The 115,343-nt window shown below is 69.5% G+C and carries 86 protein-coding genes, 1 tRNA gene and 1 pseudogene (2 of these 88 running past the window's edge); 38 read left to right on the top strand and 50 right to left on the bottom strand.

All coding sequences use genetic code 11. The annotated features are described in order from the left end of the window. On the top strand, positions 1-362 hold the 3' portion of the coding sequence (locus tag POL67_RS23410) for a mechanosensitive ion channel family protein (protein ID WP_271920665.1). Its footprint begins 823 nt before the window's first position; 362 of the gene's 1,185 nt are visible here — the last part of the coding sequence; its start codon lies beyond the left edge, outside the window; its stop codon occupies positions 360-362. On the opposite strand, the gene pbpC is transcribed toward POL67_RS23410, so the two are convergent. Both pbpC and POL67_RS23400 read right to left on the bottom strand, forming a co-directional pair. Then, positions 343-2,832: a penicillin-binding protein 1C gene (gene pbpC, locus POL67_RS23405; protein ID WP_271920663.1), complete on the bottom strand. Its 2,490-nt coding sequence runs from the start codon at positions 2,830-2,832 to the stop codon at positions 343-345. The two genes, POL67_RS23410 and pbpC, sit on opposite strands and share 20 nt — an antisense overlap. Then, the gene (locus POL67_RS23400) at positions 2,829-8,567 is read right to left on the bottom strand and encodes an Ig-like domain-containing alpha-2-macroglobulin family protein (RefSeq protein WP_271920661.1); all 5,739 of its coding nucleotides are present in this window, start codon (positions 8,565-8,567) and stop codon (positions 2,829-2,831) included. The genes pbpC and POL67_RS23400 overlap by 4 nt, the downstream gene beginning before the upstream one ends. Positions 8,568-8,804: 237 nt before the next feature. Between POL67_RS23400 and POL67_RS23395 the strand changes: the two genes are divergently transcribed. Genes POL67_RS23395 through POL67_RS23380 form a run of 4 tightly spaced genes read left to right on the top strand, consistent with a single transcriptional unit; the run spans position 8,805 to position 13,574 of the window. Continuing rightward, complete coding sequence (locus tag POL67_RS23395; RefSeq protein ID WP_276075920.1) at positions 8,805-9,899, top strand: ABC transporter ATP-binding protein; 1,095 nt, start codon at positions 8,805-8,807, stop codon at positions 9,897-9,899. After that, positions 9,896-10,618, top strand: coding sequence for an ABC transporter permease (locus POL67_RS23390; RefSeq protein WP_271920659.1), 723 nt, complete (start codon positions 9,896-9,898; stop codon positions 10,616-10,618). The genes POL67_RS23395 and POL67_RS23390 overlap by 4 nt, the downstream gene beginning before the upstream one ends. Next, on the top strand, positions 10,609-12,567 hold the full coding sequence (locus POL67_RS23385; RefSeq protein ID WP_271920656.1) for a Gldg family protein: 1,959 nt from the start codon (positions 10,609-10,611) through the stop codon (positions 12,565-12,567). Before POL67_RS23390 ends, POL67_RS23385 begins: the two co-directional genes overlap by 10 nt. Then, complete coding sequence (locus tag POL67_RS23380) at positions 12,564-13,574, top strand: DUF4340 domain-containing protein (protein WP_271920653.1); 1,011 nt, start codon at positions 12,564-12,566, stop codon at positions 13,572-13,574. The genes POL67_RS23385 and POL67_RS23380 overlap by 4 nt, the downstream gene beginning before the upstream one ends. 122 nt (positions 13,575-13,696) lie before the next feature. Here the strand turns inward: POL67_RS23380 and xerD are convergent, their stop codons facing one another. Beyond that, complete coding sequence (gene xerD / locus POL67_RS23375) at positions 13,697-14,587, bottom strand: site-specific tyrosine recombinase XerD (RefSeq protein WP_308789549.1); 891 nt, start codon at positions 14,585-14,587, stop codon at positions 13,697-13,699. An 81-nt stretch (positions 14,588-14,668) separates the two neighbouring features. Between xerD and POL67_RS23370 the strand changes: the two genes are divergently transcribed. Together POL67_RS23370 and POL67_RS23365 are read left to right on the top strand one after the other, a co-directional pair. After that, positions 14,669-15,685: an N-formylglutamate amidohydrolase gene (locus POL67_RS23370; RefSeq protein WP_271920650.1), complete on the top strand. Its 1,017-nt coding sequence runs from the start codon at positions 14,669-14,671 to the stop codon at positions 15,683-15,685. A gap of 133 nt (positions 15,686-15,818) precedes the next feature. Next, positions 15,819-16,964: a hypothetical protein gene (locus tag POL67_RS23365; protein ID WP_271920648.1), complete on the top strand. Its 1,146-nt coding sequence runs from the start codon at positions 15,819-15,821 to the stop codon at positions 16,962-16,964. 178 nt (positions 16,965-17,142) lie between these two features. Here POL67_RS23365 and POL67_RS23360 read toward each other — a convergent pair whose 3' ends face one another. Together POL67_RS23360 and POL67_RS23355 are read right to left on the bottom strand one after the other, a co-directional pair. Continuing rightward, entirely contained in the window at positions 17,143-18,192 is a 1,050-nt protein-coding gene (locus POL67_RS23360; RefSeq protein ID WP_271920646.1) for a hypothetical protein, read from the bottom strand. Then, complete coding sequence (locus POL67_RS23355; RefSeq protein ID WP_271920644.1) at positions 18,189-19,307, bottom strand: bifunctional chorismate mutase/prephenate dehydratase; 1,119 nt, start codon at positions 19,305-19,307, stop codon at positions 18,189-18,191. The genes POL67_RS23360 and POL67_RS23355 overlap by 4 nt, the downstream gene beginning before the upstream one ends. 150 nt (positions 19,308-19,457) lie before the next feature. Between POL67_RS23355 and POL67_RS23350 the strand changes: the two genes are divergently transcribed. After that, positions 19,458-19,595, top strand: coding sequence for a hypothetical protein (locus tag POL67_RS23350; RefSeq protein WP_271920642.1), 138 nt, complete (start codon positions 19,458-19,460; stop codon positions 19,593-19,595). A gap of 26 nt (positions 19,596-19,621) precedes the next feature. On the opposite strand, the pseudogene POL67_RS54280 reads toward POL67_RS23350, so the two are convergent. After that, a pseudogene (locus POL67_RS54280) lies at positions 19,622-19,768 on the bottom strand (FmdB family zinc ribbon protein); the annotation flags it as partial. A 259-nt stretch (positions 19,769-20,027) separates the two neighbouring features. Here POL67_RS54280 and smc point away from each other — a divergent pair. Next, entirely contained in the window at positions 20,028-23,630 is a 3,603-nt protein-coding gene (gene smc / locus POL67_RS23345) for a chromosome segregation protein SMC (RefSeq protein WP_271920640.1), read from the top strand. A gap of 41 nt (positions 23,631-23,671) precedes the next feature. Here the strand turns inward: smc and POL67_RS23340 are convergent, their stop codons facing one another. Further along, entirely contained in the window at positions 23,672-24,703 is a 1,032-nt protein-coding gene (locus tag POL67_RS23340; protein ID WP_271920638.1) for a DUF933 domain-containing protein, read from the bottom strand. A gap of 98 nt (positions 24,704-24,801) precedes the next feature. Here POL67_RS23340 and POL67_RS23335 point away from each other — a divergent pair, with 98 nt between their 5' ends. Beyond that, on the top strand, positions 24,802-25,278 hold the full coding sequence (locus POL67_RS23335) for an acyl-CoA thioesterase (RefSeq protein ID WP_271920636.1): 477 nt from the start codon (positions 24,802-24,804) through the stop codon (positions 25,276-25,278). Here POL67_RS23335 and POL67_RS23330 read toward each other — a convergent pair. The 12 genes from POL67_RS23330 to POL67_RS23275 all read right to left on the bottom strand — a co-directional run bounded on the left by POL67_RS23330 (position 25,241) and on the right by POL67_RS23275 (position 38,495). Further along, complete coding sequence (locus POL67_RS23330) at positions 25,241-26,689, bottom strand: class I adenylate-forming enzyme family protein (protein WP_271920634.1); 1,449 nt, start codon at positions 26,687-26,689, stop codon at positions 25,241-25,243. The two genes, POL67_RS23335 and POL67_RS23330, sit on opposite strands and share 38 nt — an antisense overlap. Then, complete coding sequence (locus tag POL67_RS23325) at positions 26,671-27,378, bottom strand: enolase C-terminal domain-like protein (protein ID WP_271920632.1); 708 nt, start codon at positions 27,376-27,378, stop codon at positions 26,671-26,673. The genes POL67_RS23330 and POL67_RS23325 overlap by 19 nt, the downstream gene beginning before the upstream one ends. Continuing rightward, complete coding sequence (locus tag POL67_RS23320; protein ID WP_271920630.1) at positions 27,291-27,743, bottom strand: hypothetical protein; 453 nt, start codon at positions 27,741-27,743, stop codon at positions 27,291-27,293. The genes POL67_RS23325 and POL67_RS23320 overlap by 88 nt, the downstream gene beginning before the upstream one ends. Further along, positions 27,744-28,694 (bottom strand): 1,4-dihydroxy-2-naphthoate polyprenyltransferase, encoded by a 951-nt coding sequence (locus POL67_RS23315; protein WP_271920628.1) that lies wholly within the window; start codon positions 28,692-28,694, stop codon positions 27,744-27,746. Next, a complete protein-coding gene (gene menD / locus POL67_RS23310) occupies positions 28,691-30,472 on the bottom strand; it encodes a 2-succinyl-5-enolpyruvyl-6-hydroxy-3-cyclohexene-1-carboxylic-acid synthase (RefSeq protein WP_271920626.1) in 1,782 nt (593 codons plus the stop codon). The genes POL67_RS23315 and menD overlap by 4 nt, the downstream gene beginning before the upstream one ends. Then, complete coding sequence (locus tag POL67_RS23305; RefSeq protein ID WP_271920624.1) at positions 30,469-31,878, bottom strand: isochorismate synthase; 1,410 nt, start codon at positions 31,876-31,878, stop codon at positions 30,469-30,471. The genes menD and POL67_RS23305 overlap by 4 nt, the downstream gene beginning before the upstream one ends. Continuing rightward, entirely contained in the window at positions 31,879-32,619 is a 741-nt protein-coding gene (gene ubiE, locus POL67_RS23300; RefSeq protein ID WP_271920622.1) for a bifunctional demethylmenaquinone methyltransferase/2-methoxy-6-polyprenyl-1,4-benzoquinol methylase UbiE, read from the bottom strand. Beyond that, on the bottom strand, positions 32,616-33,827 hold the full coding sequence (locus POL67_RS23295; RefSeq protein WP_271920620.1) for a hydroxymethylglutaryl-CoA reductase, degradative: 1,212 nt from the start codon (positions 33,825-33,827) through the stop codon (positions 32,616-32,618). Before POL67_RS23295 ends, ubiE begins: the two co-directional genes overlap by 4 nt. Continuing rightward, positions 33,824-34,813 carry a 3-deoxy-7-phosphoheptulonate synthase gene (gene aroF, locus POL67_RS23290; RefSeq protein ID WP_271920618.1) on the bottom strand — a complete coding sequence of 330 codons (990 nt, stop codon included), beginning with the start codon at positions 34,811-34,813 and terminating at the stop codon, positions 33,824-33,826. Before aroF ends, POL67_RS23295 begins: the two co-directional genes overlap by 4 nt. Positions 34,814-34,818: 5 nt before the next feature. After that, positions 34,819-35,889: a polyprenyl synthetase family protein gene (locus POL67_RS23285; RefSeq protein WP_271920616.1), complete on the bottom strand. Its 1,071-nt coding sequence runs from the start codon at positions 35,887-35,889 to the stop codon at positions 34,819-34,821. Between the two features lie 62 nt (positions 35,890-35,951). Then, positions 35,952-36,521, bottom strand: a complete 570-nt coding sequence (locus tag POL67_RS23280) for a GbsR/MarR family transcriptional regulator (RefSeq protein ID WP_271920615.1) — start codon at positions 36,519-36,521, stop codon at positions 35,952-35,954. A 225-nt stretch (positions 36,522-36,746) separates the two neighbouring features. Continuing rightward, positions 36,747-38,495, bottom strand: a complete 1,749-nt coding sequence (locus tag POL67_RS23275) for a phosphoenolpyruvate carboxykinase (GTP) (protein ID WP_271920613.1) — start codon at positions 38,493-38,495, stop codon at positions 36,747-36,749. Positions 38,496-38,650: 155 nt separating this feature from the next. Here POL67_RS23275 and POL67_RS23270 point away from each other — a divergent pair, with 155 nt between their 5' ends. Continuing rightward, a complete protein-coding gene (locus POL67_RS23270) occupies positions 38,651-39,496 on the top strand; it encodes a metallophosphoesterase (RefSeq protein WP_271920611.1) in 846 nt (281 codons plus the stop codon). Here POL67_RS23270 and POL67_RS23265 read toward each other — a convergent pair. The 9 genes from POL67_RS23265 to POL67_RS23225 all read right to left on the bottom strand — a co-directional run bounded on the left by POL67_RS23265 (position 39,493) and on the right by POL67_RS23225 (position 48,606). After that, on the bottom strand, positions 39,493-41,469 hold the full coding sequence (locus POL67_RS23265) for an FTR1 family protein (RefSeq protein ID WP_271920609.1): 1,977 nt from the start codon (positions 41,467-41,469) through the stop codon (positions 39,493-39,495). The genes POL67_RS23270 and POL67_RS23265 overlap by 4 nt on opposite strands. A 44-nt stretch (positions 41,470-41,513) precedes the next feature. Continuing rightward, positions 41,514-42,464: a GNAT family N-acetyltransferase gene (locus tag POL67_RS23260; protein WP_271920607.1), complete on the bottom strand. Its 951-nt coding sequence runs from the start codon at positions 42,462-42,464 to the stop codon at positions 41,514-41,516. Next, on the bottom strand, positions 42,461-43,657 hold the full coding sequence (locus POL67_RS23255) for a kynureninase/PvdN C-terminal domain-containing protein (protein ID WP_271920606.1): 1,197 nt from the start codon (positions 43,655-43,657) through the stop codon (positions 42,461-42,463). The genes POL67_RS23260 and POL67_RS23255 overlap by 4 nt, the downstream gene beginning before the upstream one ends. Before the next feature lie 16 nt (positions 43,658-43,673). Continuing rightward, complete coding sequence (locus POL67_RS23250; RefSeq protein WP_271920604.1) at positions 43,674-44,930, bottom strand: hypothetical protein; 1,257 nt, start codon at positions 44,928-44,930, stop codon at positions 43,674-43,676. 56 nt (positions 44,931-44,986) lie between these two features. Then, positions 44,987-45,310 carry a DUF8731 domain-containing protein gene (locus POL67_RS23245; RefSeq protein ID WP_506333372.1) on the bottom strand — a complete coding sequence of 108 codons (324 nt, stop codon included), beginning with the start codon at positions 45,308-45,310 and terminating at the stop codon, positions 44,987-44,989. Further along, positions 45,196-46,731, bottom strand: a complete 1,536-nt coding sequence (locus tag POL67_RS23240) for a M14 family metallopeptidase (protein ID WP_271920600.1) — start codon at positions 46,729-46,731, stop codon at positions 45,196-45,198. Before POL67_RS23240 ends, POL67_RS23245 begins: the two co-directional genes overlap by 115 nt. 446 nt (positions 46,732-47,177) lie before the next feature. Beyond that, positions 47,178-47,534 (bottom strand): hypothetical protein, encoded by a 357-nt coding sequence (locus POL67_RS23235; protein WP_271920597.1) that lies wholly within the window; start codon positions 47,532-47,534, stop codon positions 47,178-47,180. Further along, positions 47,518-47,988 carry a hypothetical protein gene (locus tag POL67_RS23230; RefSeq protein ID WP_271920595.1) on the bottom strand — a complete coding sequence of 157 codons (471 nt, stop codon included), beginning with the start codon at positions 47,986-47,988 and terminating at the stop codon, positions 47,518-47,520. Before POL67_RS23230 ends, POL67_RS23235 begins: the two co-directional genes overlap by 17 nt. A 147-nt stretch (positions 47,989-48,135) precedes the next feature. Then, positions 48,136-48,606: a hypothetical protein gene (locus tag POL67_RS23225; RefSeq protein WP_271920592.1), complete on the bottom strand. Its 471-nt coding sequence runs from the start codon at positions 48,604-48,606 to the stop codon at positions 48,136-48,138. On the opposite strand from POL67_RS23225, the gene POL67_RS23220 reads away from it, so the two are divergent. Further along, positions 48,578-50,308, top strand: a complete 1,731-nt coding sequence (locus POL67_RS23220; protein WP_271920590.1) for a serine/threonine-protein kinase — start codon at positions 48,578-48,580, stop codon at positions 50,306-50,308. The genes POL67_RS23225 and POL67_RS23220 overlap by 29 nt on opposite strands. Here the strand turns inward: POL67_RS23220 and POL67_RS23215 are convergent. From POL67_RS23215 to POL67_RS23200, 4 genes are all read right to left on the bottom strand, one after another. Continuing rightward, positions 50,305-52,593: an Rv1355c family protein gene (locus POL67_RS23215; RefSeq protein WP_271920588.1), complete on the bottom strand. Its 2,289-nt coding sequence runs from the start codon at positions 52,591-52,593 to the stop codon at positions 50,305-50,307. The two genes, POL67_RS23220 and POL67_RS23215, sit on opposite strands and share 4 nt — an antisense overlap. After that, positions 52,590-55,088, bottom strand: coding sequence for a hypothetical protein (locus POL67_RS23210; protein ID WP_271920586.1), 2,499 nt, complete (start codon positions 55,086-55,088; stop codon positions 52,590-52,592). The genes POL67_RS23215 and POL67_RS23210 overlap by 4 nt, the downstream gene beginning before the upstream one ends. Before the next feature lie 683 nt (positions 55,089-55,771). Next, positions 55,772-56,227: a hypothetical protein gene (locus POL67_RS23205; RefSeq protein WP_271920584.1), complete on the bottom strand. Its 456-nt coding sequence runs from the start codon at positions 56,225-56,227 to the stop codon at positions 55,772-55,774. A 172-nt stretch (positions 56,228-56,399) separates the two neighbouring features. Continuing rightward, a complete protein-coding gene (locus POL67_RS23200) occupies positions 56,400-57,422 on the bottom strand; it encodes an RNA polymerase sigma factor (protein WP_271920582.1) in 1,023 nt (340 codons plus the stop codon). Positions 57,423-57,526: 104 nt separating this feature from the next. Here POL67_RS23200 and POL67_RS23195 point away from each other — a divergent pair, with 104 nt between their 5' ends. The 3 genes from POL67_RS23195 to POL67_RS23185 are packed head-to-tail and all read left to right on the top strand — an operon-like array spanning position 57,527 to position 59,335. Beyond that, entirely contained in the window at positions 57,527-58,066 is a 540-nt protein-coding gene (locus POL67_RS23195) for a L,D-transpeptidase family protein (protein ID WP_271920580.1), read from the top strand. A gap of 48 nt (positions 58,067-58,114) precedes the next feature. Beyond that, a complete protein-coding gene (locus POL67_RS23190) occupies positions 58,115-58,564 on the top strand; it encodes an EVE domain-containing protein (protein ID WP_271920578.1) in 450 nt (149 codons plus the stop codon). 33 nt (positions 58,565-58,597) lie between these two features. Then, complete coding sequence (locus tag POL67_RS23185) at positions 58,598-59,335, top strand: hypothetical protein (protein WP_271920576.1); 738 nt, start codon at positions 58,598-58,600, stop codon at positions 59,333-59,335. A gap of 887 nt (positions 59,336-60,222) precedes the next feature. On the opposite strand, the gene POL67_RS23180 is transcribed toward POL67_RS23185, so the two are convergent. Continuing rightward, complete coding sequence (locus POL67_RS23180; protein WP_271920574.1) at positions 60,223-61,041, bottom strand: fatty acid desaturase; 819 nt, start codon at positions 61,039-61,041, stop codon at positions 60,223-60,225. 122 nt (positions 61,042-61,163) lie between these two features. Here POL67_RS23180 and POL67_RS23175 point away from each other — a divergent pair, with 122 nt between their 5' ends. From POL67_RS23175 to POL67_RS23140, 8 genes are all read left to right on the top strand, one after another. Next, the gene (locus POL67_RS23175) at positions 61,164-62,078 is read left to right on the top strand and encodes a fatty acid desaturase (RefSeq protein ID WP_271920572.1); all 915 of its coding nucleotides are present in this window, start codon (positions 61,164-61,166) and stop codon (positions 62,076-62,078) included. A gap of 8 nt (positions 62,079-62,086) precedes the next feature. Continuing rightward, positions 62,087-62,938: a hypothetical protein gene (locus tag POL67_RS23170; protein ID WP_271920570.1), complete on the top strand. Its 852-nt coding sequence runs from the start codon at positions 62,087-62,089 to the stop codon at positions 62,936-62,938. 61 nt (positions 62,939-62,999) lie between these two features. Continuing rightward, entirely contained in the window at positions 63,000-64,085 is a 1,086-nt protein-coding gene (locus tag POL67_RS23165; RefSeq protein WP_271920568.1) for a 3-oxoacyl-[acyl-carrier-protein] synthase III C-terminal domain-containing protein, read from the top strand. Beyond that, complete coding sequence (locus POL67_RS23160; protein WP_271920566.1) at positions 64,082-65,188, top strand: NAD(P)/FAD-dependent oxidoreductase; 1,107 nt, start codon at positions 64,082-64,084, stop codon at positions 65,186-65,188. The genes POL67_RS23165 and POL67_RS23160 overlap by 4 nt, the downstream gene beginning before the upstream one ends. Positions 65,189-66,091: 903 nt before the next feature. Further along, positions 66,092-67,045 (top strand): hypothetical protein, encoded by a 954-nt coding sequence (locus POL67_RS23155; protein ID WP_271920564.1) that lies wholly within the window; start codon positions 66,092-66,094, stop codon positions 67,043-67,045. Beyond that, positions 67,035-67,697, top strand: a complete 663-nt coding sequence (locus POL67_RS23150) for a DUF4304 domain-containing protein (protein WP_271920562.1) — start codon at positions 67,035-67,037, stop codon at positions 67,695-67,697. The genes POL67_RS23155 and POL67_RS23150 overlap by 11 nt, the downstream gene beginning before the upstream one ends. Before the next feature lie 474 nt (positions 67,698-68,171). Further along, positions 68,172-70,661, top strand: coding sequence for an efflux RND transporter permease subunit (locus POL67_RS23145; protein ID WP_271920560.1), 2,490 nt, complete (start codon positions 68,172-68,174; stop codon positions 70,659-70,661). Between the two features lie 46 nt (positions 70,662-70,707). Then, positions 70,708-71,151, top strand: coding sequence for a hypothetical protein (locus POL67_RS23140; protein ID WP_271920558.1), 444 nt, complete (start codon positions 70,708-70,710; stop codon positions 71,149-71,151). A gap of 370 nt (positions 71,152-71,521) precedes the next feature. On the opposite strand, the gene POL67_RS23135 is transcribed toward POL67_RS23140, so the two are convergent. The 6 genes from POL67_RS23135 to POL67_RS23110 form a co-directional block, all read right to left on the bottom strand. Continuing rightward, positions 71,522-73,126, bottom strand: coding sequence for a DUF1501 domain-containing protein (locus POL67_RS23135; protein WP_271920556.1), 1,605 nt, complete (start codon positions 73,124-73,126; stop codon positions 71,522-71,524). Positions 73,127-73,135: 9 nt separating this feature from the next. Beyond that, positions 73,136-74,146: a hypothetical protein gene (locus POL67_RS23130; protein WP_271920554.1), complete on the bottom strand. Its 1,011-nt coding sequence runs from the start codon at positions 74,144-74,146 to the stop codon at positions 73,136-73,138. A 1-nt stretch (position 74,147) separates the two neighbouring features. After that, positions 74,148-75,920: a hypothetical protein gene (locus POL67_RS23125; RefSeq protein WP_271920551.1), complete on the bottom strand. Its 1,773-nt coding sequence runs from the start codon at positions 75,918-75,920 to the stop codon at positions 74,148-74,150. 68 nt (positions 75,921-75,988) lie between these two features. Beyond that, complete coding sequence (locus tag POL67_RS23120) at positions 75,989-77,113, bottom strand: EB domain-containing protein (protein WP_271920549.1); 1,125 nt, start codon at positions 77,111-77,113, stop codon at positions 75,989-75,991. A 13-nt stretch (positions 77,114-77,126) separates the two neighbouring features. Further along, entirely contained in the window at positions 77,127-78,098 is a 972-nt protein-coding gene (locus POL67_RS23115; protein WP_271920547.1) for an SUMF1/EgtB/PvdO family nonheme iron enzyme, read from the bottom strand. After that, positions 78,095-79,129, bottom strand: a complete 1,035-nt coding sequence (locus tag POL67_RS23110; RefSeq protein WP_271920545.1) for a hypothetical protein — start codon at positions 79,127-79,129, stop codon at positions 78,095-78,097. The genes POL67_RS23115 and POL67_RS23110 overlap by 4 nt, the downstream gene beginning before the upstream one ends. Before the next feature lie 196 nt (positions 79,130-79,325). Here POL67_RS23110 and POL67_RS23105 point away from each other — a divergent pair, with 196 nt between their 5' ends. From POL67_RS23105 to POL67_RS23080, 6 genes are all read left to right on the top strand, one after another. Continuing rightward, complete coding sequence (locus tag POL67_RS23105; protein ID WP_271920543.1) at positions 79,326-79,580, top strand: hypothetical protein; 255 nt, start codon at positions 79,326-79,328, stop codon at positions 79,578-79,580. A gap of 103 nt (positions 79,581-79,683) precedes the next feature. Beyond that, positions 79,684-80,439, top strand: coding sequence for an MNIO family bufferin maturase (gene bufB / locus POL67_RS23100; protein ID WP_276075908.1), 756 nt, complete (start codon positions 79,684-79,686; stop codon positions 80,437-80,439). Positions 80,440-80,526: 87 nt separating this feature from the next. Continuing rightward, positions 80,527-81,369, top strand: a complete 843-nt coding sequence (locus POL67_RS23095; RefSeq protein ID WP_271920541.1) for an HvfC/BufC family peptide modification chaperone — start codon at positions 80,527-80,529, stop codon at positions 81,367-81,369. A 59-nt stretch (positions 81,370-81,428) separates the two neighbouring features. Further along, the gene (locus tag POL67_RS23090) at positions 81,429-81,860 is read left to right on the top strand and encodes a secondary thiamine-phosphate synthase enzyme YjbQ (RefSeq protein WP_271920538.1); all 432 of its coding nucleotides are present in this window, start codon (positions 81,429-81,431) and stop codon (positions 81,858-81,860) included. Next, positions 81,857-82,276: a hypothetical protein gene (locus POL67_RS23085; protein ID WP_271920536.1), complete on the top strand. Its 420-nt coding sequence runs from the start codon at positions 81,857-81,859 to the stop codon at positions 82,274-82,276. The genes POL67_RS23090 and POL67_RS23085 overlap by 4 nt, the downstream gene beginning before the upstream one ends. Further along, the gene (locus POL67_RS23080) at positions 82,273-82,980 is read left to right on the top strand and encodes a lysophospholipid acyltransferase family protein (protein WP_271920534.1); all 708 of its coding nucleotides are present in this window, start codon (positions 82,273-82,275) and stop codon (positions 82,978-82,980) included. Before POL67_RS23085 ends, POL67_RS23080 begins: the two co-directional genes overlap by 4 nt. Here POL67_RS23080 and POL67_RS23075 read toward each other — a convergent pair. Then, positions 82,977-83,876 carry an SGNH/GDSL hydrolase family protein gene (locus POL67_RS23075; protein ID WP_271920532.1) on the bottom strand — a complete coding sequence of 300 codons (900 nt, stop codon included), beginning with the start codon at positions 83,874-83,876 and terminating at the stop codon, positions 82,977-82,979. The genes POL67_RS23080 and POL67_RS23075 overlap by 4 nt on opposite strands. A 96-nt stretch (positions 83,877-83,972) precedes the next feature. Between POL67_RS23075 and POL67_RS23070 the strand changes: the two genes are divergently transcribed. Beyond that, positions 83,973-85,403 carry a site-2 protease family protein gene (locus POL67_RS23070; RefSeq protein ID WP_271920530.1) on the top strand — a complete coding sequence of 477 codons (1,431 nt, stop codon included), beginning with the start codon at positions 83,973-83,975 and terminating at the stop codon, positions 85,401-85,403. Positions 85,404-85,775: 372 nt separating this feature from the next. Here POL67_RS23070 and dut read toward each other — a convergent pair whose 3' ends face one another. Continuing rightward, on the bottom strand, positions 85,776-86,213 hold the full coding sequence (gene dut, locus POL67_RS23065) for a dUTP diphosphatase (protein ID WP_308789548.1): 438 nt from the start codon (positions 86,211-86,213) through the stop codon (positions 85,776-85,778). Between the two features lie 14 nt (positions 86,214-86,227). After that, positions 86,228-87,007 carry a S1 RNA-binding domain-containing protein gene (locus tag POL67_RS23060; RefSeq protein WP_271920528.1) on the bottom strand — a complete coding sequence of 260 codons (780 nt, stop codon included), beginning with the start codon at positions 87,005-87,007 and terminating at the stop codon, positions 86,228-86,230. A 193-nt stretch (positions 87,008-87,200) separates the two neighbouring features. On the opposite strand from POL67_RS23060, the gene POL67_RS23055 reads away from it, so the two are divergent. The 3 genes from POL67_RS23055 (at position 87,201) to POL67_RS23045 (ending at position 92,235) form a co-directional block, all read left to right on the top strand. After that, positions 87,201-87,276 (top strand) — tRNA-Lys (locus POL67_RS23055). A 709-nt stretch (positions 87,277-87,985) separates the two neighbouring features. Continuing rightward, positions 87,986-90,436: a DEAD/DEAH box helicase family protein gene (locus POL67_RS23050; RefSeq protein ID WP_271920526.1), complete on the top strand. Its 2,451-nt coding sequence runs from the start codon at positions 87,986-87,988 to the stop codon at positions 90,434-90,436. Continuing rightward, entirely contained in the window at positions 90,430-92,235 is a 1,806-nt protein-coding gene (locus tag POL67_RS23045; RefSeq protein WP_271920524.1) for a S24 family peptidase, read from the top strand. Before POL67_RS23050 ends, POL67_RS23045 begins: the two co-directional genes overlap by 7 nt. A 137-nt stretch (positions 92,236-92,372) precedes the next feature. On the opposite strand, the gene POL67_RS23040 is transcribed toward POL67_RS23045, so the two are convergent. Then, positions 92,373-95,399, bottom strand: a complete 3,027-nt coding sequence (locus POL67_RS23040; protein ID WP_271920522.1) for a DUF4215 domain-containing protein — start codon at positions 95,397-95,399, stop codon at positions 92,373-92,375. A 469-nt stretch (positions 95,400-95,868) separates the two neighbouring features. On the opposite strand from POL67_RS23040, the gene POL67_RS23035 reads away from it, so the two are divergent. Then, entirely contained in the window at positions 95,869-96,279 is a 411-nt protein-coding gene (locus POL67_RS23035; protein ID WP_271920520.1) for a DoxX family protein, read from the top strand. A 331-nt stretch (positions 96,280-96,610) separates the two neighbouring features. Here POL67_RS23035 and POL67_RS23030 read toward each other — a convergent pair whose 3' ends face one another. Beyond that, positions 96,611-99,655, bottom strand: a complete 3,045-nt coding sequence (locus POL67_RS23030) for an LVIVD repeat-containing protein (RefSeq protein WP_271920517.1) — start codon at positions 99,653-99,655, stop codon at positions 96,611-96,613. A 451-nt stretch (positions 99,656-100,106) separates the two neighbouring features. Beyond that, positions 100,107-100,283, bottom strand: coding sequence for a hypothetical protein (locus POL67_RS23025; protein WP_271920515.1), 177 nt, complete (start codon positions 100,281-100,283; stop codon positions 100,107-100,109). 39 nt (positions 100,284-100,322) lie between these two features. On the opposite strand from POL67_RS23025, the gene POL67_RS23020 reads away from it, so the two are divergent. The 4 genes from POL67_RS23020 to POL67_RS23005 all read left to right on the top strand — a co-directional run bounded on the left by POL67_RS23020 (position 100,323) and on the right by POL67_RS23005 (position 109,106). Next, positions 100,323-100,739 carry a hypothetical protein gene (locus tag POL67_RS23020; RefSeq protein WP_271920513.1) on the top strand — a complete coding sequence of 139 codons (417 nt, stop codon included), beginning with the start codon at positions 100,323-100,325 and terminating at the stop codon, positions 100,737-100,739. Between the two features lie 580 nt (positions 100,740-101,319). After that, positions 101,320-105,204 carry a protein kinase domain-containing protein gene (locus tag POL67_RS23015; protein ID WP_271920511.1) on the top strand — a complete coding sequence of 1,295 codons (3,885 nt, stop codon included), beginning with the start codon at positions 101,320-101,322 and terminating at the stop codon, positions 105,202-105,204. Further along, positions 105,201-106,820: an SIR2 family protein gene (locus POL67_RS23010; protein WP_271920509.1), complete on the top strand. Its 1,620-nt coding sequence runs from the start codon at positions 105,201-105,203 to the stop codon at positions 106,818-106,820. Before POL67_RS23015 ends, POL67_RS23010 begins: the two co-directional genes overlap by 4 nt. Before the next feature lie 12 nt (positions 106,821-106,832). Continuing rightward, a complete protein-coding gene (locus POL67_RS23005) occupies positions 106,833-109,106 on the top strand; it encodes a patatin-like phospholipase family protein (RefSeq protein ID WP_271920507.1) in 2,274 nt (757 codons plus the stop codon). Positions 109,107-109,115: 9 nt separating this feature from the next. Here POL67_RS23005 and POL67_RS23000 read toward each other — a convergent pair whose 3' ends face one another. The 5 genes from POL67_RS23000 to POL67_RS22980 form a co-directional block, all read right to left on the bottom strand. Next, on the bottom strand, positions 109,116-110,924 hold the full coding sequence (locus POL67_RS23000) for a HEAT repeat domain-containing protein (RefSeq protein WP_271920505.1): 1,809 nt from the start codon (positions 110,922-110,924) through the stop codon (positions 109,116-109,118). A gap of 76 nt (positions 110,925-111,000) precedes the next feature. Beyond that, entirely contained in the window at positions 111,001-112,443 is a 1,443-nt protein-coding gene (gene cysS, locus POL67_RS22995) for a cysteine--tRNA ligase (RefSeq protein WP_271920503.1), read from the bottom strand. Between the two features lie 385 nt (positions 112,444-112,828). Beyond that, complete coding sequence (locus tag POL67_RS22990; protein WP_373372367.1) at positions 112,829-114,136, bottom strand: cytochrome P450; 1,308 nt, start codon at positions 114,134-114,136, stop codon at positions 112,829-112,831. A 123-nt stretch (positions 114,137-114,259) separates the two neighbouring features. Further along, positions 114,260-115,093 carry a nucleotidyltransferase domain-containing protein gene (locus POL67_RS22985; protein WP_271920501.1) on the bottom strand — a complete coding sequence of 278 codons (834 nt, stop codon included), beginning with the start codon at positions 115,091-115,093 and terminating at the stop codon, positions 114,260-114,262. Then, positions 115,090-115,343, bottom strand: partial view of an RNA polymerase sigma factor gene (locus POL67_RS22980; protein WP_271920499.1) — the 3' portion only. 130 nt of this gene lie beyond the right edge of the window; 254 of the gene's 384 nt are visible here — the last part of the coding sequence; its start codon lies off the right edge, out of view; it ends in the stop codon at positions 115,090-115,092. The genes POL67_RS22985 and POL67_RS22980 overlap by 4 nt, the downstream gene beginning before the upstream one ends.

Genomic DNA, 115,343 nt, shown 5'->3' with positions numbered 1-115,343 from the left:
TGTTTTTGCACGTGGACTACACGGCGCCGATCGACGTGCTCCGCGAGGAGGTGCGGCTGGTCTGCGAGGGAGATCCGGACTGGGACGGGAAGGTCGCGGGGCTCGTGGTGTTCGACGCGCTCGGGACGACGCTCCAGCTCCGGGCGCTCGTGTCGGCGCCGAGCGCGGGGCAGCTCTTTGATCTCCGGTGCCGGGTGCGGGAGCGGCTGGTGCAGCGGCTGCAAGGGCTCGACGGCGGGCGTCATCTGCCGCGGACGCGGTTCGAGGCGTCCGCGCCGGAGGAGAGGCGCGCGGCGGGGTTGCCTGAGGACGCGCTGGGGGCGAATCCCCTGCCGCAGCCGCTCACTGCACCGAAAACCTGACGGGCTCGGACGAGACGCCGTCCGCCTCGGCGACGAGCGTGTGTTCGCCGGGCACGAGCGGGAGGGATCGCTCGAAGGGGGGCGTCAGGACAACGGCGCGGCCATCGACGAGCAGGCGCACGGCGCGGGCATTGGAAGGCGCGTCGATGCGGACGCGGATGGCTTCCTCGGCGGCGAGGGCGCCGTCACGCACGAACCGCGCGCCGTCCGGCGGGAAGGCGATGCGGAGGCGGGGGGGTTTGGGGGCGTAGCTCGGCTCGCCCGAGCGCAGCCCCCAAGCGTCGACCGACGCAGCGCGCTCGGTCTCGGGGCAAAAGGGGGACGAGGCGCGCGGCGCGACGGGGCGGCTGGCGTTCTCGGCCCAGGCGGCAAGCTCGGGCGGGTACCGCTCGAAGACGCGCGTGTCGACGGAAGCGTCCGTGCAGGCAGGGCCGGCGCGCAGGCCGTTCCGGCGATCGATGCGGACACGCTCGTGCATGTCGCAGGTGGCGAGCGAGGTCTCCCGCGGGACGATCTCGCTGCGGCGGTGCGGGCAATCCGGGCCGGGACGAGCGCCGGAGAGCGGGCAGATGTCGACGTCGACGAGGCCCTCGGGTCGCTCGAATTCGCGCTCTTTGTAGAGCCGGGCGGCCGCGAGCATGGCGTCGTGGAAGAGCGGGCCGGCGCCGGTCACGCCGCTGACGCCGCTCATGGGCGAGCCGTCGAAGTTGCCGACCCAGACCGCGACGGTGACGGACGGTGTGAAGCCGACGGTGACGTTGTCGCGAAATCCCTTGGAGGTGCCGGTCTTCGCGGCGACCGGGAACGGGAGCTCGAGGACGCTGTTCTCGCCGAACGTGGCGAGGCGCGCGTGCCGATCCGCGAGGATGTGCGTGAGGACGTAGGCGGCGCGCCGATCGAGGACACGGCGGGGCAGGTGCGCGGGGAGCGGGAGGAGCTCGCCGGTGGCAGCGCGGGCCTCGCGGACGGCGCGGGGGGCGACGGAGAGGCCGCCGCGCGCGAGGGTGGCGTAGGCGGCGGCGAGCTCGAACAAGCGGACCTCGCCGTCGCCGAGCGCGAGGGCGAGGCCGTAGTCGCGGGCGCTGCGATCGAGGGAGGCGAAGCCGAGGTCGTGCAGGCGCGCGAGGAGGCGCTCGGGGCCGACGCGGGAGGACGCGACGATGGCGGGCACGTTGAAGGAGCTGCCGAGGGCCTCGCGGACGCGGACGGCGCCGTGGAAGCGGCCGTCGTAGTTGTTCGGGTGGTAGTCGCCGTCGGGCGTGGGGAAATGCAGGTCGACGTCGGGGAGGATCGTGGCGGCGGTGAAGCCGCCGATCTCCATGCCGAGGCCGTAGACGAAGGGTTTTAACGTGGATCCGGGCTGGCGTTTGGCGAGGACGCCGTCGTTGTGGCCGAGGCGCGCCTCGTTCTCGATGTCGGGCGAGCCGACGTAGGCGAGGACGTCGCCCGTCTCGTTGTCGAGGACGACGACGGAAGCGGCCGTGACGTGGCGCGGGGCGAGGCGCTCGACCGTTTGCACCGCGAGGATCTCGATCTCGCGCTGGAGGCCACGATCGAGGGTGGTCGTGATCGTCGTGGCGCGCCCGGCGAGCTCGTCCGTGCCGATCCCCTTCCCTCCCCCGAGCAGCGCGCGGCGAAGGTGCGGGATGCCGAGGCCGCTGCCGCGCGGGGCGAGGACGAGCGGCTCGCCAAGGGCCCGATCGATGTCTTCGCGATCGGCGAGGCGCGCGGCGCGCATGCGTTCGAGGACACGATCGCGGCGGCGCTTGAGGAGGTCGGTGCCGCGGCGCGGATCGTAGAGCGTGGGTCCACGCGGCAGGCTGGCGAGCGCGGCCGCCTCGGCGAGGGAGAGATCCCGGGTGGATTTGTCGAAGTAGAAGCGGCTCGCGGCCTCGATGCCGCGGAGCGAGGGGCCAAACGCGACGCGGTTCAGGTACTCTTCGAGGATCCGCGGCTTCGACAGCGAGGCCTCGATCCGCAGCGCGAGCGCCATCTCGCGGAGCTTGCCGACCACAGAGCGCGGGCGCGGGACGAGGGTGCGCGCGAGCTGCTGCGTGAGCGTCGAGCCGCCGGAGACGATGCCCCGCGCGAGGAGGGCCTGCCCCGCGGCGCGGGTGATCGCGATCGGATCGACGCCGGGGTGGAGGTAAAACCGCTTGTCCTCGGCCGCGAGCACGGCGCGGGGGACACGCGGATCGATGTCGGCGAGGCGCACGGGGCGCGCGCGTGTGCCGTCCTTGGCGCGGACCTCGCAAAGGACCGTGCCGTGGCGATCGAGGAAGACCGTGGAGGGGTCGGCCGTGGTGAGATCGGCCGCGCCGAGCTCGGGCGGGAGCGGCGTGAGCGCGGCGGCGAGGCCGAGGCAGAGGATCGGGGAGACGATCACCGCGAGCGCGAGCTCGATCCGGCAGCGGCGGCTGCGAGGCACGAGCCACCGGACGAGCGCACGAGCGAGGCGGGATCGGGTCACTTGCTGGCGGTCACCGTGATCGTGCCGGCGGCGGTCCTTCCAAACACCTCGGGCACGTACATCTCCTCGGCGCGCGCGGGCGGAAGGATGAACGTGCCGATCGAGGTCGCGCGCGCGAGGTAGCGATAGCGATACATGCCCGCCGGCATGCGGTCGATGAAGAAGAGGACGCGGTCGTCGCGCAGCTCGCGCAGGTAGCGGCTGGAGAGGTACGCGCGGCCCGTGGCGACGGCGTCGTAGCCGCCCTCCTCGTCGAGCGTGTCCTCGGGATTGTCATTCTCCGCGTCGAGGCTCGGGCCGCTCGCCGTCGTGGCGAGGCGCGCGTCGACAGGCTCGAAGCCGGCCGGGAGCGGATCGTCGACGACGACGTAGTCCCGCGGCGAGGGCGTGACGACGACGATCTCGCCGAGGACGAGCTCGCCGCCGGGGAAGGAGCTGACGCTCTTGCCAGGCGGCGCGGCGAGGAGGCCGGCGAGCTCGGCCGGTGTCACGGGGCGGAGCGTCTTCTGCACGAAGAAGCCCCGATCGAGCGGCGTCTTCGGGAGCTCCTTGCGCGCGTAGCGGAGGCGCGCCTCGTAGAAGAGGCGGCCCGTCCCCTCGACGTCGAAGGCGAGCACGCTGCCGCCGGCCGAGGTGAGGCGCTCGGCGGGCACGCTGAGCCGCGCCTGGTTCACGTCGCGGCCGCGGAAGGCCTGTGTCGCGATCTCGGCCTGCCCGAGGAAGACGTGCGCCAGGAAGTCGGGCGTCGCCTTCTCCTGCGCCTTGCGATACGCGTCGAGCGCGACGAGCGACCAGGCGGACTCCTGCGTGTTGCGCCAGGTGCCGCCCTTGCGATCCGCGAGCAGGCCCATGGCGAGCTTCGCCGCGATCGGGTGGTTCGGCCGCACCGCGAGCAGGGCGCGGAGGACGAGCGCCGTCGTGCGGGTGTCGGAGTCCATGAGCACGGCGTAACGATCGCCGAGGTTCGTCGCCGCGCGCGCGACGTTGCCGTCGAGCCGGAGCGAGCCTTCGATCTCGTTCGCGAGCTTGTCGATGCTCGCGCGATCGTGCTTGCTGACGACCATGGCGTGCGCGAGGAACGCCTGCGCGAAGAGCGGCAAGGTCTTCCGTTCCTCGAAGAGGCGCGTCGTGCGGCCGGTGTCGGGCTGGCCGTTCACGGCGAGGACGTCGAGGATGAACGGCGCGGCGGCGCGGGCGTACTCGTCGTCGAGCCTCTCGAGCGCGTCGCTGACGTGCCGCGCGGCCGACTCGATCACCGTCGCGGGGATGTTCACGTTGCGGCGCTTGGCCTCGCCGAGGCCCCAGAGCGCGTACGTGGTGGTCCAGAGGTTCGAGCGATCCGAGCCCGCCCACATCCCGAACCCGCCGTCGCCGCGCTGGTGCTTCAGGATCTCCGCGACCGTGGACTCGATGATCGCGTCCGTGTTCTTCGGCAGCGGGATCTTGAAGTCGGCCGCGAGATCCCGGAGCGGGAGCATCGGCACGAGCTTGCTCACGAGCTGCTCGGTGCAGCCGTACGGGTAGTCGATGAGCTGCTCGACGCCGCCGCCGAGCCCCACGAGCGCGGTCGAGGCCATGCTGACCTCGAGCCCGCCGGTGTCGTCACGCATCGCCGAGAGATCCCCGAGCTTCTCCGCGCTCTCTGTGGTCGTGTCGCCGTAGAGCGCGACGGCCTCGGGCGAGAGCGGCACACGGACGTCGCGCTCGACCTCGACGGCGTCCTCCAGGGATTTGCCGGACTCGGTCGCGCGTACGACGAAGCCGATCTTGGCCTTGCCGGCCTTCGGCGCCGTGACCGGGAAGCGGACCTCGACGGGCGTGCCGGGCGCGAGATCGACCGTGCGTAACGCGACGCCCGAGAGCGTGAGCCCGTCGAGCTTGATCTCGACCGTGGCCGTGGTCTTGCCGATGCCCTTCGAGCTCACGACGACGGACGCGTCGAGGGCGTCGCCGGCACGCAAGAAGCGCGGCAATGCAGGGCGCGCCATGAGCGGGCGGCTCGCGACGACGCGGTTCTCCGCGAAGCCGAAGCGATCGTCCTCGGCCGCCGTGACGGCCATGAGGCGGTAGGTCGTGAGCGTGTCCGGCAGGCGGAAGCGGACCTTCGCGCGGCCGGCGTCGTCCGTGATGATCGAGGGGACGAACGTGGCGCTCGCGCGGAAGTCGCGCCGCACGGAGGTGCCGCCGCCGCCGTCGCCGCCGTCGAGGCCCTTGTCCGCGCCGAGATCGCCGTACGGCCGGAAGACACGGGCGAGCGCGGCGCGCACTTCGAGGGAGGTGACGCGCAGCGGGCGCGGGGCGCCGAAGACGCCGATCGGATCGGGCGTCTTGTACCCGATGAGCGAGAGGACGCCCTCGTCGACCGCGTAGAACGTGACCTCGGCGCGCGCAGGTTTGCCCGCATGATCACGCACCACGACGTCGACCTCGACGTTCTCGCCGGGCCGCGCCTCCGCCTTGTTCGGCGTGAGCGCGATCTTGAGCCTGCGCTTCTCGGGGTTCACGAGCAGCGGCGCGTACCCCATGCGGAACGCGGGGGCGCCGACGTCCGGGTCCTTCGCGTTCGTCGGCACGGGCTTGGTGCGGCCCCGGACGAGGAGGACCGAGACGAACGCGTTCGGGCGGAGATCCTCGGTGACCGGGATCTCGATCGTCGGCATCGCGCCCGCGAGTTTGACGCGGCGCTGCGAGAGGATGCCCGCGCGCTCCACGGTCACGAGCGCCTCGGCCGCGGCGAACGGCGATTTCACGAGGAACCGCGCCTTGTCGCCGATCTCGTAGCTCTCCTTGTCGGCCACGAGCTCGACGGCGAGCCGATCGCTGTCGCCGAAGCCGCCGCCGCCCGCGCCGCCGAAGACGTAGAGCGGCTCCGCGGCGCCGACGGGGTTCTTCCGGGTGTCGACCGCGGTCGCGTGGAGGATGTGGTAGCCGGACGCGGCCGGCGTGAGCTTGCACGAGACGGGCTTGTCACCGGCCGTGGTCGTGACGGTGCAGCTCTCGACGACACGATCGACGGGCTCGGCCACGGTGTGCGCGAGGCCGCCGGCGGTCGCTTGCCGCGCGACGTTCCACGTGCGGGACACGAGCTCGATCTTGATCGGGACGCCCGCGACGCGCGCGCCCTTGGGATCCACGGCGAAGACCTCGGGGTTCACGGGCTTGCCCGCGTCGACGAAGAGGTCGCTCCCCGTCCGCATCGCCACGTAAAACTCGGCGGGGTGCACGATCGCCGTGGTGCTGCCCGCGATGTACTGGCGCGAGACGTCGTTCACCTCGGCCTCGGTCGTCACGCGCTCGGGGCCGCGCTGGCCGGGGAGCGTGAGCGCCGCCTCGATCGAAGCCGTGCCCTTGGCGTCGAGCTTCGTCGTGCTGCTCTGGATCTCGCCTTCCCGCGTGGTTCGGTCGGTGAAGTCCGCGTGGAACGTGTCCTCGGAGACCGTGAAATCGTCGGTGTTCGGCGGGCGGAACTCGGCCTCGCCGCGCGTCACGGTGACCCGTGCTTCGGCGCCGGCCATGGGCGCGCCGTAGAGGTAATCGCCGCGCGCGATCCACTTGCCCTTGTCGCCGCGCACGTAGCTCGGCTTGTCGCTCTCGACGGAGACCGCGAACTCGGCGGGCCGGTACTCGGCGACCTCGAAGTCACCGCTCACGTCGGCCCAGCCGGGGTTTCCTTCCTGCACGGTGGCGCGGACCGCGTACGTGCCGAGCCGGCCGGCGCGGGGGACGACGACGTCGATCGCCGTGGTGCCGAAGGGCGAGAGCGTCTCGGTGCGCGAGACGATCTCGTCGCCGTCGGGGCCCTCGACCTTGATCTCCACGGGCAGGCCGACGGGCGTGACGGTGCCGGGGTTGCCCTCCTTGCGGAAGATGCCCTTGATGTGGACCGTGTCGCCGGGCCGGTAGATGCCGCGATCCGTGAACACGAGGCCAAACGGCCGATCGGGTCCGGGATCGGACTGCACGTCGAAGCGCCAGGTGTCGAGCGTGTCGGTCAGATGTTTGTAGGTCCAATCCTTGCCGTCCTTCACGATCATGACGGCGCGATCGGCGCCCGAGCCCCCGCGGGTCCAGACCTCCGGCGGCAGCTTGATGAAGCCGTTGTCGTCCGAGCGGAACGGGCCGATCGGCGCCTCGCCGGGCGTCTCGATCGTGACCTCGGCGCCCTTGACCGGCTCCGCCGACGAGAGGCGGCTGATCCAGAGGAGCGAACCACGCGTGGACAACTTGCCGCTTACCGCGAGGTCACTGACCTTCGCGATCGCGGTGTTCGTGACGGCGCGCTGGTGGTTCGATCCAGGCCAGCCGATGTACCGGATGCCGAGCGCGAGCGCGCCGCGCGCGTCCTTGCCGCCGAGCGCCTCCTCGGTCTTCACCACGTGCCGCGAGGCTTTGTTGAGCGGCGCGTTCGACGGGAGCTTCGAAACCTTGGCGCCGGGCAGCTTCAAGATGTCGTCGTACGAGGGCGTGCGGCCCGGGCCGTACGGATCGTCCTGCAAGTGGATCGCTTCCTCCGGGGTGAGCGGGGCGACGACGAGCTCGAGATCGTTCGTGTTGATGGAGTCGATCGGGATCTCGCGGCGCGCCGCCGGCTCGAAGACGCTGCCGCGCAGGCCGATGTCGGCCTTGGGCCAGAGGTCGTCGAAGGCCACGTCGGCGCGGTGGTCCGCCGCGAGCTTCTGCCCGTAGACGTCCCGGAGCCCCTTGCCGACGACGACCTTGACGGCCTTGCCCGGGGCGAACGCGCCATAGACCGTGACGCCCGCCGTCATGTGCTCGTCGTCGAGCCACGAAGGCCACGTGACGTCGATCTTCGGCTCGAAGCGGACGGCCTTCTTCAGATCGGCGAACGTGACGGGGTTCGTCAGGTAGATGCCGATGCCGCCGTCGGGCGCGCATTTGCCGTGCGGTGTGTCGTGATCACACGGGAGCTCCTTCACGGCGAGCGGGCCGTAGGTGCGGTACTCGAACCGCTGTTCCTTCTCGGATCGGAGGCTCCCCTCCTTGCCCGCGAGGCCCTTCACCTCGAGCACGACCTCGCTGTCGAGCGGGAGCGGCGCGCGCGGGGTGATCTCCACGAGCTGATCGTTCTGCGGATCGGGGCGCTTGACCGAAAACGCCCACTTGTCCTGGCGCTCGCCGGCCGTGATCTTGAGCGCCTTTTCGAGCTCGCGCTCGTCGACGGGCTGGTTGACGCGCAGCGTGAACTTCGCGTCGGGCCGCAGGCTGTCCCAGCCCTCGGAAGGATCGATCGAGGTGATCTCGGGGCGCGCCGTCGTGAAGCGCAGCTCGAACGGTTTTTCGAGCGCCGACCCATCGAGCGCCTTCGTGCCGGCCGGGACCGTGACCACGAACGCGGTGGCGCGCGGCAGGCGCTTCTCCGGCACGAACGAGAGCGCGTTCGTCCCGACCCACTGCCACCGGCCAGGGACGGCGGGCTGGATCGACGCAGGCGACGCGCTCTCATCGCCCGCGAGCTCGAGCGGCCGCATCGGGCGGTTGAAGACGAGGCTCACCTCGGGCGGGTCGATCGTGTCCCCGCGCGGCGTACCAAACACGACGGCGAAGGCCCCGCGTGTGTCGACCGTACCCGCGCCGTCGGCGGCGCCGGGCACGAGGGTGCCACGAGGCGCGACCTCGGGCGGGCGATTCCCCTGCATGCAGGCCATGCCGAGGGCCATCGCGGTGACCGCGAGGAAAGCGTTGCGGGGACCTGGAAACCTGGCTCGCGCCGTCATGGCGCGGCTCTTCTCGCAAGCCCGCCCCGGCGGCAAGGCCGATGAGCGGGATCTCGTGGAAACGTTGAACCGCACGGGGGATCCCCCGGCCCCGCGAGGCCCGACCCCGCGCTCCGGCGGGAGCGCGGCTGCCCTGGGCGGCCCAAACGCGTTCGGAGCGTCGGATCCCGACGAGGTGGGGAATCACGGGCGCGCGCTTCTGTTATAAGGGCGCCGTCGCCGGGGAAACGGCGGCGCATGACGAAGGCTTTTGCCGTGATCGAAATCGTCGACCTCTACAAGTACTACGGGGAGAGAAGGGCGGTCGGACCGCTCTCGTTCTCCATCGAAGCCGGCGAAATCGTGGGCTTGCTCGGGCTCAACGGCGCCGGAAAGACCACGACGCTCCGCATCCTCGCTTGCGACCTGCTCCCGTCCTCGGGCTCCGTCCGCGTGAACGGGCTCGACGTCGTGGAGAGCCCCCACGAGGTGCGGTCGCTCATCGGCTACCTGCCGGACACGCCGCCGCTCTACGGCGAGATGACGGTCCGCGCCTACCTGCACTTCGCCGCACGCCTGCGGGGCCTTTCGAAGGCCTCCGCAGACAAACGCGTGCCCGAGGTGCTGGAGGCGACGGCGCTCGCCGAGGTGCAGGACCAGCTCATCGCGTCCCTGTCGCACGGCTACAAGCAACGTGTCGGCATCGCCCAGGCCATCGTGCACGGGCCGAAGCTGCTCGTGCTGGACGAGCCGATCAGCGGCCTCGATCCTGTGCAGATCGTGGAGATGCGGGAGCTGCTTCGCGGCCTGAAGGGCGAGCTCACGATCCTTCTATCCTCCCACATTCTCTCGGAGATCAGCGAGACGTGTGATCGCCTCCTCGTGATCCGCGACGGCCAGATCGCCGCGAGCGGCACCGAGGCCGAGCTGAGCGCGAAGCTCGTCAAGAACCAGCGCACCGAGGTGACGGTGCGCGGCGACGAGGAGAAGGCCAAGGAGGCCGTGAGCGCCGTGCCGGGTGTGGTGTCGGTCGAGGCCATCGACGCGGCGGAGAGCGGCGAGGGCGTGATCGCGCTCCGGATCGAGTCCGAGGGCGACGCACGCGAGGCGGTGTGCCGCGCGCTCGTGACGGCCGAGATCGGCCTGCTCGAGGTGCGCCGCGGCGAGCGGGAGCTCGAGAGCGTGTTCCTGGAGCTCGCGGGCGCGGAGACGACAGGCGACGGCGCCGGGGCCTCGCCGAAGAAGAAGCGGACCGGCAAGAGGAGCGCGAAGAAGGCGCGCGCTTCGGCCGGCGAGGGTGATGCCGGGGCGAAGGACGCCGCGGCGGAGAAAGAGGACGGGAGCGGGACATGAGAAACGCTCTGCTCGTCGCGGGGAGAGAGATCGGCTCGTACGGTCGATCCCTGCTCGGCTGGGCCATCGGGGCCGCGGCGCTGCTCGTCGAGGGCGTGTGGTTCAGCGCGAACGGCCTGTCCGGATCACGCATGTCGGCCGACGTGCTGCGCGAGTTCTTCAACGGCGCGAGCGGCGTCACGATGATCGTGGCGGTGCTCATGTCGATCCCGCTTCTCGCGGGAGAACGTGAGCGCGGGACGCTGGTGCTGCTGAACACGGCGCCGATCCGGGACATCGAGATCATCGTGGGCAAGTACCTCGCGGCGTTCGCGATGATCGCGCTCATCACGCTGGTCAGCGTGTACATGCCGCTGCTCATCTTCGTGAACGGCAAGGTGAGCCTCGGGCACGTGGCCGTGGGCTACACGGGCATCCTGCTGCTCGGCTCGGCCGCGCTCGCGCTCGGGATGTTCACGTCGGCCGTGAGCCGGAGCCAGGTGATGGCGGCGATCCTCGGCGGGCTCTTGCTCGCCGTGATGGTGACGCTCTGGCTCGTCGCGAAGGTGACCGAGCCGCCGGTGAACGGCGTGCTCGCCGGAATGGCGCTGCACCACCAGCGGCAATTCCCCTTCATGACCGGCGTATTGAAGCTGGAGAACGTGGTCTATTACGTGGCCGTCACGTACTTCTTCCTGCTCGCGGCCACGAAGACGCTGGAGGCGCGGCGATGGCGCTGAAACCGAAAGAGGCGGCTCCGGCCGCCGAGAAGGCGCCCGAAGGCAAGGCCGACAAGGGCGCCAAGGCCCCCGCGGCGCCGAGCTACGCGCCCTTCCTCGCGCCCGCGTTCGTGGGCTCGCTCGTGCTCGTCTTCATCGGCGAGCGGATGCTCGGCAACGTCGAGACGTGGCGGCTCGTGTTCTCCGGGCTCGGCGTGCTCGGCGCAGGGGTCTCGACGGCGCTCCGGTTCGTGCAAGCGTCGGCCGAGAAGGATCCGGAGCGGCGGAAGATCGAGCGCGCGCTCTCGCTCTTCGCGGCGCTCGGGCTCGTGGCCCTCGGGATCTACTTCGCGGGCAACACCGAGGTCGGCCGGCGCATGCTCGGCATCCTCGACGCAGCGCCGGACAAGCGCGCCCGCTTCGACGGGGCGAGCACGGTCGCGTGGGTCGTCCTGATCCTCGTGTCGGTCGTGCCACTCGTGTTCGGCGAGATCGCGCTCGCGCCCATGCGGCGCGCGCCCCGCGTCGAGGGCCGTCGCGTGCGCGCGGCGACCATCGCGGGCCTCTCGCTCGCGCTCGCGGTGGCCTACGCGGCGCTCTTCACGTACGCGGCCGGCGAGCTCGACGCGAAGGTCGACTTCTCGTACTTCCGCACGGCGAAGGCGAGCGAGTCGACGAAGAAGATCGTGACGAGCGCGCCGGACACCGTCGAGGTGCGCGCGTTCTTCCCGCCCATGAACGACGTCGGCCTGGAGGTCGAGGGCTACCTCGCGGACATCGCGAAGGGCGCGCCGAACTTCAAGTACGGCTTCTACGACAGGCTGCTGAATCCGCAGCTCGCGAAGGACAACAAGGTCACGCAGGACGCGGTGATCGTGATCCTGCGCGGGCCGACGCGCGAGACGCTCACGCTCGACAAGGAGATGAACAAGGCGGCGGCGAAGCTGAAGACGCTCGACGCCGACTTCCAGAAGGCCCTCCTCAAGGCGATGAAGGAGCAACGGACGGCCTACTTCACGGTCGGGCACGGCGAGCTCAACGAGGGCCAGGGCGCGGCGGCGGCCGAGGGTCGGACCTCGAAGATCCTGCGTCGCTTGCTGGAGAGCCAGAACTACGTGGTGAAGGACCTCGGCATGCCGCAGGGCCTCGCGAACGTGGTGCCCGAGGACGCGTCGCTCGTCGTGGTGCTCGGCCCGTCGCAGGCATTCCTGCCCGAGGAGATCACGTCGCTCGAGAAGTACGCGGCGCGCGGCGGCAAGCTGCTGCTCGCGCTGGATCCGGAAACGAAGGGGGATCTCGCCCCCCTCGCGGCGCTCGCGGATCTCGCGTTCGATCCGACGGTGCTCGCCACGACGGATCAGCTCTTCGTGCCGCGGCGGCGCAACGCGTCGGACAAGGCGAACCTCGTCTCGAACCGTTTCTCGTCGCACGCCTCGGTCTCGACGCTGAGCCGCGTCTCGCAGCGCGCCGTCGTGCTCGTGCCCGTGGCCGGATCGCTCGACAAAAAAGCCGGATCCGAGCCGAAGGTGGACTTCGTCCTCCGCTCGTCGGGCGCAGCCTTCGCCGACAAGAACGGCAACTACGAGATCGACGGTGACGAGAAGAAGGCGACGTTCAACCTGGCCGCAGCCGTGACGAAGCCGCTCGCGGACGGCGTGGACAAGGCCAAGGTGAAGGGCCCGCAGGAGATGCGCGCCTTCGTGATCGCGGACGCGGACGCGCTGAGCGATCTCGCGCTCGGGGTGGCCGAGACGAACCAGCTCTTCGCCATGGACGCGGTGCGCTGGCTCGGCGGCGACGAGAGCTTCAGCGGGGAGATCGTGACGCCCGAGGACGTGCGGATCGAGCACACGAAGCAGAAGGACACGTACTGGTTCTACGGCACGATCATCGGGGCTCCGGCGCTCCTCTTCGGCGTGGGGCTCCTCGTGACGCGGCGGGCACGCCGCATGGCCGGGAGGAAGGCATGAGCGTGGGACGTGGTCTCTTCGTCCACGTAGGGCTCTTCGTGCTGGCGTCGGCCAGCGCGGTGGCCGTGTGGACCCGCGACGAGCAGCCAAAGGCGCTCGTGCAGACCGAAGCGACAGTGTGGTCAGGGCGTCCGGCCGACGTCGCAAAGGTCGTCTTCGAGGGCAAGAACCGCAAGGTCTCGCTCGAAACGAAGTCGGACAAACTCGGCGCATACTACCTCGGAATGCTGGAGCGCGAGGCGGCGCCTCCGCCGGCAACCCCCGACGCAGGCGCGCCGCCCCCCACGCCCGCCGGCAAGACGAAGACCGACTTCGTCAGCGTGGGCGTGGCGCAAAAGCTCGTCGAGTCCCTCGCGCCGCTGAAGGCCCTGCGCGCACTCGGCCGCATCCCGGACGATCGCGCAGCGGAGTTCGGTCTCGCCGAGCCCGACGGCACACTCACGGTCACGATCGGCGGCGCCGAGCGCAAGCTGGTGCTGGGCGGGACAACGCCCGGCGGCGGCGATCGATACGTGCGCGAGCCGCAAACGGGCGAGACGTACGTGATCGACGGGAGCGCCGTGCGTGACCTCGACACAGCGGAGTCGCGTCTCGTGGAGCGAGATCTGCACGGGTGGAAGGAAGCCGAGGTCTCGACCGCAGAGCTCAGCGCCGGCGGGAAGAAGCGGCAAGTCGTACGCGGCGGGCCCGAAGGCAAGCGGTTCTGGGCCGATCCCGCAGCCGCCGATCAGAAGGACGAGACAGCAGCAAACTTCATGGCGAAGCTCGATCGGCTACGGCCGACGGACTACGTGATGACCGAGCCCGCAGGCAAGCAGGACGTGCTCCGCGTGGAGTACGCCGCAGGCTCGTCGCTCGGCTTCCTCGAGCTCGTCCGCGTGCCAGCAACGGATCCCTTGAGCACCGTGGAGTACTTCGTACGCACCGAGCGCACGCGTCTCTACGCAAAGGTCCCCAAGCAGACGGCAGAGCAGGTCGAGCAGGACCTCGGATCCATCCTCAAGTAGACGCGTAGCGCCGGGGTTTCACCCCGGACCCGACCAGGGGTTGTCCACCCCTGGACCCGGGGCCTGGGCCAGCCCTGGACCTCTGGTGCATCGACCGCGATGCGGTCGATGCAGAGGTGACCTTACGATCGAGGATGCGATCGGCGGTACACGGTGCGGACGTGATCGTCTGTGAGGTGGGTGTAGATCTCCGTCGTCGTGATGTCCGCATGGCCGAGCAGGGCCTGCACGCTGCGGAGATCCGCGCCCCCTTCGAGGAGGTGCGTCGCGAACGAGTGCCGCAGCTTGTGCGGTGAGCTCGGCTTGGTCACGCCGACACCACGCGCATAAGCGCCGAGCAGCTTCCACACCCCTTGCCGCGTGAGCGGTTTGCCCCGAGGTGACAGGAAGAGCGCCGGTGTCATCGCCGCGCGCGGGTGATCCTTCCGAACAGCCAGATACGCATCGAGCGCATCGAGCGCAGGCTCCCCGAGCGGCACGATGCGCCGCTTGCTGCCCTTGCCGAACGCGAACACGACGCCCTGCTTGCGATCGACGTCCGCAATCTTGAGGCCCACGACCTCGCTCACGCGGAGCCCTGCGGCGTACATCACGTGCAGCATCGCGCGGTCGCGCAGGCCCCGGAACGAGCGGCCATCCGGCGCCTCCAAGATGCGCCCGATCTCCTCCACAGAGAGCACCTTCGGCAGCTTGCGGCTCGTCCGAGGCCGCTCCACGAGCGCCGCTGGATCGGCCGAAATCGCCCGCTCCCGCAGCAGGAACTTGGAAAAACCCCGCACCGCCGAGAGGTGCCGCGTCGCCGAACGCGCGCCGAGCCCCTGTCTGCCGAGCTCGACGAGGTACGTCGAGACAACCGTCGTGTCGAGCTCCCCCGGCGAGGAGATCCCGCTCGCCTCGCACAAAGCGCAGAGTTTGGCGAGGTCCCGGGCATACGCCTCCAGCGTGCGCGGCGAGAGCGCGCGCTCGACGCGCAGGTGATCCAGGTACGCGTCCACCCAGGCGTGCAGGTCCACGCGACGAGCCTACCCCTGCTCCCGGCCCCGCCGAAGAAATGCGCGAAACGCAAGGGGGGTGGCGCGGACGAAACTTCGTACATGGGGCGGACGCACGAGCGAGGCAAGAGGCCCTTCCGTGCTCCCGGCGAGCGCTTCACCTGCGGCCGGGCGCTTTATGGGGTAAGAGTGTTCGCCGTGGTCGATCCCCGATACGACGATTGGGGGCTCCGCTCCGCCGGCGGAGCGACGCCGCCCAGCACCCAGTTCGAGGTCATCGAGCCCAAAGGGGGCGAGACCCCCGTGGTCGTCGAGGTGCCCCACGCGGGTCTGTCCCTCGACGCCGAGACCCTGTCGTTCACCGTCGCGCCCGCGCGCAGCATCGCCCGCGACGCCGACCTGCACGTCGACGCCCTCTTCGAAGACGCGCCCGCCGAAGGCGCGACGCTGCTCTACGCCCGCGCGAGCCGCTACGTCGTCGACCTGAACCGCGGCGAGCAGGACGTCGACCACGACGCCGTCGACGGCGGAGGTCGAGCGCCCTGGCCACGCGGCCTCATCTGGCGCCTCACGACGGACGGCGAGCCCATCCTCTCGAGAAGGTTGCCCCGGGCCGAGCTCGAGCGCCGGCTCGACCTCGTCTATCGCCCCTACCACCGCGTCCTCGAACAGCTCCTCGCCCGTAAGCGCGCCCGCTTCGGCTTTGCCATCCTCCTCTGCGCCCACTCGATGCCGAGCCAGGCCCGCCGCGGCCATGAAAGCGCCGGGGTCGCCCGGGCCGACATCGTCCCGGGCACCCGCGGCCGGACAACCGCCTCCGCCGCGGTAATCGATGTCGTGGATCGACACGCGCGCTCTTGCGGCTACACAGTGCGCCACGACGACCCCTACCGGGGTGGATTCTCGACGGGCCACTACGGGACTCCGGCGAGCGGCATCCACGCCATCCAGGTCGAGATCTCTCGACGGCTCTACATGGACGAATCGACGTTACGGACGGATCCCCAAGGCTTCCAGAGTGTGCGAGAATTCGCCCGCACCCTTGTCGCCCGCCTCGCCTTCGCCGAAAACCCCACGACGCTCGACGCCCTCCGGGGGTATGCTCCGGGCGGTACCTGATCGACCGCGGGCGATCCAGATGGCCTCTCCAGCGCAGAACATGGACAGCCCGGCTTCGTCGAGGCCGGCCCCCGCCGGGACAGCGAGCAGCGAACCGCCGCCATCGGCGCGCCGCAGCGACCCCACCGCCGCCATGGCCCCGAAGGCGAACGCCGAAGCCGAGCCCGCCGAGGCGCCCGCGAGCGCCCCACGCTCGAAGCCTCGGGACCTCGCCGTCGTCGCGGATGGCGCGGCGGCCGCGGCCGAGGGCGTCGAAGCCTCCTCCGACGGCGTCGCGGTGAGCGGGGTTTCCCCCAAGCTCGTTTCTTCCGCCGAGACGACGCCCTTCCCGGCGACCTCGGCGAACACGTCGTCGCCCCCTCCGTCGTTTGGTCCGTCCTCGCCGCGGAGCGAGGAGCGCCCGCGGGAGACGCCGGCCAAGCCGCTGCTCGCGTCCGAGGCGCTCATGGAGGACCTCGCGCCGATCGAGCCTGCGCGGCAGGCCGCGCGGCTCTGGTGCGCCGCCGTGGGCCTCGGCTTTGCGGGGCTCGGCGCGTTGCCGCTCGTGGGGGTGCGTCCGGGCGGTACGGGTGCCGCGCTCGTGTCGTTCGTGCTCGGCGGCGTCACGCTCGCGGCTGCGCTCACGCGCGTGAGTTATCGCCACCGCGGCGTGGCCATGCTCTTGCTCGGCATGCTCGTGGCCCTCGTGGGCTTCGGCGGCGCCGGGCCTGCTGCGGGCATCGCCGCGAGTGCGCCTCTGCTCGGCTTTGCGCGGCTGCTCGCTGCGACGACCTTGCCTGCGGCGCTGCTCTTCCGCGCTCGCTACCGGGCTTACGCCGGGGCTCGATGGCTGCTCGCCGGCGCGTTCGTGTGTGCTTTGCCCTTCGTGATCCTGACGGTGCTGCGCCTGGCTGCGCTCTTGCCCGAGCTCGCGACGATCGGCTCGTTCGTGGCGCTCGTCGTGGTCGCGGCCGCGCTCGTGGGGTTCATGGGGTCGGAGACGACGGGGGCTGGCACGTACGTCGGCCTCGGGGTGCTTGGTGGCCTTGGCACGGAGCTCGCGATGGCGGACCTCAGCCATCCCGGCGCGTTTGCGACGTGGCAGGGGCCGACGAGCACGATCCTGGCTGCGATGGCTTTCGTGGCGGCGACGGGGCTCTCTGCGATGGGGCTCTTCCAGATCTTGGCGTGGCGCCTCTCGGATGACGCGCGGCGAATCGACATCCACGCGGCGGTCCCGGAGAAGCCGCGCCGGAAGCCGCAGCCGCCGACGGCGTCGGACTGGTCTTCCTCGGACTGAAACCGTGGGCCTTTGCATCGGCCGCATCGCGGTCGATGCACCTGAGGTCCAGGGCTGGCCCAGGCCCCGGGTCCAGGGGTGGAGAGCCCCGGGGTTTGGGGCGTAGCTCGGCTTGCCGAGCGTAGCCCCATCGTTGACCAGACGGGGCCCGGGGTGAAACCCCGGCGCTACGCCAACTTCACCGCGTCAACAGCGGCCACACCCACCCGCTCGATGGCGCTTGCCCGGTCGTCGCCTTCTTCGCGACGTCGCCGAGCATCCCCAGCAGGAACCGCGCAAATGACGTGTCGACGGGCATCGTGAATGCGACGTCGTTCTCGCGCTGCGCCACCTGCATCTGCGGCGCGGGTCCCATCAGCCCGAGTGACGACAACAGACCCATGAAGCCCGTGAGCTTCTGCAGATCTGCGAGGTTCGTCGTCCCGGCGGCTGCCGATCCTGCGTCTGCGTAGGTCAGCGACCCGGCGAAGTTCATGCCTGGCGGCTGAAAATTGCCGAGCGTCCGCACCTTCTGCAGCCCTGTCAGAAACGGCATCTTCTGCGTCGCGGCTTCGATGGTCCCCTGCCCGCTGATGTCGCCTGCGAGCGCGAAGGCTGCGTTGGGCGTGTTCAGAAGGTCGATCATCCATGGCGGCACCGTGCGCTTGATCTCCGAGGTCCGCAGCCGATCGAGCGCGCGACGCATGCCCGTCTCGTTGCCTGTCAGCGCCGTGTGCGGCGTGAGCAACACGAAGCCCACGTTCCCCGCCGTGTACAGGTCCATGTCCGCGTAGCGCGAGCGCACGAGGGGCAGGCCTGAGCTCACCTTCGTGCGCGCCTCGGCGGCGCGGTGGATCGAGGCCACGTCGAAGTTGCCCTGGATCACGGCGCAGAAATCGGCGCCCTGCATCGCGTAGATCCCGCCGTAGACCCGCGTCACGTCCCGCGACGGGACGAAGTTCGACTCGGGCCCGAGCGGCAAGACCGCCGTGATGATCGAGCCGACGTCGGGGCCGAGGCTCGACTGGAACATCGCTGCGGCGTCGAGGTAGCCGAGCATCACGGGGGACGACGGCAGGAGCGCGACGGGATCCCGGTCGATCACCGCGGGATCGACTTGCCGACCGCCCACGAGGACGACGTTTTGCTCTCCGCCTCCGCAGCCGGAGGGGCCGAGGGTGAGGAGCGTGGTGGAGAGGGCCAAAGCCAAGAAGCGCGCCGAGCTGGCGCGAGCAGCCGCAAGGGTCATGACGTTCGACGACGAGCCTCCGCCTCGGGCGTGACGTGCGTGGGCCGCTCGAGCGGGAATGAGCCCACGATCTTGAGCATCTTCGCCTCTCGCTTGATCCCCTCGAGGGCGGCGACGAGGTTCCGGTCGGTCACGTGGCCGAAGACCTCGACGTAAAACACGTACTCCCAGCCTTCACCCGGCACGGGCCGCGACTGGATGCGGCGCAGGTTGCAGCTCCGCTCCTTGAAGTGCTGGAGGATCTCGTGCAGCGCGCCGGGCTTGTCGTGCACGCCGAAGAGCAGCGCCGTCGCGTCGGAGCCCGAGCGCGGCGCCGGCAGGCGCGAGACCACGCCGTACCGCATGCGCACCTCGCCTTGATCGCCGATGTTTTCGCGCGCGACGCGCACGGGCGTGTCCGGGCCGAGCGCTCCGCGCGGCACGATCGCGGCGCTGCCGTGGTTTTCCGTGGCGGCCTCGATCGCGACGAACGGCGAGCGCACGTCGACGACGGCCGTCCGCGGGTGGTTCGACTCCAGATACCGGACTGTGGCCCCGTGATCTTGCGGCGTGACGAGGATCTTCTCGACGTCGCTCAGGTTCCCCGTGACGTTCGCGAGGACCAGGACCTGCGAGAGCTCGTGCTCGCCGACGACCTTCAGATCCGCGGCGGCGATGCCCTGGATGGTCGGGAAGATGGGGCCGTCTTCGAGCGACTCGTAGGGCACGACGGCGAACTCGGCGCGCTCGCGGACGACCTCGTCGAGGGCGCCGAGGACGGTCTCGCCGCGGACGAGCTCGGCGCTCGGGCCGAATTGTTCCCGCGCGGCCATCCAGCCGAAGCCGCCTTCCGAGCCGAGGAACACGACGCGCGGCGCTACATCGAACACGCGGCAGGCGGCGTCGATCGCGGCGAAGGTCGGGCGGACGGCGCTCGCTGGGAGGGGCGGCTCGGCGGCTCGTTCGAGAGCGAGCAAGTGTTGCCCGTCTGCGATGGGCGCAAAACGAGCAGTCCCGCTGCGCAGCTTGATGATGTCCTGGGCGACGCGCGCCCGACGTTCGAGCTGGCGGAGCATCTGGTGATCGATCTCCGCAAGCTGAGCACGAAGCTCATCGAGCCGCTTTCTCTCGTCCATACCCCGACAACCTAGCATTCCTCGGACCGACGCGGGGCGGCCTTGCCTTACACGCTTGGAGGCTCCGCGCCGGAAACCGGCTTGCCTCGAAACCCTTCACGGCGACGGGACGAGAGGCCCGCTTCGCGTGTGGATGGGTTGGTTCAGGGCGTGGCCGACGAGGGCGTCGAGGACGTGGTCGACGTGCTGTCCGAGGACGTGGTCGACGTCGACGAGGAGGAGCTGCTCTCGGAGGAGCTCGTGCTGCTCTCGGACTTGGACGACGACTTGTTGCTGGGCGAGCTGTAAAGATCGGCGTACCAGCCGCTTCCCTTCAGGATGAAGCCCGTGCCGCGGGAGATCTGCCGTCGAGCGGTCTCCGCGTGGCAGCTCGGGCACTCCTTGAGGGGATCTTCACGAATCGACTGCTCGGTTTCCCACTCGTGGGCGCAGGACGTGCAGGCGTACTCGTAGGTAGGCATAAAGAATACCTCTCGTATTTTCGCCGTGCAGGTACGGCTTCGTTGAACGCCTGTCAAGGCGACGAGGCGACTGCCAGCCATTCTGTCCACCCAGGTCTTCGGTGGCCAGCCCTTTCGACCCCCTCCCCGTTCGACCCCGCCATCGACCATCGCGCTTGCCGCGCCCCCCTGGCGGGTGTAACCCTAGCGCTGCGCGATGCGTGGCGGTACGTGGCATTATGTGACGCCATGTGACCGTTCCCCTCGCCGGTGACGACGGATGCGGATTCGTAAGCTCGAGATTGCCGGCTTCAAGTCGTTCGTCGACCGGACGGTGGTTCATTTCGACGTCGACGTCGTGGGCATCGTCGGGCCGAACGGATGCGGCAAGTCGAACATCGTCGACGCGATCCGCTGGTGCATGGGCGAGCAGAGCGCCAAGCACCTGCGCGGCCGGAGCATGGCCGACGTCATCTTCAACGGGTCGGAGTCGCGCGGGCCGCACGGCATGGCCGAGGTCACGCTCACGTTCGACAACACCGATCCCGAGCTCGCCCAGCAGCTCCCGCTCGAATACAAGGACTACGCCGAGATCGCCGTCACCCGCAAGCTCTACCGCGACGGGACGAGCGAGTACCTGATCAACAAGACCCAGGTCCGCCTGAAGGACATCACGGACCTCTTCCTCGGCACGGGCGTCGGCACGAAGGCGTACTCGATCATCGAGCAGGGCAAGATCGGCCTCATCGTGTCGGCCCGCGCCGAGGATCGGCGCATGCTGATCGAGGAGGCCGCGGGCATCACGAAGTACAAGGCCCGGAAGAAGCAGGCCGAGCAGAAGATGGACCAGACGCGGCAGAACCTGCTGCGCATCGGGGACATCGTCTCGGAGATCTCGCGCAGCCTCTCGTCGCTCAAGCGCCAGGCCGCGAAGGCCGAGCGGTACATCGCCTACCGCAAGGAGCTCGAGGACCTCATGCTGCACGAGGCCTCGCACAAGCTCCTGGAGATCATCGTGCTGCGGCAGCGCGAGACGGGGGCGCGGGCCGAGTTCGCCGAAAAGGTCCTCGCCTCCCGCACGGCGCTCGCCGCGCGCGACGCCGAGCTCGAAGTGCAGAGGCTCGCCGCGCACCAGAGCGAGGAGCAGGCCGAGAAGGCGCAAAACGCGGCGTTCTCCGCCGACAACGACGTGCGCACGTTCCAGGCCGAGCTCGCCCGCGCCAAGGATCGCTTCAAGCACCTCGAAGAGCGCAGGGCCGCTGCCACGGTCGAGCAGCAGGACCTGGAGAAGACGATCGCGGATCTGCGGGTCGAGCGGGCAGAGCTCGAAAAGCAGCTCGAAAACGTGGCGGCCGAGGAGCAACGCGAGAACCGCGAGGCGCTCGAAGAACACGAGCGGCTCGAAGAGGTGCGCGCGGGCGAGAAGGAGGCCGAGCAGGAGGCCTCGCGGCTGCGCAAGCAGGCAGCGGAGGCGGCGGCGAAGGTCGCGGCGGCCGAGGCGACGCTGACGGGCTACGAGCGGCGCTTCTCGGACATGATGGTGCGCCGCGAGAAGCTCGACGACGAGCACGGGCGGCTCGTCTACGAGTTGGAAGAGCTCGAAAAGAAGCGGGAGATCGGGGCGGCGCAAGTCGCGGAGCTCGCCGCACAGAAGAAGGATTCGAGCGAGCAGCGGGTCGCGCTCGAAGCGGAGGCGAAGACGCTCCGCGAGCAGGCCGTCGCGAGTGATCGCAAGGTCGAGCAGGCGAAGAACGAGCACAACCAGAAGCGCAGCCGCCTCCGGGCGCTCGAAGAGATCCACGCGCGGCTCGAAGGCGTGGGCGCCGGGCCGAAGAGCCTTTTGAAGACGAAGGATCCGTCGATCGTGGGCCTCGTGGCCGACCGGATCGAGGCGCCTTCGGAGCTGCTGCCGGCCTTCGCGGCGCTGCTCGGCGACAAGCTGCAGGCGATCGTCGTGACGAACACGGAGCGCGCCTCGGCGCTGCTCGGCGAGCTCGCGGCGAAGAAGCAAGGGCGTGCGACGCTCGTGCCAGCGCGGCCGCGGTACGTGGCGGGCGGGCCCGTGGCGTTGCCGTCGGGCGAGGACGTGGTGGGGCCGCTGTTCGAGCGGCTCCGGTTCTCCGCGGAGGACGAGCCGCTCGTGCGGGCGCTCGTGGGCGACGCGGTCGTCGTGCGCACGGCGGAGGCGGCGATCCGGCTCGCGACGTCGGGAGCGACGGTGACGCTCGTCTCGCTCGACGGGACGGTGGTCCGTCCGGATGGAACGGTGAGCGGCGGCGCGGGCGACGCGGTCGCGGCGGGGATGCTGGAGCAGAAGCGGGAGATCCGCGAGCTGCACGACGTCGTGGCGAAGCTCGGCGATCAGGTGACGGCGCTGCTCGAAGCGCAGACGGCCGAGCGGCAGCGCATCGCCGAGCTCACGGCGGCCGTGGACAAGGCGCGGAGCGAGGCGCACACCAGCGAGATCGCGCTCGTGACGGCCGAGAAGGATTTCCGTCGCGCGGAGGAGCAGCTCGCCGCGTCGCAGAAACGGCGCAGCGCGGTGCAGCGGGATCTCGAAGAGATCATGGACGCGCTGGAGAACGCGGGCGGCGAGCAGGAAGAGGCGCGCGAAAAACTCGAAGAGGGACGGCGGCTGCGCGAGGAGGTCTCCGGGCGGCTCGCGACGAGCGAGGAGCTCGCGGCCGAGTGGCGCGAGCGGGTGATCGCGCAGCAGTCGGTGGTGACGGAGCGCAAGGTGCGCCTGGCGCGCGTGCGCGAGCGGGCGACGGCGGCGCGGGCGACGGTGGAGCGGCTGGCGCGGTCGTGTGACGAGCTCAGCGTGCGGATCGCGCGGCTCGACGGGGAGCGGACGGACTGCGCGGAAGGCGCAGGCGTGGCGGCGGCGACGATGATGCTGTCGCGGGAGAAGCTCGACGACGCCGTGCAGCGTGCGCAGACGGCGCACGCGCAGCTCGAGGACGCGCGGCGCAGGCTCGACGCGGCGCGGCAAACGCTCGCGGCGAAGGAGGCCGATCTGAAGGGCCTCCGGCAGGATCTCACGGAGGCGACGGAAAAACTCCGGCACCACGAGATGGCGCTCGCGCGGCTCGACATCGAGGAGAACCACCTCATCGAGGGCGTGCGCGAAAAATTCCGCGGGCTGTATCTGCCGACGGTCGTGGGCGACTACCACAAGCGGGCACCGGTGGATCAGCAGCACCGGTCGCGCATCCAGGAGCTCGGCGAGCTGCTCGATCGCATGGGGCCGGTGAACCTCGACGCGATGCGCGAGTACGCCGAGGCCGAGGAGCGGCACAAGTACTACGCGCAGCAGAAGGACGATCTCGAGAGCGCGCTCTCCGATCTGGAGAAGGCGATCGCGCAGATGAACCGCGAGTGCAAGAAGCTCTTCAAGACGACGTTCGACGCGATCAACGCGCGCTTCAAGGCGCTCTTCCCCAAGATGTTCCGCGGCGGCGCGGCGGAGCTTCGGCTCACGAACCCCGAGGACATGCTGGAGACGGGCATCGAGATCCTCGCGCAGCCGCCGGGCAAGAAGCTCGGCAACATCGAGCTCATGAGCGGCGGCGAGAAGGCGCTGACGGCGGTGAGCCTCATCTTCGCCATCTTCCAGTTCAAGCCCTCGCCGTTCTGCGTGCTCGACGAGGTCGACGCGCCGCTCGACGAGGCGAACGTCGCTCGTTACAACGAGGCGATCCGCTCGATGACGGCGCACTCGCAGTTCATCTTGATCACGCACATCAAGCGCACGATGCAGTCCGTCGACGTACTCTACGGCGTGACGATGCAGGAGCCGGGCGTGTCGCGCATCGTGAGCGTCAAGGTCAACGAGAACGCGAAGTCGAAGGACAAACCCGCCGAGACCGTGGCGGTCGCGTGATCCCCTCCCTTCTCCTTGCGGGAGAGGGGTCGGGGTGAGGATCATGTACCCGCTCGGAAGTGCACGACGTCGCCGTCCTTGACGACGTAGTCCTTCCCTTCGAGCCGCATCTTGCCTTGGGCCTTCAGCGCGGCCTCGGTGCGCGCGATCTCCAGGTCCTCCGGCCGGTAGATCTCCGCACGAATAAAACCTCGTTCGAGGTCGGAGTGCACCTTGCCCGCGGCGCGCTTTGCGTTCGTGCCGCGGCGGATCGGCCAGGCGCGGCACTCGTCGGGGCCCGCGGTCAGGAAGCTGATGTAGTCGAGCAGGCGGTAGGCCTCGCGCACGAACACGTTCCGCGCGGGCTCGCCGAGGCCGAGTCCTTCGAGGAAATCTTTCTGCTCCTCGGCCGGCAAGGCCGCGATCTCCGCCTCGATCGAGCCGCAGAGCGCCATCTTCACCCACTGCTTGCCGTGCGTCGTCTCGCGCAGGTGCGCGCGGGCCGGGTCGTTCCACGCGTCCTCGGAGAGGTTGTAGAGCGTGATGAGCGGCTGCATCGAGAGGAGCTGGATCCCAGGGCCGAGCGCGCGCAGCTCCTCCTCCGAGAGCTCCAGCGTGCGCAAGGGCTCGCTCTTCTCGAGGTGCTCGATCATCTTCGTGTTCACCTCGACCTCGGGGCCCTTCTTCGACTCTTTTTTGAAGCGCTCCTTGCGCTTCTCCAGCGTGCCGAGGTCGAGCAGGAGCAGCTCCTCGTCGAACGCCTTCTCGTCGCGCGGCGGGTCGGGCGGCGTGGTGAGCGAGGGGTTCTCGAAGCCTCGCACGACGTGCACGATCACGTCGGCGTTGCGCATGCCCTGGAGCACCGCAGGCGGGAAGGCGCCGCCCGAGCGCGTGCCGCTGCCGACGTCGACGAACGTGATCTCCGCGAAGGTCGTCTTTTTCGGGCTGAAGATCGCGGAGAGGAAGTCGACGCGCGCGTCGGGCACCTTGATGTTGCCGTAGGCGATCTCGCGATCTGCCTTGCCGCCGGGCGCGAGCGCCCGAAAGACCGTCGTCTTGCCTGAACCCGGGTAACCGCAGATTCCTACGTGCATCCTCGCCCCTCTTTCCGAAGTCCCCTGCTTCGTGCGTGTGCGACGATACCATCTCCGGCCGGCTGTCCGCTCCCCACGCTTGCGGTACGCTCCCGGCCATGTCCGACAGACCCCGCTTCTCCCCCGACGATCTCGTCCACGCCACCACGGTCCTTCATGCCGAACCTCGGCCGGTGCGCTTCCAGGACGTCGACGCCGCCGGGATCATCTACTTCGCCCGCGTGCTCGAGTACTTCCACGACGCGTTCCTGAGCCTCCTCCGACGCGCCGGCATCGACCTCCCGGGCGTCTTGCAGGAGGGCAAGTGGGGGATGCCGCTCGGGCACGCGGAGGCGGATTATCTCGGGCCGATGCGGTTCGGCGACGATGTGGTCGTGGAGATCGTGCGGCTCACGCTGAGCGAGCGGTCGCTGCACGTGGGGGCGCGGGTGCGCTCGCCCGAGGGGCGCGTGCTCGCGGTCGGGCAGGCGGTGCACGTGTGCATCGATCGGGAGACGTTCCGGTCGAGGGGCCTCCCGGCGGAGACCGTGGCGGCGCTCACAGCCGTCGGGGCACAGGCGAAAGGCGCGGGCTGAGCTCGCGGACGGCGCGGGCGCGATCGAGCTTGCCCGAGGCCGTGAGTGGCAAGGACGCGACGGCGGCGACGAGGCGCGGGCGCTTGTGGGGGGCGAGGCGCGCCCCGACTTCGGCGACGAGGGCGGCGGCGCGGGCCGGGTCGGGCGGGTCGAGGGCGAGGCCGGCGGCGACGATCTGGCCCCAGCGCTCGTCGGGGACGCCAAAGACCACGGCGCGCGTGACGCCGGGAAGCGCTTCGAGGGCCTGCTCGACCTCGGCCGGGTAGACGTTCTCGCCGCCGGTGACGACGAGGTCCGTGCGGCGGGCGTGGACGAAGAGGCGGCCGTGTTCGTCGAGGGCGCCGAGGTCGCCGGTGTCGAAAAATCCGTCCGCGGTGAGCGATGGGCGCAGAGGCTCGCCGGGTCCGGCGAGGTAACCGCTCATGAGCGTGGGTCCGCGTACCTGGATGCGGCCGACTTCACCGGGATCCGCGGGAGTGCCGGTGTCACGGATGGTGCGGACGTCTACACCGGGGAGTGCTTTTCCAGATCCTGGCTCGGTGGTCCCGGCGGCTCGGAGGGGCTGGCAGGTCACCTGCGAGCAGGCTTCGGTGAGGCCGTAGGTCGTGAGGGCGAGGACACGGCGGGCGGCGGCCTCTTCAAGGAGCGCGGGGGGCGCGCCGGCTCCGCCGACGAGGACGAGGCGGAGCGTGGCGAGGATGCCGTCCCGGTCGGCGTCGAAGAGGGCGCGGAGCATGGTGGGGACGACCGAGAGCAGGGTGACGCGCTCACGGCGGATGACGCGGAGGACGGCGTCGGGGTCGAAGCGGGGTTCGAGGACGATGGGCCTACGGGCCGCGATGCAACGCGTCACGATGGAGAGGCCACCGACGTGGGCGAGGGGCATGCAGGCGAGCCAGCGGTCGTCGGGGGTCCAGCCGAGGTTCTTGGCGCTGGCCTCAGCGCTGGCAGCGAAGGCTCCGCGGGAGAGGACGGCGCCCTTCGGACGGCCCGTCGTGCCCGAGGTGTAGAGAATCGCGAGGGGCGTGGACGGATCGGGCCTTGTGCGCGGAAAGGATCCAGATTTCAGAAGGTTATCACCTAGGATGAAAGGCGAAATCTGAAGATCCGGGTGCGCATCTTCGGTGATAACCCGCACCTCGGCATCGGTCAGCCGCGGGTGAATCGGGACGAGGGCGACGCCGAGCTCGATCAGGGCGAGGATCGTGACGACCGTGCCGGCATCACACGTCGTTCGCAACGCGGCGCGACATCCAGGGCCGAGTCCTTGGGCCACAAGCGATGACGCGACGCATTCGACGTGGGCCGCGAGCTCGCCGAACGAGGTCACGCGGCCGTCCTCGATCAGCGCCGGCTGCGTCGTGATTCCGGGCTCCCGGATCGCTTCAAGGCTCAGTCCGTCGTGATCCATCGATTTCGGGCCTCCTCCGAGAAGCCGAGGCCCGGGAGTGCCGCCTCTCGGACCGTCCCCGGCCGCCCGCGCTGCGGGATCGCCATCGCCGGATACGTCGACAGCCCCGCGTGGGGTTCCAGCCCACAAGCGAGCGGCGGTTTGGGCAAGGCACGCGCGAGCTCGGCAGCCGCGGCGAGGCCCACGGGACCGTCGGCGAAGTGCGTGACGACGAGGTCGAGGCCCGCTGCGGCGCCGATCGCGGCGACGGCGAGCGCCCGTTCGAGGCCCCCGAGGGCAGCAGGCTTCAGGATGAACGCAGCACACCCCGCGGCGCGCGCAAGGCGCTCGGGCATGCCCGGGAGGAGCAGGGACTCGTCGGCGGCCCAGGGGACGGCCGCGGGGCCGAGGTCGGGCAAGAGCGCGGCCGGGACAGGTTGCTCGACGTACCGAGGCGCGACCTCGGCCAGGCGGGCGAGGTATTCCTGGGCCTCGGGAATCGTCCAGGCGCCGTTCGGGTCGAGGCGGAGCTCGAACGGCGGCGGGAGGGCCTCACGCAAGGCCCGGAGCGCGGTGAGTTCCCGCGCGAAGCCAGCCTCGTCCCGCGCGCGGAGTTTGACCTTCACGGCGTGGACGCCGGCTTCGGCGAACCCCCGGGCGCGCTCGACGAGGTCGGGCGCCGAAGCGTCGAGCAGGGCGTTCGTGGGCACGGTGGCCAGGCGATCCGCGCCGGCGAGGCAGGCAGCGACGGAGAGGCCACGGCGCAGGCCCACGACGTCGAAGAGGGCGGTCTCCGCGCAAAACGCGCCGCGGGGTACGGGGCGAGGGCGCGCTCGACGGGCGCCATCGCGGCGGCGACGGCTTCGCGCGGCGGGAGATCGTCCCGGATCGTGGCGAGGTTCGGGAGGGCTTCGCCGAGGATGACGGCGAGGACCGAGGCGACGTCCGCGGCAAACGGGGGCAAGGGGGAGGCTTCGCCGATCCCGAGGCGCTTGTGCTCATCGCGGAGGCCGAGGCGCACGAACTGGCGGTTCGGCCCGTACGACGGATGCGCGGCGCCGCCCTGGATCCGCACCTACGCGCCCCCGACCACGAGCCCGACGCTGAACAGGATGCCGAAGAGCAGCAGCAACATCGCCGTACGCGCGAGGACAGCGTTCAGCGGGCGGCCTTCCTGGGTCGCGAGGGCGCGGAGCAAGCCGAGGGCGAGGGGCAAGGAGACGAGCGGCAAGAGCGCCCAGGGGGAACGGCCGAGGGAGGCGACGCAGACGACGGGCGCGGCGTAGGAGGCGGCGAGGAGCGCGGCGTATTCGAGGATGCCGGCGCGGCGGCCGAAGCGCACGGCGAGCGTGCGCTTGCCGGCCTTCACGTCGGTCTCGCGGTCGCGGACGTTGTTGACGACGAGAATCGCGGTGGCAAGGGCGCCCACGGGCACGGCGCCGAGAATGGCGAGCGGTGGGACGCCGCCGACCTGGACGAAGGCCGTGCCGCAGACGGCCACGAGGCCGAAGAACAGGAAGACGAAGACGTCGCCGAGCCCGTGGTAGCCGAGCGGGTACGGTCCGCCGGTGTAGGCGATGCCGGCGAGGATCGAGGTGATGCCGATGGCGACGATGGGCCATCCGCCCACGGACGCGAGGTAGAGGCCGGGGAGCAGGGCCAGCGCGATCGTGACGGCGAGGCCCATGCGGACCTCGCGCGGCGTGAGCAGGCCGGTGGCGGTCGCGCGGGTCGGGCCGAGGCGCTCCTCGGTGTCGGCGCCCTTCTCGTGGTCGAAGACGTCGTTCGCGAAGTTCGTGGCGATCTGGATGAGGATCGAGCCAAGCAGGGCCGCGAGGGCGGGCAGGACACGGAACGAGCCGCTCGCGTGGGCGACGGCGCTGCCAACGGCGACGGGGACGACAGCGGCGGTCAAGGTGGCGGGCCGGCAAGCGAGCACCCAGGCGCGGGCCGAGCCGGGGCGAACCGGGGGCGCGGAGGCGACGGAAGGCAAGGGCCCGAGGGTCGCAGTCTTGTCGGGGCTCATGAAAGATCCTCGCGGGCGAGCGTGGCAGCGAGCTCGCTCCGGAAGCAGGTGACACGCGCTCGGCCATCGTCCGGCGGGACCACCGCCTCGATCAGCGTCGCGCCGGGCGTCTTGAGGGCCTCGGCGAACGCGCGGACGAAGGCCGACTCGGTGTCCGTCCGGGCGAACCGAACGCCGAAGGCCGCCGCGGCCGGCGCGAGATCGACAGGCTCGTGCATCGTGAAGTACTTATCGAAGCGATCGACGTCGACGGCGCGGGCGATGGGGAGGCGCTCGAAGATGCGGCCGCCCTGGTTCTGGACGACGACGACGACGAGGGGGACGGGGGCACGGCGCGCGAGCGCGAGGCTCGTGAGGTCGTGCAGGACGCTGGTGTCGCCGAGGAGGAGGACGACGGGCCTGCCGGCGACGGTGGCCGCGCCGGCGGCGGAGGCGACGAGGCCGTCGATGCCGCTGGCGCCGCGCTGGTGGAGGACGCCGAGCGGGCTCGGACGAGGCGGGGCCCACAGGTCGACGTCACGGACGGGCAAGCTGTTGCCGACCGAGAAGAGCGCATCCGCAGGGCAACCAGCGATGACGAGGCGAGCGACGGCGGCCTCGGTGAGGTGGGCCGCGGAGGCATGGGCCTCGGCGAGGGACCAGGCGAGGGCGTCGGCGCGGCGGAAGCTCTCGGCCCACAGGCTCGGCGAGGACCGGCGCGCAGGGCCGAGGCGCGCGGCGAGGGCGCGGGCGGTCTCGGCGGGATCGGCGAGGACGAGGGCCGTCGCGTCCTGGGAGGGATCGTTCCAGCCGTGGGGCGCGATGACGTAACGCGCGGCGGTCGGGTGCTTCGCGAGGTAGTCGGCGTATCCCTGAGACGTGGCGGGCGCGCCGAGCTCGATGAGGAGGTCGGGGGCGTGGCGCGCGGCGAAGGCGGGATCCCGCAAGAGGGTGTCGAAGGCGGCGCAGGCGACGACGTCCGGCGCGGCGGAGCCGAAGCGGGCCTGGCTCGTGGTCTCGGCGAGCAGGGGGAAGCCCGTGGCACGAGCGAGGGCGACGGCAGCTTCGCGCAGCGGGGCTTCGGGGCGATCGACGGGCGCAGGGCCGCAGACGATGAGGCCTCGTTCCGTGTGGGAGGCGAGCTCGGCGAGGGCCTCGAGGGCCTCGGGCGGGGCGGCGGTTCGGGGCGCAAAGACGCGGGTCGTGCCGCGGCGGAGGACGTCGGTGAGGCGCGTGGATCGGTCGGCATCGGGCCACGGCTGGGAAGGCTCGAGCGGCTTGCGAAAGCGCGCATTTACGTGCACGGGGCCCGGATCGGGGCCGAGGGTGCGGGCCGCGGCGTGGAGCGCGACGCGGGCCGGGGCTTCCCGGGGCGCGCCGAGATCGGGCAGGCCGAGCTCCACGAAGAAGCGCACGTGCGCGCCGAAGAGCTTCGTCTGATCGATCGTCTGCGACGCGGCGACATCGACCGCCTCCCAGGGCCGATCGGCCGTGACGAGGAGGAGCGGGACGTGGCTCTGCGAGGCCTCGATCACGGCGGGCGTGAAGTGCGCGCCGGCCGTGCCCGAGGTGCAGAGCACGGCGCTCGGGAGGCGGGTCACGCGGGCCTGACCGAGCGCGAAAAAGGCCGCGGCCCGCTCGTCGACCGCCGTGTGGATCCGCAGGCCCGCCGTGACGTCGGCGGCGAGCGCGAGGGGCGTGGAGCGGGAGCCCGGACAAACCACGACGTCACGCACGCCGGCGGCGGCGAGCGCGGCCATGAAGGTCTCGGCCCAGGTGAGGTGCTCGTTCGTGCTCATTGGATTCCCAGGGCCGCGAGCATCGGAGCTTGCTTGGCGCGGGTCTCGGCGTACTCGGCCGGCGGATCCGACCCCTCGACGATCCCGGCGCCCGCGTAGAGCCAGGCCTCATCCGGCGCGACGAGTCCGGCGCGGATGGCAACCGCAAAATCGCCGTCCCCGGCGGCGTCGAACCATCCGACGGCGCCCGTGTACCAACCGCGCGCGTCGGGCTCGTGCGTGGCGATCCACGCGGTCGCATGATCCCGCGGCGTGCCCGAGACGGCGGGCGTCGGGTGCAAGGCCTCGACGAGCGCGAGCACGTGCGTGTCGTCGCGCAGGACGCCGCGGATCGGCGTCCACAGGTGGTGGACGTTGGGCAGGCTGCGGATCGACGGGGCTTCAGGGACGTCGAGCGTGTCGCAACGATGGGCGAGCACAGCCGCGATCGCTTCCACGACGAGGGCGTGCTCGCGTCGCTCCTTGGGGTTCGCGAGGAGCGCCCGCACGAGGGACGTGTCGTCGGCGCCACGTCGCACCGTGCCCGCGAGCCCGTCCGTGCTGACGACGCGGCCGCGGCGCGAGACGAGCCGCTCGGGCGAGGCGCCGAGGAAGACGCGCTCCCCGCGCTGCACGGCGAACCGCGTGGTCTCGACGTACGCCTCCGCGATCCGCGAGAGGGCAACACGCGCGTCGAGCGGACGGACCGGACAAACGCGCGTCGCGGCGACAGGGACGACCTTGTCGATCTCGCGCGCACGGATGGCGTCGAGCGCCTCGCGCACAAGGGAGCAGAACGCCTCATGGCTCGTTCCTTCAAGCCGCGCGCCCTCCCCTGCCCCACGCGGAGGCGCGTCCTGCGCAGGCTGCGCGGAGGCCACGAAGGCCGCTTCGATCGACGCGAGCTCGGCCTCGATCACAGCACGCTCCGACGCGAGATCTCCGTCGCGCACCAGAAGCCAAAGCCAAGCCTCGCCAGGGCGTGCCACGTACATCCACCGCGCAAGGGAAAAACTCGCATCCGCGAACGCGGACCACGGCGGCGCGTGATACGCCTCGGTCCGGAAGGACAAACCCCCGACGAACCGCGGCCCGGGCGCGCCGCCCGCGTCCGCATCGCGCTCCTCGCGCAGCGACGCGAAGATCCTCCGCGCCGCGCTCGTGACCTGCGCGAGACGCTCCGATCCGCTCCCTTCGACCCGTGCGATCTCCCCAAAGCCCACGACGCCGATCGGCTCCTCGCCCTCGCGTGGAGGGGCCTGAAACAACACGATCGGCGCGGCGGACGTACACGCGGCGACGAGCCGGGCCGCAGGCACGACCGGCGCCGGGGCCACGACGGCCAGGAGCTCCCCGGCCGATCCCGCACCTCTCCTCGTCGCCCGTGAAAGGCGCGCGAGGAGGTCTGCCCCAAGGCCCGAAGACACCTATACCTCCTCCCGACGCGCCCTTTCCCCGAGCGGCGTGCCCACGAAGAGGTGCGCGACACCAAACGTGAGCGGCGAAGCTTCGAGCACGGAGAGCCCCGCCTCCCCCATCATCCGCGAGAAGACGTCGGGAGACGGAAACGCCTCGATCGAGCGCTGCAGGTAGCGATACTCCTTCGCCCCGGAGAGCGCCGCGCCGATGCGCGGGACGATCTCGTGCACGTACGTGCGCGCGAGCAGGCCCATCACGCCAGCGCGAGGCTCGGAGAGCTCCAGCAGGACGACACGCCCGCCCGGCCGCGTGACGCGCGCCATCTCGCGAAGGGCCTTTGCCCTGTCGGGCACGTTGCGGATGCCGAACGCGATGGCCACGCCATCGACGCTCGCGTCCTCGAACGGCAAGGCCTGCGCGTCACCGATGCGCAGCGTGACGCGGCCTTCGAGGCCGGCCGCCGCGATCTTGTGCGCGCCCTCGGCGAGCATGCCGCTCGACGGATCCAGACCGATCACCGTGGCGTCGGGGTGCGCCTTGGCGATGGTCATCGCGAGGTCCGCGGTCCCCGTGGCGAGATCGAGCACGCGCGCGCCCGGCCGGAGCGCGAGCGCCTCGACGGCGCGGCGCCGCCAGCCTTGATCCATCCCGAGCGAGAGGATCCGGTTCAAGAGGTCGTAACGCGCCGCGATCGCGTCGAACATCTCGCCGCTGCCTGCGCGCGGAACCTTCGTCGTCTCCTGGCTCATCGTCCCACCTCGCTTCGCGGCCCGCTCGGCGCGGGCGGCGGATCGCTGGCCTGCACGTGGTTTTTCCGCTCATGCAGGCGCATGTGACCTCGCTGGATGCCCTCCCCCGCGAGCGCGCGCAGCGCCGCGAGGTTCGACGCGAGCCCGACCGACGCGAGCACCACGGCGAGCTCGCCCGCCGTCGCCGCGCCCAGCATGTCGAGCGCCGCGCGCACGCCTGGATGCGCGCTCGACAGGCCCCCGGCCGTGCCCACTGCGAGCGGCAGCTCCGCCTCGCCGACGAGCCCGCCGGGCTTGCGCTTCCACGTGCTGAGCGGCCGGTACGACCCGCGGTGCGCGGCAAACGCGTGCGCACCCGCCTCGATTGCCCGAAAATCCTGCCCGAGCGCGATCGCGGCCGCGTCGAGGCCGTTCATGAAGCCCTTGTTGTGGGTGACGGCGCGAAAAACATCGAGCTCGGCGAAGCGGCTGGCGCGCGCGATGCCGCTCGCGAGCTCCGATCCGCCCACGTCCTCGTCGCGCACCTCCGCGCGCACCCGCACGAGGCGCCTCAGCGGCAGGTTCGTGAGGATCCGGAGCCCCATCGTCCCGCCCGTGATCGCGTGCACGGCGGGCGCCATGGCCTCGGCCACCGTGTCGACCGTGTTCGCGCCCATGCAGTCGCCCACGTCGACGTGCACGTGCAGCACGATCACGCCGAGCGCCTCGTCGAGCACCCGCACGTCGAGATCACGCACGCCGCCGCCGCGGGCCACCATGCGCGGGATCGACGCATCGCCGAGCGCAGAGAGCCGCGCTCGCGCTTCGAGGATGCGCGCGCAGGCCGCGGTCGGATCGGGCACGTCATCGAGCTGGATTTGGGCCGTCATGATCGGCGGATCCGCCTCGCCCGAGAACCCGCCCGAGGCGCGCACCATGCGCGCCGCGTTCGACGCCGCGGCCACGACGCTCGGCTCCTCGACGGCCATCGGCACGAGGACGTCGCGGCCGTTGATCAGGAAGTTCAGGCCCACGCCAAGCGGCAGCGCGTGCGTCGCGATCACGTTCTCGCTCATGTGATCGGCCACCGTCACGTCGAGAAACCCGCCCCGCGCGAGGTGCGCGAACGAGACGTCGTCGACGGCGCCCATCTCGCGCAGCACGACGAGGCGCGCCTCGGGCGAGCGCTCGTAGAACTTGCTGATGCGGCTCGTGATCGCGCGCTTCATCGTGCTTCCTCCGCCGAGACCAGCCGACCGAGCAGCGAGCCGAGCTCGCCAAGCGGCACCGCCTGCGGGCCGTCCGAGAGTGCCGTCGACGGATCCGGGTGCGTCTCGATCATGAGGCCCGCCGCGCCCGCCGCGAGCGCTGCGCGTCCGAGCGGCGCGACGAGATCCCGCCGCCCGAGGCCGTGCGAGGGATCCACCACGACCGGCAGCCGATGCACGTACCGGAGGAGCGCGACGGCTCCGATGTCGAGCAGGTTCCGCGTCGAGTCGTCGAACCCGCGGATCCCTCGCTCGCAGAAGATCACGCCCTTCGATCCATGCGAGAGCAGATACTCGCCCGCGAGCAACCACTCCTCGATCGTCGCGGACATGCCGCGCTTCAGGAGCACCGGCTTCTCCGTCTTGCCGATCGCCTTGAGCAGCGAAAAATTCTGCATGTTGCGCGAGCCGACCTGCACGAGATCCGCATACGCGGCGACCGCGGAGACGTGCCCCTCGCCAAGCGCCTCGGTCACGACCCGCATCCCCGCCGCGTCGGCCGCGCGCCGCACCCATTCGAGCGCGACGTCGCCGTGGCCCTGGAACGCGTAGGGGCTCGTCCGCGGCTTGAACGCCCCGCCGCGGATGAACGAGACGCCGAGCGACGAGAGCACGGAGGCCGTCTCGTGCACCTGCGCCTCGGATTCGAGGCTGCACGGGCCGCACATGAAGACCGGTTTGTCCGTACCGACCTTCAAGCCGCCCACGTCGACGACGGGGCCCTGCGCCGAGACCAACGGGTGCGCGGGCTTGGGCGTCGTCACCTCGGCGACGCCGTCGATCCGCGCGAGCTCCTCGGGATCCGCCAGCTGCGAGTGCGGCGCGATCACGTAATGCACGGCGTTGCCCGATGCGCTGCGCTCCACGCGCGAGACCCAGAGCCCCCGCCCCGTGAGCTCCCTGAGCACGTTCGCCGCGTCGGCGCCGCTCTTCAAGGACACGATCATGGCGCTTACCTCCTGCGCTCGGGCGTCGCGCGCGCGACGGTCACGAGCGCACTCTTGGCGACTCCATCCGGGATTGACGAGAGCCCTGCGATGGCCTCCTCGCAGAGCTTCCGCGCGAGCGCGAGGCACTCGTCGACCACGCCCGACGAGCGAAGCTGCGAGGCCACACGACCGCCCACCTCGGGCCCGACCTCCTCGCCTGCGCACACCGCTTCGAGCAGCGGCACGAGCTCCGGGCAACGTTCGAGCGCGCAGAGCAAGGGGTACGTCATCTTCCCCTCGCCGAGATCCGCGAGCAGCGTCTTGCCCGTGGCCTCGGGATCTCCCGCGACGTCGAGCACATCGTCGACGAGCTGGAACGCGACGCCGAGCTTCTTGCCGTAATCGACGAGCGCCTCACAGCCCTCGTCGCTCACGCCGCCGGCGCGCCCGCCCGCGAACATCGCCCATCGGAAGAGCGAGGCCGTCTTGCCGTCGACGATGTGGAAATAGTCGCTGACGCTCGTGTCGAGCTTGCCGCGCCGCGCGAGCTGCATCGACTCGGCGATGACCATCTCCTTGATGACATCGAGCATGCGCGTGAGGACCTCGGGGCTGCCCGCGCGCTGAATGCGGCAGAGCGCTTCCACGAGCAGCCAGTCGCCGCCGAAGATGCTCGCGGCGTTGCCGTAGATGACGCGCGCTGCGTCGGCGCCGCGCCTTCGCGCGCCAACGTCGACGACGTCGTCGTGCAGGAGCGTCGCGTTGTGGACGAGCTCGACGGCCACGGCGTAGGCGCGCGCCGCGTCGTTGAAGCCCTTGCCCACGTGCGCCGCGAGCGCGACGACGATGGGCCGCAGGCGCTTGCCGTCCTGCGAGAGCAGGTGCCGCGCGCTCGCCTGGGCCGGCGTCTCTGCCCCGAGCCCCACGGCCGCGATGGCGCGATCGACCTCGTCGAGGTCCTTCGCGAGGAAGAGGCGGAGCTCCGCGAGCTTGCCCGCGAGCGGATCGAGGCCGTGCTCCTGGCAGCCACGCTCGAGGGTTCCGACGACGTCGTGATGCGGGACGCGCTGGATGGGATACGTTGCGATCGACATGGGTTCTCCCGCCGGGGCACGGCGTTTCCGCGCCGTCCCCGGACCGAAGGGTCTCGAGATGGCTAGGCCTTGCGCTTGCGTGTCGCCACGCGAAGCGGAAAACGGATGAGGTCGCCGAAAGGCGAGAAGTCCACACGGCGCGATCGGATGAAGCCGTCGAGCGCGGTCTCCGCGACGATGACGAAGGAGAGCAGCCGGCGCACCCGATCGGCGCGTTGCTCGGCGCCCGGCAGGCGCGGGCGAGCTTCGAGCATGGTGACCGCGCGTTCGAGCCGCGCACGCACCGACTCGGCGAGCAGCCGCTCGCGCTCGTCGAAGACCTTCGAGATCATCTTCCAGAAGTCCGTCTCGGCCTCGAAGTACTCCTTGCGCTCGCCCGGCTTGAACACGCGGCGGACCACGCCCCAGCGCTGGAGCTCGGTGAGCGACATGCTCACCGCCCCGGCCGACAGGCTCAGCCGCTCGCCGATGACGGCCGCGGGCAAGGGCTCCGCCGCGATGAACAAGATCGTCCACACACGCCCGAGGACACGCCGAAACCCCCAGTGCTCGATCACGTCGCCGATCGCCTCGGCTGCGATGAGCTCGGCCTCGTGGCCGTCGTCCTGTCTCGGGGTCTCACGTTCGGACATGGCAGAATGAACTTTCAAAAGATTTTGAAGGTGCAGGTAGCGGCAAAGCAAGGTGCGGTCAAGATGGAGCGCAGACATTTCACGCGCAGCGCACCGCGTCGGAGCGACGGCGCAGCGTGACGACGCGGCGCGAAATGCCGCCAAAACGTCGATGCGCAGGATGGAAACGACGCGACCCCGACGATGTCGCCGAGGCCGCGGGAGAAGCTTCGCGAAGCGATCGCTTCAGGTCTGGAGGTGCGATCGGAGCGTGCGGTGCTCGCGCCAGATCTCCTCGGGCATCTTGTCGCCGAACGATCCGAAGAACGCCTCCTGATCGGTGAGATCCGCGAGCCACGCTTCGCGATCGATCGAGAAGAGATCATCCATCGCCGACGCCGGGAGATCGAGCCCGCTCGTGTCGATCTCGCCCTCGTTCGGGAAGATGCCGAGCGCGGTCTCGCGGCCCTTCGCGCGGCCGTGCACGCGCTCGTTGATCCAGCGCAGCACGCGCAGGTTCTCGCCGAAGCCGGGCCAGAGGATCTTGCCCGCATCGTTCGTGCGGAACCAGTTCACGTGGAAGACCTTCGGGAAGGCCGGGCGCCCGCGCCCCAGCTCGAGCCAGTGCCCGAAGTAGTCGCCCATGTTGTATCCACAGAACGGGCGCATCGCCATCGGGTCACGGCGCACGACGCCCACCTTCCCCGTGGCCGCCGCCGTGGTCTCCGAGGCCATCGACGCGCCGAGATACACGCCGTGCGCCCAGTCGCGCGCCTCATACACGAGCGGAGCGAGCTTGGCCCTGCGGCCGCCGAACACGAACGCGCTGATCGGCACGCCCTCCGGCGCCTCCATCAGCGACGAGACACACGGACACTGCTTCGCCGGCGCGCAGAAACGGCTGTTCGGGTGCGCCGCGGGCTCCTTGCTCGTGGGTGTCCACGGCCGTCCCTGCCAGTCCATGAGATCGGCCGGCACCTGGCCGTCCATGCCCTCCCACCATGGCTGCCGGTCCCGCGTCATCGCCACGTTCGTGAAGATCGTGTTGCGCTGGACCGTGGCGAGCGCATTCGGGTTCGTCTTCCGGCTCGTGCCAGGGGCGACGCCGAAGAAGCCTGCCTCGGGGTTGACCGCCCAGAGCCGACCATCGGGGCCGACGCGCAGCCACGCGATGTCGTCGCCGACGGTCCACACCTTCCAGCCCTGCTGGCTCGCGGGCGGCACGAGCATCGCCAGGTTCGTTTTGCCGCATGCGCTCGGGAACGCAGCGCAGATGTACGTGACGTTCCCCGCAGGATCCTCGAGCCCCATGATGAGCATGTGCTCCGCAAGCCAGCCCTCGTCGCGCGCCATCGTGCTCGCGATGCGCAGCGCAAAGCACTTCTTGCCGAGCAGCGCGTTGCCGCCGTAGCCCGAGCCCACGCTCCAGATGAGGCGCTCCTCGGGGAAATGCGCGATGAAGCGGCGGTTCGGATCGAGGTCGCCGAGCGAGTGCAGGCCCCGGCAGAAGTCCGTCGACGCGCCCAGGTGATCGAGCGCGACCTTCCCCATGCGCGTCATGATCCGCATGCTGGCCGCGACATAAGCGCTGTCCGTGACCTCGACGCCGACCTTCGAAGCGGGCGAGCCGACCGGGCCCATCAGGTACGGGACCACGTACATCGTCCGTCCGCGCATCGAGCGGTCGAAAAGCCGGCCGACCGTCTCGCGTGCGTCCGCAGGGGACATCCAGTTGTTCGTCGGCCCAGCGCCCTCGGCCCGATCCGAGCAGATGAAGGTCAAGTGCTCGGTGCGCGCCACGTCGGACGGATGGCTCCGATGCAGGTAACACCCGGGGTACGCTGCCTGGTCGAGCTCGTGCAGCGTGCCGTCCCGGAGCATGGCCTGCACGAGGCCGCGATACTCTTCCTCGGAACCATCACACCACACCACGCGGTCGGGCTCCGTCTGGCGGGCCACCTCGTCGACCCACGCGGAAAGGCTCTGATTGTTCATGGCGCGGTAGAGTAGCCCCCAGGCCAGCGAGACGCTACCGGGTGAGATTCCGCGGGGAATCGCGATCACATCGCCCGATGTGACGAGGGCGTGCGCGCTTTCCCGGGCAAGATGGCCGAAGTGCGGTACTCTCGGCCGCTGTGCGACGCGTCGTCGTGCTTCCAGAACGCGGCAAGCTCATCGTCGCCACGGACCTGCAGGGTCACGTGGACGACTTCGAGCGTATTGCTGCCATTTTCGAACGCGCCGCCCGCGAGCCGGACGGGGCCGTCCTGGTCGTCACGGGCGACCTGGTACATGGGCCCGAGCTCGCCGAGATGGATTGGCCCGACTACCTCGGCAGCTACTACGAAGGCGACTCGCCGGAGGTGCTCGAACGAGCGCGGGACTTGCAAAACAGGTACCCGGGGCGTGTTCACTATCTGCTCGGCAATCACGAGCACGCGCACGTGGGCGGCCCGATCGTCGCGAAGTTCTTCCCGGACGAAGCGATGCGGCTCGAGGAGCTGCTCGGTGACGAGGGCACGCTGGCGATGCGCACCTGGTTCCGAACATGGCCGTTCGTCGCGGTGGCCCCGAAGGCACAGCTCGTCATGCTGCATGCGGCGCCGCACGCGCGCATCCAGAGCCGCGACGATCTCGAGAACCTGTCGCTCGACGGGTGTACGGGCCTGACGCTCGAAGAGATGGCCGCCCGCGGGACGCTCGGCGCATTGCTTTGGGCTCGGACGACCTCGTCCGAGCGCGCCTGGGCCTTCCTGCGCGCCATCCATCCGAACGCGCGCGTCGCCGTGTACGGCCATGACGTCGCGCGGACGGGCTACGCGATCGATCGTGAGCCGATGCTCTGCGTGTCGACGAGCTTCGGCTGCTTCGATGGGGACAAGATGTATCTGGAGTGGGATCTCGCGGAGGCCGCGGCGAACGCCGAGGATGTGGCCCGCCGAGGCCTCCGGCTCTTGCACCCGGGGGCCCCAGCGGTTCACCGGGTCGCGTTCTAGCCCTTCGCCGGCGCCGGCGTGGCGCCACGCGGCGGGGGGCCGGCTGCGGGCGAGCGCTTGTTCCACACGTACGCGCCCACCGCGAGCGCGAGGAGAATGAGCTGCGCGGTGATCGTCTCCAGCGTCGGGTAGAAGCCGACGACGGGCACGCTCGGCAGGCCGACGCGGTGCGCCGGCACGACGCCCGCCATCTGCAACGCCGAGAGGCCCTGGCCGATGAACACGACCGCGAGACCGTAAAGCAGGTAGCTCGAGATGCGGAAGAAGACCTGCGGCGGCGCGAAACGTCCGGCCCGGGTGTACGCCGAGACGATGATCACGAGCACGACCGCGCCGACGGCGGCGCCCACGACGGCCGCGAGCGACGAGGCGTCGGATGCGAGCAGGGCCTGGTAGAAGAGGACGGTCTCGAACGCCTCGCGGTAGGCCGCGAGGAACGAGACGCCGAAGAGCGAGAGCGCCGCCTTGCGGGGCGAGATGTGCTCCTTGAGGAAGCGCATCCAGCGCTGGACCTCGCGCTTCGCGAGCAGCGAGTAGCTCACGTAGAAGAGCACGGCCGTCGCGAGCAGGGCCGTGATGCCCTCGATGAGCTCGCGCTTCGCGCCCGAGATCGTGACGAGCCGGAGTGAGAGGAGGAACGTGAGCATGCCGAGGACGATCGCCACGGCCCACCCCGCGTGGACGTAGCGCTTCTTGTCCGCGTGGCCCGCCTGCGCCGCGAGGCCGAGCAGCGCCGCGACGAGCAGTGCAGCCTCGACGCCCTCGCGCACGACGATGCCGCCGCTCGAGATCGCCGTGGACACGAAGCTCGTCCGCTTCGCACCTTCCTTGAGCCGCGACTCGGCCGCCGTGAGCTCCGCGAGCGTGCGGCTGATCGAAGCGTTGAGCTCGGCCGGCGTCTCGCCGCGATCGAGCGCGGCGCGTAGGCCCATGTAGTGATCCTCGATCCGCGCCACGACGCCGGCGTCCATCGACTTGAGCTGCGCCTCGACCGGCTCGACGCCTTCGAGGTAGCTGTCGATGATCTGCCCCTTCGCGCCCTCGCGATCGCCGCGCTGCAGCGCGACGCGCGCCCGATCGAGCTTCGCCCGCGCGAGCGCGAGCGGCGAGCGGGCCGCGCGATCCTCGTACGGCGCGCGCTTGCGAAGGTCCGCGAGCGTCGCGGACACACGATCCTGCGGGATACCCGCGGAGAGCAGCTCCTCGCGCAGCGACGCATCCGGGCGGGTCGCGAGCTCCCCGAGCGCGTACGTCGGCGATCCGTCCGCGGGCGCCTCCGTGTGGCGCAGCGAGACGACATAAAACGCGACGTCCCACCGCTCGGCCTCGCTGAGCTGCGAAAACGGCACCATCGCGGTGCCCTGCACGCCGAAGCGCACCGTGCTCGCGACGCGGAAGGGCGTCATGCCGTCCGCCACGTCCGGATCCCAGAAGTTCGCGGGCCGCGGGTTCAGCGTCGCGGCCTTCGGCGTGTCGCCGCGGCCTTGCTCGCCATGACACTCGGTGCAGTGCTTCTGAAAGATCGCACGGCCTCGCTCGGCGTTCGGGGCCGCCGCGGGCGCCTCTGCGAGACGAAACGCGCCGAGGATCGCCGTGCGCGCATCGAGCGTCGCTGCCGTCACCTCGCTCGCGGGCGCCTTCTTGTCGACGAGCGTGCGCACCTTGCCGACGAGCGAAGGCAGATCCACGCGCGGCGCGTCAGCGGGCAGCGCGGGCTGGATCCTCCCGGCGATCTTCGCACCGTCGTCGAGGAGCGAGAGCTGCTCGTCGTACTCGCCCTGGTTCGTGATCGCGCCGTGGTCCACGGCCCCGCCGTAGTCCGCGCCCACGTAGCCGAGCACGTGCACGAGGCGCTGCGCTTCGACCTCGGGCGGATCGCCGTAGTCCGCCCTCGCGAGGGGCGCGGTCACGAGCACCAGCGCCGCCGCGAGCAGCGCCACGAGCGACCGGAGACGGGCGAAGATGACAATCATGTTCAACAAGAGTACCGAAACCGTGAAACGTTGCAAGGGCTGGATCAGAAGTGATCCAAGGACCCGAAAAACGTTTTTCCGGGATCGATCATGGGAAAACCCCCGCCGAGTGCAAGCACCATCGCGATCGCCGTGGGGCGGTTTCTTGCGACGAACGGTTCGCCTTCGAGGGGCGGAGGCAGCCAGCTCGCGACGTGCGCGGCGCCCTCGGTGAACGCGATCCGTCGGAGGGCGCCGAGGATGTCGTCCCGCGGGATCCCGGGCGCGGCCCACTCGTCGACCCACAACGTGCGGGGCGGCGGTTCGGCGCCGTCGTCGCGGTTGCCGCCGTGGAGTGCGGCGAGCACATAACCGACGTCGCGCCCGTCCCGGCGCAGGATCCAGCCGAGATCGCCGTGGTTGCGGAAGCGGAAGTACCGCAGGATCTCGAGCGTGCGCGCGGGCCGCACGAACGACGGATCCCAGGACGCGTCGTACGTGTCGAGCATCCAGCGCTCGTCCTCGGGCGTGGAAGGACGCACGTCGAGCGACGTTTCCGCGGGGAGCGCAGAGGTGGTCGTCGTGTGCTCGAGCGCGGGCAACGCGACGAAGCCGAGCCGCTCGTAGAAACCGGGATCGATGTCCGAAAAAAGAAGCGCGAGCGCGACGCCGTTCGCGCGCGCTTCTTCGAGCACGGCGCGAAGAAGCTCGCTCGCGGCGCCGGTCCCGCGCGCTTCGGGCCGCGTGAAGACCGCGCCGATGCCCACGCCCGGGGCCTTGCCGCCGCCAGGAACGCTCACGGACAGGCCGTACCGCTTGATGCCTGCGACGAGCCGCCCCGTGTCGTCGAGCAGGCCCGTGTACCGCAGGATCGCAGGCCCGGCGCGGCGAAGTTGCGCGCGCTGGGCCTCGATGTACGCGTCGACCGAACGGCCGCCCGACCAGATCACGTGCGTCTGCCGCGCCGCTTCAGCGACGAGCGCATCATCGAGCTGAGGTACGTAGATGCGGCTCACGACGACGCGACCTCCCGGCGAATCTCCTCGGCGACGGCGAGCGTGCCGCGCTCGATCTCGTCGTCCGTGAGGTAAGGCGCGGGGCCGATCCGCACGAGTTCGCCGCGCGAGTCGACGAAGATCCCGCGCGCGCGGAGCCGCTCGACGACCCGCCCAGCACCAGGAGATCGTACGGCAACAAAAGCTCCGCGCCGCTCGTCCACGCGTGACGATGCCACGTGCTCGGCGATCCCCGCCGCGTCGAGCGTCGCGAGGATGCTGCGTGTTTGCCGCAGCGAGATCGCGCGGAGAGCCGGAACGTCGAGCCCGAACGCGTCCCAGTGCCGGAGCACGGCGTCGGCGCGATAGACCGGCGTGGCATCAAACGTCGCGCCCGAGAACCGCGCGCCGCCCGGCCCGTACCCCACGGTCTCCGTGCGCTCGCCTTCGAGCGCCGAAAAATGCGCGAACCAGCCGGTGTCCGCCGGCCGAAGGTTTGTCGTTGCAGGGAACCGCAAGAAGCAGATCCCCTCCCCGAGCTGCGCGTACTTGTAGCCGCCGGCCGTCACGAAGAGCGCGTCCTTCGCAGGTCCCCACGCGATCGGCACCACGTTGAACCCGTGGTACGCATCGACGAGCGGGACAGCGCCGACCTCCACCGCCCGCGCCGCGATCTCGCCGATCCGCGGCACGACGAACGCGTCCTCGAAGAGCACGGCCGAGAGCGCGACGAGGCTCGTGCCGGGCACGATCGCTTCGAGGAAACGATCCACGAGGCTCTCGCGATCCGCCGTGTCGACCCACGTGACGCGCAGGCCGTCCTCCGCGAGCCGCGATAGTTGGCGGTGCAACGAATGAAACTCCGACCGCGTCGTGACCACGCGCGGCGCCGAGGCGAGCGGGAAACACGAGAGCAATCGCGTGACGAGCTCGTGCGTGCTCTTGCCGAAGGCGATCGCGTCCCCCTCGTCGAAGCCGAGCCGCCCGAGGATCCGGCGCCCGACGGACTCCATCTTCGGGAAGACCGCGCGGGACCACTTGTCGTCCACGAACCGCGCGGCGTCGTCGAACGCCTCGATCATCGCCGCGCGCGACACATCGGGCCACGCCTGGTGCGAGTGGCCCGTGAGCAGCACGCGATCGCCCGTCAAGAACCGGCCGTACGCGGCCCGAAACGCGCCGAGATCCAGCGCCCGCCCCGCCTCGTCGCTCATGCGCCTGCCTCCTCGATCACTTCGCGCCGGGCCGCGAATACGACACGGTCACGCTCGTGTCGACCGAGGTGTTTTGTTTCTCGGTCTTGCCGCCCGCGCTGATCTGCACCTCGAGCGTCATCGCGCTCTTCACGGTCATCGAGCCGCCCGTCGGCGCGACGTCCGTCGTGTCGAGCACGCTCGTGCCGCTGCCCTGCGACTTGAACGCGACGAGCCGCGCCGACGCGCCCGGGGGCATGCCCGGCGGCGTCACCGTGTCCTTCGCCGCGAGCTGTTTCACCGCGACGTCCAGCGTGAGCACGTCGCCCTTGCGCTCCTTCAAGGTGAACGTCGAGACCTGCAGGAGATCCGCGCCGTTCGCCGTGAGCCGGCCGAGGACCTCCCACTTCGCGCCTGCGCCCACGGCCTCGTCCGGCAGCGGCGCCATCATCGACTCGATCGACTGCGTCATGCCCGTCATCATCTGCTGCGCCGCCTGCGGCACGGCCTTCGGCATGCTCATGGTCACGTCGTGGACGCGGCCCTTCTCGTCGACGAAGTACCGCATCCCGAGCCCCTTGATCGGCTCGAGCTGCGGACGCAGCGCCTCGGCGATCTTGTCCTGCCCTGCCCCCTGCGACTCGACCGCGACGTCCTTCAACGTGCCCTCGATCGGCCAGTCGTTCCCCTTCTTGTCGCCGGTCGAGAAGTCGAACGTCATGACCATGCGCGGCATCTTCGTGGGCGGCAGGTTCATGCCCGCCGCGCTCATCGCCATCTCGAGCGCCATGCCCATGCGCAGCGGCTTCGACGTGCCCTTCACGAGCGCGTAGGACGCAGCCGATCGCGGCTCGCCGCCCGCCACGAGCAGCCGCACGACCGGCCGGCCGCCCGTCGGGACGAGTTTGTCCGCGACGCCCTTGGGCAAGATCCCGTTCGGCGCGTCGGGCACCGAGGTCTTCGCGGCCACGTCGGCCGCGGGCTTCGTATCGCCCTTCGGCGCCGCCGCCTTCGCTTCTTCCTTTGGCTCCGACTTCGCCTTCTCGTCGGCCTTGGGCTCGTCCTTCGGCGCCTCCGCCTTCGCCTCCTCCTCGGGCTTCGGCGCCTCCTCGGGCTTCGCTTCAGCCTCGGCCTTCGGCTCGGCTTTCGCCTCGGGCTTCAGCGCGTCCGCCTTCGCCTTTGCCTCGTCGACCTTCTCCGGCGCGGGCACCGGCGGGGTGTCCTTGGATTCACACGCGACGAGCGAAAAAGCGAGCAGGCCGGCGAGCGGCAACCCCAGGAGTGACCTCGACATCACGAAACACCCTCCACAGCCGGCCCGACCGAACTCCGGCGGCGGCCGAGCCTGCTTTATCCCACTTCCAGGCGCGCTTCCACTTTGCCCACGCGCGGCGAACCCGCGTGGATCGTGACGCCCCCGTGCCCACGCACGATCCACCGAACGCGCCCGCGCCGCGGACCACCGCCCGTCCGTGGAAACCCGGGCGAGCTCATCGGATCCACCGCGCCCCAGCCTTCGAGGTGCCCCACCACCGCTTCGCGATCGCCCGACACGAGCGTCACGCCCTCACCGACCGAGATCTGCGCGCGCACCACGTCGTTCCAGGGCAGGTTCTTCGCCGACGAGAGCACGAACGTGGGCAGGAAGCCGAGGTTCTCGACGACGGCCGAGATCTCCCAGAGATCACCTTCGATCCGCGTGGCCCGCGCGTCCACGAGCCGCGGTCGGGGCGAAAGCGAAGCGAGGCGCAGGAAAAAGCGTGACTGCCGTTCGCAGAGCTCGCCGAGCCGATCCAGCGGCGGGTTCCAGATGCCCACGCGCGGATCGTGCCCGCCGATCTCGACGGCCCGAGCTGCGGGTGCACGAACGGCCGCCACGCGCCGATGATCCGCTTCTGGTTGTGCTCCCGATCCCACGCGGCCATGCGAAGCGTGTCCTCCCGCGTGCGCCGCTCGTAGTTCCAGACGAACGGGCGAAGCACGGGCAGACCGACCTGCTTCCAGAAGTCCCACAACTCGCACACCATCGAGACCGCGCCGCGCTGCGTGTAGGCGTAGGCGCTGAGGTCACCGCAGAGGGGCTTGTCGGGTTCGTAGAGGAACTCCTCGAAGCCGCTCACCATGGGGTAGCCGGTGACGTCCTCGGCCCACTGCGCGAGCGTCCGGTAGAGCGTGAGATCCGTGGGATCCATGCGGCTATCGGGCTTCTCCCCCGACGGACGGATGTACACGCCGCCGAAGCAGTGCAGGTTCACCCACGCGAAGATGTTCGGGTGCTTCGAGGTGAACGCGACGACCGCGCGCGACTCGGGCTCACTCGTGGCGTACGCGCCCGCGCCCTTCTGGTGCGGCTCCGGCGCCCAGCCGTAGGGAAAGTTGCGGTTCATGTCGACCGCGTTGTCCGAGAGGTAGTCCGGCGCCGGGATCAAAAAACCGTCCCAGTGCTCGATCGTGCCCTCGGGATAGACCGCGTAAAACGGCCCCTCGTCCTCGATGCGGCGCGGGAGCATGAGGTCCGGATCCTCCGGCGAACCGACGAAATCCCCGGCCGGATCGAGCCGCCGCATCGAGAGCGCGAGCCCGTCGCCGTCGACGTCCCCGATCTTCCAGAACGGCGCGCCCCGGCCGAGCCGATCGTCGCGCGGGTTCGATCGCACATAACCGCCCGTGCAGAGCACGCTCTCCGCGCCGTCCGGGCACATGCGCGGCAGCACGTAAAACACCACGTCCTGCCGCAAGAGCGCCCCCAGGTGCGCGGGCAGATCGTGCAAGGCTTCGGTCGGACAAACCAGGTTCCGGATCACGTCTTCGGCGATGGCGAGGGCCACGCTCGACCCGGCGAGCTCGACCGCGTGCATGTTGCCGTCCACCCACGCGGCCGGCCCATCGCCGTCCGGATCACGCCCGATCGCGAGCAGCCAGATGTCGCGCCCCTCCAGCGTCTTGCCGAGGCTCTGGAGCCGCACGATCTCCGGAAACCCTTCCGCCCAGGCCCGCACCTGCCGCGTGAGCTCGTCGTACGTCACGTACCTCGCGCGAAACCCCACCGACATCGCTTCGAGCTGCGCCCGCGCCTCGCCCAGATCCTTCGACATGTCTGCACCCTCGCAAACGGAGGGCCCCCTCGCAAGCGCGCGCGAAATCCTGCCCCACGAGAAGAAGATGGTAAAAACGTTGCCCACGCCCGTCGTTCCAGGGAATGATCGAAGGCTAGAGGCACATCCTTGCGCGCGCGCGCCGAATTCCTCGACGGACTGCTCGAGCTCCACAGGTACGAAGATCGCAGCGCGCGCCGCAGCGTCTTCCGGCAGAGCATCGCCTCGCTCGCGATCGAGGCCTCGCTCGACGGCCCCCCGCCGCTCGACGGCCTGTCCGCCGAGGCCCTGCTCGCGGGCATCCGCGTCGCGCTCGCCGACGGGCTCTTCGACGACCTCGGCTGGCTCGCGCCCGCGGCCGCCGCCGTCGCGCTCTACGAGATCACCGGCGCCCTCCCCCTCGGCCCGGAGCGGCGCGAGATCGGCCGCCGTGTCCTCGCCCAGCTCTATGACGGCAGCGCCGCCACGTTCGTCGCGCTCGCCACGCGCATGGCCCTCGGCAGCGCCCGCGCCCTCGCCGGTGCGCCCGTGCGCGCGCGGATCGCCCTCGCCTTGCAGCTCCCAAGCAGCGTCGATGTCCCCGTCGATCCGCTCGCGCTCGCGCTCGTCTCGCGCCGCGACCTCGCCCGCGACTGGGTCGGCACCGCGTCCACCGGCTCGCTGCCCGAGCGCCGCCTCGCCGCGCGCCTGCTCGAACGCGCCGCCCGCGAAGCCGTGCGCCGCGCGAGCCAGGGCGACGACGACGCCTTGCGCCTCTTCCGCGGCCTCAGCGCCGACGCGCCCGCCTCATCGAGCCGCGCCACCGCGCCCGACGTCGTCCTCGAGGCCTACCACCTGCTCCTCGCCGATCGCGAGACGCTCGTCTGGCGCCACGTCGCCGCCGCGCGTGGCCTGCTCTCCGGCGCGCTCCCCGAGCTCGAGCGCGAGATCCGCAAACACCTCGCGCCGAACCTCACGCCCACCGAGTGGCGCCGCGCCGCGACCTCGCTCGTCGCGAGCATCGCGGTCGACCCCGAGAACAACCTCGCCACGAGCCGCGATCTCCTCGCCTCGGGCCTGCTGCGCGAAGATCCCGGCCTCGCCATCGCCATGGTCTGGGGCCTGCCCCGCGCCGCCGACGCCGAGCCCGAGGCCGCCGAAGCGCTGCTCGAAACCATCACCGCGGCCCACCCGATCGCCGTCGCCGACAGCGTCGCCGATCTCCGCCTGGAGCTCGGCCCCGCGTTCGGCACGCGCGCCCGCGCCGCGTGTGTACAAGCCCTCGCCGTGAGCCTCGCCGCCCCGCAGACCGACGACGGCCTCACGGCCCTCGGCCAGAGCATTCTTCGCGACCTCGAAGGACGCGAGCCCTCCGAGCTCGGCGCCACCGTCCGCAGCGCCGTCGACACGTTCGTCGAAGGAGGCTCACGCGAGGCCCACGCCCGCGCCCTCGCTGCCCTCGACCTCGCCGCGAGCACGCTCGACGCCCTCGACGCCCTCGACGCAGGCGGAAGCCCCACGCCCTCGGCGCGCGGCGGCCTCCCCGTCAAACCGAGCGCCCTGCCGCCCGGCCTGCCGCAGACGAACCTGTCCCGTCGCGCCGCGGCTCGCCTCGTCCGCGAGCTCGATTCGAACCTGTACGAGTCCGGCGCGCTGCGCAGCCTGCTCTTGCTCGAACGACGTGGCTCCGGCACCGACGGCGCCGCGCAAGGCCTCGACACGCTCGACGATCGCATCACGCGCTGGCTGCTCCGCGTCGAGGCGCAATCCCCGCCCGAGGGCACGCCCCCGCACGCCACGTTTCACCAGCGGAACCTCCGCGCCCTGCTCCACGTCGTCGACGGCGAGAGCACCGACGGCGACGGCGATGGCGACGCCACCCCGCGGCCGCGGCAAGCGCCGCCTGCTCGACACGTGCGACGTGCTCTCGAAGCGCCTCACCGCCGAGCCTGGCTCTCCCCTCCGCCGCGCCGTCGTCGCCACCGTCGCCCGCGCCTTCGACGCGCTCGTGCGCACCCACGCCGCCGACGCGGCCGACGTCCTGCTCTTCGCGTGCATGCGGAGCGGCGATCCCGAGACACTCGCGATCCTCGCCGAGGCGAGCGTCCACCCCGACGTCCGCCAGCTCCTCGCCTGCCACTCCCGCTTCACCGACGCGATCAACGCTGCCGCGACCGAGCGCGGCGCCGAGGAGCGCATGGACGCTGCCCTCGCCGCGCTCGAAGCCCTCGTCACCGAGCTCCCGCAGGGCGCCTCGCAGCGCACCGAGGCCTTGCGCACCGCCCTCGCCCGCCTCGCCCGTGGACTCGACGCCGTCCGCGCCGCGCGCGCCCTCGCGCCGCTCGCCGAGTCCGCCACGAAGGAAGGGTCTCCCCTCGTCTCCCTCGAAGACGCGCTCGTCGCGCTCGCGCGCCTCACGGCCTCCGCGCGACGCCGCTTCGGCGACGGCGAGAGCGACGAGGCCCCGCACTCCACGCTCCTCGGCGCCCACGCCCTCGCGCTCGCGGCCGGCATGGCCCGCGAAGGCGGCGCCACGCCCGAGCTCCAGGGCGCCATCGAAAAACTCGTCGAGGCCGCCCGCGCCTCCGTCCCGGCCCCGCTCGCCGTCCTCGCCTCGCTCGTCCTGCCGCGCCTCTGCATCCTGCCCGGCCAGCGCGCCGGCGGCGCCGCGAGCGAGCCCGACGACCTGCCCACGACCGATCTCCCCCTGCCCGCGTGGCTCCCGCCGCGCCGCACCATCGGCGGCTACTTCGTCCACCGCAGGCTCGGCGGCGGCGCGGTCGGCACGGTCTTCGTCGTCACGCGCGCCGAGGAGCGGCACGACCCGAACGCCGAGCGTTTTGCCCTCAAAGTACCCGACTACGACGCCACGGCCGCGCGCAGCGTCTCCGAGGCCGAGTTCTTGAAGCTCTTCCGCGACGAGGCCGGCGCGCTGCTCTCGCTGCCCGATCATCCGAACCTGACGCGCTTCGTCACGTTCGACGCCGGCGCGCGGCCGAAGCCAATCCTCGTGATGGAGCTCATCGAGGGCGTGCGCGCCGACCAGCTCATCGACAGCCGGAGCCTCACGATCCAGACGGCGCTCGCCCTGCTCGACGGCGTGCTCGCGGGCCTCGAAGCGATGCACTCGGTCCGCATCGGCCACCTCGACGTCAAGCCCTCGAACATCATCCTCCGCGGCGGCAAGGGTCCGGTGCTCGTCGACTTCGGCCTCGCCGGCCGGCACATCCGGCCTGGCTGCGCCACCGCGAACTACGGCGCGCCCGAGGTATGGGACGTCGTGCCCGAGGGCGCGACCGCGACGCCGCTCACGGCCGACATCTACAGCTTCGGCTGCCTCGCCTACGAGGCGCTCACCGGCGACACGCTCTTCGACGGGCCGAGCGACGTCGCGCTGATCTCGGCGCACCTGACGCACGACGGCCTGCCCCCGAAGATCCGCCGCCTCTCGCAGGGCCGGCTCGCCTCGGTGGGCATGTTCCTGTTCCAGTGCCTGCGCCACAACCCGGAGCAACGCATGACGGCCACGTCCCTGCGCGCCGAGCTCCGCCGCATCGCCCCCGAAATCCTGCGCCTCCGCTGGCCGATCGCGGACTAAGCGAAGGAGAGCACGTCCTCGACCGGCTTCCGGAGCGACCGCGCCGTCGGCGGCTCCGCCTTCGAGAGCCGGAACAGGAGGATCTCCGCGTGCCCCGCGGGCACGTCGAACACCCGCAAGAACTGCTGCCGGAGCTCGCCGAGCCGCTCGCGCACCTTCGGCTCGAGCCCCTTGCCGCCGCCCCGTTCGAGCCGCGCGAAGAGGTACAACATCGCCGACCACGGCTGGATCGCGATCCCTCGCGCCGTCGCCTCCAGCCACACGCGCTCGAGCGCCCGCCCGCCCTCGAAATACGAGCGCGACGCCGTGCCCGGAAACACCACGAGCCCGACCGCGGACGACGACCCGAGCGAGCGCCGCGCCGACTTCACGAGCGCGCCGCCGCCGCCCATCTTCGCCGCGAACTCCACGGCCTTCCATGTGGTCGCGAGCCGCACCGCCGCGAGATCGGAGGCCGCCACGTCGAGCGTGAGCACGTCGAGCCCGTCGCGCGTCCGCAGGATCTCCTCCTCGGTCCAGCGCAGCTCCGCGCCCATCTCCTCGTTGTGCTTGCGCGACAGGAACATCATCCGATCGGCCTGCCCGAGGATCTCCCCCACCTCGGCGATCGCCGCCCGATCGGTCACGAGCAGGAGCTTGCCCCCGCGCGCCTCCGCCGCCTCCACGAGCCCCGCCGCCGCCCGATCCGAGAGCGGCGCCCCCGTGCCGAGCTTGCGGTTCGTGCAGCGCGCGCCGAGCACCGCGCAGAGCGGATCCACCGCGTACGACGCGTCGTCCACGCGGAACACCACGTCACACGCCGCGAGCGGATCCCTCGCCTCCGGAGCCAGGGCGACCTCGGCCGACAGGCCCATCGCGGGCGCGGCGAGGACCATGTTCTCCACGGCCGCGCCGAGCGCCACGAAGCTCGCCGCGTGCTGATAATCGTTCAGCGTCCGCCCACCGTCCGGCGACACCTTGCACCGCACCCGCCCGCCCTTCGCGACGAACCTCCACGGCTGCGCGTTTCCGCCCGACGGCGCGAGCACGCCGAACCCTACGAGCCTGCGCACGTCCTCCCGCGTCACCGTGCGCTTGTCGGCTGGCCGCGCGAGCGGCGGCGCCTCCGGCGGCGGCAGCGGCTTCCGTGCGAACGCCTCCTCCAGCGCCGCGTCGACCTGCACCTCCGCCTCGCGCCCGTCCTTCACGATGGCGTCGAGGTCCACGAAGTACCGCCCCGATCGCGTCAACTCGCCGAGGAGCACACGCCGCGCCGCGTCGGTCGACACCGCGCCGCCGAGCATCGTCCCCGAGGCGAGCTGCGGCCACGACGTCGTCGTCTCCTCGACCTCGAGCAGCGATGCCCCGAGCCGACCCTTGAGCGCGTCCGGGCCGAGGATCCGGAGCACGATGGCCACCTTCTGCGCCTGCGTCAGCCCCTTGAGCTCCGCCGCCGAGAGCCCCCGCAGGAGCGAATGCAACACGGGCCGATCCGGCTCCCGATCGAAACGCTCGACGTCGAGCATCCCCCGATCGTTCGTCTCCATCAGCACCGGGATCCCGTGCGCCCGCGCCCGCTCGCGCAGAAACACCTTCGTATAAAGGTCGTCGCACTCCTCGATCAGGAGATCGAGCTTGCCGCCCTCGGTCAGGAACGCCTCGACGTTCTCCTCGGTGACGCCCGTTCGGCTCACCTCGACCCGCAGGAACGGGTCGATCTCCGCGATGGCGCGCGCCGCGATCACGCACTTGTGCACGCCGATCTCGTGCACCCCGGCGCGCAGGCGGTTCATGTTGGAGAGCGCGAGCTCGTCGAAGTCCGCGAGCCGGAGCAGCCCCCCCACGCCTTCGAGCGCGAGCGTCACCGCGCTCGCCTGCCCCACGGAGAGCCCCACGACGCCGATCCGCTTGTTCCGAAGCTCTGCCTGCTCGTCGGGCGTGATCTTGTATCGATTGCGCGAAAAACGCAGATCGCGGTAGTCGGCCTCGCCGAGCACGTGCACGAGCCGCCCGCTCCACGGGTAATGGACCCAGGTCCCGCGCTCCTCCGGTGGACCGTCTCCGAGCGCCGCCCGCACCGCCTCGTCGAGCGCCGCGCCGCGCAGCCTCTGCTTGGGCGAACGCGTCACGCAAAGCTCGGTGAGCTGATCGACGTACCGGTCGTGCACCTCGCGGACCTGGCCCGCGGCGACGAGCTCCTCGACCTTCCGGCGATCCCACGCATCGGCGAGCGAAAACAGCGCCGGCTGGTACGTCCCCTGGTCCACGCCCGCGGCCAGCGCCGCGAGCCGCTCGGCGAGCTTCATTCCTTCCCCTGCTTCGGCTTGTAACGACCGATGGCCGTGAGCTCGTAGACGTGCTCCAAGAACTCCGGAAGGATCTGCGCCGATATCGCCCAGCAATTGCCCGGGCCGAGATCCAGCATCTTGCAGCGCTCGATATGCTCCCCGTCCGGGTGCTCGTGCATGTACACGAAGCTCGACTTGCCCCGATTGCGATAAAACTGCCGCGCCTCGTCGATCAGCGGGACGAACGCGGCCCTGCCGCCGCGCCCGAGCTCATACAGGCGCACGCAATCGAGCAGCCGGAACAGATTCGTCCCCGTCTCGCCCGTCTCCACGATCGCCGCCGCCACGGGCACGCCCGCCCGCCGCGCCGTGAAGAACGCGCGCTCGCGCCCCATCCCCGCTTCTTTCCAGAGCCGCGCCGTCTCCCCGAGCTCCACCCGGTCCGGCACGAGATCGAGCGCGTCGAGCAGCGCGGCCGTGTGCGTCTTGCCGAGCTCGTCGAGCAGCCACGCCGTCTCGAAGGGCGCCGCGGGCCCGACGTCGAATCGCTCGCCCGAAATCGCCTCGCTCGTCCCGGCCGATTGTGCTTCGAGCAGCCGGAACGGCTGGATCGCCGCGAGCCCCTGGTCCACGTAGGGCCGCGCGAAATCGAGGTGCGCCATCGACCAGGGCACCTCGCCGTCGATGAACGCGAGCGCCCAGGTGAAGGCCGGATCGAGCTGCGGATACTCGAACGCCCGCAGATAAATGTCGCGCAGGATCTGCCGCACGTGCGCGACGCCGGGCGCCTTGCCGGGGCGCTTGGCGAGCTGGTGGACGAGCCAGCTCCCGCTGTAAATCTTGGCCACCGAGAGCGAGGCCTCGATCCCACGCTCCGAGGGCCACACGGCCTGGCAGATGATCCGCGGGGCCGCCGCCGCCCGCTCACCGAACTCGAGGAACGTCTTCTTCAGCGGCTCGAATTGATCCGGGGTTTTACCGGACAGATTGAAATATCCCGATTGCTGGAGCAGGCTCCACATCGACTCCGGCGTCTCCGACCCGCCGAGCGTCTTTTCGTGGAGCTCCTGGCTCACGAGCCGCATCCAGGGCCCCTCGTCCTTCGACGTCCGCGGCGCCACCTTGAGCCCGCACCGCGACTTCGTGCCATTGCGCGCCGGGAGCACGTACCGCACCTCGCCGTGCATGTGCAGCGGCGCCTCGTCCCCCACGCACACCTCGATGTCCGGCATCTCCAGGCCCGGGAACACGAGATCCTGGTCGGCGTCGACCTCGAAGCACAAGCCCGCAAACGAGATGTCGAGCACCGGCCGCCCGGACACGACCACCTCGGGCCATATCGGGTGCTTGAACGACGCCGTGACCGGGCGCAGCACCTTGCACCGCCGGAACCACCGATGCCGCACCCGCTCGATCCGCGTCGGCATCGGCGTCGTCACGCGCCCGTCGGCCTCGAACTCGGCCTTGTCGAGGTGAATCCGATGAATCGAGTTGTACCCGCCGAGATCCACGATGTACGGCGGCGCGCCCCAGCCGCGCGCCGATCGCCACACGAGCCGTGCTTCCTCGCGCGACTCGATCTTCTCCGCCTTGACCGGCACGTCCGCCCCCACGACGAGCCCCTCGCTGCCCGCGTGAATCAGCGCGCGCAGGATCGCCCGCACCCGGCCCGGATCGTCGATCTGCTCGCGGACGCGCGACAAACTCCGCGCGAGCTCCGCGTGCCCGACGACGTAAAGCTCCTGCAGAAGGCCGAGGATCTTCCGGCCGAGATCCTGCGTGACGCGCTCGAACTGCACGCTGACGAGCACGTTCCCCTGCGGCCCCGAAGGCTCGATGGAGACCACCACGCCCTCGACCGGGCCGACCGCGCCCTTGCCCGAGAGCATGTACGCCGTCACGCGCCCGCCGAGCCGCGGGATCAGCCCGTCGCCCGGGGAAAACCACACCGCCGAGGGCGAGAGCCGCACCACGGACGCCGGCAGGATCCAGCGCCCCTCGGTGAGCAGCGCGACCGCGCACGCCCCCTCGCGCAGCCGGTAGCCCGGCCCCGCCTCGCCGCTCACCCGCCGGAAGCGGACCGACGGCGGGCTCACCGACGGCGGGCTCTCCATGTAATCGGCCGAGCGCGGCGCCTCCGAGGGCCGCGGCGGCCGCATGTCCGACAGGCGCCGCGACGGGAACCGCACCGACGCCGGCATCTCCCCGAGCGGCTCGTCCTCGCGCATCCCGAGCGCCGAGCGCCCTTCGGCCGTCAGGCGCGGGAACCGCACCGACGCCGAGCCCTCGGAGAGCACCTCGTCGTCGCGCCCCGGCGCCCGCTCCGACGCCGACGGCGCGATCGACCGTGGGAACCGGAGCGACGGCGGCGGCTCCGCGAGCCCCTCCTCCTCGCCGCGCATGGCGAGTGGCGGCCCCGAGAGCGGCCGCGGAAACCGGAGCGACGGCGGTGGCTCGCTCAAATGCTCGTCGTCCCGCGGCGGCCCCCACGACGAATGCCGCGCCTCCGGCATTGATCGCGGAAATCGCACCGACGGCGGCGGCTCGCTCAAATGGTCTTCGTCCCGCGACGGCCCCCACGACGCGTGCCGCGCCTCCGGCATTGACCGCGGAAATCGCACCGACGGCGGCGGCTCGCTCAAATGGTCTTCGTCCCGCGGCGGGCCCCATGACGAGTGCCGCGCCTCCGGCATTGCCCGCGAAAACCGAACCGACGGCGGCGGCTCGCTCCGGCGGTCCTCGTCCAGCATATTGAGCGCCGCACGCCCGTCCGCGGTCAGCCGCGGAAAACGCACCGACGACGGTCCGTCCGACAACGGATTGACGCTTGGCGGTGTCGGCGACTCCGGCGTCGCGACGGGTCGTGGCTCACCACCTGCGGCCGGCGCCCGTTCGCTGCTCACCCTTCACCCCCTCGGGGAGCCGTCGAAGCACGGAAGCGCCGACTCTTCGCGTCAAGCAAGGTGCGATGCCTCCAGCAGTCTCACGTTCGGGCGACGAAAAGCCTCGGGCCCCAACCGCGGGTCCGACATTCGTCGTGGCCGGAGCGCGTTCCCACGCGTTCGAGCCACGGACCAACACCCGTTTTTATCGAACGGCCCCGACAGCGTCAAGACCGTCGTCACGCGCTACCGTGTAATTGTCACCACCAACCGGCCCCAGGGTTCGTCCCCTGGTCGATGGAATCTCCGCGGCGTCAGCCCTCGTCCGGCATCGTCTTCGACGGCCCCGCAGTCTTGGCCTTCTTGAGCTGCACGCGGAGCGTCTGGACCGCAGTCCTCATCGCAATGTGATAACGCGGCGGAACGTCGAGATACATGAGCGCTTGATTGATGTGATCCGGCGGGAAAGCCGCATAAGCATCGTGGTAAAACCACCGGAGCGCCGTGAGCACGCCGCGGACGAACGACGACGCGGTGACGGTCGCCACCTTCGGCTCTTTCTTGTTCGGCACGTAGCTCGGTGAGGCGCGCAGCTCATCGACGCGCATTTTCATGCGCTTGCGTTGCGAGGCCGTCGGCGCTCCCCCGTCCGTTACGATGAGAATGGACTCATACGTGTAGTGCAGCAGCCATTCGTCCCACTCCTCCTCGGTGGGCGCCATGGCGTTGTGGACGAGGACGAAGTAGTCGCCCACTTTCTGGAAGGCCATGTTCTTCATCCAGATCGCTCCAGCCGCACCGCCGCCGCAACGCTACCGATCGCTCCTCGTCTCCGGTAGCGTACAGGAGGGCCGAAAGCTTGGCAAGCAAGGGCCAAGCCCCGCGGGTTTCGCCGGACAAGACCCCACCAAAAACGTGACGCACGTGAACACGGGCCCTGGCTCACTTCTTCAGGAAGTCGACGTCCCCCTTCTTCCGCTGCTTCGTCGATGAGGGCTTGGCCTTCTTCTCGTTCTCGGTGCCCCGATCCCGAAGCTCCGGATCCACCTTCGGCTTCACGCTCGTCGGCGCCGGCTTCGGTGGCGGGGCGACTTTCTTCGGCTCCGGCGCCTTCTCCTCGATCTCGCCCTTCACATCCTTGATGTCCCGCTTGGTCGACGTGGGCACCGGCGGCGGCACCGTGAGCGCCCGCCGCGCCTGCTCGCGCGCCGCTTGCACCTCCGGCGCCTCGTCCCCCGTCGGATCGAGCTGCCTCGCCGCGTCGAGCTCTTCCACGCAAATACGGTACGACCCGCGCTCGCACCACCAGAGCGCGTCCGCCCGGAGCGCCCGCGCCCTGTCGAGCGGCGTATCCGACGGCGCCGGCACCCTATCCGGCAGCGGCAAGATCGCCTCCGGATCCTCGGCATCCTGCGCCACGCGCCACAACACCACCGCAAGGACCGCGAGCGCCGCCACGGCCGCGAGCTCCGCGAGCCACCGCTCTTTCATCCAGCGCCGCATCCGCGATACGCGTTGCCGCACGCGCGCCGCCGGGACCTGCTCCTCCTCGGCGATGCTCTCGAGCTTCTCGCCCTCGCCTTCCCGCGCCATCCACGTGAGCGTCTTTTTCGCTTCCTCGGTCGTCGGGGCCTGACGCTCGGCCCAGCGAAGGAGCGCCTCTTCCTCGACCGGCGGCGGGCCCGCCACGAGCTCGGGCGGATCCCGCACCTCCTCGCGCGCCGTGCGCCGGTGCGCGTCCGCGACCTTGTGCCGCGCGATCCCGAGCAGGTACTTGCGCAGCTCGGCGCCGTCGTCCGGGCGGTTCTTCGCGGTGAGCGCCTCGCAGAGGACCGTCTGGACGATATCGTCGGCATCCGCGGGCGAGACCCGACGGCGCACGAAATCGAGCAAGAATCGCCGCAACTCCGGATCCGCCAGCGGCTCGGAAAGCCTCGGTTCGACCATGGGCATCGGAGCGCTCATCGCCCCCTCATCGGAGAACGTACCCGGAGTGTGACGGGCGAAAAAATGTTTTTTTTCACGCGCCGCACCCGTCACGATCGCCCGGGGATCCTCGACAGCGGGGCATGAACGCCCTCTTCGCGCTCCTCCTGCTCCCCACGGTCTTCCTCCCGTCCCCGCTCCCCGGCGCGCCGGCCGGAAAACCTGGCAAGCCCACGGCCGAGGCAGCCGCGCTCATCCGCGTCGACAAGAGCGAGCACCGCCTGGAGCTCGTCGCCCAGGGCGGCCGCGTGATCAAGACCTACAAGGTCGCGCTCGGCAGCGGCGGCGCAGGCCCCAAGCGCTTCGAGGGCGACAAGGTCACGCCCGTCGGCACCTACCACGTGAAGGGCCGTTTCAAGGGCCTGTTCCATCAGTTCCTGAACGTGACCTACCCGAACGACGAGGACCGCGCGCGGTTCGCCGATCTCAAGCGCCGCGGCGAGGTGCCGCCCGGCCGCACCGTCGGCTTTGGCATCGGCATCCACGGCGTCGGCCAGCGCGACTGGAACGGCGTGCACAAGCAATCCGACTGGACCCACGGCTGCATCGCGCTCGACGACGCCGAAATCGACGAGCTCTCCCGCCTCGTCCCCGACGACACCACGCTCGTCATCACAGACTGATTCCTGTTGAGGGATCGGTTCGTCGGGCGGTATGGTCCCGACGAACCGATGACGACGGAGATGCATTACTGGCTCGTCAAGAGCGAGCCTTACAAATACTCGTTCGCCCGGCTCCTCGCCGACAAGCGAGCCGTCTGGGATGGCGTGCGCAACTACGAGGCCCGAAACAACCTGCGCGCCATGAAGAAGGGTGATCTCCTGCTCTTCTATCACTCGAACGAAGGCAAGGCCGTCGTCGGGATCGCCCGCGTCGCCCGCGAGGCCTACCCAGATCCCACCGCCGAGGGCGAAGACTGGAGCGCCATCGACGTCGAGCCCGTCATCTCCCTCAAAGCCCCCGTCGAGCTCGAAGTCATCAAGAGCGATCCGTTCCTGACCGACATCGCCCTGCTCAAGCGCTCGCGTCTCAGCGTCGTCCCCGTCTCGGCCGAGCACTTCGAACACGTGCTCGCCCTCGGAAAAACGAAGCTCCCTGTCCGAAAAACGCGCCGGACTTGACGAAAGGCCCCCCCCGGGGCGACGCTGCGCGCCGTGATCCGCCCCAGCCCGCGCTCGCGCACCGCGTTCGCCCTCGCCACGCTCCTCGCAGCCTCCCTCGCCGCCTGCTCCAACACGCAGGTCACGTCGACCGTCACAGGTGAGCCCGTCTGCGCCGATTTCACGCTCGGCGGCGCAACCAACAAGATGCGCGGCGGTCTACGCCAGCCAGTCCGGGTCACCGTGCTCGACGACAACGATCAAGTCGCGCGGGTTCTTCTCCTCGGCAAACGCGTCGAGGGAGATCCCGGCGTGCGGCTCATCCTGCCGGACAAGGACGCCGAGTACAAAGTCGAGTGGTCCCAGTGCGCCAACGAGCGCGCCTCCGTGCCCCTCCGCGCAGGCAAGACCCCCGAGCGCGAGCTGACAACCTACGAGTGCGGCGAAGCCAAGGTCTACAAGACCGACCCACTCCTCACGAAAAAGGGAGATCGCGCCTCCCACGCCCTCACCTTCCAGCCCCCGCCCACCCCAGCCTGCTGGGCCGACGAACGCCCCGCCGAAGAACCCCCGAAGCCCGCCCCCGAAGCCACCCCGCCCGCCGAACCCGCCGACGCAGGCACCGAGGACGCCGCCGTCGACGCCGCCCCCACCGACACAAGCGACGCCGGCACAGACGCAAGCGCCGCAAAGCCGACGGACAAACCGGCCGAGGCGCCGAAGGTCGAGGCACCGAAGGTCGAGGCGCCCCAGCCTGCACCTGCAGCCCCGAAGCCTGCGGTGACGAAGTAGCTCTGGAAGGCGTTGCGCTGGGGCGTTGCCCCAGGCCCCACCGGGGCTGTCCGCCCCTGGACCCGGACCAGCGCAAGCGCTGGACTCGGGGTCGATGAACTGCGCTCCGCGCAGTTCATCGAACAGCCGCTGGCAAGACTGGCGACGGGCCTGCCAGCCAAGAGCGCGGTGCTGCGGGTTCAACGGGCAACGTGCGCCCTCCGGCGCTGCAAGGTGGAGGGCGCAGCGCGCGCTCGGGGACCTGCAGCGCCGTCGAAGAGGAGACGGCCTCGCGGAGGGAGGTTTGCCGCGCCGCAGGTCGGCAACGCCAGGGCGGGTTTTTCGAGCCGCGGCGCCGCCTTTCGGGTGCAGGTGAGCGCAGATCGCCTCCTGCAGCACCGCAGGGCGGAGGACACGCCCGAGGAGCGGCCGTTCACGACGCCCAAGGTCGGCGGACGCGTTGACGGGGACCGGGTTGTGGCGCGGCAGGAGGCCCTCCGCGGGGAGGGATCGCGATCTTGCGTGGATGCAGGGCATTCGGCGGGGACCCGGGCGCGCCGCGCTGGGGCGTTGCCCCAGGCCCCACCCGGGGCTGTCCGCCCCGGGACCCGGACCAGCGAGGCGCTGGACCCAGGACGATGAACTGCGCGGTGCGCAGTTCATCGAACGGCCGCTGGCAAGACCGGCGACGAAGCTGCCAGCCAACACGGCAGCGCTGCTGGTTCAACGGGCAACGCACCCGTCGCCAGGTTGAGACGCACCTACGTGGTCTTGCCACCGGCCCGTTGGAAGAACTGCGCGGAGCGCAGTTCTTCCATCACCGGTCCAGGCCGTGCCTGGTCCGGGTCGAGGGGCGGACAGCCCCCGCGGGGTCCGGGGCAGCGCCCCGGCGCGACGCCTCCAGCTCCTCAGCCAGGCGGCGGCGTCACTGGCAGGCTTGGCTGGAGCTTTGCTGGATTGAACATTCCGGCGCGCTTGTGGTGGTTCGCGTGCATGTAAATGCCGAACCATAACCTGTTGCCGACTTTGTAATAGCCGTGGTCGAGGTTCACTGGCTTGAAGTCGCTGCTCGGCGAGAATGCGTTGTGCGTCGACCAGTTGAAGTGCACGAGGTGGAAGAAGCCTACGATCGACGCTGGGATGAACAGGAAGAAGAAGCCTACCTTCCCGAGGAACAGGTACCACGTCGTGATCAGGAGCAGGTTCGTCCCATAACTCACGTAGGCCCGCAGCCGCTCGTATCGCCGGTTTTCGGGCGTGTCGCCGTAGAGATCGAAATAAATCTGCTGGAGCTGGTGCTCCACGTTCACGATCGTATTCACCAGGAACTTGAGGTAGCTCGACTGCACGGGGTGCGGGTCCTTCGCCACGTCGTCCGAGTAGCGGTGGTGCCGCTGGTGGATCACCTCCCAGGATGCGAACCTCGTCAGCACCACCATCCCGCAGAGCTCTCCCACGAGCCGATTGATGGGCCGCGGGAAGTTGTTGTGCGTCGCGTTGTGGATGAACACGCTGCACAGGATTTGCAGGTGGCAGGCCAGCGGCAGCACGAGCCACAGGCGATGGTCCCAGGTCGGGGCGAGCCCCTGGAAACCCGTCGTCACCATGAGGGCGACCAGGGCTCCGCAGAGCACCAGGTAAAAGCCGTCGTACCACAGGTAAAAGTAGCGGTTTCGACGGAGCTGCGTGAAGGGTAAGGAGGTTAAGGTAGAGGCGAAGCTCGTCACGGCGTCTTGAACGTATCGGTTAACGCAAATCTGCCCCCCCGTCCATGATTGTCGAGTGCCCGGGACGGATGGTAGAACGCGGAGCCGTGTCCTCTTCGCTTCCAACCCGAGGCCCCTGGCTGGTGAAGCACCCGACCGAATGGCGGCAGATTGGCATCGTGGCGGCCTACCTCGGCGTCCTTGCCTCGATGGTCTTCGTGCCCGCTTGCCGGAACGTCTTGTTCCTCGCTGCGGCCTGTTATTTGAGCTTCCTCAACACGGTGGTCATCCACAACCACCTGCACCAGGGCATCTTCCAGAGCCGCCGGCTCAACATGATCTTCCGCGTCGTGCTCAGCTTCGGCGCGCTCTACCCGGCCTCTGCGAACATCCCCTCGCACAACCTCGTCCACCACCACTTCGAGGATGACGGCAAGCCCGACTGGGCCGCGCCCACGCACGTCTCCTTCAAGTGGAACCTGCTCAACCTGCTCCACTTCCCCAATGTCGCCGGCCCGAATACGTTCGCGGGCGTCTCGCGCTGGGCCCGCTACAAGGGCCGCGAGGACTTCGTGCGGCAGTACCTCGTCGAGCAGGTGGTTGCGTTTGGCCTGACCGGCGCCCTGCTCGTCTACGACGTCTGGACCACGCTTTTCTTCGTCGTCGTCCCGCAGCTCTATGGGGCCCGCTGCATCCTGCGCATCAACCTCATCCAGCACGACCGCTGCGACACCACGAGTGAATGGAACCACGCGCGGAACTTCGTCGGTCGCGCCTTCAACTGGGTGATGTGCAACAACGGCTACCACACCATCCACCACAATCGCGCCGGCTTGCACTGGTCCGCGCTCGCCGAGGCGCACCAGCGCGAGGTCGTCCCCCGCGTGGATCCGAGCCTCGACGAGCCGAGCATGGTCCTCTACCTGCTCCGGACCTACCTCTTCCGGCCCTCCCGTCCCCCGATGCGTGACGTCGCCAAGGCGGAGACGGAAGGCCCACAGATCGACCTCGCGCCGCGGGAGATCCGCCGCGCCGAAGCCGAAGCCGCGAGCGCGTAAGGAAGAGGATGGGAAAGCCCCTGCCCTACGAGCTCATGGGCCTCTTCGTCCTCGGGGTCCTGTGGGTGAACACCCTGCTCGTCGTCGCCGCGGCGTTCAAGGAAATCGCGGCCCTCTCCGCGCTCGCGCGGCGCCTCGTCCCCCTCGGCGCGAAAAACGAAGGCACGGGCCTCCTGATCGGCCGCGTGACGCGCGGCGACGGTGAAGGCCCATCCCTCGCGGCGCACGAGATCCCGCAGGTCGGCAGGCTCGCGCGCGGGGACGACCCTCTCGTGCTGTTCGAGGATCGGCCCGCCGCGAGCGCGTCGTTCGGCGGGGCGATCGAGGCCGAGGGACGCACGATCGAGATCCCGCCGCGCACGGGCCCCCGCGTCGAGGTCTGGCACGGCCCGGACGCCCTCCGCGCCGCCGCCGCCTGCCCCTCGCCCGAGGCCTTCGACGCCGCGCTGCCCGACGCCAAGAAGGCCCGCGGCTTCTCCCGCAAGGTCACGGCGAACATCCCCGAAGGCAGCACCCTCTACGCGTTCGGCGCCCTCCGGAACGACGGCGCGACGCCGCGCCTCGCGCCCGCCGAGGACGGCACGATGATCCTCTCGACCATCGACCCGCGATCGTTTTGTCGTCAAAAAACCCGCCTCGGCTGGCTCTTCCTGATCGTGGTCCTCGCGCTCGCCGCGGGCGTGACGGCGCTCGCCCTGCACGAGCCCATCGTGTCGACGACGAGCAAGATCGGCGGCGCGCTCGGCCTCGCGTTTTTCTTGCTCGTGCAGCCCGCCGGCACCGGCCTCCGCGATGCCCTCGCGCGCCCGAGCACCGCGGCCCTGCGCGGCGAATGGCGCCGCCCCGGACGCCGCGCCTGATCCGTGCGCCCCCTGCCCACGCGCCTCCCGCGCACGAAAGTTGCCGCTGCTCCCCGCCTGAATGGCGATCATCGAACAGACGTGGACGTTCTTTCCGGGGCGCTCGTACAGCCAGGCTGAGCTCTCCGAGGCGCTCCCCCGGTGGCTCGATGGACGCGCCCTCGGGCTCGCCCGTCAGCTCTTCCGGAGGAGCGCGGTCGAGCGACGCAACATGGTCATCACCCCGGAGGAGCTCGTCTCCGTGGGTCGCTCGTTCGCTGCGAAGAACGAGCTCTACTGCACGACCGTCCGTGACGCCTGCGGCGCGCTCGCGCGGCGCATCGCCGAGGGGACGACCGAAGACGAACGCGACAGCATCGACCTCGTCATCACGGCTTCCTGCACGGGATTCCAGATTCCGGCCATGGACGCGACGCTCGTCGCAGCGCTCTCGCTCTCGCCGAACGTCCGTCGCATCAACCTCACGCAGCACGGCTGCGCGGGCGGCGCCGCGGCCCTCGCGATCGCGCACGAATGGCTCGTCGGCCACCCCGAGGCCCGCGCCCTCGTGGTCTGCGTCGAGCTCTGCTCGCTCACATTTTTGCCCGAGGATCGAAGCGAGGAAAACCTGGTCTCCGCGGCGATCTTCGCCGACGGCGCCGCCGCCGTGATCCTCGCGGGCGAGCGAGCCGAGCGGCGGGACATGAAGGTGCCGGCGCTCCGGGTCCGCGACACCTTCCGCGAGCTCTTCGCCTGCACCGAGCACTTCATGGGCTTCGAGGTCCGCGACGAGGGGCTCAAGATCAAGCTCTCGCGCGACGTCGTCGCCTTCGCCGAGCGGGGTTTGCCGGATCTGTTCGCGCGGGTGCTCCGCCGGTTCGACGTCCCCGACGCGAGCCGCCTCTCGTTCGGCGCAGTGCACCCCGGCGGACGGCGCGTCCTCGAAGCGCTCGAGGATCACGCGCGGTTTCCGAAGAGCGTGACGCGCACGAGCTGGGACACGCTCGAGCAGCACGGCAACATGTCCTCGGTCACCGTGCTCGTCGCGCTCGATCAGCTCCTGCACGAAGAGGGGCCCCTCGGGCCAGGCGCGCTCGGGCTCGTCACGGCCTTCGGCCCAGGATTCTGCGCGGAAATCGGCCTCCTGGAGACCACCTCCGGCCAATGAACGAGAAGCCTCCGCTCGGCATCGTCGGCGGCGGGATCGCGGGCCTCGCCGCGGCCATCGCAGCGGCCCAGCGAGGCCGCGAGGTCGTCGTGTGGGAGAGCGGCACGATCGGCCGCGACAAAGTCTGCGGCGAGTTCCTCTCGCCCGAAGCCGAAGAGGATCTCGACGCCCTCGGCTGCGGCGATCTCGCCTCCGCACTGAAGCCCGCGCCGCTCCGCAGCGTGGCCCTCTTCGGCGCGAGCGGCGCGCGCCTCGATCTCACGCTCCCCGGCCGTCCAGCACTCGGCCTCACACGCGCGGCCCTGGAAGCCTTCCTCGCCCGTCGCGCGCGAGACGCAGGCGCAACCGTCCTCGAACGCACCCCCGTCCGCGCCATGGTCCCAAAGCCACCACGCGCGCTCGAAATCCAGAGCCAGGCCGGCGCCCACGCCGTGCGGGGCCTCGTCCTCGCCATGGGCAAACGCTCCCCCCTCGACGCCCCCCTCGCGCTGCCACGCGCCCACGCCGACCGCCCAACCTTCGTCGCCCTCAAGGCCTACTGCGCGCCCACGCCACTCGAAGCCGACGTCGAGCTCTACCTCGTGCCAGGCGGCTACATCGGCGTAAACCCCGTGGAAGACGGTCGCATCGGCATCTGCGCCCTCCTCGACGGCGACGCACGCCCCGGATGGCAAACCCTCGAAGCCTACGGCACCCGCCACCCCGCCCTCGCGCAGCGCCTCGCCGCCCTCGGGCCGCCCACGCAAAAACCAAGAGGCCTCGCGCGCTTCGGCTTCGGCGCCCAAGCCATCGCCCGAGCCTGCCCCACAACAGGCGTCCCCTTGCTCTTCGCAGGCGACGCCGCGCGTCTCGTCCCCTCCTTCACCGGCGACGGCATGGCCATCGCCCTCCACAGCGGCCGTCTCGCCGCCCTCGCCACCTTCTCCCCCGACCCCATCCGCGCCTACACCCGCGCCTTCTCCCGCGCCTTCGCAGCCCGCTTTCTGGTCGCCAGCACGCTGCACGGTCTCCTCCTGCGCCCAAGCGTCTTCGAGTTCCTCGCCCCGCTCGTGGGTCGCACGCCGCGCCTCGTCGATATGCTGTATCGCGCGACGCGCGGGTGAGCGTTGCGCCGGGGTTTCACCCCGGGCCCGACCAGGGGTTGTCCACCCCTGGACCCGGACCAGCCAGGGGCTGGACCCAGGGTTGAAAAACTGCGCTCCGCGCAGCTTTTCAAACAGGCCGACGAAGAAGCCGGGGGGCCAGCAGGACCCGCCACGCGGCTGGTTTGGTTGGCAGGGTCGCGGCCGGTCTTGACGGGGGCCTGCACGAAGCCGCGTATGCATTCACGGGTCGGCCCTGTGCCTTCGTGACGGCAACGGCTGCCGCGGCGGAGCGAGTGTGTGCATTTACACGTTGGCGCGCTGCATTCCTGCGGTCGGTGCGTGCCTCCATGGGGTCGACGTGTGCCGTCACACGTTGATGGCCTGCCTTCGGGGGGAGCGAGCGTGCCTTCGCGGGGAGAGGGCGTGCCTTCGCGGGGTGGAAGGACGCATCCGCGGGGGAGGGCTTTGCCGCGCGGGGGCGGTGGCGTGCAATCTCTTGTCCCCGCGTCGAGGTTTGTTGAAGAACGGATTGCCAGGAAGAACGCGGGCCCGCGCGGCGCCACGGGGGGGCCTGTGAGGCCTTGCGCGAACGGAAGGCACTTCCATGGCCTGGTCGTCGAACCGATTTGTTCGGTTTTGGCTCCTCGTGCTCGTCGCTTTGGGCGTTTCGGCATGGCTCCTCGGGTGCGCCGCGGCAGGCGCGCATTCGCAGGCGTGGGCGCAGACGATGCCGAACGGAACGCGCTTGTTCCGCATCTGCCGGCGCCATCCCCACGTCGATCCGAATGCGCGTTATTGGTACGACGTGGGGGACGGAACGCCTCGAACGACGTTCCTGTCGCTCGACGAGCTTTTGCAGGGCCGCGAGGCCAAGGCCGTTTATATTCATGATCCCACGCGCCGTCGGAGAGCCGGAAGCTCTTGGGGATTGCGTTCCAGCATCTCCCCTGCGACAAGCCGCCTCCGCCTCCGCCGGAGAAGCGCGCGGCGAAGGAGAAGGAGGACGGAGAAAAGAAGGACGAGGCCCGCCGCGCTGAGCCGTCGAAATCGCAGCCGAAACCGCTGCCGCGACCCATCGCGAGACCGCCGGAGCGGGAACGGTGCGCGGCCTATCGGGAGCCAGGCCAGACGCGGCAACGCGGCGGCGCGGGTTCACGTACGTGCACGAGGGTTCTGGTCAAGCGGCCCGGCGCGGAGCCGGCCGTCGCGGAGAATCGACCGCATCCGGTCGAGGCGCCCGCGCCCGTACCGAAGGACCCGAGCGAGGTGCAGCCGGGTGAGGTATGGCGGTATGAGGAATGGAGCCAAACCCCGGAGGAGACCGCGCGGCTCGATCGAGCCTACGAGTGCCTCGCGGGCGTTTGCCATGCGAAACACCAGAACTTCCAACCGAAGGGCGGGAAGAAGCCCGCCGGGAAGCACCATGGGCAGTCCCTGTCAACGGGGAGTGGGAGCGCTGGGGGAGCGAGCGGGCCGCAGCCGGCGGCGAAGTCGACGGTCAAGACGAGGACCAAGCCGGTCGGGAAGCCGAACGGCGGGGCGGCGGGGCAGGCGGGCAACGGGAGCGCGGCGGACCCACCACCGCAGGCCAAACCGAAGCGGGGAGGCGAGAACCCGGCGGCGGCGCGGGGGCGGCAGGTGCATGAGGAGTTCAAGAAGAAGGTCGAGGAGAAGCAGGCAAAGGGGTGGAAAGCCGAACCGCATATCAAGGTGGAGGGTGGCACGTACGTGAAACCCGACGCGGTCACGCCCAAAGGGCATCCGATTGAGCTCAAGCCGAACACGCCGACGGGTGGAGAAGCGGGCAAACGCCAGATACAGAAGTACGAGAAAGTTCTCAAAAAGAAGGGACGTGTAATCTATTATGACCCCTGAGCGAGCCCTCCGGGACCGAAGGAACTACATCTTCAAGACCTGGGTCACGCCCACGCTCCAGGCGGCGGGCTTCAAGAAACGAGGGATCGTGTACGTGCGGGACTTGGGGAGCGTCCAGCACCTCTTCAACCACGAGACTGGCAAAATCAACACGGCCGGAAAGTCCAGCTTCACAACGAATTGTGGGATCCACGTGCCGGGGGTCAGAGTTCTCTACTGGGGCCCCGGCAGCGTCGAATCCAAGGCACCTCAGGCCGCGGACGGAATCCTGAACGTGAGGCCCGGAATGCTGACACCAACGGGCGACAGGTGGTGGGAACTCACGTCCTCCGATGGGCCCGAGAAGGACGACGAGGTAGGGCAGGAGCTATTGAGGCTCGTGGAGGTCGCGGCCCTGCCCTTCTTCGACCGGTTTCGAGACGAACGCGCGGTCGCGGAGTTCTGCTCGCAGCCCCGCAAGAAGGAAGATCGATTCATCGATCCCCGTGAAGATACGTTCGAGCTCTTCTTTGCTGCGATCCTCTGGAAGCGGCTTGGGTGCAAGGACAAGTGTCGCGAATGTATCGAGCGGGAGAGGTCGAAGACCAAGAAGCGTTATGGCGCCAAGACCGACGAGGCGTTCTTCGCGCGCTTCTCGTGTGACGACGACTGACGCGGTTGCTGCGAAGGCCCGGCCCTCGGGCGCGCGCTCGTGGGCTGGCTCCGCTCGGGAGTGGAGTCCGCCCCCTCGACCCCGGACCAGCCAGCGGCTGGACCCAAGCTCGATGCTCTGCGCTCCGCGCAACTCATCGAACAAGCCCGGTCAAGACCAGCCGCGACCCTACCAACCAAAACAGCCGCGCTGCCGGTTCGGCTGGCACCCCGGCTTCTTCGTCGGCCCGTTTGAAAAACTGCGCAGAGCGCAGGTTTTCAACCCTCGGTCCAGGCCGTGCCTGGTCCGGGGTCGAGGGGGCGGACAGCCCCCCGCGGGGACCGGGGCAGCGCCCCGGCGCAACGGCTCACGAAGCGACCCATCCGCAGGCGTTTTGGGGGTGAGGATCCGCCTCGTTTGCACTATATCCGCGCTCCCACGATTCCCTTAGCTCCTCCGAGGTTTGCCCTGAGCGCCGCACCGTCCTCCCGCCGCTTGCCCGAGCGCCTCTTCGACCGGCTCGGGCGCTTGCAGTTCGAACGCCCGCTCGTCCCGCTCCTCGTCGCGGTGGCGCTCACGATCGTCTCGGTGGTCCTCGCCCTGCGCCTGACCATCCAGACTGGCTTCGAATCCCTCTTGCCTTCCTCCCGCCCGAGCGTGCAGGAGCTTCATCGGGTCGCCGCGCGCACGGCTGGCGTCTCCACGCTCTTCATCGTCCTTGAAGGCGGCCCGAACACGCCCACGGCTGCGCTCCGGCAGGCTGGCGACGCGCTCGTGCCTGCCCTCGTGGCCGTGGGCCCGCCCTGGGTCGGCAGCGTCGAGGACGGCGTCCACGAGGCGCGCGCCTTTCTCTCGCCCCGCGCGGGCCTCTACGCCGAGACGAAGGACCTCGAAGGCCTGCGCGACGACATCGAGGCGCGGTATGCCTACGAGGTCAACAAGGCGACGGGCACCTTGCTCGACGAGAGCGAAGAGCCCCCGGCCCTCGACGCCGAGAGCATCAAAAAGCGCTTCCAGCTCGGCGGCGAAGCCACGCCCGATCGTTTCCCCGACGGCTACTACCAATCGAAGGACGGCAAGACGCTCGTCGTCGCCGTCCGCTCCAAGGTCATCGGCAGCGATTTCACGCGGGGCAGCGAGGCCTTGCGCCGCATCCGCGAGGCCGTCGATCGGGTGAACCCCGCCTCGTTCCACCCCGAAATCCATTACGGCTTCGGCGGCGACCTCCAGACGGGCATCTCCGAGTTTGCCGCGATCAACGCGGACCTCACCGAGGTCGGGCTCTTCGGGGCCGCGCTACTCGCGGGCGTCGTGTTCCTCTATTACCTCCGCATTCGCACGCTCTTCGCCATGCTGATCACCATCGGCATCGGCGTCGCGTGGACCTTCGGCGTCACCGAGCTCTTGATTGGCCATTTGAACATGGCCACGGGCTTTCTCTTCACGATCGTCGCGGGCAACGGCATCAATTTCAGCATCATCTACATGGCGCGGTACCTCGAGGCGCGCAGGGACAAGCTCCCGCTCGCCGAGGCGCTCGACGTCGCGCGGCGCGAGACCTGGCGCCCCACGCTCACCGCGGCCGCCGCGGCCGGCGCAGCGTACGGCTCGCTCGTCGTCACCGAGTTCCGCGGCTTCCGTGATTTCGGCGTCATCGGCGGCATCGGCATGCTCCTCTGCTGGATCGCGACCTACCTCGCCCAGCCGTGCATCCTCACGTTGATGGAGCGGCTCCTCCCGCTCGATCGCGAAGCCAAGGGCCTCTGGGGCCGCATCCAGCGCGCCACGCAGGGCGGCATCGCGTTCGGCCGTCCGTTCGCGGCCTTCGCGCAGCGCGCCCCGCGCCTGCTCACGGTCCTCGGCGTCGCCGTGGCCGTCGCCGGCGCCGTCGCGGCCGTCTTCTACGTGAAGAGCAACCCGATGGAGTACGACCTCCGGAACCTGCGCACCGACGCGAGCGCGCGGGCCGAGGAGATCCGGCTGAGCACGCTCGCCGAGCAGATCACCGGGTACGTCGGCACGGACGGCATGGCCATCCTCGTCGATCGCCCCGAGCAGGTCGAGCCCTTGCGCGAGGCGCTTTATGCAAAACGCGACGCCGCGCCGCCGGGGGAAAAACCCTTCGAGAAGGTGCACGCGCTCCAGGACTTCGTCCCCGCGGCGCAGGCCGAGAAGATCCCGATCCTCGAAGAGATCAAGCAAAAGGTCCTGAAGGCGCGGCGCCGTGGCGTCATCCCGGACGCGGACTGGAAGACGATCGAAGAGGTCTTGCCCCCGGACGACCTGAAACCGTTCGGCATGCAGGACCTGCCCGCGGGCCTCGCGCGTGCATTCACCGAGACCGACGGCACGCGCGGCCGCATCGTCTACATCAGCCCGACCGAAGGCGAAACCGTCGACAATGCCCATTACCTCTTCCGCTGGGCAAACGCGTATCGTCGCACGGAGTTGCCGGACGGCAGCGTGATCCTCGGCTCGGGCCGCGCGGTCATTTATGCCGACATGTGGACCGCCGTCATCGACGACATCCCGCCGGCGGTGCTCCTGTCGCTCCTCGGCACGGTCCTCGCGGTGCTCGTCGCCTTCCGCCGCGGCCTCCCCTCGGTCTACGTGCTCGCGGCCCTGCTCATCGGCATCGGCTGGATGGCGCTCGCGCTCGTCGTGATGAAGGTAAAGCTGAACTTCTTGAACTTCATCGCATTGCCGCTCACGTTCGGCATCGGCGTCGATTACGCCGTGAACATCGTGCAGCGGTACACCCGCGAGGGCACGGGCGGCGCGATCGCCGCGGTGCGCGAGACGGGCGGCGCGGTCGTGCTCTGCAGCATGACCACGGCGCTCGGGTACATGGCGCTCGTGCGCTCGAATAACTTCGCCGTGCGCAGCATGGGCGTCGCCGCGGTCATCGGCGAGGTCACCTGCCTCTTCGCCGCCGTGATCGTCCTGCCCGCGGCACTCGTGTGGATGGATCGGAAGCGCGCATGACGACGAACGCTTCCCTTCAGGGCCGGCTCGTCTTATCGTCCCGCCCGTGACAAAGCCCGAGGATCGAGGTGGGGGAACGACGGAGCGCAGCGGCTCAGGGCTGCGCTCCGCAGCGAGCCTCCTGTTCACCGTGGCGCTGCTCGCAGCAACAGGCGCGGCACTTTACAACGTGTTCGGCGTGAGCGTGGAGATCGAGGCGCTCGCCTCGGAGACCGCATGCCAGGGCCAGGGGCCCTCGTGCAAGGCACAATTCACGTTCTGGGAGCGCTCACCCATCGCGCACACGTTCGCGATGCAGACCCCCCAAGGCAATCACCCCGTGGTCTGCAAACGCGAGTACATCCTCGCAGGCGCGTGGAGCTGCAAGGGCAAGGACGGCGCGTCAACGGCAACCGCAGAGCCGAGCCCATCCGCCTCCGCCTCCGCCGCGCTGTCGACGAAGGCGCCGGCGAAGGCGGGGCCGGCGAAGACGCCAGGGAAGACGCCCTGACGCGGTTTCGTCTTGAAGGCGCGGAGCTGGGGCTTTGCCCCAGGCCCCACCGGGGCTGTCCGCCCCTGGACCCGGACCAGCGCAAGCGCTGGACTCGGGGTCGATGAACTGCGCTCCGCGCAGTTCATCGAACAGCCGCTGGCAAGACCAGGAGCGACCCTGCCAACAGAGACTGCGGCGCTGCAGGCTCGACGGGCAGCGTGCCCGTCGCCTGCTTGAAACCCACCTCCATGGTCTTGCCACCGGCCCGTTGGAAGAACTGCGCATCGCGCAGTTCTTCCACCTTCGGTCCAGGCCGTGCCTGGTCCGGGTCCAGGGGTGGACAACCCCTGGTCGGGGTCCGGGGTGAAACCCCGGCGCGACCGCATGCTCAAACGAGCAGCGCGCCCTCGAATTCGCCGTAGCCGCCGGGAATGAAGAAATCCTTGCCTGGCTGCAGGCCGAAGGCGCGGATCACCGTGGCGGCGATGTCTTGCGAGGTGGGCGGCCGTGTCGCCTTTGTGCCTGACTCCTCGATGAGGTTGACGGGCGCGCCGAGTGGCGAGCCTTGTGCTGTTTCGTCGTAGCCTCCGAGCATCTGGTTTCCCTTCACGCTCCCGCCGACCAGGATGCCGCATGTGGCTGGGTGATGGTCTGTCCCGTCCTGCGGGGACCGCGCGAATGTGCGCCCGAAATCGCTGTAGATGTAGACCAGCGTCTCGTCGAGCAGCGAGCCTTGCCCCGAGGACGCGGGCGTGAGTTGCATCTCGTTCAGCACCTGGCCGATGGCCTCGAGCGCGATGCGGAGGTGGCTCGTCTGCGCGCGCGCGCCGCCCGAATAATGCACGTCGAACCCGGTGTTCGCGATGCTCGTCGCGCGCAGCGTCACGCTGGTCACGAGGTTCGACTTGAGCAGGCGCAACGCGAAGTCGAACGAGCCTCCTGCGAGCACATTCCCGCAGATGTCGGCTGATCCGATGCATGCGGTCTGGAATGGCCCGCCTCCATAAAGCGGGTCGGCCTTCAGGAACTCGAACCCCTTCGTTTGATCGAGCACGGAGAGCACGTCGCGCGCCACGGTCTTGCTGAGGCCCGCGTACGTGTCGTGGAGCTGCCGATAGAGCGTGTCCGTCCCCTTCGTCGAAATGCCGTTTCGATCGCGGATTGCTTCGAGCACCGCGCGATCCGTGATCGTGAGCGGCAGCGTCTCGCCGATGGGCGTGCCGTCGAAGGCCATTCCCTCGACGTCCGTCCGGGTGCGGAGGCCGTCCCATGCGCTGTTTCGGCGGTCCGAGATCGTGGACTCGACGAGCGCGAGGCTCGTGAGTGTATATGGCGTGGCGAGCGCGGGGAGGTCCAGCGCCGCTGGGAGGACGCCGCCGAGCGTCGCGTTCGGGACGGGCCGGTCCGGGAAATATGCCGCCATGTGGTTCGCGATCACGGCCTGCACGCTGGGCGCGCGGAACGACGAGCCCGCGACGCCGCACATGCTCGCGATGATGCCGCTCCCGTGCGACGCCGTGCCCTGATCGGCGCCGACGAGCACACAGGTGCGCTCATATAGCTTGTACTTCGGGTCGACCCACGAATAGCCCCATGGGCGATAGTTCTGCGTGCCGCCGGAGAGCGGATTCGAGCCCGTCGTGTCGGCGGGGTTCGCGTCGTTCCAGGACACGGGCCCGCGGAGCTTGCGGGTCGGGTTCGTGGATCCGAGGTCCGCGGCCGTCCCGTCGAAGTTCCGCACCTGCTCCTTCGAATAACCGAACGGGTGCACGCCGCCGTCGGGCGGCTGGATGAACTTGTCGATGCCGGCGCCCGTGAGCGGCGTGAAAAAATGCTCCCAGTTGCACCCGCCGTCGAGCCAGATGCAAAGGAGCTTCGTCGGCCCGCTCGGGGGCGGCGCGGCGGACGCGCTCCGCACGGCGAAACGGCCGAGGAGCGCGAGCTGGGAGGCCCCGAGGGCGGCGAGGAGGAGATTTCTGCGGCTCGTTTTCATCGGGGCCTCTCAGTAGAAGATCCAGTCGGGGTGGCGAATGAAATAGGAGCACGTGCCGATGTAGGCGCTCCGCGCGTCCTTCTCCATTTCGAGGGGGACGAACACCGTGGAGAACACGCGATCGACGTCCGCGTCGGTCGCGTCCACGGCGTGGAAATGCAGGTACCAGGCGCGGACGACGGCCTTCACGCTCGCCGCGTCGGCGCTGCCCGTCTGGACCGAGGCGCCGGCGGGGAGGAGCGCCGTATTGCCCGTCTTGTCGAGCGCGAGCGCGCACCAGCGCTGCGAGACCTGCGTGATCACGCCGAGGAAGCTCGGGGAGACGGAGCCATCGGCCTTGAGCTGGTTCGGCGCCGAGCCGCCCCCGAGCGCGGCGAACCGCTCGACGGGCAGGTTTTCATAAGGCCCCGGGACCGAATCCGGCGACGTGAAGGGATACGTGTCGTCGTTCTGGCTCGTCTTGTGCGGGATGTCGTAGCTCGACGCGGCCACGTAAAAATCGTCGTCCGACAGGCCGAGCTGCTGGTAGAGCGCGCGCCCGACGTCCTCGGCGGAGAGCCGGGTGATGCGGCGGGCCTCGAGGGACGGCAACGGATCGGCAGAGCGCGATTCGAGGTTCGTCACCCACGCGCGGATCTGGGCCATGGTCATCTTCGTGGATCCGCTCGCCGCGATCTCGGCGAACGGCGGCCCCGCGATGGGCATTTGCTTGAACGCGCGGGTCCCCTTCCCTTCGAGGAGGCGAATGAGCTCGCTCTCGTCGGGTTTGCCGGGGACGACCTCCACGGGGTTGTAGACGACGAGGGATTCGAAGGCCTCGATCGAAGCGAAATACCCGCGCGCCCCCGTGACATGGCATCCCTGGCAGGACGGGGCGAGCGCGTCGAACACCGCCTGGTTTCGCGCCCGCTCCTCGGGCGTCGGCCCGCCGCAGGGATTGCTTTCGTCCCCTTCGCAGCTCGCGGCCCCGAGGGCCACGACGAAGGGGGCGACGATCTTGAACAGGATTCGTTTTCGCATGTCATTGCCCCCTGCGGAACGACGTGGACTGCGTCAGGGACTTGATGAAGGGTCGCACGAGCCGGCCCTTCGACACGAACGAGGCGGTGAGCGTCTCGAGATACCCGTTCTCCGTCACCGGATCGATGTCGCGCCCGAGGACACGCTCGTGCACGCGGCGCACGACGCACCGGTCGAAGGACCCCGCGGCCACGATGAGCTTCGCGAACCCGAGCGGCCCCACGGTCCCGTCGCTCGTCTGCCCGAGCAGGGTGAGCTCCGGCGGCAGGAAATCGAGGAACAACGCGTAAGGATTGGCGTTCGCCTCCTCCTCGGTGACGGGCGTGAGGAGCGAGCCCGGCAGGTACCACTTGTTCCATTGCGCGAACGGCTCGCTGCCGTACGGCCATGCGCCCGTGCGCCACGCGGGATCCCATTGCCATTTGCCCACGCCGGGCATGTAGTACTGCGCGCCCCATCCCTCGAACGCGTGGTCGGCCTTCGCGTACCGCTTGAAATGCGCCGCCGCGGTGTCGATCCGCGCGTGGCAATGCTGGCAGGGCCCTTCGCGGCCGGGATCGGTCTCGTAGGGGTTGAACGCGACGTCCCCGCCCGGCGGCAAGAGCTGCTCGCAAGCGAGGGTCTCGAGCGCGCGCGCCGCGCGCAGGCGCTCACGCGGATACGTGTCGAGGAAGCCGAGCGACGTGAGCATGCCGGCCGAGGGAAATCCCTTTGACATGCCCGGATCCTTGCGCGGATCGAACGTGTAATCGCGCTCCTTCAGGAAAAACGCGTTTCGCGCGGAGATCGCATACTCGCGCCACGCCTTCGGATCGTTCGCTTCGTGATGCGGATCCACGGCCGCGCCGGCAAAACTCGCCGGGTTCCACCAGCTCTCGTCGGTGAGCACGTCGAGCGCGCCGCCGGCGAGGGATTGGTTGATGTGGGCCGCCTGGACCTCGTTCGGGCCGACGGAGGTGTCCGAGAGGATGAGATCGGTCGCGGGTCGATTGTGCCAGACGAGGTGCGCGAACAGGCGCGCCGGCTCCTCGGCGAGCAGGCGCCGCTGGCCGTCCGGGTTGGTCGCGAGGAACGCGGCCCAGCCGGGGTAGGTGCCGGGATCGTACCAGCAGCTCACGGCATTCTTGCCGCATCCGCACGTACCCTCCGCCCGCTGATTGCATTCGATGTCGACCGGCGCGCCGTTCGGCTTGATCTGGCCGGTATTCGTGGTGTTCGCCGCGCTCCCGACGAGCGTCACCGAAGTCCCCGGCGCCCACCAGGGCTCGACCGTGGTCTTCGCGGCCCCGGCGGCGCAGTTCACGTCCGCGGAGGCAACGTCGCGGAAATAGTGAAGCGCGCCCTCGTTCGCCGTGCCCGCTTTGCACGCCGTCAGCACGCGTTGCTGCTTGGCCCCGTACTCGGGCGCGTCGGCCGTGCGCGGGATCAGCGGGAGGTTGAACCACCTGCGCGCGTGCTCGAAGGTGATGTCGTAAAACCGCGGGTCTTCGAGCGCCTCGTCGATGAAGTCGTCGACGTACGCGAACTGCGCCTCGGGCGTCGCCTGCGCGAGGAGCTCTTGCATTCGTTCGTCGGTCGGGGGCACGCCGAGCAGGGCAATGCTGGCGCGTCGGAGCAAACGGAGCGGGGTGAGTTCGTCCTCGGGCTCCTCGCGCACGGGCGTGACGCCGTCGCCAGGATCAACCGTGCAATCGGGTTTTCCCGAGGATGCAGCTGGATCCCCCTGGGAGCACGCGACGAGCGCGAGCCCGAAAAGGAATGTGTACCTACGCATGATGCGCGGCACATTACGGGCCGCGCCGAAACGCGTGCAAGAAAGCGACGTCCACGCCCCGCGGCGCCTCACTCCCCCGGCAGAAACCGCGGCGCACGCAGCAAGCTGCTCGTCGTCTCGCCGGTCTCGTGCGAAACCCGCACGGCCACGTAATACAGACAGGACGTATCGACCGCGAACTGGTGGATGGGGTCCGGCGAGGAGAAGATTTCCACCGGCTCGCCCCCGGTCTTGGGGATGCGGTTCATGATTCGCGCCTGCCCGTTGGCCCAGTACAGGTAATTCTCGTCCTGCGCCATTCCGGCCGCGAGATCACTGGGGTAGTCGGAGGTCCAGTCCGTGAGGGTCTTCGCCTCGCTCCCGTCCTTCCGGGAGCGCACCAGGCGAGCGGGGGTCGCGTCCCCCACGTAATGTTCCTGATCAATCCAGAAGAGAAACATTGAATCGGCGACGAAATGCGTGCTGGGCGCACCATCGAGGAGGAGGAGCTCGCCGCCCTCCTTCGGCGTCGCGTGAAAGCCCGGGATCAACCAGGCCCCGGTGGCCGACCAGTAGAGCGTGGTATCGTCCGCGATCATACGCGGCACCATGTCCGGCGTGAGATCCTCGTCCTTGACCAGGGTTTGAGGCGTGCCGCCGGCCTTCGAGACCCGCCGCACGGCTTGATCGACCGGATCGATCCAGTACACGAACGACGCGTCCACCGCGATCGACATCGATCCCACCTGGTCGGCCGCGAGCAGGCTCGCGCCGCTCCCGTCCTTCGAGGCGCGTTTGACCTGGTCGCTGTCGAGGTAATAAAGCGAATCAGCGTCCGCGACGAGGGACTCGGTCCAGCTCGACGCCGGAACCACCGTCTCGATCGCCCCGCCGGCCTTCGGCACGCGCAGCACCGCGCCCCCGGCGCCATAATGGGTGAAATACACGTGATCGCCGTCGGCGAGCACGCCCGAGAGCCGCTCGGCCTCGCTGGCGAGGACCACCGGCGCCTCGCCGCCCTTGCAAAGCGGGGCCTCGCAGACGCCCGCATTGCATGACCCGCCGCCGCAACACGCCGCCGACGTGCGGCACGCCTGCCCCACGGACGCGCAAACATCCTCGCTCCGCTTGCTCTCCGACAGCTCCGTCCGCGCCCCGCAGCCGGCACCGACCAACGCCACGGCGAGCGCCGCCATTCCCATCCCGTTCGTCATGAAAGCTCCCGCGCTAAAGATCCTTGCAACATCGAACCCCGGTCGAATAGTCGAAATAATCGAACGGGTGCGCTCGCACCATGGAGGCGCAACCGTCCTTCTTCGATCGCGCGTAAAACCCACCGACGAAGGTCCCCTCCGGGTCGTCGATCCACTCGTCGATGTTGCCGACCATGTCGGCGATGCCGTCGCCCTCCCACCGGCTCGTGCAGGCCCGCGTCTCGCCCGTGCGGCGGAGGAGCGGCTTGTCCCCTGCCTTCACCGTGTTGAGCCGCGGATCGCTGTGACCGATGCTCGGATTGCCGTGGAGCAGCCCCGCGGGATGCGCCTCGCGAAAGATGTTGCACTTGCTCTGCTCGTACGTGTCGCCATAAGGAAAGTTGCGGTCGTCCTCGCCCCGGCAAGCCGTCTGCCACTCCGAGAGCGAGCAAAGCCGCTTGCCCGCATTCTTGCAAGCGAGAGCGGCGAGCGGCCCCGTGAGGTAGCCCTGGGGAATCCGGCTTTTCTTCGAGACCGCCTTCGGCTCGAAGTTGCGCTGCGATTGCCAGGGCGGCAGCGGCGGCAGCGCCATCTCCCTCGCCTCGGCGGGCCCCACGGCGAGGCGCTCCTGCTCCCATAGTTTCTGGATCGAGAGCGCCTGCTTGCGGGATGGCACGTAATAAGGCGAGAGGTCCTGCCCCGTCTCCGTGTCGACGAGGCTCGCCTCGTAGCGATCGACGCAATAACTCTTTTTCACGCGCACCATTTCCGGCGGACACGTGGGCGTCGCCGGCTCGACGAGCGCAAAATCGTCGGGCTGCTCGGGAAGCGCCACGGGCGCGGAGGCGGAGGCGGACGCGGACGCGGACGCGGAGGCGGCGGTGGGATCGGGGGCGGACGCGGACGCGGAGGAGGCGGCGGGCGCGGGCTCGGTTTCCGGCTTGGCGTCGTCGCACGCCGTCAGGAACATGGATCCGAGCAGGATCATTCGGGCCAGAGACTTCATTGGAATGCATGCCCCCACGGGTCGCGGCCCGAGGGCTCCGGACAGAGGTAACGTCGGACCACGATCCAGTGGTGCATCGGATAGAGGATCGTGTCTTCCTTCATCGACAAACCCATCCGGCTCGTCTGCGCGCCGGGGAACGGCTTCTTCGGGTAGAACGGCACGATCCCCGAGAGCGCCTCGTACTCGTCCACGAGCCCGAGCAAATGCCCCGCCTCGTGCGCGATCACCGGGAGGGACCAGCCGCTCCGCAACGACCAGAAATACGGCGTCCGCCCGCACGTCGTCGAGAGCGGCAACGTGAGATCCACCGGCACGCCTTCCCGCGCAGCCTGGTCGTGCGGCAGAAACGTGAAATCGTATCGCACCGGCAATCCGTAGCGCTCGGCGTCCCGATTCCAGTACTGCTCGGCCTCCTCGGACCAGCGCGCGAGCAGCGCCTCCATGTTGCGACGCGTCCCCGCCACCCGAAATTCCCCCGAGGCCGGACACGCCTCCGTCGCGTTCGATCGAGAAAACGGAACGCCCCGGCACACGACCTCCCCCTCGTACCGTTCTTTCCCGTCGCAATCCGCGAGCTCCAGCGTCCCGCCCTCCCGCGGCAGCACCACCGCGAACCGCGCGGACACCTCCCAGCGCCCCGGCGCACCGCCGCGCGCCCCCACCCGCCGCACCTGATAATGCATCGGTCCAAAAAAGAACCGATAATGCGGCATCGACCCACGAATCGTGCGCTCGCCTTCCTCCACGTCGCCGAAAAAGACCTCCCGCGGCGACGGCGCGCAGGTGTAAGCGTCCTCCGCGAGGGTCGTCGCGAGCACGTCTCGAAATGTCGCGCGCGTCTCGGCGCCGAGCCCCGGCGTCATGGACTCGAGCTCACGCGCGACGTCGTCGGCCGGCAAGAATCGCGCGTCGAACCGCGACGCAACGCATCCCGAAGCGCCAATCACGCCGAAAACGACGAGCGCCGCGGCGCGAGCAGGCTTCGGCCCTCGCCGGCCGGCGCTTTTCCTTGCCTCGTCCCTTCGCATCGGGCTACCACCATGGGCCCCGCGCGCGCTGCTCGGCAATCCGGATCCGGACGAGGGGCACGCACGTAGGGGGGAGTCCCCGGCACCCCGGGGGGAGACGATCATGGCGGGGGGAGGTTTCGCACGAAGCGCTCGAAGTCGCGACTTCCCCGGGGTGACGGCCACGAAAAAGACACGCTTGGAACGGAGATTGACCATGAGCATGAACAAGATGATGGCGACGCTTGCGGTGGGCGGGATGATCGCGGGCCTCGCGGCGTGTGGCGGCAGCCAGGCGCAGCCCGAGAACGCCGACAGCAAGGCGGGCGCCGAGGCCGGCACCGAGGCCAAGTGCAGCGGCGCCAAGGGCGGCGAGGCCGGCGGCGAGCACAAGTGCTCCGGCGGCAAGTGCAGCGGGTCGAAGGAAGCCGCGCCGGCCGACGGCGCCGCGCCGGCCGACGCGCCGAAGTGATTCGAGCGGCCCCCCGCGCCGCTCGAACTCGAAGGGCCGCCGCTTCCACCTCGGGTGGCGCGCGCGGCCCTTCGTTTTTACACCACTTCCCCGGAGAACCGCGATGACCGCACCCGACCGCATGCGCCTCGGCCTCCCCGACCTCGGGATCGGCGTGGGCCTGCGCCTGCCGCACTACGAGGAGATCTTCGAGACCCGCCCCAAGGTCGATTGGCTCGAGATCATCAGCGAGAACTTCCTCGTGCCCGGCGGCGTGCCTCTCGCGAACCTCGACCGCGCCCTCGCGAACTACCCCGTGATCCAGCACGGCGTCTCGCTCTCGATCGGCGGCACGACCCCGCTCGACTTCGACTTCCTGAAGAGCCTGCGCGCCCTGCTCCGCCGGACGAAGTCCCCCTGGCTGAGCGACCACCTCTGCTGGACCGGCATCGCGACCGTGAACACCCACGATCTTCTGCCCCTGCCCTACACCGCGGACGTCGTCCGCCACGTGGCCGCCCGCGCCCGCATCGTGCAGGACACGCTGGAAGTGCCGCTCGCGCTGGAGAACGTGTCGAGCTACCTGACGTACACGTCGAGCGAGATGACGGAGTGGGATTTTTTCAGGGCCGTCGTCGAGGAGGCGAACTGCGGCGTCCTGCTCGACGTCAACAACATCTACGTCTCGTCGCAGAACCACGGGTTCGACCCGAACGCGTACGTCGACGCCATCCCGGCCGAGCGCGTCGTGCAGATCCACCTCGCCGGCCACACGAACTACGGCGACTACATCATCGACACGCACTCGGGACCGGTGATCGATCCGGTGTGGGACCTCTACCGACGCGCGATCCACCGCATCGGGCCCGTCTCACGCTGATCGAGTGGGACGAGGACATCCCCCCGCTCGCCACGTTGCTCGCCGAGGCCGAGAGGGCGCGCGTCGTCCGCGAGGAGGCCCTGTCCCATGCGAAATGATCTCGCCTCCGTGCAAGCGTTCCTCGCGAGCGTGATCCCCGGCCGCACGCCTGTCCCCGACGATCCGGCCCTCGCCGAGACCGCCGCGCGCTTCGTCACAGGCAACACGCGCCTCACGCCGGCCGCGCAGGTCGACATCTACCGCCGCCAGTTCTGGTACCGGCACCGCGAGATCCTGAACGACGATTTTCCGGCCCTCGCGCGCCTGCTCGGCGAGCCGAAGATGGACGCCTTCTGCCGCGACTTCCTCGACGCCCATCCCCCCGCGCACGCCCCGTTCCGCAAGATGATCGAGCACGTGCCGAGCTTCGCCGCGACCTGGCCCGGCTTCGAGACGGACGCACGACGCACGTTCGCCGCGGACATGGCGCGTTATGAGATCGCGATGCTCGACGTGCGCGCCGGGGCCGACGCGCCGCCGCTCGATCCGCAGAAGCTCGCAGGCTTGCCCGAGGACGCCTGGGAGCGCGCGCGGATCGTGCTGCACCCCGCGGTCCGAAGGCTCGTGTTCTCGTACCCCGTGCACCGCATCCGCAAGGCGTGGCTCGTCGCGGGCGAGCCGGCGATCGTCCCGGAAAACCCGTCGCCCGCGCACATCGCGCTCTACCGCAACCGCGAGCTCGTCACGCACTTCGAGGAGCTCGAGCCCGAGGCCTTCACGTTGCTCGGCCTCCTCGCCGAGGGCGTGCCGCTCGTGCCCGCGCTGGGCCGCCTCGCCGAGCCCTTGCCCGAGGAGCAGCAGCATCACGTCGCGTCGAGCGTCGGGCGCTGGTTCCAGCAGTGGACGGCCCTCGGCATCGTGGTCGACGTCGACCTTCCTTCATCTTCGTAGTTGCAGAGAGCCCCGACCATCGGACACGGTAGGAGCCACGTACGGGGGGCAACGTGCCGATGAGGGAGAACGTCCACCAGAAGACCCTCGACATCCGCACCCGTGGGCGGGGTCTCTACGACGTCACGAGCGCGGTCGCCGCTGTGCTCGACGACGCCAGCGTCACGATCGGCCTCTGCTCGCTTTTCCTCCAGCACACCTCGGCGAGCCTCGTCGTCCAGGAGAACGCCGATCCGGCCGTGCTCCGGGATCTCGAGCGGTGGATGGCGCGCGTCGCGCCCGAGGGCGCCGGCTACGAGCACGACGCCGAGGGCCCGGACGACATGCCGGCGCACATCCGCGCGGCCATCACCAGCACGAGCCTCACGATCCCGATCACCGCGGGCAAGCTCGCGCTCGGGACCTGGCAGGCGATCTACGTCTGGGAGCACCGAACGAGCCCGCACACGAGGCGCCTCGTGATCACCGTCCTCGGCGCCGGAGGCCCATGAACGCACGCACCTCGATCCTCGCCCGCGCTCTCGTCATCCTTCCTTTGCCCCTCGCGCTCGCCGCGGCGCTCGTCTCCGCCTGCGCCGGCGGCCTGCCCGGCAGCCTCGAAGACGGCCGCTTCGCCACGTGCGAGACGAACGACGACTGCATCGCGCGCGACGCCGGCACCGAGGCCGGCATCTGCTGGAACCTCCGCTGCGTGCAGTGCCTCTACGACACCGACTGCGCTGCGGGCGCGTACTGCGCCGACAACCTCTGCAAGACGCTCGATCCGAAGCCGGCCGAGGAGCAGGACCCGACGGACGCGAACGCGAAGACCATCGACGAGTGCATCAAGGCGTGCACCGACAAGGAGTGCATCGACACGTGCAACGCGCGCTTCCCCGACGCGAAGAAGAAGCGGAGGGGGCGTTGACGCTCGTCGAGACGGCCAAGGGCTTCCTCGACACGGCGCGCATCAGCGTGTCCACGGTGTTCGACGCGGCGACCGGTCGCCTCGACGCCGAGACGTGCGACGAGCGGCTCGCGTGGTGGTCGAGGAAGCTCTTCGCGGACGCGGAGGTGAGCCTCGTCGTGCGCGGGCGAGAGCACCTCGGCGACGGCCGCGAGACGTTCATCGTGATGTCGAACCACCAGAGCCTCTACGACATCCCGGCGCTCTACCGCGCGATCCCGGATCGGCGGCTGCGCATGGTGGCGAAGGCGGAGCTCTTCGACGTCCCGGTTTGGGGCCACGCGATGAAGGCCGCGGGGTTCGTCCGCGTCGAGCGCGGCAACCGCGCGCAAGCCGTCTCCGCGCTGCGCACGTCGAGCAGCATGCTGGAGGAAGGATCGCTGCTCTGGATCGCGCCCGAAGGGACGCGCAGCGCGACGGGTCTCGTCGGCCCGTTCAAGAGCGGCGGGTTTCACCTGGCGCTGGAGACGGGCCACCGCATCTTGCCGGTGGCGATCGACGGCACGCGTGACGTGCTGCCTGCGCGCGGGACGATCGTGCGCAAGGGCAAACGCGTGGTCGTGACGATCCTGCCGCCGATCGATCCGAAGGCGTACGGCAAGGAGCACCGCAAGGAGCTCACGACCGCGGTGCACGACGCGATCATCGAGGCGATGGGGAGCTAGGGCTGCGTCTGCGCGGTCTTCTGCGGGCTCGGGCTCGGGCTCGCGCCGTTTTTTTCCGGGCGCAGGCGCCAGGGGTTCACGGCGTGCCTGCCCGATCCCTTCGGCAGGGCCTCGCCCTCCTTGGGCAGCGGCGCGCGCTCGGCGAGCAGCCAGCGGAAGAACGCGTCGGCCCACGTGGTGCCGCCGGCGGCGTCGGGGTGGATCCCGTCAGGCTGGCGCGAGATCGGGCCGGCGTACGCGTCGGAGTCGAAGAAGCGGCAGGGCGAGGTGTGCTTGCGGAAGATCTCGATGATGCCGGTGTCCTTGCGCCAGAGCGGCGGCGAGACCCACACGCACGGCCTGTCACCGACGATCTTGACCAGCCGCTCGACCGCGTCGGCGCGCGCGGCCGGATCGGTCAACGTCACCTCGTTCGCGCCGAGGTTGATGATCACGAGGTCGGGGTGGTAATCGCCAACGAGCTTCGCGAGCTTCAGGTGCCAGCTCGTGGTGTACGAAGCCTGCTCGGAGCGGACCTCGTAGAGCGCGCCGACGGCCTTCATCTTGGGCCGCAGCGCCTGGGAAAAGCCGGCCATGAGGAACGAGTCGCCGATGTGCAGGACGACCGAGCGAGGCTCGATCGGCGGCGCCGCCTCCGGTGGGACCTCCCCTGCCGTGCCCGCGGGCGTGGACGCGGGAGCCGCCGTCGGGGCCGCCGCTGGAGCCGCCGCCGGAGCCTCGCCCGCAGCCCCTGCAGGGGACGCGTGTGCCTCCTGTGGTGCGGCCACGTCGCCCTGTACGTGCGTGGCGCTTGCTGGCGTGCCAGGCTGCGCCTCCGGAGGCGCGGCGGAGGCGCACGCGCCGACGAGGTAGAGAAGCGTGGGCGCGAGGAGCGGAGCGAAGCTCGAAGAGCACATCGGAGGTCCCAGGGCTCCGCACTCTAAGCCACACTTCGTCCGAGCCGCAAAGAATCGGCCCGCCTCGGGCGGGCGTGCACGAGGATATTCGAGGGCATGAATTTCAGGCTGTTCGGCATCGACGTCGAGGTCCAGGCGAGCTTCTGGTTCACCACGGTGCTGCTCGGCATCAATTTCGTGGACCTGTCGCGCGGGCCCGCCGGCCTCCTGCCGCTCGCCGTGTGGGCGCTCGTCGTGCTCGTGAGCGTCCTCGTCCACGAGCTCGGCCACGCCCTGGCGATCCGGCGGCACCGCATCCAGCCAGAGATCACGCTCTACCTCATGGGCGGCGTGACCCGCTGGCAGCAGGTGCTCCCGCTGCGGCGCATCGATCACATCCTCATCAGCCTGGCCGGCCCCTTCGCCGGGTTCGCCTTCGCGGGCCTGTTCTTCGGGTTCGACTACTGGCTCGACCACCACGCCCCGGCCCAGGTCGCCGCGCGTGTCCCCACGATCGGCCGCTTCGCGCTCGACGTGCTCATCTACGTCAACCTGCGCTGGGGCCTCATCAACCTGCTGCCCGTGCTGCCGCTCGACGGCGGGCACGTGCTCGAGCAAGCACTCGGCCCGCGGCGCGTCCGGCTCGTGGCGGGCGTCTCGATGCTGGCAGGGTTCGGCGTGGCGCTCTACGGCCTGCGTTCGCACAACCTCTTCCTGGCCGTCATGTTCGGCATGCTCGCGTTCCAGAGTCTGCGGCGTCTGCAAACGCTGGGGCCCGGCGACACCGAGGAGGATCCGCGGCCACACGCGCCGGCGCCAGACACGGAGCCCGCGCTCTCGGGCGAGCTGCTCTCGCTCCTGCTCCGCGCCCGGCAAGCCGTCGCCGACGAGGAGCTCGGCCGCGCGCGAAGTCTCGTTCAGGAAATCTTCTCCTACGAGCAGCGGACAGGCGAGCCGCTGCCGCCGCGCGGACGTCGCGAGGCCTTCGAGGTGCTCGGCTGGGTCGCACTGGCCGCAGACAACGTCGACGAGGCAGCCCAACGCGTAGCCGAAGCGCGCAAGCTCGGCGAGGTCGATCCAGCACTCGTAGGCGCAGTGCATCTCGCCAAGCGTGAGCTCAGCGCAGCACGCCGCGTGCTGGAAGCAGCGCGCGCAAGCGGCGACGATCGCAAGGAGATCGTCGGCCCGCTCGTGCAGATCCTCCTCGAGCAAGGCGAGGTCGCACGAGCCGCAGCGATCGCCTACGACATCGTCGACTCACTCAGCGAAGACGACGCGCGCAAGATGGCAAAGCTCGCCTTCGACGGTCGCGCATTCGACTGGTCAGCGCGTCTCTCGGAGGCCGTCTTCGAAAGGCAAAAGAGCGCCGAAGACGCCTACGAAGCAGCCCGCGCGCACGCACAAGACGGCGCCTACGAGCGCGCACTCGACATGCTGCGCAAGGCCGTCGAGGCCGGCTTCAGCGATCGAAGCCGCGTCTGGTCCGACAAGGCCCTCGAAGCACTACGCGCACGAAGCGGGCTCGAAGCCGTCGTCCCTCGCCCGTGACCCTGCAGGACGTCGCGCCGGGGCGCTGCCCCGGACCCCGCGGGGGCTGTTCGCCCCTCGACCCGAACCAGGCACGGCCTGGACCGGGGCTGGAAGAACTGCGCGGTGCGCAGTTCTTCCAACGGGCCGGTGGCAAGACCACGTAGGTGGGTCTCAACCTGACGACGCAAACGTTGCCGGTTGAACCTGCATCGCTGCGGCCTTGGTTGGCAGGGTCATTGGCGGTCTTGCCAGCGGCTGTTCGATGAACTGCGCGGAGCGCAGTTCATCGACCCCGAGTCCAGCGCTTGCGCTGGTCCGGGTCCAGGGGCGGACAGCCCCGGTGGGGCCTGGGGCAAAGCCCCAGCTCCGCGCTCCAGGCATGCTCGCCTCTCACTGCCCGGTCGAACCGTACCCGCCGACGCCGCGTACCGTCTCGTCGAGTGACTCTGCGACGACGAGCTCGGCGCGCGCCACGGGACAGATCACGAGCTGTGCGATCCGCTCTCCGCGACGCACGACGAACGGTGCGTCGCCGTGGTTGATGAGCAGCACCATCAGCTCGCCGCGGTAATCCGGATCGATCGTCCCTGGTGCGTTTAGCACGGTGATCCCGTGCTTCAGCGCGAGCCCTGAGCGTGGCCGCACCTGCCCCTCGTATCCTTCGGGGATGGCGACACGCACGCCTGTTGGCACGAGCTTGCGCTCGCCGCGACCGATCGACACCTCGTCGACCACGGCTGCGCACAGATCGAGCCCGACGGCGCCTGCGGATTGGTACGCCGGCAGCGGCACGTCCGGACCGGCCACGCGCATGCATGCGATGCGCACGGATTCTCGGACTGTCACTTCTTCTTCTTCGACAGCAGATCTCCGAGCGTCCCGAACCCGCGCGGCTCGGGCTTCTTCGCGCCGCCTTGCGGCGCCTTCTTCCCATCGGCCTTGGGTTTGTCCGCTGCTGCCTCGGCTGCCTCGGCGCTGCCCCCGTCCTTGAACTTCTCGAACGAGTTGCGCTCCTCGTCGCGCGCGACTGCGGTGATCGACAGGCGGATCTTGCCCTCCTGATCGATGTTCACGATCTTTGTTTCGACCTCTTGGCCGACGGTGAAGTGCTTCTTCAGGTCTGCGCCGCGCGGCGTGCCGGTCTCCACGGTGGGGATGAGACCGCGGCCGTTGCGCCCTTGGGTGCCTGCGATCTGCACGAACACGCCGTAGCGCTCGACGCCGGTGACGCTGCCCTTGACGCGCGCGCCCTCGACGAGGACGGGGGACTGACCTTTGGCGCCGAGGCCGATGGAGGTGGTGAGCGGATCGCCTTCGGCGTTGCGGATGAAGAGGGGGCTCAGGCGGACCTGGCCGGTGCCGCGCTCGATGGCGGCGACGGTGGCGCTGACCTTGTTTCCGACGGCGACGAGCAGCTTCCCGTCGGGATCGGTGAGGTCGATCCGTTCGAAAAAGCCCTCTTGCTTGCCGCCGAGATCGGCGAAGACGGCGTTCTGGGCGACGACGACGATGGTCACTTCGAGCTTGTCGCCCACGTGGAAGCGGCGTCGCTCCTGGCGACCACCGCCCGCTTGCTCGAACAGGGCCCCGAAGGACTCCGACGTTTCCCGGCGCTCGGACATGGTGGACCGCCTCTTAGCGCGGCTGCGGCAGGAAGGCGAGGGAACGGATGCGGAGGCGGAAGCGGCGGCGGGGGCGGAGGGTGGAAGAGGGTGGACGGACGGGAGGGAGCGTTTCCTGCTTGTCGCAGACGGGCCGGATCGTGCTAGGGTGCGCCCGCGATGTGCCGGAGGGACAACCCCGCCGGAATGTCCAGGGTCGATAGCTCAGTCGGTAGAGCTGCGGGCTTTTAACCCGTAGGTCCAGGGTTCGAGTCCCTGTCGACCCACCAAAGCGGAAATCGTTGAGGAGTTGGCTCCTGCGAGGAGCCCCCTCAACGACCCCTCCTTGGACTCCGTTCCCACGATCGCCGAGCCGGTGGATGGTCACCTCGGGGTCCTTTGCTGCCCCGAGGCGCACCCCTGCCGCAGCGCGGATGGACCTGTCGGGTGACGACGTAGATAGGGACGCGAACGCGGGCGGTGACCCGGTCGCGACCTGCCCGCACAGGTGACCTGAGGGGGTTCCGAGCAGGTCGAGGACCGTCACGCCCCACCACAGCGATGGCTTCGAGCAGGTCGAGGACCCTTGCGACCCACCGCGCAGACGGCTGCGACCCTGGTCGAAGAGGCTCATGATCCCCTGCGGCGACGGCTGCGGGCAGGACGAGGCCCCTTGCGAACCACCGCGCCGATAGCTTCGGGCAGGTCGACGACCATCACGACCCACCCCGGCAACGGCTGAACCCCTCTTCAAGGAGGGTAACCACCCACCCCGCCGATGACTTCCAGCAGGTCGACGACCGTCACGACCCACCACGCCGACGGGTGCGACCCTCTTCAAGGAGGGTAACCACCCACCCCGCCGATGGCTTCGTGCAGGCCGAGGACGGTCTCGACCCACCCAGCGACGACTGCGACCCTCTTCGAAGAGGGTAACCACCCACCTCGGCGATGGCTTCGCGCTTCGTCTGAGAGGATATTTCCCTTACCCTTTCCGCCGTGTCGCCCTTCCTCAGGATCCCCTCATCCTCCTGGATCGCGAGCAACGCCCTCGCCTTTGCGGTCGCCGACCTCTACCCGGTCAGCCACGGCCACACCCTCGTCATCCCGCGCCGCCTCGTCGCGACCTGGTTCGACGCGACGCCCGACGAGCAGAGGGCCCTCTTCGAACTCGTCGACGACGTCAAGCGCAAGCTCGACGCGGAGCTCTCCCCGGACGGCTACAACATCGGCATCAATGCAGGGGAAGCCGCAGGACAGACCGTCATGCACCTGCACGTGCACGTCATCCCTCGGTATCGCGGCGATGTCGACGATCCCCGCGGCGGCGTGCGGCATGTCATTCCGGGCAAAGGCAACTATCTCGCGAATCGCTCCTCTCCCCTTGCGCAAGGCGGCACGGACGATCCTTTCCTCGCCCATCTCGACCCGCTGTTTCGCCGCGCGACGGACATCGCCATTCTCGCGGCCTTCACCCAGGAGCGAGGGCTCGACCTCCTCGAGGCCCACGTCTTCGCCGCCCTCGCGCACGGAGCCCGCGTCCGGCTCGTCACCAGCGATTACCTTCAAATCACGTCCGCCGAGGCGCTCCGAACGTTGCTCGATTGGATGGGCATGGTGGCCACGCTCGCCGAGGCCAGGGAGCTCTCCGGGTCCTTCGAGGCACGCATCGTCGAGATCGCGCAACTCCCCAAAGGCATCCCGTCGTTTCACCCGAAGTCGTGGCGTTTCGCCGGCCCCGGCTTCGGGGCGGCGTTCGTCGGATCCAGCAACATCTCTCAGCCGGCACTCGGCTCGGGTGTCGAGTGGAATCTGCGGGTCGAAAAGGACCGTGATCCGGACGCATACCAGGCCATCGTCCTCGCCTTCGATCGCTGGTGGAATGCGGCCTTGCCGCTTTCTCCCGCCTGGATCGATACGTATGCGAAGCTTCCTCGCCCATTGCCAGCGCTCCTCCCCTCTTCCTCCCCTGAACGGGAAGACCCGCCGCCCAAGCCTCCCGAGCCGCACGCACTTCAACGCGAAGCCCTCGCGGCGTTGCGGCGGAGTCGCGAAAGCAGCCATCCACGGGCGCTCGTGGTGCTCGCCACTGGGCTCGGCAAGACGTGGCTTGGCGCATTCGACGTCTCCGCGTGGAGCGTGGAGAACAATCAGCGTCCACGTGTGCTCGTCCTCGCCCATCGCGAGGAGTTGCTCGTCCAGGCCGCGAAAACCTTCCGGAGGCTATCGCTCATGGCGGACGCACGCTTCGGCTGGTTCGTCGGCGACAAGAGCGATTTGTCGGGCCAGGTCGTCTTTGCCTCCGTGCAGAAGCTCTCGCGCCCCGACCATCTCGCACGCCTCACGCCCGAGGGATTCGACTACGTCATCATCGACGAGGTCCACCACGGCACGGCGCCCAGCTATCGCGGCATCATCGACCGGCTGAGGCCTCGTTTTCTCCTCGGCCTCACCGCGACCCCGGAGCGGGCCGACGGAGCCGACGTGGCGGGGCTCTTCGACGACCACGTCGCTTACCGCGCCGATCTCGGCGTGGGGATCCAGCAAAAGCATCTCGTGCCCTTCTCCTACTTCGGGCTCGAGGACGACACGAATTATGGGTCCATTCCCTTTCGCAATCGTCGCTTCGACCCTTCGGCGCTCGAAGAAGCCATCGACACGGACGCTCGGCTCGAACGGATGTTCCGCGCCTGGCAGGAACATCCAGGTCAGCGCACGCTCGTCTTCTGCGGCTCGATTCGCCACGCCGAACATGCCTGCGCTTTTCTGAAAGAGAAAGGCGTCCGCGCAGCCTCCGTTCACTCGGGCCCGACCTCGGCGCCGCGCGAGGATGCCATCCAAGCCCTCGTCGACGGGACGTTCGACGCGCTCTGCACGGTGGATCTCTTCAACGAAGGGATCGATGTCCCCCTCATCGACCGCGTCGTGATGCTACGTCCCACGGAATCCCCCGTCGTTTTCCTCCAGCAGCTCGGCCGAGGTCTACGCTCCGCCAGCGGGAAAACGCGGCTCGTCGTGCTCGATTTCGTCGGCAATCATCGTGTGTTCCTGGAGCGCGTGCGCACGCTGATCTCGCTCGGCCCCGAGCCCACGAACCTGCGCGACTTCCTGGAAGGCAACCAGGCCGCGAGAATGGCGCCCGGGTGTACCATCGACCTCGAGCTCGAAGCCAAAGATCTTTTGGCAAAGTTGCTTCCGCCGCAGGGGGGAAGCCCGGCGGAGCAGGCCTACCGCGAGCTGCGCGAGGTCCGAGGGCAAAGGCCACGCGCGGGCGAGCTGTACCGCATGGGGTACAGCCTCAAGAAGTTGCGCGACACGCACGGAGGCTTTTTCGATTTCGTGGCCTCCATGGGCGACCTCGACGCGACGGAGAAACGTGTCCTCGACGTGGCAGGCGAGTTTCTCCGGGAGCTCGAGGTCACCGCGATGACAAGTGCGACAAGATGGTGACCCTGGAGGCATGGCTCGAGGCCGATGCGCTGCAAGAGGGGCTCGGCGTCCCGGAGCTCGCGCAACGGAGTCACGCCATCATGGCTCGGTCCCCCGAGCTCTTGCGAGATCTGGAAGGCGTGACCGATTTCCCGGATGTGCATGCCCCAGACATGCGCCGGTTCACCGCATACTGGCGGATCAACCCGATCGCCGCATGGACGAGCGGGCCCGGCAAGCGCTTCTTCGCGCTGGAAGGCGATCGCTTCGTCTCACGCATCCCCTGCCCCCCCGGCGGCGAAAAGGCGCTTTCGTCGATGGTGCGCGAGCTCGTCGACTACCGGCTCGCGATGTACCGCGCGAGGCAAACCGAAAACGTCGCCGGCGTGTCGTTCTCCGCAAAGGTCCTCCGGAACACGCAGGGGAACCCCATTCTGAAGCTACCTACGCAGAAAGGTCGAGGAGAGATCCCTCGCGACGAAACGAGCGTACGCCTCCCGGACGGCACCCTGTGGCTCTTCCGCTTCATGAAGGAGTATTGCATCGTCGCCCGTCCCGTGGGTTCGCACAAGAACGAGCTGCCGGATCTCCTGCGGCGCTGGTTCGGCATTGCCGCAGGAGAGGCCGCGACGAATTTCCGGGTACGATTCTTTCGTTCCCCCGGAGGCTCCCTGTGGGTGGAACCGGACGAGCCGCAAGCCGAGGCCCTTCGTGGTCATCTCGTTGCATTCCCCACGCTCCGCGCGGCCGCAGGATCGAGGCGGGATCCGATCGCGCTCGCGCCCGAGGGGGAGCAGGTCCGCCTGCCAACGAAGGCGCGCGGGGAGGGATGGTTCGCCGTGCGCGCGACGGGCGATTCCATGCACGGCGGCAAGGAGCCCATCCGAGACGGTGATTGGCTCGTGATGCGATTTGCACGGAGCGCGTCCCGCGAAGCCATCGAGGGCAAGATCGCCCTGGTCGAGGTACCGGATTCTCATCTCGGCGCGGCGTATCTGATCAAGCGTCTCGTCCAGGAGGACAAGCGGTGGATCTTGCGCGCGGAAAACCCGGCGCACGCTTCGATCCACGCGACGGCGGGAGCCGTGCCCATCGCCACACTCGTCGAGGTGGTGAAGCCCGAATCCCTCGGGCCCGAGGTCGGCGCGATCATCGAGGACCCAAAACTCGCGGCGTCCTTTGGCCTCTCGGAGCCTCCGCGAACCGGGCGAATCGACGGGCATCTGTTCCTGCTCCTTGAAGAGAAAGGCAGGCTCCTCGCACCGGATCGGATCCGATTCCCCGGCATCGAGCCTCGGCCCGGCGAAACCGCGTTCGTGCTAACGCGAACGGGCGGCTCGGAGCCATGGCGTTATGCAGGTGTCGCCCGCTTCTTGGAGGACGATGGCTCATGGGCGTGCACGGGAATCGACTTTCACACGTTTCGTGTGCTCGGCGAAGGTCGCGAGGCATCTCGCACGCTCCCCCGATCCATCGAGGAGCGGGCCCGTCGTCTCGTCGAGGATCTGCTCCGCAAGAAGGGAGCCGGAGCCATCGTCGAGCGGGAAGGAAAGCGCTTCCGGATCGTCGGGCCTGCCAAGCGAGGGGGTCTGCGTATCGACGGCGGGCCCGGTGGATTCGAGGAACGAACCGTGTCGATCACGGATATCGGCTGGGTCGTATCGGCGCTCTCCGAGGTGAACGAGGAGCCGCGCCTGCTCCAGGAGGAGCTGGTTCACCGGTTACGGTATCTCGAGGGCACGCCGAAGGGATCGACGCGATACATCGATACGGGCTGGGCCCTTCTGCTCGTGAAGGAGGCGTTCGCCGCGAAGGATTGAGCGATCCGCCGCCCTACGCCTCCGGGGCTTTGGCGGCATGCGCTTCGAACGTGCTGCATGGGAAAAGGCCGCGCAGCGCCTGCAGAATCGAGGCGCCGCGCGGCCTTCTTGGGTGGGAGGGTCAGCTCGTCAGCGCGTCAGGGCGCCACGCAGATCGCGAGCGACCAGTTGTTCAGCGTGCCTCCGATTTCCTCCTCGTCGTCGCTGACGACGAGCTTCCACGCCCCGGCGGACGCTTGCCCGTTGAACGTGGCGAGCGGCGCCTCGGGTGCGTAGCACGCGGTGAAGGGCGCCGTCCCGGAGGTGATGGGCGTCGCGCAGGTGTCGTCGAGGACCGTGTTCACGTAGTTGTCGCCCTGCCCGCCGTTGTCGCTGGTCAGGTCGATGGTCGTGCCCGCCGGCGACATGAGCTCGACGTCCACGTCCTCGATCCAGATGTGCGAGACGTTCAGCCGCACCGCCGCGCGGTGGACGGTCCCCGCGACGTTCGCGTGGATCGTGCTCGACGTGAAGTCCCAGTCCGGGATGGTCATGGGCGTGTCCTTCGAGTTGTAGACCGCCAGCGTCTCCCCCGCGGCGCAAGGGGTGGCGAGGCCGCAGCCGAATGCGCATTCGGAGTCGGCGCAGTCGATGCTCCCGTCGTTGTCGTCGTCGATGCCGTCGTTGCAGATCACCTCCCGGAGCAGGTCGCAGGTCGCGGTGCAGCTCGCGCCGCCGTCGCACTCCTCGGTGCCCTCCTTGATGCCGTTGCCGCAGAGCGCCGTGATCTTCACCTGCAGCTTGTAGGCGGGGATGGTGCTGTTATCGAGGTAGTCGATCACCCGCACGCGGTAGGTCCCCGCGGGGAGCCTGCGCGCGTAGGTGTTGATGGCCGGGTTGATCCGCGAGCAGTTGGTGATCCCGCCCTGGTCCTGCTCCGGGCCGACCGGCGTCGCGCAGTCGGAGTAGAGCTGGATCACCGTGTCGACCGACGACGTGCAGGTGCCGGGGCCGTTCGTGTCGAACGTCTCGATCCACACGTCGGCCGTGCCCGGCAGCGTGAAGGCGTACCAGTCGTCGTCGCCGATCGGCGTGATCGCACCGCTGAGGAGCAGACCTTCGGCGCCGAGGGGCACCGGGAACGGGCCGGTCGCCGCGGCGCAGGTGTCGTTCGGCTCCACCTCGGGCTTGCCTTCGATCACGCAGTTCGAGGCGCAACCGTCGCCGCTCGCCAGGTTGCCGTCGTCGCATTGCTCCGAGCCTTGCTTCACGCCGTCGCCGCAGAGCGCGTTGAACGAGATCTGCACGAGGTAGCTCGGAATCTGGCCGTTGTTCTGGTAGTCCTCGACGCGCACGTAATACGTACCCGGGGCCATGCGCCGGAGGGGCGTGTTGACCGTCGAGTCGAGCTTCGAGCAGCTGGCGATGCCGCTCTCGTCGTCCGTGGCGAGCACCGTGGTGCAGTTCGTACCACGCAGCTCGATGACCGTGTCGATGCTGGCGCAGGTGCCCACCGTACCGTCGAACGTCTCGATCTTGAGGTCCGCCGTCGCGGGCACGGTGAAGGTGATGAAGTCCTGATCGCCGACCGGCCTGATCGATCCCTGGATGGTCGTCGGAACCGTGACCGGCGGCGGCGCCGTGGCGCAGGTGTTGTTCGGCTCGATCTCGCAGCCGGCCTCGATCGAGCAGTTCGCGGCGCAGCAGTCGCCGGCCGCCTGGTTGGCGTCGTCGCACTGCTCGACGCCCGCCTGCTTGTAGCCATCGCCGCAGGCCGCCACGTGGCAGCCCGCGACGCAGCCGTCGGTGTTGTCCTGGTTGCCGTCGTCGCACGTCTCGACGCCGGCCTGCACGAACATGTCGCCGCAGGTCGCGTTCTTGCAGCCCGCGACGCAGCCGTCGGTGTTGTCCTGGTTCGCGTCGTCGCACTGCTCGGTGCCGTTCACCACGCCGTCACCGCACACGGGCGCCTGGCAGACGTTGCCGGTGCAGACCTTGCTCGTGCAGTCGGCGTTGCCGGTGCAAGGGAGGCCATCGTTGCAGGGGCTGCACGCCGGGCCGCCGCAGTCGAGGCCGGTCTCGGTGCCGTTCACCACGCCGTCGTTGCAGGCCGGCGCCGCGCAGACGCCGTTCTTGCAGACGTCGCTCGTGCAATCCGAGCCGACCGAGCAGGTCTTCGTGTCCTCGCACTTCTCGCAGAGCGGCCCGCCGCAGTCGGCGTCGGTCTCGTTCGCGTTCTTCACGCCGTCGGTGCACGTCGGCACGCAGACCGAGCCCGAGCAGGTGCCGCCCACGCAGTCGCCGTCGACCGTGCAGCCCTTCTCGGGGCCGCAGGGCGAGCAGGTCGGGCCGCCGCAGTCGACGTCGGTCTCCTCGCCGTTCTTCAGGGTGTCGGTGCAGGCCGGCGGCACGCAGAGGCCACCCGTGCACACGCCGCTCTTGCAGTCCGACGGAAGGATGCAGGGGGACGCGTCATTGCAGGGCGTGCAGTCCGGACCGCCGCAATCGATGTCGGTCTCGCTCCCGTTCTTCACGGTGTCCATGCACGTGGCCGCCACGCACGCGTTCGACACGCAGACGTTGCTCGCGCAGTCGGCCGCTTGGATGCACTCGACGCACGCGCCCTCGCCATCGCACACCTTGCCGACGCCGACGCTGCAGGTCGCGCCCGCCGTCATGTTGGTGTTGATGGGCGCGTCGCCGTCGCAGAGGTCCGCGGTGCAGGGGTTCTCGTCGTCGAGCACGTCGGTCGCATCCGCGACGCTCGTGACCTCTCCCATGCCGTCGCACACGCTCTGCTTGCAGTCGCCGGCCGACTGATCGGTCGTCGCCGTGCCCTGGGCCGCGTAAGCGACCCCGCAGACGCCCTCGTCGCAGGTGCGGGTCGCACAGTCGGTGTCGGTCCCGGGGCAATCCTCGGGCGCCGTGCACTCGTTGGTGCTGCCGCCCTGGCCGCCCGTGCCGCCGCCGCCCTGGTTGCTGCCGCCGCCCTGGTTGCTGCCGCCGCCGCCCTGGTTGCCGCTGCCGCCGCCGCCCTGGTTGCTGCCGCCGCCGCCCTGGTTGCTGCCGCCGGCGCCTGCCCGGCCGCCCGTACCTTGCGGGTCTCCGTCGGAGCAGCCGGAGAGCGACCCCAGGCCCGCGGTGAGCACCGCAGCCGTAGCCAGCGATGCCAGAAACCTCGTCACCGAGGAATTGAGTCTACCGTTTCTCCTCACCGTCCACCTCTTTGAAAGAAAGGGGGGAATCGTAAATTTGCACTCCCATAGGCAGGGAGTTTTTCGGCGGCGTCAAGAAATACCCGCCAGCCCTCGAAGAGAACGACCGATGTACGACCCAGGGTTTGCCGGCGGGGTTCGCACCGACGCACCCCCGACGTTCCGCTCTCGCTGTCCCGCAACGTAACGGCTACCTCGTGAAGAGGTGTTTTTCCGCACGGAACACGGCCCGCACGCGAACGGAGCCTTGTGCTCGTGGCGCAGGCTCGAGCGTCAGCCCTCGCAGGCCCGCAGGCACCGCCCATGAAGGGCGCAATCCTCCACGAGCACGGGCAAAGCATCCGATGCCGCCGCCCCCATCTTCGCGTGCGCCGGAGCGCCGGAACGGGGCAAGCTTCCACCTTGACGCGAGCGCACGTTCGGACCTTCCATCCGCGCCATGGCCGAAACCTCCGCAGGTTCACGCAAGCTCACAATCGCCGGATGGGCGCTCTCCGGGCTCGTCGCCCTCTTCATGGGCGGCGTCAGCGCAGCAGGCAAATTCATTCAACCGCCGCCCCCAGGCGTCCTCGAAACAGCACAGCACCTCGGGCTCCCCATCGAAAAGTACCCCGCCATCGGCATCGTCGAGATCGCCTGCGTCGTCCTGTTCCTCATCCCACGCACAGCCTTCGTCGGAGCCATCCTCATCGCTGCCTACCTCGGCGGCGCCACAGCCATCCACGTCCGCGTCAGCGACCCATGGTTCATGCCCCCCCTCATGGGCGTCCTCGCGTGGGTAGGCTACGGCCTGCGCCGGCCCGACGTCATCCGAGCCGCATTCGCGTCGCCTACGAAAAAAGCTGATTGAAGCGCGGAGCTGGGGCTTTGCCCCAGGCCCCAGCAGGGGCTGTCCGCCCCTGCACCCGGACCAGCCAGGGGCTGGACCCAGGCTCGATGAACTGCGCTCCGCGCAGCTCATCGAACAGGCCCGGTCAAGACCGGCGGCGACCCTGCCAACCACGACAGCCGCGCTGCTGGTTCGGCTGGCAACCCGGCTTCTTCGTCGGCCCGTTGGAAGAACTGCGCGGAGCGTAGTTCTTCCATTTCGGTCCAGGCCGTGCCTGGTTCGGGTCGAGGGGCGAACAGCCCCCGCGGGGTCTGGGGCAGAGCCCCGGCGCGACGCCCCCCCGATGCAACGACTACTGGCTTCCCGGCAGATTCACGTCGTCGTCCTCCGACTGCACGATGCCGCGACGTCCGAGGGCGTAGAGAATGTCGTCCCCGTCGACGAGCAGGGCTGGCTGTGGCTCGGGGTAGTATTCGGGGTAGGTGGCTTGGTACGGGACATGGAAGAAGCTCAGGGCCTTGGGGGTCTGCTTCGAGGCCACGGTGAGTACGCCGCCGGGCACGTTGAAGAACAGGTGGTCCCCACGGGCTGCGGTGAGGCTCATCCACAGTTGGATCAGCGATTGCCCGCGCACCGTATAGCCGCGCACGCCGGAGCCGGAGGCCGGCTTCAGGAGCGTCAACTTGGGCCGGGAATCCCAGGGCTGCCCGTTGTGGTACGACCAGAAGGGCTTCCAGCCGAGGCCGTGTGTCACGGCGGGCCGGCCGTCTTCGTCTGCGACGATGGAGGTTACCTGCCGGCCAGGGAATCGTTGGTAGTTCTTCAGCGGGGCGAGACCGTCGTCGAGCACCACCCGGGCGACGGCGGACTCCAGGAATGCGTCGCCCCAGACCGGGTCTTGCAGGGTCAGCTCGTCATCGTCGACCCCGACGACGCGACCGGGCACGTTGACCTTCGACACGACCGGCGGGCCTGGTTGCCCGAGGTCGATGTGCTCCACGTAATACTTTGCGTGTGGACGCGGATCGCCTGGCTTCGTGGCGGCTTCCTTCGTCGTGATGTACAGGTCCTCGCCGTCCGAGAACTTGCTCACGTATTCTTCTTCGGGCGCGAAGGTGATGGTGGGACGCACGACGGGGTTCGCTGGATTCGAGAGATCGAGCACGCCGACGCTGGCTTGCCGGACCTCGCGGTAGGCCGTCCCGGGCTGGCAGCCGCCGGCGATGTAGGGCTGCGCCGCCGCGAAATCGACGGGCACGCAGGTCGGGTCGGCGCCGACGTGATAGGTGCATTGCGCGAAGCCGCCGTCGCAGCCGTATTGCCCTGTGCCGATCGGCGCCTGGCAATGCAGGTTGCCCGTCCAGTAGGAGCAACCCTCCTGGCCATAACAAGTCGACCATTGCTCGAGGACCTGATACCAGCAGGCATCCACGTCGCCGACGACCTTGTACGTCGGGTTGGACGGGACGGCCACGAACGTGAGCGACGCGTGCGTCGGGTGCACGACGGGCTCGATGCTCCCGGTGAACGGCAGCCCCGTGGCCACGAAATCACCCTTCGATTGGGGATGCAGCGGATCCGAGAGATCGATGATGGTCACCGTGTATTCGAGCCATTTCACGCTCCGCACGACCGTGAGCAGGTGGCCCACCTTGTAGTAATACGCGTTCGGCGGCACCTCGATGCTCGCGAGCGTCGGCGCGTACTGCGCCTCTCCCGATCGGGAGATGACCTCGACGCGCGCCTTCGCGGTCGGCTTCGACACAGCGGTCGTGTCCTCGGGGTTCTGCACGCGCACCCGGTAATTGCCGTATCGGAAGATGCCGAGGTAGTTCGGCGCGAGGAAGAGGTGACCTTGTTTCGTGGGGTTCTCGACGTCGCTTCGATCGTACAGGCCGAACTCGGTCTCGGTCAGCCCCGCGGTGACCGTGCCCGAGGTGGGGAACGCGCGCAGCATGCGGCTGTTCAGCGGGAGGAACCCGCGCCGCGTGACCGTGCTGCCCGAGAACGTGAAGAGCTGCACGCCCGAGGTATACGGCGTGTTGCTCCAGTCGCCGCTGTTGTAGGGCAAGAGCGCGAGCCCCGTCTCCGTCTCGCCGCTCGGCGCCTGCACCGTCACGGCATTCTCGAGCACGGTGAAGGCGCGCCCGGTGTGACGGACATCCGGCGACGAGGAAGCATCGGACCCAACCGGGTCCACCGCGGCGCGCACGAGCAGCGGATTCGAGCTGTTCGCGTCGAACAGGCTCACGGCATGCTGGTAAGGCGACTTGCCGACCCGACCGGCGCTGATCAGACGGCTGCCTCCGAAGACCGGCCGGAGATGATCCTCCGCGCCCAGCTCGGACGACGTGCCGAGCGGCGTCACGTGCCCCGCCGCGTCGATGGAGAACACGTGGAACGTCCCATTCTGCAACAGCATCGTCGAGACGTAGGCCTTGTCGTCGGTGAACAGCGCGCCGTGAATGGACGCGCCCGGCGCGAACTCCGTCGTCTCGATCAGCGTGGGGTTCCCCGGCCCGGACGTGTTCCACGTCTGCAGGCGCGCGACGGCCGTGGCGAAATCGACCTTCAGCCCGGAGATGACCCGAAGCGTCTGCCCACGCAGATCCACGTGGCCCTCGGAGGGAATGACCTCCGGCGTGACGACCGTGCCGCGCACGCCGAGCGCGCCGCCCGCGCCGATATCGACGATGGAGACGTGATTCGCCGGATCCCGGGCGACCTTCTGGGTGTGCACCGCAACCAGCGCGCTGCCCTGGTGCACGAAGCCCCGCAGATCACCGGGGAACCCGGCCGTGCTCGCGAGGGCGAGGCCACTGTTCGTCAGGGCGAATCGCTTGATGTAGGTCTGGTGCCGCGCCTCGGGGTAGGGGGACCCGGGAACGGGGAACGAGCCATACTCGGTGGTGCCCACGTAAAGCGAGTCCCCATTCGCGCCGCTCTCGAAGCGGGTCGCCTTGACCGTGCCCGACAGCAACGTCCGCGAGCGGACCTCCGGCTCGTCGCGGTCACTGATGTCGACCTCCAAAATGGACGCGCCCAGGCTGTCGTGCATCGCGAGCCGGGCCGGATCCGTGCGATACTCGAGGCCGCCGCTCATCACGACGAGCGCGCGATCGCCCTTCACGTGCATCTGGACCACATCGCCGGAGATCGGCAGCCGACCCACGATGCGCGGGTCCTCGGGATCCTGCACGTCGATGATCTGCAAGCCCCGCCAGCGGCTCAGATGGAGCACGTGGCCATCGCCGAGCACCTCGTAGATGTCGCCCTGCGTGAGCGTCGAGCTCGGCGCTTCGGCCTCCTCGTCATCGCCCCCTGCAAAAGCTTGCCGCTCCTCTTCCTCTTCTTCCTCCTCCTCTTCCTCCTCGCCCCACGTCCACACGAAGGGCATGGTGTCCGCCGATAAGAAGGACGTCGGTCGTTGGCTCGCCTCCGTGCTCTCGGCCGTTTCTTCCAACAATGGTTCCGTGCTGGTCGCGCATCCCGGCCCGACCAGAAGAAGCAGGACGGCCGAAGTTCGCGCAGCGCGCGTCACGCGACCGTCCTTGATGAAGGTCCTCATGTTCATGGTCTCCTGTCTCCACCCATCCCATGGAAGGAAGGGCGATCGACACACCATGACAACGGTATGACGGTGAGCTGTCAACCCGCGCGAACGAAGCGCCGAGCGATTCACGTCCCGTGTGTCTGCGACACGACACGCCGCGCCGGGGCGCTGCCCCGGACCCCGCGGGGGCTATCCGCCCCTCGACCCGGACCAGGCACGGCCTGGACCGAAAGGGAAGAACTGCGCAGTGCGCAGTTCTTCCCACGGGCCGGTGGCAAGACCACGGAGGTGCGTGTCACGCACGGGCAGGGTTGCGGGCCGCGATGTCGGCGTCGCGCTCGTCGTGGTAGGTCTCCAGCATCGTCCGATACACCCGCATGTTCGGCCGATACCGGCGGAAGTATTCAGCGTCGTCGCCCTCGCGCGGCGCAACCCGCTCGACAGTGCCGCGACTGTAGACGAAGATCTCCACGTGAAAGTTGATATCGCGCCGCCTCGCCGAAAACCGGCCATGAACACGTCACGTCTGTCCCTCGTCCTCGCCCTGGGACTCGCGAGCTGCGCAGCCCCGCCCGGAGATCCGCCCGTCGACGCGCCTTCGCCCCTGGCCTCCTCATGCCCGACGAACGAGCTCGCATTCACACAGGCAAACGGGTGCATGAACGACGGCTCGGTCGAGTTCTGCTTGCCGACGGGCAATGACGCGCTCCTCGCGCACGTCCGCGAGATCGCGCCGACCATCGAGGCAGGCTCGTCGCGCGGCCGCGCAGGCTGCAATCTACCGGCCGAGACGCTTTATTTCTTCCCCACGGGAGAGGCCGAGTGCGTCGCGCACCACGGCGCGCTCGTCGATGCGGCGTGGGACAAGCTTTGCCGGATCGCAGCGCTGCCGGAGGTCCGAGCGATCGTGCCGACGTGGTACGAGTGAGCCCCTGGGCAGGACGTGCACGCGGAGGGTGACCCACGAGGACGCCTTGCCTCGAAGGCGTGCGCAGCTTCCAGAAGGGCGAGCGCACGTTTTCCCCTTCGTGCCGTCACCTTCCAAAAGGGTGAGCACAGCCTCCTCCTTCCCGAAGTCATCCCCAGGGAGGACGACCTCGCCTTCCCCCCACCGCGTCACACCTTCCGAAAGGGTGAGCACGCCCCCCGCTATCCTGTAGTCATCCCCCAGGGAGGACGACCTCGCCTTCCCCCCACCGCGTCACACCTTCCGAAAGGGTGAGCACGCCCCCCGCTATCCTGTAGTCATCCTCCAGGCAGGACGACCACGCCTTCCCCCACCACGTCCACACCTTCCGAAAGGGTGAGCACGCGATCCCCCCTTTACGCCGACGTCCTCCAAGAAGGCGAGATCATCCCCTCCCCTGCACGTCCACGCCCTCCGCGCGCGTGTCCACGACGACCGGGGACCCCGTCGACGACCTCCGCGGCCGCGTCCCCGCAGACCAAGGCCCGCGTGGCTCGGTGCATGGACAGGGATTCGGCGCGTCGAGTAAGCTGCCAAGGCCGTGCGTAGGCTCGAAGGTCCCCAAATTCCGCGTGTCCTGTCGGCCGGCGAGGTGGTCGCCGGACGGTTCGAGGTCGAGCGCCTCGTCACGCGGGGCGGGATGGGCACGATCTATCGGGCCCTCGATCACGCGGAGGGCGCGGCGGTCGCGCTCAAGCTCATCGCCCTGCCCGCGGAGGCCACGGACGCGCCGTCGCGCTTCGAGCGCGAGGCGACGCTGCTCGGGCGGGTCAAGCATCCGCGGATCGTGCGTTCCGTGGCGCATGGCTTCCTGGATGCCGGCCACGCGTACCTCGTGATGCAATGGCTCGACGGCGAGGATTTGCGCAGCGTGCTCCAGCGGGGGCCGCTCGCGGCGGACGACGCGCGGAACGTGCTCGCGTGCGTGGCCGAGGCACTCGCGGCGGTGCACGCCGAGGGGATCGTGCACCGCGACGTCAAGCCCGCGAACCTGCTCTTGCGCGGCGGGGCGAGCGCGGACGTGGTCTTGCTCGATTTCGGCATCGCGTGGCCGATGAACGCGACGAAGCGGCTGACGGCGACGGGCTGCCTCGTGGGGACACCGCACTACATGGCGCCGGAGCAGCTCGTCGAAGGCGGGAGAATCGGGCCGGCCACGGACCTGTTTTCCCTCGGGTGTATCTTTTACGAATGCCTCACGGGCAGGCCTCCCTTCGACGCCGAGCACGTGGCCGGCGTACTCGCGCGGATTCTTTACGACGCCCCTGCCCCGGTGCGCGCGGTTCGCCCCGCCCTCCCGCAGGAATGGGAAGACCTGCTCGCGACCCTGCTGCACCGGAGTGGCGAGCAGCGGCCGCGGGACGGCGCGGCGCTCCGGAGCCTCGTCGCCGGGCTGCCCGCGGTCACGGCCCCGGACGACCTGCCCGTGTCCTTGGGCCCCGCGACGCCCCTCGGGGCTTCCGAGCAGACGCTCGTGACGATCGTCCTCGCGACGTTCGACTCTCCCGAGGGCGGCGACGAGGCGGCGCGGCAGGCGCTCCCGCGCATGGGGTTCGACGTGGGAGAGCTCGCGGAGGGCTCGATCCTCGCGGCCGTCGCGGCGCGCGGCATGGTCACGGATCAGGCGCGGATCGCCGCGCGCGGGGCGCTTTATCTGCGCGAGCTCCGGCCCGACGCGCGCATCGGCGTCGTGACGGGCCGCGCCTTGCTCGGGCGGACGACGCACATGGGCGAGGCGATCGAGCGCGCGAAACAACTGCTCGAAGGCCGGCGCCACGAAGCGCAGGAGGGCGTGTGGCTCGACGCCGTCACGGCCGCGCTGCTCGAACCGCGCTTCGTCACCGAGGACAAGGCGGATGCCACGCTCTTGCTCGCGGAGCGCCCGGACGAGGGCGCGGGGCGGCTGCTCCTCGGCAAACCGACGCCCTGCGTGGGGCGCGAGGTCGAGCTGACGGAGCTCGAGAGCCTGCTCGGCCTGGCCATCGAGGACGGCGAGCCCCAAGGCCTCCTCTTGCTCGGGCCCCCGGGAAGGGGCAAATCGCGGCTCGTCGGCGAGCTTGCGCGCAGGATTCACGGGGCCCACCCCGAGACGTTGCTGCTCGTCGGCCGCGGGGATCCCCTGACGACGGGCTCGCCGTACGGGCTCTTGCGGGATGCGTTGCGCAGGCACGCGGGCCTCGACGCCATCGAGGATCCCGAACACGCGCGGGAGGTCGTGCTCGATCGGCTCTGCGAGCACGTCGACGTGGGAACACGGCGACGCGTGGGCGAGTTCCTCGGCGAGGTATGTGGAGTCCCCTTCCCTGCGGAGACGAGCCCGCCGCTCTGGGCCGCGCGGAGCGACGCGCTCGTCATGGAGGAGCAGATCGGGCAGGCCTTCTCCGCGTGGATAGCGGCCACCTGCGCGGCGCGGCCCGTGACCCTGGTCCTCGATGATCTGCAATGGGGCGACGCGCTCACGATCAAACTCGTGCGGAGCGTGCTGCGGAGCACCGGGAAGATGCCGCTCTTCGTGGTTTGCCTGGGGCGGCCCGAGACGCGCGCGTTGTTTCCGAACGTGACCTCGTCGCGGATGCACGAAATGACCTTGCGACCGCTCGGCCGGCGGGCAATCGAGCGGCTCGTCAAGGCCGTGCTCGGCGAGGCCGTCGGGCCCGAGACGGTGGAGCGCATCGTCAAGCTCTCCGAGGGCAATGCGTTGTTTCTGGAGGAGCTCATCCGGGCCGCCGCCCAAGGGAACATGAACGAAGCGCCGGAGACGGTCGTGGCCATGCTCCAGGCGCGGCTCGCGAAGCTGTCGGCCCCCGAGCGGCGGCTCCTGCGCGCCGCGAGCGTCGTGGGCGAGACATTTTGGGGGGGCGGGGTCCGGCGTATCGTGGCGGCGTGGGGCGCGCGCGACGACGTCGACGGGTGGCTCGGGCGGCTCGTCGAGGAGGAGCTCGTCGAATTGCACAAGGAGAGCCGATTTCCGCGGGAAATCCAGATGGGCTTCCGGCACGCGCTCGTGAAGGACGCGGCGTATGGTCTGCTCACGGAAGCGGATCGGAAAAGCGCGCATCTCGCGGCGGGTGCATGGCTCGAAGGCGCGGGCGAGGCGGATTCGATGGCGCTCGCGGGGCACGCAGAGGAAGGCGGGGATCTCGCGCGGGCGGCGCGGTTTTATGCGAATGCAGCCGCGGAGTCGCTCGGGCGGAACGACCTCCGGGAAGCGGCGCAACGCGCGACGAAGGGGCTCGATTGCGGGGCCGAGGGCCTCCTCCGCGGGGAGCTTCTGGCGATCCTCACCCTCGCGAAATACGGCCTCGGGGTCTGGCAGGCGTCCACGTCGGCGGGGCGCGAAGCGCTCTCGATGCTGCCCCGAGGGAGCTTCTGGTGGTGCCGGACGGCGGAGCGCATGGTCCACGCCTTGCCGCAGGTGGGGGCCTTCGACGCTTTCTACAAGCTCGCGGAGGAGGTTTGCCAGGTGGAGCCTTCTCCCGAGGCGCTCCCCGCGTTCGTCTGCGCGACCGCCACTTTGCTCTCTGTCGCCACGGCGCTTTTTCCGAGCACGCTCGGGGAGGTGCGCCGAAAAACGCTGGCACGGTTGGAACCCCTCGACACGCTGGAAGATCCGCGGTCGCGCGGCGTCGCGCTCCTCTGGCTTTCGCTCGCTGCGATGTACGTGGAGCCCGACCTGGAGCGAATCCGCGCGCGCATCGAGAGGGCCGTGGAGGTGCTCGCCGAAGGGCAGGTCCTCCACGAGCTCTGCCTGGCGCACGTCCTCCACGGACTCGCCGCGCGGGAGATGGGCGACCTCGACGCCGCCGAGGCGTCCACGCGAAAGGCGCTCTCCCTCGCCACGCGGATCCAGGACGGATACCAGACGGCGAATGCGGCGTTTTACCTGAGCGAGGCGCTGCTCGAACGAGACGATCCGTCGGCCTTCGAGGAGAGCGAATCCCTCGCGCGGCAGGCGCTCGACGCCCCCGTGGGGGCGTTCTACGAAGCGGCGAGCTTCCGCGTCCTCGCGGAGATCGCGCTTTTTCGGGGGCAACCGTCGCTCGCCGAGGCGCACGCGCGGCGGGCCGTCACGGCCGTGGGGGACGCGGGCGGCATGCTCATGTACTGGCACGCAACCACGCACCTGCGCGCGCTCCTCGCCTGCGGGCGCGTGGACGAGGCGCTCGCGACCGTGGACAAACACCTCCCCTCGTTCCTCGCGCTCGACGGCGCCGGGTATTTCGACGTCCCCTTCCGCCTCGCCGTCGCCGAGACGTTCTTCGCGGCCGGAGACGCCGCGGCCGGCAAGGACGCCCTCCGCGAGGTGCTCCGGCAAATCGAGGTCCGCGCCGAGCACATCCACGACGCCCGGGCCCGCTCGCTTTACCTCGCCCGAAAGGACAACGTCCGCGCCTTCGCGCACGCGCGCGAATGGAGGCTCCGATGAGCGGTCATCTCTTCATCGTCCACGGCGATCTCACGCTGCTCTCCTGCGACGCGTGGCTCGTGCCCTGTGATAGCGACGCGATGCCGTCGAGGAGCTGGACGCGCTCGTTCAGCCATCTCCAGGGCCGAGCCCAGCGCTGGGCCGAGCCGACGGAGGAATGGCGGCGCGGAAAACAACGCGTGCTGAAGGTGATCGAATGGGAAGACCACCTGCCGCGCCCCTGGGTCGGCAACGTCGGCGCCGTCCCGAGCACGGACGTCTCCTGGTTCGTCGCGGGCGCGGAAGAATTCATCGAGCGCGTGACGGATGACCTTCGCGTGCACGGGACGCCGCCGCGCAATGGGCGGGCCAAGCACCTGCTCGCCCTGCCGGTCATCGGCACGCGGTACGGCGGAAAACGGCACTGGACCGGGGACGTGGTGCGCGCGCTCGTCCCCGTCCTGCAAAAAATGGCGGCCGTGAAGGACGTGGACATCGCGCTCGTGAGCAACGACGAGCTCACGTATGCATCGGCGCAGGCGCAACGCGGGGCGGACCCCGCGGCCTGGCCCGACCTCGACGAGCGCCTGTGGCGCACGGGGGAGCGCCTCGCGCACCTCGCCGCGAATGGGGATCTCGTCCTGTTCGTCGGCGCCGGCGTCAGCAAGAATGCCGGGTTGCCGGATTGGGGCGGACTGCTCCGGAATCTCGCCCGGGACGCAGGGATGACCGAGGAGGAGCTCGGCGCGCTGAAGGAGCTCGGCGCGCTCGATCAAGCCCGCGCCATCGAGCTGCGCATGGAGACGGGCCTGCCGCCGCTGGCGAGCAAGCGTATCCTCGGGGAGAAAATCGCGGATGCCTTCGCGCGTGTCCACGGGTATGCCCTCTCGCACGCGCTGCTCGCGGCGCTGCCCTCGCGCGAGGTCATCACGACGAACTACGATACGCTCTTCGAGCGCGCCTCGCAGGCCGCTGGAATGACAGTCTCGGTGCTGCCCCACGAGCCCCAATCCGGGGCGTCTCGATGGGTGCTCAAGATGCACGGATGCGTGACGGATCCCGACAACATCGTCCTGACCCGCGAGGATTACATGCGTTACGACCTCCGCCGGCAGGCGCTCGCAGGGATCGTGCAAGCGTTGCTGCTGATGCGTCACATGCTCTTCATCGGGTTCTCCTTGCGCGACGACAATTTCCACCGGATCGCGGACGCCGTCCGGCGCGCGCGTGTCCCCGCGAAGGCGGACGCGAGCTCACCCACCGGCCGGTTCGGCACGGCACTGTCGCTCTTCTCGTCACCCCTCGAGCAAAGCCTTTGGGGCAACGATCTCGACTGGGTGAACATGCAATCGACGTCGCCGCCGGCCGGCCGGAGCGAGGAGAACGACAAGGCCTGGGCCCACGCCGCGCGGCGGCTGGAGCTCTTCCTCGATAGCTTGCTCGCGAGGACGGGGACGACCGCGTACCTCTTGCACCCGCGCTTCGAAGGCGCATTGAGTGATCCCGAGCGCGGCCTCGCCCACAAATTGCATCAATTCCTCGACGAGATCGATCGGGACCCGACCGTGAAGGCGGCGCCGGCGTGGAAATACCTGGAGACGCTCTTGCACCGGCTCGGGTGGCCGCGGACGCCCTGACGAGGAGAATTCATGCCGGAAACGTTCCGAAAGCTCGTCGCCGCGCCGCCGTGGGTGATCCAGGTGGTCCTCGACTTTTCGCGGCACCTGCTCCTGCTCGGGGCCCTGGTCGTGGTCCTCGGGATGCTCTTTTACGATCTCGGGCGTGCCTTTGGTCTGCCGTATCTGTTTCGTGGGCAAACCCGCAAGGCGCAGTTCGCGATCGGGCTCTCGATGGCGATGCTCGCGAGCGAGCTCTTTTACGTGAGTTATCTCGTCTCGCCCGATGATCTGCACCAAAGCCGCGGGCGCGGCCTTCCCCTCGACGTCCTGAATTACTTCGGCGCGCTCTGGGGCGTGCTCTCGGCGGTCGTCTTCGTTTCCCTCGTCTCGCGCTTCCTCCGCAGGACGGAAGGGCGCCCGCGGCGCGATTCCAAGCGGCTGCTCGCCGATCTCGGGACCACCGTGTACACGCTGCTCGGCGCGGAGCTCGGCGTCGTCCTCACGCTGGGCTTCATTTTTGGGGGAACGAACAGCGCGATCCTTTCACGCGTCCAGGGCCTCGGCGAGCCGTTTCGCCCGTGCATCCATGGACTCGAGGACTGCCTGTCGCAGACCGCCCGGACGAACGCGCCCCGGGAGATGCTCCACGAGCACGTGTACGCGGCGGCGTTTTTCGCGCTGCTGGCCGTGATGTACATCGTGGCGAGTTGCTTCCGGGCGAGGAAGATCCCCGCGGCCGCCGGGCTCTGCGTCCTGCTCGCGCTCCTCGGCGCGACCGACGGCTTTTTCGTGTACTGGATCGAGAAGTGGCACTCCGTGCTGCTCGTCGGCGTGGCCATCCTGGTGCTTTACGTGCTCGGCCGGAATCGTTATCCGGCCAGGTTCACCGATCTGATGGACGCCTATCGGCACATCGAGGAAGAACCTTGTCGCGAGGGGTGCAAGGCGGCCGGGCATACGCACCTCGCGGACTACGAGGCGCCCGGCCTCCGCGGCGGGGGCCTCTTGCCGCGGCCCGTGGAGGAGTTCCGCTGGACGGACGAGAACGGACAGAAGCGGCCCCTCGTGCTGGTCTGCACGAGCGGCGGCGGGATCCGCGCGTCGGTCTGGACCGCGGCCGTGCTGCGCGAGCTCGAAAAGCAGCTCGATGAGCCCGAGCGCCGAGAATTCCCTTATCACGTGCGCATGATCAGCGGCGCCTCGGGCGGGATGGTGGGCGCGGCATACTGGGTGGCGACGCTCGAAGGGCCGACGCACACAGCCGGGTCGTCCGAGTATCACAAAGAAGAGACGCCGGAGGAGCGTACGGCGGACGCCGAGGGTTCGGACTGGCTCGTCGCCAACGTCGCCAAGGAGTGCCTTTCGCGTGTGGCCGCGGCGCTCGTGTTCAGCGACCTGCCCGCGCGCCTATGGGCATGGGCCAAACCCTCCGTGCACCGGGAGCTTTACGACCGCGGCACGGCGCTGGAAAATGCCTTCGTGGAGAACATGCCGTCCCTCGGCACGAAGCTCTCGCGGCTCGGGTCCGACGAGCGGGCCGGATGGCGCCCCTCGCTCGTCTGGAGCCCGATGCTCGTCGAGGACGGGAAACGCTTGCTGATCTCGAATCTCTGCCTCGATACGTTGCTCGTCCAGCACGGGCCGGCGATCGGCGTCGAGGGCCTGCACGTGGTCTACTCGCGCTCCGGCTACGAGATCGGGCGGCTTTTTCCCGTGCAAGCGAGGGAGACGCTCCGCCTCGCGACGGCGGCGCGGATGAGCGCGTCCTTCCCGTTCGTATCCCCCGCCGCCGCCCTGCCGACCGTGCCCCGCAGGCGGGTCGTGGACGCCGGCTACTGGGACAACTACGGCGTGAACGTCGCGTGTGGCTTTCTCGACGAAATGCTCCGGACGAGCTGGCTCGAGCAAAACGTGAGCGGCATCCTGCTCGTGCAGATCCGCGACGGCATCGAGCGGCCAGAGCCCGCGGGCAACCATTTCGGCGACCGGATCGCCCGGGCCCTCGAAGGCCTCACCTCCCCCGTCTCAGCCGTGCTCGCGGCGCGGGAGAGCGTGATGCGCTTCCGCAACGACGAGCAGGTGGAGGCCGTGGCCCGGCGGTTCCACCTCGACAAGCGATTCGGGGAGAGCTTCTTCCAGCAGGTGACGTTCGAATTCCCCGGCGACGCAGCCCTGAGCTGGTACCTGACGCCCGAGGAGCAGCAGAGCCTGACGGACGCGGCGAAGACCGCGGTCGGCGAGAAATCCGACGCACTCCGGGTGTGGTGGGACGAGCGCCGGGGCGCGGCGTCGAAGGCGGCGTGACGCCGCGCTTCATTGCGCGCGGGTTCGGAGGCGATCGGCGAACAGCTTGAAAACACCGGCGGCCGCAATCCGGTTCGGATCCTTCGTCGCCTGGGCCTCCTCGACCCTTCGTTCGAACGCTGCGGCGATGGCGCGATCTCCGTCCGGTGACTTTTGATCGATGACCTGCATCGCGACGTGTCTCGCAGCGACCTGCATCACGGGGAGGAGCTCGACGAGCTTCGCCCGCACGTCGGGCCCGCCCAGGGCGCCGATCATGTATACGCTCTTGAAGCCCACGAACATGCGATCCTCCGCGTGCGAGCTCGGGTCCCGCAGCTTGGCGAACCAGCAATCAAGCGAGTCGGAGCACTCTTTCAGGAGGTCCGTCGTCATCTTGTATTCCCTCTCGTAGAGCTTGCCGATCGTGGAAGGCTTGCCGTCGGGGTCCGTGATCCTCGATTTGTAAAGCTTGTCGACCTCGGGGACCTGCGATGCGTTCATGGTCTTCATCGCGGCCATCAGCGCCGCCGAACGCACGTGCTCGACATCGGCGTCCTCGCCTTTTGCGGCGAGCGCCGTCTTCACGATCCAGGGCACGAGGGTCGGGTCGAAGAGGAAAACCATGCTTTCGAGGAGAAGCTCGCGCGCGTTGATGCCGGGCCAGGTCGTCATCGAGATCGAGGTCTTTTCGAAGACGCGCTGCACGGCTTCGAGGCTCGCCTTCGAGATCGGCAACTTGAGGAGTTCGCGGGCGATGATGACCTTGCTCTCGTCGTCGGCCTGGGCAAGGGCGTCGATCATGGGCCGCACGGCCTCTCTCCGCCCGATGCTGCCGAGGATCAGGGCCGCGAGTCCGACGTACGCCGTCTTCGCCTTCTTTGGGGCCGCGTCCGGCACAGCGCCCGCCTCACCGGCATTCGCCTTCAGGGCCTCGTCCTTGGCGTATTCCATGAGGTCGGCGCGTCCGCCCTGGAGAAGTTTTACGGTGGGATCGATCGCGGGCTTGCCGATCGCGACGAGCGCGTGCACCGCCGTCGCTTGCACGTCGGCTTTCACGGGCGATAGCAGAATTTTGACGAGGGGATCGACCGCATTCGTGCCCCCGATCCGGCCGAGGATCTCGGAGCAAGTGCTCTGCCAGTAGAATTCGTCCTTGAGGACGTCGATGTCCTTGCGATGCGCGATCGGCCTGCCGAGCATCGTGATGCACGGGGCCTCCCACGAGGGGTCCGCGAACACGAGCAGGGCGTCATGGACGTCGCGGGTGACGAGGGATGCCTTGACGTTCGAATGACGCAGCTTCGTGAAGACCTCGAAGAGCGGGCCCGCCGCCCCCTTGGGCTTCATCTCCGCGACGGCGCGCGCCGCGACGCGCACGTCGTCTACATTCTCGTTTGGCGTGTAGCCTTTCAGCGTCTCGACGAGGCACGGCACACCGCGCGGATCACGGGCGTCCGCGAGGAGCCGGACGACCTTCGACCGCATCGCCCCGTCGAGCCCGCCGCCGGCGCAAATCCGCGCCAATGGCTCGACGATGACGTCGCGAAGCGGCTTGACGTTCGGGCCGTTCGTGTCGTTGTCGTCCTGCGACATCTCGTCTTCGAAGAGCTGGACCAGGCGGTGCACGGCGAGGTCGCGCGCGGCCGGGTCCGAGAGCTTCTCGGCCTGGACCCGCGGGTCGTTGGCGCCGCTGTCGGACGTAACCGCCGCGGCAGGCGCGACGGCAGGCGGGGGCGGGGCCGGAGCGGCGGGAGAACCACAACCCGCCGTCGCGACGAGCGCACCGAGCAGCAAAGGAAAGAAAAACGGCGCGGGATTCGCGGGGCGGCTCGTCATGCCGCGCAGACTAACGTGAGGGGCACCCGAGGACAATCCAGCCTGCGCGCCCCTCCGAGGGGAACGTCCCAAGGTTTCATGCCGAGAACGTCCACCGGGCCCCGTCGGGCCCGTCCTCGATTTCGATGCCCGCGGCGGCGAGCCCGGCGCGCAGCGCGTCGGCGCGTGCATAGTCGCGGTCCGCGCGGTGGCGCGCCCGCTCTGCGAGGAGGAGCGTCATGACGCGGTCGAACCGCTCCGCGTCCGGCGCGTCTCGCTCCTCCGGCAAGAGCCCAAGCACGCCTTCGCCGAGCGACGAGACGAGCTCGAGTGCGTGGAGGATCGTGCCTTGCGGGACGGGGCCCGCGAGCGCCGCCTGGAGATCACGGGCCAGCACGAAGAGGGTCGCGAGGGCGGCGGGCGTGTCGAAATCGTCGTCCATGGCTGCCTCGAAGGCGGCGCGCGCCGCGGCGAGGCGGGCTTCGAGCGCCGCGGCATGGCCGGGAGGCCCTCCGCCTGCGCGCCGCGCGAGCGCGCGCCGGAGATCACGCAGCCGACGTAGGCCCGAGGTCGCCGCTTGCAGCGTCTCCGCGGAGACCTCCGCTGTCGCCCGGTAATGGCTCTGCACGAAGAGAAACCGCAGCACGAGCGGATCGTGCTCGGCGAAAAAGTCCGCGAGCGTGATGAAATTGCCCTTCGAGCGGGACATCTTTTCTCCGTTCACGGTCAGCATGTTCCCGTGCATCCAGAGTCGCGCGAAGCGCCGGCCTGCGCCTTCGGCCTGGGCGATCTCCGCCTCGTGGTGCGGGAACTGCAAATCGAGCCCGCCCGCGTGGATGTCGAAGCCCTCGCCGAGGTATTGCAAGCCCATCGCCGAGCATTCGAGGTGCCAGCCTGGAAACCCTTCTCCCCAGGGCGATTTCCAGCGCTGCACGTGGGACGGGTCGGCCTTCTTCCACAGAGCGAAATCGCGCGGGTCGGATTTGCTCCCCCGCACGAGCTCGCGTGTCCCGATGGCCAGCTCGTCGATCACCCGCCGCGAGAGCTTTCCGTACCCGGGGAACGCCGCGACCCGGAAGTACACCGACCCGTCCGCCACGTAGGCGAGGCCGCGCGAGAGCAGCTCCTCCACGAGCTCGATCTGCTGCGGGATGTGGCCGCTCGCGCGCGGCGTGACGTCGGGCCTGCGCACGTGGAGCCGGCCCATCTCATCGAAGTACTTCCAGAAGTACCGGTCCGCGATCTCCATCGGCTCCACCCGCTCGAGCGCCGCTCGCTCGGCGATACGATCACGGCCCTCGTCGAGCGCATCCTCGGTGATGTGTCCGACGTCGGTCACGTTCGACACGAACCGCACGAGGTGCCCGCGGTATTCGATCCAGCGCCGGACCACGTCGAACGCGACGGCGGTCTTTGCATTGCCTAGGTGCGCGTCGCCATAGACGGTGGGGCCGCACAGGTACATGCCGACGCGCTGCTGCCCGTTCGGAAAGGCCGTCTGTTTCTGTCGTGAGAGCGTGTCAAAAATCTGGATCGCCATGGGACATCCTCCTGGGTCATCGACGACGGAACCAAAACGGAAGCGCTATCGCGCGCGTTGACCACGGAAAGACCCGCCCCTTATGGCGCGCGGGCCTCGGCGTGGTGTCCTCGTGCGGCGCTCCCGCGGCCGCGAAGGCGCAAAGGCGCGCCGGATCCGCGGGCGGACGTCCGCCCAGCGCGACGGCGCGCGCGTGCCTCTCGCAGGCCTATACGTTCAGGAACGCTTCCTCAGCGACGACAACAGCGGCCGTCGCAGCAGAGCGCGAGGGCCATCCGAGGGTACGTACGCCGAGAGCTTCGCATGACGACGTTACCTTATGGCGAAACCACGGGTGATGCAAGCCCAGGCCACGTCCTCGTGGCCTTTCTCTGAACCGCGCCCTTCAGCCGGCAGTCCCGGCCCGCGGCTCGCTCCGCGTTGGACTCCCCCGCGCGGCGCTCGGGGCTGGGAGACGCCGCCCTTCCAGCATCATCGGCACGCGGCCCCGCGGCCCCATCGTGAGCCCCCGCTGCACGTGCTCGACCGGGGCCACGCTCGCGAGCCGGAGCTGATACTCCCGCAAGAGAATGGCGAGCGTGATCTTCATCTCCACCATCGCGAGCGTCGCCCCGAGGCAGCGCCGGCCTCCCCCGCCGAAGGGGATGAACTCGAACGGGGAAAAGTCCCGCTCCAGGAAACGCGTGGGGCGGAATCGCTCGGGCTCGGGATAAAGCTCCTCGCGCGTGTGCAAGAGGAGCGGGGATGGAACGAGCGGCTCGCCCGGCGGAAAGGTGTACCCGAGGAGCGCGAACGTTTTTCGGGGCATACGCCCGACGCTGACCACGGGCGGAGCGATGCGCAGCGTCTCCAGGCAGACGGCGTCCAGGTAAGGCAAGCCGAGGAGTTTTTCGAAAGGGGCCTCGGGCCCGAGGGCGTCGATTTCGGCGAGCAGCCGCGCAAGCGTGTCGGGCTCGCGGTGGAGCCAATAAAAGGCCCAGGCCAGGGAGACGGCCGTGGTCTCGTGGCCCGCGAAGAGCAAGGCGCGGAGCTGATCGAGGATCTCCCGATCGCCGAGCCCATCGCCGCCTTCGTAACGCGTCTTCAGGATGAGCCCGAGCACGTCGGCGCGCTCCTCCCCCGACGCGCGCAGGGCGCGAATCTCCTCGCCCAAGAGCGCGTCGAGCGCCGCCCTGGCCCGGAGCATCCGCGCCCAGGGGCCGAATCCGCGGAACGGGCGCCGGATCGCCGGCATGATCAAGATCAGCGGATGGACCGCGTGAATGAGATCGAGCACGGCCGCGCGGACGTCGCGAATCCGCGCCTCGCCCCGGACGCCGAACACCACGCGGATGACGATGTCGAGCGCGATGGATTGCGTGGCCTCCAGCATCGAAAATGGCTGGCACGGCGTCCATTGCGAGGCCGCCTCCCGCGCGACGTCGGCGACGACGGTCGCGTACGATTTCGCAGCGGCCGGCGCAAAGGGGGCCGCGAGCAGCTTGCGATCCCGCCGGTGGCGCGTCCCGGTCGAGACCACCACCGACGTCCGCCCGAAGACGGGCTCGGTCACCTCGACCCCGAACGGCTCGAACGTCTCGGGATCGGCTGTGTAAATGGCGCGGAGGGCCTCGGGATGACCGACGAATGTAATCGGTCCATTGAAGGTGAGGACGCGGAACGGATCCCCGTGCTCCGCGGCGAAGCGGCGCATGACAGGGGCGGGAGACGCGAACGTGGAGCGGAGGGTGTCGAACAGGCCGAGGTTCCCAGGTCCAGGCGGTAGCATATGCATGCACTCCCCTCGACCGAGCCCTAACCGGGCCGCGACGTGGTGTCAATCGGAGTACGCTTCGAAACCAGGGAGTGGATCGTAATCCTCGTCCGGCTCGTCCTCCCCTCCGGGGGGCCACGCCTCCTCGACGGGGTCCTCGGCGAGGAGGCCATCATAAGGCCCCGGCAGCGGCGCATCCTCGTCCTCTTCTTCGGCGAGGATGTCGTCGAGATCCGCGACAGAGCCGTCGGCCTCGTATTGCGCCCACGCCTCGGGGTGCTCCGCGACGAGGAGCGCTTCGAGCGCCGTCGCCTTCACCCGCTGGATCGGCTGCCCGTCCGTGCTGCTGCGGGGCCGAAAGCGCAATTCGCGTCGCTCGTAGACCGTGAGCTCCACCGGAAAGAGGTCCACGACGTGGTAGTGCACGTATTCGCGGATCTGGCCGAATTTGAAGATGCTCACGCGCTCTCGCTCGAACGTCCACCCGAGGCCCACGAGGTGGCGCTCGAACGTGTCCTCGTCGTCGGTGAAGACCTGGATGTCGATATCGCTGCCGCGGCGGATGTGCCCCGTGCTGACGGATCCGATGAGGCGCGGCTCGAAGGGGCCGAGGGCGCGCATCACGCGGAGGGCGACGACGCGCATGGCGAAGAGCCGGCGCGTGCGCCGTTCGCCCTCGGCGAGCTCGGCCATGGCGAGCAAGGCGTCGCGAATTTCGCCGTTCGAGGGCAAATCCTGGGGTCGATACCGCAGGTTTTTCCCGCCCGCGTGGCCGAGCAGGCGCCTCGCGGCCATTCGCTTCGCGGTGAAGTATTGCTTGACCCCCTCCTCGTACATGAGGCGCGCCGCCTCGACGGCGACCCTCGCGCGGAGCCCTCCGGTGCGTTCGCTGCTCATGAGGGGATGGGGGGCGAAACGGGGGGCGAAACGAGCGGCGCGAGGGCCTCCCGGAGCTTGCGGAGCGCGCCGCCGACGGTGCGTCCGCCGCGCTCGTCGCCATAGATGCGTTTTTGCACGACCTGCTGCGTGACGCCGAGGCGGCGCGCGATCTCGCCCTGGGACAGGCCTTCGAAAAAGTAAGCCTCGACGACCTCGCGCTGTTTGTCCGTCAAGGCCGTTGCGACGGCGTCGCGCACGGCGTCCTGGA

Origin of the sequence: Polyangium mundeleinium, from assembly GCF_028369105.1 — a bacterium.
Taxonomy (GTDB): Bacteria; Myxococcota_A; Polyangia; order Polyangiales; family Polyangiaceae; genus Polyangium; species Polyangium mundeleinium.
The sequence above is the reverse complement of the archived record's forward strand: the minus strand, read 5'-3'. Positions and strand labels throughout refer to the sequence as shown.

What these genes read in the sequence shown, in the direction of transcription:
- POL67_RS23400 (WP_271920661.1), bottom strand. Translation starts at nt 8,567, where the DNA reads ATGACGGCGCGAGCCAGGTTTCCAGGTCCCCGCAACGCTTTCCTCGCG.
- POL67_RS23395 (WP_276075920.1), top strand. Translation starts at nt 8,805, where the DNA reads ATGACGAAGGCTTTTGCCGTGATCGAAATCGTCGACCTCTACAAGTAC.
- POL67_RS23390 (WP_271920659.1), top strand. Translation starts at nt 9,896, where the DNA reads ATGAGAAACGCTCTGCTCGTCGCGGGGAGAGAGATCGGCTCGTACGGT.
- POL67_RS23385 (WP_271920656.1), top strand. Translation starts at nt 10,609, where the DNA reads ATGGCGCTGAAACCGAAAGAGGCGGCTCCGGCCGCCGAGAAGGCGCCC.
- POL67_RS23380 (WP_271920653.1), top strand. Translation starts at nt 12,564, where the DNA reads ATGAGCGTGGGACGTGGTCTCTTCGTCCACGTAGGGCTCTTCGTGCTG.
- POL67_RS23370 (WP_271920650.1), top strand. Translation starts at nt 14,669, where the DNA reads ATGGGGCGGACGCACGAGCGAGGCAAGAGGCCCTTCCGTGCTCCCGGC.
- POL67_RS23365 (WP_271920648.1), top strand. Translation starts at nt 15,819, where the DNA reads ATGGCCCCGAAGGCGAACGCCGAAGCCGAGCCCGCCGAGGCGCCCGCG.
- POL67_RS23360 (WP_271920646.1), bottom strand. Translation starts at nt 18,192, where the DNA reads ATGACCCTTGCGGCTGCTCGCGCCAGCTCGGCGCGCTTCTTGGCTTTG.
- POL67_RS23355 (WP_271920644.1), bottom strand. Translation starts at nt 19,307, where the DNA reads ATGGACGAGAGAAAGCGGCTCGATGAGCTTCGTGCTCAGCTTGCGGAG.
- smc (WP_271920640.1), top strand. Translation starts at nt 20,028, where the DNA reads ATGCGGATTCGTAAGCTCGAGATTGCCGGCTTCAAGTCGTTCGTCGAC.
- POL67_RS23340 (WP_271920638.1), bottom strand. Translation starts at nt 24,703, where the DNA reads ATGCACGTAGGAATCTGCGGTTACCCGGGTTCAGGCAAGACGACGGTC.
- POL67_RS23335 (WP_271920636.1), top strand. Translation starts at nt 24,802, where the DNA reads ATGTCCGACAGACCCCGCTTCTCCCCCGACGATCTCGTCCACGCCACC.
- POL67_RS23330 (WP_271920634.1), bottom strand. Translation starts at nt 26,689, where the DNA reads ATGGATCACGACGGACTGAGCCTTGAAGCGATCCGGGAGCCCGGAATC.
- POL67_RS23315 (WP_271920628.1), bottom strand. Translation starts at nt 28,694, where the DNA reads ATGAGCCCCGACAAGACTGCGACCCTCGGGCCCTTGCCTTCCGTCGCC.
- menD (WP_271920626.1), bottom strand. Translation starts at nt 30,472, where the DNA reads ATGAGCACGAACGAGCACCTCACCTGGGCCGAGACCTTCATGGCCGCG.
- ubiE (WP_271920622.1), bottom strand. Translation starts at nt 32,619, where the DNA reads ATGAGCCAGGAGACGACGAAGGTTCCGCGCGCAGGCAGCGGCGAGATG.
- POL67_RS23295 (WP_271920620.1), bottom strand. Translation starts at nt 33,827, where the DNA reads ATGAAGCGCGCGATCACGAGCCGCATCAGCAAGTTCTACGAGCGCTCG.
- aroF (WP_271920618.1), bottom strand. Translation starts at nt 34,813, where the DNA reads ATGATCGTGTCCTTGAAGAGCGGCGCCGACGCGGCGAACGTGCTCAGG.
- POL67_RS23285 (WP_271920616.1), bottom strand. Translation starts at nt 35,889, where the DNA reads ATGTCGATCGCAACGTATCCCATCCAGCGCGTCCCGCATCACGACGTC.
- POL67_RS23280 (WP_271920615.1), bottom strand. Translation starts at nt 36,521, where the DNA reads ATGTCCGAACGTGAGACCCCGAGACAGGACGACGGCCACGAGGCCGAG.
- POL67_RS23275 (WP_271920613.1), bottom strand. Translation starts at nt 38,495, where the DNA reads ATGAACAATCAGAGCCTTTCCGCGTGGGTCGACGAGGTGGCCCGCCAG.
- POL67_RS23265 (WP_271920609.1), bottom strand. Translation starts at nt 41,469, where the DNA reads ATGATTGTCATCTTCGCCCGTCTCCGGTCGCTCGTGGCGCTGCTCGCG.
- POL67_RS23255 (WP_271920606.1), bottom strand. Translation starts at nt 43,657, where the DNA reads ATGAGCGACGAGGCGGGGCGGGCGCTGGATCTCGGCGCGTTTCGGGCC.
- POL67_RS23250 (WP_271920604.1), bottom strand. Translation starts at nt 44,930, where the DNA reads ATGTCGAGGTCACTCCTGGGGTTGCCGCTCGCCGGCCTGCTCGCTTTT.
- POL67_RS23240 (WP_271920600.1), bottom strand. Translation starts at nt 46,731, where the DNA reads ATGTCGAAGGATCTGGGCGAGGCGCGGGCGCAGCTCGAAGCGATGTCG.
- POL67_RS23220 (WP_271920590.1), top strand. Translation starts at nt 48,578, where the DNA reads ATGGCGACGCCACCCCGCGGCCGCGGCAAGCGCCGCCTGCTCGACACG.
- POL67_RS23215 (WP_271920588.1), bottom strand. Translation starts at nt 52,593, where the DNA reads ATGAAGCTCGCCGAGCGGCTCGCGGCGCTGGCCGCGGGCGTGGACCAG.
- POL67_RS23210 (WP_271920586.1), bottom strand. Translation starts at nt 55,088, where the DNA reads ATGCCGGAGGCGCGGCATTCGTCGTGGGGGCCGCCGCGGGACGACGAG.
- POL67_RS23205 (WP_271920584.1), bottom strand. Translation starts at nt 56,227, where the DNA reads ATGGCCTTCCAGAAAGTGGGCGACTACTTCGTCCTCGTCCACAACGCC.
- POL67_RS23200 (WP_271920582.1), bottom strand. Translation starts at nt 57,422, where the DNA reads ATGAGCGCTCCGATGCCCATGGTCGAACCGAGGCTTTCCGAGCCGCTG.
- POL67_RS23195 (WP_271920580.1), top strand. Translation starts at nt 57,527, where the DNA reads ATGAACGCCCTCTTCGCGCTCCTCCTGCTCCCCACGGTCTTCCTCCCG.
- POL67_RS23190 (WP_271920578.1), top strand. Translation starts at nt 58,115, where the DNA reads ATGACGACGGAGATGCATTACTGGCTCGTCAAGAGCGAGCCTTACAAA.
- POL67_RS23170 (WP_271920570.1), top strand. Translation starts at nt 62,087, where the DNA reads ATGGGAAAGCCCCTGCCCTACGAGCTCATGGGCCTCTTCGTCCTCGGG.
- POL67_RS23165 (WP_271920568.1), top strand. Translation starts at nt 63,000, where the DNA reads ATGGCGATCATCGAACAGACGTGGACGTTCTTTCCGGGGCGCTCGTAC.
- POL67_RS23160 (WP_271920566.1), top strand. Translation starts at nt 64,082, where the DNA reads ATGAACGAGAAGCCTCCGCTCGGCATCGTCGGCGGCGGGATCGCGGGC.
- POL67_RS23150 (WP_271920562.1), top strand. Translation starts at nt 67,035, where the DNA reads ATGACCCCTGAGCGAGCCCTCCGGGACCGAAGGAACTACATCTTCAAG.
- POL67_RS23135 (WP_271920556.1), bottom strand. Translation starts at nt 73,126, where the DNA reads ATGAAAACGAGCCGCAGAAATCTCCTCCTCGCCGCCCTCGGGGCCTCC.
- POL67_RS23130 (WP_271920554.1), bottom strand. Translation starts at nt 74,146, where the DNA reads ATGCGAAAACGAATCCTGTTCAAGATCGTCGCCCCCTTCGTCGTGGCC.
- POL67_RS23125 (WP_271920551.1), bottom strand. Translation starts at nt 75,920, where the DNA reads ATGCGTAGGTACACATTCCTTTTCGGGCTCGCGCTCGTCGCGTGCTCC.
- POL67_RS23120 (WP_271920549.1), bottom strand. Translation starts at nt 77,113, where the DNA reads ATGACGAACGGGATGGGAATGGCGGCGCTCGCCGTGGCGTTGGTCGGT.
- POL67_RS23115 (WP_271920547.1), bottom strand. Translation starts at nt 78,098, where the DNA reads ATGAAGTCTCTGGCCCGAATGATCCTGCTCGGATCCATGTTCCTGACG.
- POL67_RS23110 (WP_271920545.1), bottom strand. Translation starts at nt 79,129, where the DNA reads ATGCGAAGGGACGAGGCAAGGAAAAGCGCCGGCCGGCGAGGGCCGAAG.
- POL67_RS23105 (WP_271920543.1), top strand. Translation starts at nt 79,326, where the DNA reads ATGAGCATGAACAAGATGATGGCGACGCTTGCGGTGGGCGGGATGATC.
- bufB (WP_276075908.1), top strand. Translation starts at nt 79,684, where the DNA reads ATGACCGCACCCGACCGCATGCGCCTCGGCCTCCCCGACCTCGGGATC.
- POL67_RS23095 (WP_271920541.1), top strand. Translation starts at nt 80,527, where the DNA reads ATGCGAAATGATCTCGCCTCCGTGCAAGCGTTCCTCGCGAGCGTGATC.
- POL67_RS23090 (WP_271920538.1), top strand. Translation starts at nt 81,429, where the DNA reads ATGAGGGAGAACGTCCACCAGAAGACCCTCGACATCCGCACCCGTGGG.
- POL67_RS23085 (WP_271920536.1), top strand. Translation starts at nt 81,857, where the DNA reads ATGAACGCACGCACCTCGATCCTCGCCCGCGCTCTCGTCATCCTTCCT.
- POL67_RS23075 (WP_271920532.1), bottom strand. Translation starts at nt 83,876, where the DNA reads ATGTGCTCTTCGAGCTTCGCTCCGCTCCTCGCGCCCACGCTTCTCTAC.
- POL67_RS23070 (WP_271920530.1), top strand. Translation starts at nt 83,973, where the DNA reads ATGAATTTCAGGCTGTTCGGCATCGACGTCGAGGTCCAGGCGAGCTTC.
- POL67_RS23060 (WP_271920528.1), bottom strand. Translation starts at nt 87,007, where the DNA reads ATGTCCGAGCGCCGGGAAACGTCGGAGTCCTTCGGGGCCCTGTTCGAG.
- POL67_RS23045 (WP_271920524.1), top strand. Translation starts at nt 90,430, where the DNA reads ATGGTGACCCTGGAGGCATGGCTCGAGGCCGATGCGCTGCAAGAGGGG.
- POL67_RS23035 (WP_271920520.1), top strand. Translation starts at nt 95,869, where the DNA reads ATGGCCGAAACCTCCGCAGGTTCACGCAAGCTCACAATCGCCGGATGG.
- POL67_RS23030 (WP_271920517.1), bottom strand. Translation starts at nt 99,655, where the DNA reads ATGCCCTTCGTGTGGACGTGGGGCGAGGAGGAAGAGGAGGAGGAAGAA.
- POL67_RS23020 (WP_271920513.1), top strand. Translation starts at nt 100,323, where the DNA reads ATGAACACGTCACGTCTGTCCCTCGTCCTCGCCCTGGGACTCGCGAGC.
- POL67_RS23010 (WP_271920509.1), top strand. Translation starts at nt 105,201, where the DNA reads ATGAGCGGTCATCTCTTCATCGTCCACGGCGATCTCACGCTGCTCTCC.
- POL67_RS23005 (WP_271920507.1), top strand. Translation starts at nt 106,833, where the DNA reads ATGCCGGAAACGTTCCGAAAGCTCGTCGCCGCGCCGCCGTGGGTGATC.
- POL67_RS23000 (WP_271920505.1), bottom strand. Translation starts at nt 110,924, where the DNA reads ATGACGAGCCGCCCCGCGAATCCCGCGCCGTTTTTCTTTCCTTTGCTG.
- cysS (WP_271920503.1), bottom strand. Translation starts at nt 112,443, where the DNA reads ATGGCGATCCAGATTTTTGACACGCTCTCACGACAGAAACAGACGGCC.
- POL67_RS22990 (WP_373372367.1), bottom strand. Translation starts at nt 114,136, where the DNA reads ATGCGCCGCTTCGCCGCGGAGCACGGGGATCCGTTCCGCGTCCTCACC.
- POL67_RS22985 (WP_271920501.1), bottom strand. Translation starts at nt 115,093, where the DNA reads ATGAGCAGCGAACGCACCGGAGGGCTCCGCGCGAGGGTCGCCGTCGAG.